Here is a 113,617-nt window from a genome sequence, read left to right as displayed (position 1 = left end):
CTCCTGAAAATCCACAGTTCTTGCCATGCGAGACGAACCCCTTTCTTCTCTCCATACAGTTCGTCATCACACTTGCGAATCCTGTTGCGGAAGAAAAAACCACCGTCTACTCCACGGTGGTTGATGTCGCCTCTTCTGCAGTTGTTTCTGCTGCCGCTTCGGTCTCGCTCGCCACAGTCGCATAATCGCTCGGGCGCTCCAGCGATACGCGGCCGAAAGCCCCGCCGCGGAACTCACGGATCATCAGCTTTTGCGCCGCTTCGATGTCGACCGAGTTGCCTTGGCGCAGGTAGCCGCGCTTGCGGCCGATCTCCTCCAACGCCTCACGCGGGTCGGACGAGAGTTTCTCGATTCCAAATCGAGACTCCATCACGCCCGGATATCGCTCGTTCATAAACTCGACGATATACAAGGCCACCGGCTCGGTGTTGAGGATCTCTTCTTTGATCGCAGCGGTGGAAGCGAGTCGCAGACCAACCTTTTGGTCTTCAAACTTGGGCCAGAGAATCCCCGGCGTGTCGAGCAGTTCGAAGTCCTTGCCCACTTTGATCCACTGTTGCTTTTGCGTGACGCCCGGACGGTCGCCCGTCTTCGCGATGGTCTTTTTCGCCATCCGGTTGATCAGCGAAGATTTGCCGACGTTCGGAATGCCGAGGATCATCGCCCGAGTCGCGCGCGGACGGATGCCTTTTTTGCGCATTTGTTCCAGTTTCGGTTCGAACAGCTTCTTTGCCTCAGCCGCCGCTTTCGGCAGACCTTCGCCTTTGATGGCGTTGAGCGGGACGACGGTGATGTCCTGAGCGGCAAAATACTTGATCCATTCGTCGGTAACACGCGGGTCCGCGAGGTCAGCTTTGTTCAGGATCACCAGTCGCGGCTTGTGTTCCACCAGTTCGTTCATCATCGGATTGCGGGAGCTGAGCGGCAGGCGTGCATCGAGCAGTTCCATCACAACGTCAATCAGCTTGAGCTTTTCTGTGACTTCCCGGCGAGCCTTCGCCATATGGCCGGGGAACCATTGAATGGTCATGGTTGTTCCCCCTTTTTCTGTTTAGTTAGGGTGTGCGGAAGTTTTGGATCGGCCACCAGACCACTTCGGCGCGGCCGATGATGTTGTCAAACGGCACATAGCCGACCGACGCGTCGCGGCTGTCCTTGGACGCGTTGCGGTTGTCGCCCATGACGAACACGGTGCCTTCCGGTACGGTGTAGCTGCCGTTGATCGTGCCCGTCGGCTCGTTGATAAACGGCTCATCCAACTCTTGTCCATTGCGGAAGACTTTGTAATCGTGGATCTCGATCTTGTCGCCCGGCAGACCGATGACGCGCTTGATAAAATCCTTCGTCGGATCGGCCGGATATTTGAAGACCAGTATGTCGTTGTACTCGGGGTTATGTAGTTCGTAAACGATCTTGTTGACGACCAGACGCTCCTTGTCATCCAAAGTCGGATACATCGAAAGGCCGTCCACCATAAAGATAGCAAAGAGGAACTGGCGGATCAAAAAGGCGAGCACCAGCGCGACGAGCAGCGACTTCACCCACTCCCAAGCCTCGCTCCCGGCACTTTTTGCTTTTTTACCCGGTGTCTTTTCCTCGGTGATTGTACCGACTGTCGACTCTGCTGCGGTCTCTTCCGTGGTGACTGTGTTCGGTTCGGTTTGGCTCTCTTGCCGTTCTTGGTCGTTCATCACTAGATCCTCCCGCTTCTCTCTCGCTATAGTTTCCCCAACAGGCTGTTCAGGATACAAAGAAGGGACTTGCATGTACAAGTCCCTGAACTTTGTTAGCGGATTTCTTTGATACGAGCTGCTTTACCGGTAAGGTTGCGCAGGTAGTAGAGTTTCGCACGGCGAACTCGACCGCGACGCATAACCTCGATCTTTTCGATCTTCGGGGTGTGCAGCGGGAAGGTACGCTCTACGCCAACGCCGTAAGAAATCTTACGAACGGTGAAGGTTGCGGAAATGTTGCCGCCTTTACGGCGAATGACAACACCTTCGTATACCTGGATACGCTCACGGTTACCCTCTTTTACCTTAACGTGAACTCGAACGGTGTCACCAGCTTTGAAAGCCGGGATGTCCGTGCGGAGTTGATCCGCGACGAGTTGTTGAAGGATCGCTTGGTTCATGGTTGGACCTCCTCCCTACAGGCGTTCTTTTCATGGGATGAAGCGCCAGAAAGCGGACCGCCTTGATTAACAAGGGTTAGTATATCATAGCGGGAGGACATTGACAACTTTTTAATTGCTAGAAATTTACCGGATCACGCGACGGCCATACAGATAGTTGCGCGTCCAATACTTGGACTTCATCATATTGGTGATCGTCACGCCGGTTTTCGGTACGGTATGCAGCATCTGACCGTTGCCGATGTACATGCCGACGTGGCCGACGCGCCCGTCGGAGTAGCGTTCCGGGTATTTAAAGAATACGAGATCGCCCGGCTTGAGATTGCTCTTGCTGACGTACGTCCCTTCCCGCGATTGTTGGCGCGAGTCGCGGGGCAAGGTGATGCCGTGCTTCTTAAAAATATACTGCAAGAACGACGAGCAGTCCATCCGGCGTGGCGCTTCGGACGGTTTCGCCCCGAATTTGTAAGGCACGCCCATGTATTTTTTCCCGGTCGTGATGATCGCCTGCGCTTTGGCCAGCGCCGCGCTGCTCTGCGCCGGGGTCGCCGTGCCCTGCGGCGCGGTCGGTGCCGGGGCGGTCGACCCACGGGCCGGCTCCGTCTCGCGCGTCAGGGCTTCTGCCGGCAGCCGCAGGTCTTGTCCGACCATCAGCATGTCCGAGCGCAGCCCGTTCGCCGAACGCACCGCCTCGACGGTCGTGTGATGCGCCTTTGCCACTTCATACAGGGTGTCCCCTGTCTGGACATGGTAGAGGCGGGCTGGCATCTGCACCTGCACCGAGCCGTTCTCCGATTTGAAATAGGCAAACACGTTGAACACGGAGCTCACCGAGTCGAGCGAGAGGTAGGTGGTGCCGTTGAGGAAGCGCGGCGGCTCGATATTGACCGCCTCATCGCCCTTCATCGCGCGGCTGCCCCCGATTGTCACCCGCACCGTGTACGAGCCGTCGGTGGCCGTGTACGTCTTGGTGGAGTAGTTATAGCGGATATCATCATAATCAAGGATCGTCGCCATCTGTTTAAACGGAACAAAGTACTTGCCGTTGATCAACAGCGGGTCGATGGCCGACACCATCTTACCGTTGATCGCAACGCCTGCACGATCGACCGGCGCCTGCATCGTCGGCACAGCGGTCACCGTCTGGCGAAGCGGCGATTTGGCTGCCAGCGCATCGGTCATCACAGGGAGCGGCATCATCGCGAACGTCACAGCCATCATCATCGCCAAGCGTTTCAGGTTTCGATTTTGCATCTTTTTTGTCCCCTCTGCTTGAAGATTAGACCCCACGCAAGTAGTGTTTGAGCGAAGGGCCTTGCAAAGTCCGAGCAATTGCTGGCAAGGGACGCAAAAAAACCCGCCTTTGACAGGCGGGCACTATGTACAGCTAGGCTTTCTGGCGCAGCATCGCAATCTCTTCCTTATATTTTCCTTCCGGCGTCTCAAGGATCAACGGTTTGCCCTCTGCCAATTCGTGATGGACGATGCGATGGATCGCTTCGAAGCCGATCGAACCCTGTCCGATGTTTTCATGGCGGTCTTTGCGCGAATTGAACGGCGTCTTGCTGTCGTTGATGTGCCAGACCTTCAAACGGTCCAATCCGACCGTCTCGTCAAACCGCTTCATCACGCCGTCAAAGTCATTGACGATATCGTAGCCCGCCGAATACAGATGGCAGGTGTCCAGACACACGCCCATCTTGTCGTTGTGCTTGACGAGCGAAAGGATCTCGGCCAACTCTTCAAAGTTCGAACCGACCTTCGAACCGTCTCCCGCCATGCCTTCGAGGCACACGAACAAGTTTTCCTCGCCGGTCAGGATCTCATTGAGACCCTCCGCGATGCGCTTGACACCGTACTCGACTCCCGCGCCCGTGTGTGAGCCCGGGTGGAAGACGATGTAGCGGATGCCGAGGTACTCGGTGCGGCGAATGTCCTCCCGTAACAATTCCACGCCGTATTCGAACGTTTCCGGTTTATTCGAAGCCAAGTTGATCAGATAGGGCGCATGCACCACCGGATCGGCGAGGTTGTGTTCTTTCATCATTTCGTACGCTTTTTCTCGATTGAAATTTTCGATGGGACGCGCGTTGCCGCCGCGATTGGAACGGGTGTAGATCATAAATGTATCCGCTTCGTAGCTGATCGACTCTTGCACGGCCAGCAGCATGCCAGTCTTGGCAATCGATACGTTAGCTCCCAGTTTTGGCATATCTCTCCATCCTTCCCTGCTTATCCTTTTGACAGAGAGTGTAGCACAGGTTCCCGGCGGAGGCAAACGCGCATACCCTGACCATGAACACCTTCGCGGAAAAGAGGTCGAGGTTCGATGGCACGCTCGATCAAAGTATCGCTCAGCAAGCGGCGGCTCACTCTGTTCGACAACGGCAAAGCGATCAAAAGCTACCCCGTCGGCGTTGGCAAGATGACCACACGCACTCCGACCGGCACGTTCAAGATCATCAACAAGGTGCCAAACCCGGGACGTCGGCCAGGCGGACCAATGACCGTCTACGGGACGTACTGGATGGGCCTGTCCAAAAAAGGCTACGGCATCCACGGCACCACCAATCCGTCCTCCATCGGCAAATTGGTCTCCAAAGGCTGCATCCGTATGCACAACAAAGACGTGGAAGATCTCGCCACCCGCGTCTCCATCGGCACCGAAGTGAAAATCGAACCGTAAAAACGAAAACAGCACCTATCGGGATAGGTGCTGTTTGTCTCTTCATTCTGTTTGGTGCGAGTGGCCGGACTCGAACCGGCACGGGGAAGCCCCGACAGATTTTAAGTCTGGTGTGTCTGCCATTCCACCACACTCGCTCGCAAGGAGGCGAGCGTCCCTCATTGCTCACTTCCGAAATAAAAATGGTGGCTCGGGACGGAATCGAACCGCCGACACGAGGATTTTCAGTCCTCTGCTCTACCAACTGAGCTACCGAGCCGGAAACGTGGTGACTCGTACGGGATTCGAACCCGTGAATGCCGCCTTGAAAGGGCGGTGAGTTAAGCCGCTTCTCCAACGAGCCACGTACAGTATACGATTTTTGAGCAAAAAAAAGAAATGGTGCCTTTTACCGGAATCGAACCGATGACCTCATCCTTACCATGGATGCGCTCTACCTACTGAGCTAAAAAGGCAAGTATGGCTCCTCGAACAGGATTCGAACCTGTGACCATCCGATTAACAGTCGGGCGCTCTACCAGCTGAGCTATCGAGGAATAATGGTGGAGATAAGCGGATTCGAACCGCTGACCCCCTGCTTGCAAGGCAGGTGCTCTACCAACTGAGCTATACCCCCATTAAAGTGGTGCCTGAGAAGGGACTCGAACCCCCACGGTCTCCCGGTCGATTTTGAGTCGACTGCGTCTGCCATTCCGCCACTCAGGCATTCATTTGTTGTAAACTGGCTGGGGAGGAAGGGATCGAACCTTCGCATGACGGAGTCAAAGTCCGTTGCCTTACCGCTTGGCGACTCCCCAACGATGATGAAAACTACTGTAGCACGCTTCGTTTTCCGTGTCAACCGCTCTCGGTGACAGGACTTATAATACCACGTTCCCGACATCCCCTCAAGCCCGGAAATCTGCCCAGATTGGCGCGAATCTCGGCATTATCGCTATAGGACAGCCCCGCTCTCGTGAGCAGGGCTGTTTTTGCGTTCTTATTCAATTCCCTCTTCGCGCTTGACCTCTGTGAGCAACTGCGCGTCGAGCTTGTCGAGATCGCGACCGTGCAGCAGATCGGGACGGCGCTTGAGCGTCCGTCGCAACGACTCTTTGCGCCGCCAACGCTCGACGTTGCCGTGATGCCCGGAGAGCAACACATCCGGCACCTTCCAGCCGCGAAACTCGGCCGGACGGGTGTAGTGCGGGTATTCGAGCAATCCCTCACGAAACGAATCGAGCACCGCCGACGTCTCGTTGCCGAGCACGCCCGGCAGGAGCCGCGTCACCGAGTCGACGATGATCATCGCCGGCAACTCACCGCCGGTCAGCACATAATCGCCGACGGAGATCTCGTCGGTGACGAGGTACTCGCGGATGCGCTCGTCATACCCTTCGTAATGCCCGGCGATGATCACCAGATGCTCCTCAGAGGCGAAATCGATCGCCTTTTGCTGGCTGTAGACTTCTCCCTGCGGACAGGTCAGAATCACGCGCGGGCGCGACTGCTGCCCGGTCAGCGCCTCCACCGCGCCAAAGATCGGCTCCGGCTTAAGCACCATGCCGCCGCCGCCTCCGTAGGGCGTGTCATCCACGGTGTTGTGCTTGTTCGTCGAGTACTCGCGAAAATCGATGAGGTTGATCTCGACCAACCCTTGTTGACGGGCGCGGCCGATGATGCTCGTCCCGATCACGCCCTCGAACATTTCCGGGAAGATGGTTACGATGTCTATACGCAAGTAGGTCCCTCCATCTTACTCCAGCAGTCCCGGCATGATGTGGACCACAATCTTCTTGTTCTGCACGTCCACGTCCAGAACGCAGTCCGGTATGACCGGGAGCAGGATGTCCTTGCCCTTGGGCGGCTTGACGACGTAGACGTCGTTGGCACCCGGTTGCAAGACCTCTTTCAATACTCCCAGTTCCTGGCCCTCGTCGGTCACGACTTGGCAGCCGATCAACTGGTAGATGTAGTATGTATTCTCCGGCAGTTTGACCAGATCGTCTTCTTCGACCATCAAGTCGCCGCCTTTGTACTTTTCCACATCGCTGATGGAGAAATGCCCCTCTAAGGTGAGCAAAATAAATTGTTTGTGTGGGCGGGACGTTTCAACGGTCAGCTGCACCGGTTTTGGGAACTTTTCGTGCACGAGCCAGAGCTTGGAACCTTTTTTGAAACGAACATCGTCAAAATCGGTTCGCGAGATGACCCGTACTTCTCCCCGCACGCCTTGCGTGTTGACCAAGTGGCCGACGAGGATCAGTTTCTTTTGATTCAAGCCTGTCCACCGCCACGGCGGATCTCAGCGACAATGCCGTCTTTGAGAACGATTTCGGTGCCGGCTACCACGTCTTCCCACACATCGCCAACGTTCACTTCGACAACCGTTTCAATCTGGCCGCCCGGAACTTCCGAACCGAGAGGAGTTTGTTGGATCTGTACGAGTTGTTGCATCATTTGCTCACGGCGTTCCATGCGCACGCCGCGCTCTTGGTTCATGCGGCCGGTGATCGCTTGCACAGCCGCTTGGTTGCCGTTTTGCTCGGCATCGTTCAAAGCTGCACGGCCTTGGAATTCGATTTGTTCCAATTCGTTTTGCACTTGTTGGATCGCACCGTTGATTTCAGAGGTGATCTGTTGTTTGGTGGTTTCCGTCAAGATCAATTTGACCGGGATCGCTACATTTACTTTTAACACCTAAATTCACTCTCCTTTGGGATTCTTGGTTATTATACCACAAAAAGGCTGAGAAGCATCAGAGCCTCTCAGCCTTCTTATTTAGACAATTTCAATCGTGACACGTTTCTGGCCTTGCAGCGCAGCTGCGGAGACCACGGCGCGAAGTGCTTTCGCGATTCGCCCTTGCTTGCCAATGATCTTGCCCATGTCGCCAGGGGCCACCGACAGCTCGTACACGACGTTCTTGTCATCCGCACTCACTTCAGTGACGCGGACCTGATCCGGTTGATCTACGAGAGCTTTCGCAATCGTCTCAATCAAAGGTATCATGACAGGGCCTCCTCAGGAATGAGGATTACTTGCCTGCTTTCGCTTCGTGAACCTTTTTGAGGATACCGGTCTTCGAGAAAAGGTTTTTCACGGTATCGGACGGTTGTGCACCGTTGTTCAGCCAAGCGATTGCCTTTTCTTCGTCGATGTTGATCTGAGCCGGTTGGGTGACCGGGTTATAGGTACCGATCTCCTCGATGAAACGACCGTCACGCGGAGAACGGGAATCAGCTACAACTACACGGTAGAACGGAGCTTTCTTTTGACCCATGCGCTTCAAACGAATTTTAACTGCCATCTTGATATTCACCTCCCAACACAGAATCATATCATAAATCTCGTTCCACGGGAACGAAAAGTTTTATACGGTAGGAAATTGCTACGGCAGGAACGGGAATTTCATGCCTCCAAGGCCTTTTTTCCCTTTCTTGCCTTTCATTTTCTTCGCCATGCCGGAGAACTGTTTCATCATCTTCTGCATCTCTTCGAACTGCTTCAACAGGCGGTTGACATCCTGAACGGTCATGCCGCTCCCCTTGGCGATGCGCTTGCGGCGCGACGAGTCGATCAGTTTCGGTTCGCGGCGCTCGGCCGGCGTCATCGATTGGATGATCGCTTCGATCCGGTTGATCTGCTTGTCGTCCACGTTCATGTTTTGCATGCCCTTGACTTTGTTCATGCCGGGCAGCATGCCGAGGATCTGATCGAGCGGACCGAGATTTTTGACCTGAGAGAGCTGGTCGAGGAAGTCCTCGAGCGTGAAGTCCGCGTTGCGCATCTTTCGCTCCAGATCCATCGCCTTGTCTTGGTCGATGCTCGCTTGTGCCTTTTCGATCAGGGTGAGGACGTCGCCCATCCCGAGGATGCGCGAAGCCATGCGGTCCGGGTGGAACGGCTCGATCGCGTCGATCTTCTCGCCCGTCCCGACGTATTTGATCGGGGTGCCGGTGACAGCACGGATCGAGAGTGCGGCACCGCCGCGCGTATCGCCGTCAAGCTTGGTCAAGATCGTGCCGGTGACGTCGAGCGTGTTGTTAAACGTCTCCGCCACTTCGACCGCCACTTGGCCGGTCATCGCGTCCACGACGAGCAGAATCTCGGACGGTTGCACCGCTTCTTTGATGTTGCGGAGTTCGTCCATCAGCGTCTCGTCGATGTGCAGACGACCTGCGGTGTCGATCAGGACATAGTCGTGACCGTATGAGATCGCATGTTCCAGACCTTTTCTCGCGATTTCCACCGGCGACACTTGATCGCCGAGCGAGAAGACCGGAACTTGCAATTGTTCGCCCAAGACTTGCAATTGCTTGATCGCAGCCGGACGATAGATGTCACAGGCGACCAGCAACGGTTTTTTCTTTTCTTTTTGCAGAAGTTTCGCCAACTTGCCAGTGTGCGTCGTCTTGCCCGCACCCTGCAGACCGACCATCATGATCACAGTCGGCGGCTTATTGGAGATGTTGAGTTTCGCCTGGCTTCCACCCATCAGCTCCGTCAGCTCATCGTTGACGATCTTGATGACATGTTGTCCCGGAGTCAGGCTTTGCAGGACTTCCTGGCCGATTGCGCGCTCACGGACCTTTTCAACAAAGTCTTTGACGACTTTGAAATTGACGTCCGCTTCGAGGAGCGCGAGCCGCACTTCCCGCATGGCTTCTTTGACGTCCGATTCACTCAGTTTCCCCTTCCCGCGCAAACGGTTGAAGGTATCCTGCAATCGGTTCGCTAAGCTTTCGAAGACCATGGCCATCCTCCTTTTGGATCTTTCGTTCAGATCATTCCTCGACCAGTTCCCGAACCATTTCGGTCACCTGCTGCGCGCGCTCAGGCGGCAGTCCGTCGAGGAGGGTCAGGAGCTGTGCGCCGACAGCGCTGCGTCTCTCAAACCGCTCGACCAGCCGCAGCTTCGACTCAAAGTCGAGCAACTGGGCGCCCGCTCGGCGGATGTTGTCGTGAACCGCCTGACGCGAGATCTCAAACTGTTCGGCGATTTCCGCCAGCGAGAGATCATCGAGATAGTACAGTTCCACGAATTGACGCTGCTTGTCAGTCAACATCACACCGTAAAAGTCATATAACAGGTTCATTTGGGTGGTCTTTTCCAACATGTCGACTCCCCCTCGCCTGTCAAGCTCATGTCCTTTACAGACGATATATTACTGAAAAGCGAAGGGGTTGTCAACTAAAACCTAAAAATCTATCTATTCTGCGAACAAAGCGTCGACAAAGTCCTTCGGATCGAACGGCTGGAGGTCGTCAATCTTCTCGCCGAGGCCGACCATTTTCACAGGGACTTCCAGCTCTTTGCGGATCGCAATGACGATGCCGCCCTTCGCTGTGCCGTCCAGTTTGGTCAGGACAAGCCCGGTGACGCCGGTCGCTTCGCCGAACAGTTTCGCCTGCGACAGCGCGTTCTGGCCTGTGGTGGCATCGAGAACGAGCAGGGTCTCATGCGGCGCTTCCGGCATCTCGCGGCGGATGACGCGGTAGATCTTGTTCAGCTCGTCCATCAGGTTCGCCTTGTTCTGGAGACGACCTGCTGTGTCGCACAACAAGACATCCGCCTTGCGCGCCTTGGCCGCCTGTATGCCGTCAAAGATCACGGCAGCCGGGTCGGAGCCCGCCCCCTGCTTGATCACGTCCACACCGGCACGCTGGCCCCATACTTCGAGCTGTTCGATCGCCCCTGCGCGGAACGTGTCGCCCGCGGCCAGGATCACTTTTTTGCCTTCCGCCTTGAATTGGTTGGCGAGCTTGCCGATGGTGGTCGTCTTGCCGACGCCGTTGACGCCGACAAAAAGGATGACCGTCAGTCCGTCGCGGTTTGTCGACAGCTCCGCCTTGTCCTCACCCATCAATTCGACAAGGATCTGCTTGAGCACCGGCTTCAGCTCTTCCGCTTCGGTAAGCTTCTGCTTTTTCGCTGCGGAGCGCAGATCGTCCATGATGCCCATGACGGTGTTGACACCGACGTCGGCCATGATCAGCGCTTCTTCCAGTTCTTCATAGAACTCCTCGTCGATCTTGCGGCCAAAGGAGATCAGCGATTCCACTTTGCCCATCAGAGCATCGCGGGTTTTGGTCAGGCCTTCTTTAAATTTGCTGAAAAATCCCATTCTGTCATGCACCTCTTCATCTCTTCTATATATATGGTCTACGAACTCATCATCTCCACCGCTTCATCGACGAGGCGGACGGAGACGATCTTGGAGACGCCAGACTCCTGCATCGTGACGCCGTACAGAACGTCTGCCCCCTCCATCGTGCCTTTGCGGTGGGTGACGACGATAAATTGCGTCATGGAGGAAAACTCGCGCAGGTACTTGGCATAACGGGCGACGTTCGCCTCGTCGAGTGCCGCTTCGACCTCGTCGAGGACGCAGAACGGCACCGGTTTGATCCGCAGGATGGCGAACAGCAGAGCCAATGCGGTCAGGGCCCGTTCCCCGCCGGAGAGCAATTGCAGATTTTGCAATTTCTTGCCGGGCGGCTGGGCGACGACGTCGATCCCGGTCGTCAGCGGACGATCCGGTTCGGCGAGGATCAGATCGGCACGACCGCCGCCAAACAGCGCGACAAACACGTCGGTGAACTGCTCGCGGATCTGATAGAACGTCTCGTTAAAGCGCTTCGACATCTCTTCATCGATATCACCGATCACTTCATAGAGCTGTTCAATCGCTTTGCTGAGATCATCCCGCTGCGTGGTCAAATACTCCAGACGCTCCCCCATCCGGGCATGCTCTTCGATCGCGCCGAGGTTGACATCGCCAAGGCTCGCGATCTTGCGGCGGAATTCGCCGACGCGCTGCTTGGTGACCGCCAACTCCTCCGGAAGTGGATAACGTTCCTTGGCATATTCGAAGGAAATGTGATATTCCTCTGAGAGTTTGTTCAAGGCGTTGTTCAACTCAACATCGAGTCGGCCCGTCTTGACCTCGTTGGTGCGCACTTTGTCCTCGATGGCCTTCAAGAGGATGCGGCCTTCGCGAAGCTTTTGTTCGAGGTCGCCCATCTGGCGGGAGACATCCCACTTTTTCTCGCGATGGCTCTCCAGTTTTTGTTCCGCCGCCTGGCGATGCTCCTCGAAGTTTTGCAGCAACGACTCGGCAACGGTCAATTCGCTCTCCGTTTCGCGCAGCCGCTCTTCGATGGTACCGTTTTCGCCTTGACGGGCGGAGAGTTCTGCGGTCAGTTCGGACAGTCGCGCATCGAGCCGCTGCACATTTTCTTTCAAACCGGCGTGCTCACTTTCCATTGTAGCCAATTTGACTTTAAAAGCGGTCACTTCTTCGTTGACATCGGCCGCGACGGTCTGTTGTTCGCGCAACGTCGCTTGCAGTTCGTCGACGTTTGTTTGCATCGTTGTCACTTCTGCGTCAAGATGCGTCAGAGCGGCGGCGACCCGCTCGCCCTTTTGGGTATGATCCTTTTCCTCGGAGCGATACTGCGCCAGTTCCAGCGTGACCAGTTCCAATCGCTCTTCCACGCCTTTGAGTTGAACTTGCAGTTCGCGGACGCTGGACTCGTGCTGATACAGAGCAGCGCGACGCTGCTCCTGCTCACGGGCCAAGTGCTCGATTTCATCGGCGGCTCGGCTGAGCATCTGCCCGGTCTGCTCGTAGACCCGCTGGGCGTCGGCGATCTTTTGGTTCATCGCCTTGAGCTTCTCTTCCATCTCTTCAATCTCGCGGGTGCGGCCGAGCAAGGACGTGCCTTTTTTCTGTACCGAACCGCCGGACATCGAACCGCCGGGGTTGACGACGTCGCCTTCGAGCGTGACGATCCGCACCCGGTACTGAAGAAGCCGGGCGAGAGCGTTCGCATCGGCGATCGTCTTGGCGACGACAACGGAGCCGAGCAGATTGTCGACGATGGGGCGGTACTGCGCCTCGCAGCCGACCAACTCGGATGCGAGGCCGACATAGCCTTTGTGCCCCTCCACCGCCATCCGCTCCGGCTTGCTCAGCGAGCGGCCGCGCATGACGTCAAGCGGCATAAAGGTCGCCCGTCCTCCGCCGGATTGTTTCAGATAGTGGATGGCATCACGGCCCGCTTTTTCCGACAGCACGACAACGTTTTGCATCGCACCGCCAAGAGCGGTCTCCATCGCCAGTTCATACTCGCGCGGCACCTGCACCAGTTCGGCCACCGCCCCGCAGACACCGTCGAGGTGACCTTTGCCCGACGCTTGCAACACGTTGCGCACGCCGACTTGGTAGCCGCCGTACTGCGCTTCCATGTCGCGCAGCAGTTCGAGGCGCGAGCGGTGCGACGCCTGTTCGGTCTGCCACGAGCGCAGAACTTGACTGCGTTTCTCCTGTTCCCCGCTCCCCGCTTGCAGTTGGGCGCGCAATGCGGTCAGCCGTTCCCCGACTTCCGACTCGCGTGCTGCTTCCTCTTGGCGCGATTGTTCCGACTCATCCAGTGCTTGCCGGATCGCTTTGGCCCGCTCCAGCAGGTCGCGCTCGTCATCCGTTTGACGCCCGACGCGACGAGCGAGCATCTCCAAGGTGGCTTCAATATTTTTGAGTTCGTTGCGCTTGGAGGCGCTGTCGTTCAACTTTTCAATCAGGTCGGACTTCAGCCGCTCGACCTCCGCCTCTCGCTCCGCCCGGTCGAGAAAACCGCGCGCGACATTCATCTTTTCCTCCAACTCGCGACGCCATCTGTGAATCTCGGTGTAGAGTGCTTCCGCCTTTTCTTGTTCGACGGTGCGCTGCTCTTGTGTCAAGGCGATCTCCTTTTCGAGCTTGGCGAGCACAGCGGCCAGGTCATCGCGCCCCGCAGTCAAGTTGCGCCGTCGTTCGCGCAGCACTTCACGGCGTCCTTCCGCCTTTTCAAATTCTTGCACGACCTCGACGAGCGCCGTCTGCGCCCCTTCAATCGCCTGTTCCACCTGCGCCAGTTCGAGGCGCCATTTTTCATAGTCGGCCTCCAGCGTGCTGACGAACGCGCTCTGGCCCACTTGCTCAGACTGCAAGGTCTGTCCTTCCTTCGTACCGGCTGTCCACCGTCCATGCAAATCCTCGATGTCGTGAACGTAGAGAGCGACCTCGTAGCGTTCCAACTCGGACTTGAGTTCTTTGTAGGCCTTGGCCACTTCGGCCTGCTCTTGCATCGGTCCGATCTGAACTTCCAGCTCGCCGACGAGATCGCCGATTCGGATCAGGTTGGCAGTCGTCTCATCCAGTTTTTTCTCCGCTTCTTTCTTGCGTGCTTTGTACTTGACGATACCAGCCGCTTCCTCGAAGATGCCGCGGCGATCCTCCGATTTGGTGGAGAGGATCTCCTCGATGCGGCCTTGTCCGATGATCGAGTACGCTTCTTTGCCAAGCCCCGTGTCCATGAACATCTCGGTGATGTCCTTCAAGCGACACGATTGCTTGTTGATCATATATTCAGAATCACCCGAGCGATAGACCCGGCGGGTGACCGTCACTTCGTTATAATCGAGATCCAGTTCCCGCTGGCTGTTGTCGAGCGTCAACGACACTTCGCAGTAGTTGACCGGCTTGCGCTTATCGGTGCCGGCAAAGATCACGTCTTCCATCTTCGCCCCGCGCAAACTCTTGGCACTCTGTTCGCCCAACACCCAGCGGATCGCATCGGAGATGTTCGATTTGCCGCTGCCGTTTGGTCCGACCACGGCGGTGACACCCGGCACGAACTCCAATTCGGTGCGGTCGGCAAACGACTTAAAACCGACTGCTTCTATTCGTTTTAAATACAACCCTTTTCCCCTCCAGCTAGCTCCCGAATGGGTGATCATTCTGTCTAATGGGTTTTCAACCTGTCTATTGTACCACACGCCCGCCAGTATGCGGCGCAGGGGTGAAAATTCAAACGATGCCAAGATTCGAATTGACAAAATTCTTACTTTTCTATAGAATGACGGCGTAGCACTCAAAAAAATCATACAAATATTGCGACAATTATTGTTGCCAAGGAGGATCTCTTTCGTCATGTTACCGAATCCATCCAACAACAAACTACAGTCCGCGCAACTGGGGGATCAGTTTAGTTCCACTGGCTTTATCCTCGCAGCAATCGGCTCTTCTGTAGGCCTTGGGAACATGTGGAAGTTCCCGTACATCACTGGCATGTACGGCGGCGCTGCCTTCTTCCTCGTGTTCATCGGCTGTCTGATCTTCGTCGGTCTCCCGGTCTTGCTCGCGGAGATGGCGATCGGTCGCGGCGGACGCGGTTCTGCCGTATCGGCGTTCAACACGCTGTCCGGCTCCAAGTATTGGGGCGCGTTTGGCTTCCTCGCCGTCCTCGGCGCGTTTGCGATCATGTCCTACTACGGCGTCATCGCCGGCTGGACGATGCACTACTCGCTGATCTCGATCACCGGATCGCTCTTTGAAAATGCGGACTACACCAGCACGTTCGGTTCCTTTGTCGGCGGCTACACGCCGCTGATCTGGACGGTGATCGCCTTCCTCGTCACCGGCGTTGTCATCGCACGAGGCATCAAAGGCGGCATCGAAAAATTCAACAAAATCCTCATCCCGGGCCTGATGATCCTTCTGGTGATCTTGATGGTTCGCGGCCTGACGCTTCCGGGCGCAGGTGCAGGCGTCGAGTTCTTCCTCAAGCCTGATTTCTCGAAACTGACCACCCAATCGGTTCTCGTCGCACTGGGACATGCCTTCTTCTCCTTGTCGCTGGGTATGGGCACCATGCTCACGTACGGCACCTACGTCCACCGTCAACAATCGCTCGGCAAAGCGGCCGTCGCAGTTGGTTTCGGCGACCTGATGTACGCGCTGATCGCAGGTCTGATCATCTTCCCGACGATCTTCTCCTACGGCATCGAGCCGGGTCAAGGCCCGGGCCTCGTGTTCATGGCGCTCCCGGCTGCCTTTGCCGCGATGCCGCTCGGCAACCTGTTTGGCTTCCTGTTCTTCATCCTGCTGGCTGTCGCAGCTCTGACCTCCGCAGTCTCCCTGCTGGAAGTTCCGGTCACCTGGGCGATGGACAAACTCAAGATGTCCCGCGCAAAAGCTGCTTTCTGGGTCACCCTGATCTGCTTCATCGTCGGCATCCCGTCGGCTCTGTCCTTCGGTGTTCTGGCTGACTTTGCACCGGGCGGCAAAACGTACTTCGACTGGTTCGACTTCATCTCGTCGAACGTCCTGCTGCCGGTCGGCGGCCTGCTCGTCACCCTGTTCACCGGCTACGCTTGGAAGAGAGCGGGCGAAGAAGCGGGTCTCACCGGTCCGATCTACAAGATCTGGATGTTCCTGCTGCGCTATGTGGCACCGGTGCTCATCATCGTGATCTTCCTCTTCTCGCTGGGCGTCATCAAGTTCGAATAGTGAGAAACAAGAAACCGTCGGTTCGCCGACGGTTTTTTTGTTTGGTATAATCAGGACAAGGAGGGGAACGAGATGACCAAAACGTTAAAATTCAAAGGCCACAAAGTGACGATCACACGCGACCGCATCGCTGAAGAGGATCGCGACCCCGATCTCGTCTATTATGAGATTCGCGCGGATGACGAGCGACCGTTCTTGCCGATCGTCATCGAAAGCACCGCTGCCACCGATTTTTGGGGCACGATGATCGCAGAGCAAGAGATCGAGTTCAACAACGGCGAATTCCAATCCCTGAACGAAGACCTCGGGATGAAACTCGCCCGCGGCTTTGGACTGGTCGAGTAGCTTGCTGCCCCCTGCGGCATCCACAAAAAACGCCCTGTCAGCCGACAGAGCGTTTTTTTGTTCGGTTGCAGTCTGAGTCGTCGCCACGCGGGCATCGTAAGTCTTGGCATCCACGCAAGCCGGTTTCCCCGTTGCTCTACGAGGAAGTTCAAGCTGACCTTGTTAGCGACGCTTGACTGCCCTGACAGCAGGAGTACGACCTTTTCATGGGTCTGGGCATAGTCGAGCACATCTCGTGCTGAGATCGCCCGTTTTGCGGCCGCCAGAGCCGCATCGCTGTCACGCTCACCGATGTGTTGACCAGTAACCGTCTGCACACGCCGCCTTTTCGACTGAATTTTTCGTCTGTTATTCAAATATCGAGTGATTACACCTTTTTCATACTGGCTTCACATTCGCGGTGTACGATCAGGATGTCAAAACAACATCACTCTCCCAAGGAGGAGTCACCGCATGAAACGTTTTGTCACGAAGGTTAAACAGTTCCTGGTCACCTTGCATGAAATCGACCGCGAATATGAGAAATATCGCTCCAACTCTCTGCAATCTGTCATCTGACTTTCAACGGGACCGCCCAACGCACGGGTGGTCCTCTGTTTTGTTACAAAAAACGGCTTGACTTTATCAATCGCACTGTGAAAAAATAAAAGGCGTTACACCCCCCCTTTTGATCCTCGAAATCCCCTCGTAAGGAGACCTCGAAATGCCCAACAAAAAATTCCTTTTGGAAAAGTATCGCCTCTGTCCCGAGCAGGACGCCAAGCACATGGGTCTGTTCCCGGAGATGATGAAATCCCTCGCCAAGCTCGCCCTCTATCTGCAGGACGCCCCCTTGCGTCGCACCGTCCCCTTGATCCTTTGGAATGAGTTCTGGCTCGACCGCGCCTTCAGCGCCGAAAACCACACCCGCTACAAACGAGGACGAGTCATCTATGCCGACCTCGGCGCGTTTAACATCGGCTCGGAAACCTCCTACCGTCACCCCTGCCTGATCCTCTACGAAGGCCGCAACTGGGCCCTCGTCGCCCCGATGACCAGCAAGAAATACGGCGACCCTGTCGTCCTCCACTACGACCTCTCCTTGCACTACCCCTTCGATACCCCCACCACCTTGCAACTCGATGCGATCAAAGTGATCGACAAGCGGCGCATCCTTGGCTACTTTGTCTCCAAATCCCAACACGAATGCATGCCATACGGTGTGGAACTCTCCGACTTTGACCCGATTGTGATCGACAAAAAAGACTTGGACATGATCGACGAGCTGTTAGCCCGTCATTTCACGCCAAGCCTTTATAAGTCCATGATACGCTCCCGCTATCGGCAGGAGCAATTGGAGATCGAAAACGAACTGCTGCGCCAAGAGATCGACGCCATCAAACACGGCCGTCCGTTCCTCTATAAGGCTTCCTCAAGCGATCAAGAGTGAGCCATTCGACCTGATCACTCCAGGAAGCCCAGCTCAGATCTTGCCGAGCATCATCATCGTCATCCGGGCGGCATGCTGCTCCGCTTCCTTTTTCGAACGCCCCGACCCTTCGCCCATCGGCTTTTGGTCGAGCATCACGCGGGCGACAAACTCGCGGTTGTGCGCCGGGCCACGTTCTTCGAGGATCTGGTAGACGAGCGCGCCGAGCCCTTCACGCTGGACATGCTCTTGCAACATGGTCTTGTAGTCGGACAGAAGCGGCGCATTGACGTCTTGGAGTTCCGAGACGACGAAGCGATGCAGGAAATCCTTGACTGCCATCAGTCCCTGATCAAGATAGAAAGCCCCGACAAACGCCTCAAACACATCGGCGAGCAACGCCGGACGCTTGCGGCCGCCGGAGATCTCCTCACCGCGCCCGAGCCGGATGTACTTGTCGAACTCCAGCTTGGTGGCAAAACGCACCAGCGACGGTTCACAGACGATCGCAGCCCGCAGACGGGTCAACTCTCCCTCCGGCATCTTCGGATACTTCAAAAACAGATACTCACTGACGAGCAGTTCCAACACAGCATCGCCGAGGAACTCCAGCCGCTCGTTGTCCTGACCGGCCTCCGTGCGATGTTCGTTGCGGTACGAGGCGTGTGTGAACGCCTGTTTCAACAGCTTGCGATTCTCAAACTTGATGTCCAAATTCGACAGCAGTTTCTCGAATTGACCCATCATCTGCTCACCTGACCCTAAAATGGAGATGCCCTGGCACCCGTTGCCGGAATGCCAGGGAAGAACGTGTTGCTCAGTCGTTATATTTTCTTATAATGATCGACGCATTATGCCCGCCAAATCCAAGAGAATTGGACATGACATATTCGACATCCGCTTTGCGCGCTACATTGGCCACATAGTCGAGGTCGCAACCTTCACCCGGTTGGTCGAGGTTGGTCGTCGGCGGCAAGATGCCTTCGCGCAACGCTTGCACGCAGGCGACCGCTTCGATTGCGCCCGCAGCACCCAGCAGATGACCGGTCATCGACTTGGTCGACGACATCGCCAGTTTGTAGGCATGCTCGCCAAACGCGCTCTTCACAGCTTGCGTCTCGAAGAAATCATTGAACTCGGTCGAGGTGCCGTGTGCGTTGATGTAGCCGATTGCGCTCGGTTCGATCCCCGCGTCATGCAGTGCCGCCTTCATCGCCCGCGCCGCCCCTTCGCCTTCCGGAGCCGGTGCGGTGATGTGGTAGGCGTCGCCGCTCATGCCGTAGCCGACCACTTCGGCGAGGATTGTCGCACCGCGCTTCTTCGCGTGTTCCAACTCTTCCAGCACGAGCACGCCCGCACCTTCGCCGAGGACAAAGCCGTCACGATCCTTATCAAACGGGCGAGACGCTTTTTCCGGCGTTTCGTTGTAGGATGTGGACATCGCTTTCGCCGCGTTGAACCCGGCCACTGTCAGCGGCAGCACCGCTGCCTCCGATCCGCCGGTCAGCATGACGTCAGCCGCGCCCCGTTCGATGATCTTGGAAGCATCGCCGATCGCGTTGGTGCCGGTCGCGCACGCCGAGATCGGCGAGGAGTTCGGACCTTTGGCGCCAAAGTAGATCGAAACTTGGCCGGACGCCATGTCACCGATCATCATCGGGATGAAGAACGGGGACACGCGGCGCGGACCGCGCTCTTTCAAGATCGAGTGTTGCTCGCACAGCGTCTCGAGACCGCCGATGCCGGAGCCGATGTAAACACCGACGCGCTCTGCGTTCTCCTGATCGAGTTTCAGACCCGATTGATTCATCGCTTGGATCGCCGCCGCCACCGAATACTGCACGAAACGGTCCATTTTGCGAGCTTCTTTTCTATCGATAAAGTCTTCCGGATTGAAGTCGACCACTTGGCCTGCAATCGTTGTGGCAAAGCCCTCTGTGTCAAAGCGGTCAATCTTCCGGATTCCTGATTTTCCGTTGATCAAGCTGTTCCAAAACGTCTCGACGTCATTCCCGACCGGAGAAATGACACCCATACCGGTGATTACTACACGTCTTTTCATGTTGAGAGTCACCTTCGCTTTACAGTGCTATTGTAGCTGTTCGTCATACGTAGAGAAAAGAGAAGTCCCGATCGTGCAGTTGTGCGTCACGGGACTCCTCCATTTCAACGGTGAAGATTACTTCTGAGAAGCAATGTACGTGACGACGTCACCTACAGTGTTGATCTTTTCAGCATCTTCATCGGAGATTTCCATATCGAACTCGTCTTCCAGTTCCATTACCAGTTCGACTACGTCCAGGGAGTCTGCGCCGAGGTCGTCTTTGAAAGAAGACTGCAGAGAGATTTCACCCTCTTCGACACCCAGACGATCTACGATGATGTTTTTTACGCGGTCAAAGATTTCTGCGGACATTATGTGTTCACCTCCCCTCAAGAGTCAACGGTTGCACGACGACGATTCGTTACATCACCATGCCGCCGTCGATGTTCAGCACTTGGCCGGTGATATAAGCGGCCTTGTCGGACGCCAAGAACGAAACGGCGTTCGCGATATCTTCAGGGCGACCGAGCCGCTGCAGCGGGATCGCCTCAAACAGCTTGCCTTTCACATCCTCGCCGAGCTTGTCGGTCATGTCCGTCTCGATGTAACCCGGTGCCACCGCATTGACGGTGATGCCGCGAGACGACAGTTCCTTCGCGTTCGACTTGGTCAGCCCGATCACGCCCGCTTTGGCCGAGACGTAGTTGGCTTGACCCGGGTTGCCGATCACGCCCACCACCGAGGTGATGTTGATGATCCGACCTGCACGTTGTTTCATCATTGTGCGAGCGACAGCCTTCGTGCAGTGAAACACGCCTTTGAGGTTGGTGTTCAACACGCTGTCCCACTCCTCCTCCTTCATGCGAATGAGGAGATTGTCGCGGGTGATGCCGGCGTTGTTGACGAGGATGTCGACCCGACCGAACGCGTCGAGCGTCGACTGCACCATCTTCTCCGCGTCTTCATAGCTTGCGACGTCGCCTTGCACAGCAATCGCTTCGCCGCCTTGCTCTTTGATCATCGCCACCACTTCTTCAGCGGCCGATTGACTGCCTGCATAGTTGACGACGACCTTCGCGCCTTGCGAGGCCAACTCAAGGCTGATCGCGCGGCCGATCCCGCGAGAGCCGCCGGTGACCAGTGCTACTTTTCCGCTTAACATGGCTGTTATTCCCCCTTGATGGCTGCGAGCGCGGCGTCGAGCGTCTCCGGCGTCTGGATCGAGAACGTCTGGAGCTTACGGTCGACCTTCTTGATCAAGCCGGAGAGCACTTTGCCCGGGCCGATCTCGACGAACGTGTCGACACCGAGTTCCAGCATCGTGCGCACCGAGTCCTCCCAGAGGACTGCCGATGCCACCTGCTCTTTGAGCGCGGTACGGATCTCGTTTGCGGTGCTGACCGGAGACGCCGTGCAGTTGGCGATCACCGGAACTTGCGCATCGCGGACATCCGCTGCCGCCAGTTGCTCAGCCAGTCGGTCTGCTGCCGGCGCCATCAACGAGGAGTGGAACGGACCGCTGACGACCAGCGGAATCACCCGCACGCCGCTGCGATCGAGCTCCTTGATCACCTCGCCCGCCTTCGACACCGCCTCCGCTTTGCCGGAGATGACGATCTGACCCGGGCAGTTGACGTTTGCCAGTTCAACCGGACCGTGAGCCGCGCTCACGTCGGCGCAGATCGCAGACAGTTCCTCGCGATCCATGCCCATCACGGCACTCATCGCCCCTTGACCGGCCGGAACCGCCTCGTCCATGTAGGTGCCGCGCATATGTACCAGACGCACTGCGTCCGAGAATGTCAGCGCACCGGCTGCCACAAGCGCGGAGTACTCGCCCAGCGAGTGCCCCGCCGTGCACACCGGCACGATGCCTTCTTTTTTAAACACTTCGTACAGAGCGATGCTGGCCGTCAAGATCGCGGGTTGGGTGTAGTAGGTCAGGCGGAGCTTGTCCTCCGGACCTTCCCAGATGATCTCTGACAAAGAGAATCCCAGCGCTTCGTCCGCTTGTTTGAAGATCGCGGCCGCCTCCGGATAGGCATCGGCCATCGCCTTGCCCATGCCGACGACTTGCGCTCCCTGTCCAGGGAATACAAATGCGTACTTCGACATTGTCGCTACCTCCTCGCGTCTTCTCTTACCAACTACCAGCGGACGACTGTCGCGCCCCAGGTCAGCCCAGCGCCGAACCCGCAGAGGACGAGCAAGTCACCCTCTTGAATCTTACCAGTTCGTACCGCTTCGTCAAGTGCCACAGGTATCGAAGCGGACGACATGTTGCCGTAGCGATCCAAATTGACGAACACTTTTTCCGGGTCGAGACCCAAACGGTTCGTGGCCGCGTCGATGATCCGAACGTTGGCCTGGTGCGGGATCAGGTAGTCGATATCGTCCTTTGTATAGCCCGCCTTTTTCAAAGCGGCCTCCGACGAGGAACCGATCACGCGCACCGCAAATTTAAACACTTCGCTCCCGGCCATGGAGATATAGTGTTGGCGTGCCAACACACTCTCTTGGGAAGCCGGAATCCGCGAACCGCCCGCCTGTTGAATCAACAGTTGACCGCCGCCGCCGTCCGCGCCCATCTCGAAGGACAAAAATCCTTTCCCCTCTTCTACCGTGCCCAGAACGGCCGCACCGGCACCGTCGCCAAAGAGCACACAGGTGGAGCGATCTTCAAAGTCCATGATCTTTGACAGCGTCTCCACGCCGATCACGAGCGCATAGCGGTACATGCCCGTCTGCAACATCGGAACGGCCGTCGAGAGCGCGTACAGGAAGGAAGAGCAGCCGGCCGACAGATCAAAAGCGGCTGCCTGTTTCGCACCGATGCGCTCCTGCACGAGGCAGGCCGTCGCCGGAAACATGTGGTCGGGCGTGACGGTGGCGCAGATCACCACACCGATCTCTTCCGGCGTGATGCCCGCCGCCTGCATCGCCTTTTCTGCGGCCAAGACCGCCAAGTCAGAACTCGCCGTGTCGCGATCAGCGATGCGCCGCTCACGAATCCCCGTGCGGGTACGAATCCATTCGTCACTGGTGTCCACTCGCAGCGCGAGATCGTCATTGGTGAGCACTTGCTCTGGAACTGCGGAACCCGTCCCCAAAATACCAACAGGAATCTTGGTCACTCTGTCGTTCTCCTCTCCCGTAAAACCATGATGCTATCGGCTCAGACTGTCTCCGTCGTTTTGGTCAGATCGGTGCGGATCTGCTCCAAGACGTTGCCGTCGAGGAAGCGAATCGCCTGCGTGATCGCCATCTGGAAGGCACGGTCGTTGGACGAACCGTGCGCCTTGATCACTGCGCCGTCAATGCCAAGCAGCGGAGCGCCGCCGTATTCGGTATAGTCGAAACGTTTTTTAAACGCGGTCAGACCCGGTTTCAAGACCGCAGCTGCCAACTTGGACAACGTGTTGGCCAAAAAGATGCGCTTCAGTTGGTCAAACAACCCCAAGCCGAAACCCTCTATCAGTTTCAACATATTGTTGCCGGTAAAACCATCGGCGACCAAAACATCGCAACGATCGTTCAGCGCTTCCCGCGCCTCGATGTTGCCGGCGAAGCGGAACGGCCCGTTTTCCAAAAGCCCGTAGGCTTCTTTGCGCAACTTGTCCCCTTTGCCCGGCTCGGAGCCGACGTTGAGCAGACCGATGCGCGGCTCTGGCATCCCGAGCACGACCTTGGCGTAAACGTTGGCCATCAAAGCGTATTGATACAGGTGGTTCGCCTCGGCGTCCATATTGGCACCGACGTCGAGCACCAGCATCGCCTTGCCGCCCATCGTCGGCCAGACCGAAGCCAGCGCCGGACGGTCGATGTCGCGAATGCGGCCGACGACCAACAGACCCGCAGCCATCAGTGCGCCGGTGTTTCCGGCGGAGACGACGCCGTCCGCCTGTCCTTCTTTGACCATGCGGGCCGCGACGACCATCGAGGCGTCTTTTTTGCGACGGACGGCGCGCACAGGCTCGTCCTCCGCTTCAATCACTTCTGTGGTATGCACGACCTCAATGTTGCGCGGGGCATCTTGTCCAAGGCAACGCTTGATCGCGTTTTCATCCCCGACCAGCACCAGCGTAACGGCCGGGTTTTCACGGGCTGCGAGCACGGTGCCGGCAACAATCGCGTCCGGCGCGTTGTCACCGCCCATCGCATCAATCGCGATTTTCAACAGGCGCCCCTCCATTCTCCATTCTATGCACTGTCATTTTAAATACTACAAATTGACCTTCGAACACATATTCGTCGCCCGATTTGGATCGAACCTCGACCAAAGCCCGGTCGTCGCGGTTTTCCACCACGACCGCCTTGGAGATCAATCGCTCGTTTTCTTTGACGGGTCGGATAAATCGCACCTCGGCGCTGCCTGTCAGCACGATCTCCGCGTCGATTACCGAGACGGCGAGCGAATTGGCCTGCGCAAACAAGTAGTGTCCCCTGGCGATCTTGGTCCGGGAGAACACGTGCTCCGGGCTGATCTCCAAGATCGAGATCGCCATCCGGTTGAGATCGAGCTCGATCAACTCACCGATCACCTCGGTGACCTCCAGCGAGCGAAGTTCTTCCTGCTTGTTCGTGGCAACCGCTCGAATCCGCTCCCGCAGCTCCGGTATCCCGAGGGCGAGGCGATCCAGTCGGATCGTCTGCACGCTGACCCTAAAGCGCTCCGCCAGATCCTCATCGGTGAGGAACGGCTCGCTCTCGATCAGGGCGGTCAATTCATGTTGCCGTTGCCGTTTGTTCCTTACAGCAGCCATATGTATCACCCTCCTCACCCAGGGCTTCTAGTCGCTCATAGTACCTAGTGCTAGAACAAGTATATAAAAAAAGAACCGTTCGTACAACCGATTTCTTTGTCGGAACGTTTCTTTTTTTGCGGTGCGATTTTCGGAGTCTTTTTGCTGAACAAAGTAAAAAAGCAAGTGGCTGATGCACACTTGCTTTTTAACGCGCAAGAATTAGTTGTTTTCAACAACGGTGCGGCCTTTGTAGGAACCGCAGTTCTTGCAGATGCGATGAGCCAGCTTCATTTCATGGCATTGCGGGCATTCAACCATACCCGGAGCCGAGATCTTGAAGTGCGTACGGCGCATGCGCTTACGCGTCTTGGACGTGCGTCGCTGTGGTACTGCCATCTTAAAAACACCTCCTTACCAGAAAAGGCAAAAAAGCTTACTAGGAATCTTTTTCAAAAAACTTGGCCAGATCTGCCAGTCGAGGATCGATTCGTTCCGTGTTGCACGAACACGTCACCTCGTTGCGGTTTACGCCGCACTCTGGACACAATCCAGCACAATCTTGTTTGCATACCGGATTATACGGCAGAGCGAGATGAACCGCTTGCTCAAGATGAGGCGAAAGATCAAGGGTGTCCCCTGTTACCGGGGTGCGATCTTGCTCATCAAGGCCCGCGAACAGATCGGCTTCGGAAAGCTCGTCATCCTCTTTCTGTACAAAGTGCTCTGCGATCGGAACGTGCAACTCTTCCGTGAAATCGCAGAGGCATCGGGAACAACGGTAGGTAGCTCTGCTCTTAAGATCACCCTTGACGATACCGATCCCGTTCGTTTCCGAACCGTGCACCTGAACATCAAAAGGCTCAATGGCGATCAATTGTCGATTCTCTTTGGTGAGATTCGGCCATTCGATCGTCTCGTGCAGAGATACGCCTTCCGAGCGCTCTCTCAAATCACGCCAACGCAGTTTCAACGATATCACCTCGTAAGCAACAGAGTTCATTATAGCTAGTGATTGGCAAATTGTCAATAAAGAGTCTGATTGCTATAATGACGCTAGAAATGGAGTCCGGGAGGGGATTTTCTCATGCATGCCTCAACTCACGTCACCGGCGTGATCGTTGAATACAACCCGATGCACAACGGCCACCTCTATCACGTCGAACAGGCCCGCTTGTCCACTGGAGCAGACGCTGTTGTCGCCGTGATGAGCGGCCACTTTCTTCAGCGCGGGGAACCGGCGATTCTGAACAAATGGGCCCGCGCCCAGATGGCGCTCGCGCAAGGTGTCGACCTCGTGCTGGAGATGCCTGTCGCGTATTCGACGCAGAGCGCGTCGTGGTTCGCCTACGGGTCGGTGGCTGTGCTCGACCGTCTCGGCGTCGTCGACTCGCTGTGCTTTGGCAGCGAGAGCGGCGACATCGCAGCATTGCAAACGCTTAGCACCATCATAGCGGACGAACCCCCGCTTCTACAAGAGTATATTCGCGAAGAATTGGCAAAAGGTCAATCTTATCCCCGGGCCGCCTCCGCCGCGCTCGTCCGCTACGCGTCGGGCGACGCCGGATTGGACGCCGCTCTGGCCGCCTCGCCGAACAACATGCTCGGCCTCGAATACCTGGCTGCCCTGCACAAGCTCGGCTCTTCGATCCGACCGACGACGATCACCCGCATCGCGGCAGGCTACAACGAGGAGCGGATCACCCACCCGAAGATCGCCAGCGCGACTGCGATCCGCAAAGCGACCCTCGAGACCGGGCTCGCGACCGCAGAACCGCTTCTCCCCGCCACCTCCTACCGCATCCTTCAAGCGGAGTTTGCCGCAGGACGCGGGCCGATGCGGTGGGAAAACTTCGCCCAGACGATCTTCTCTCTGCTCCTGCGCGCCACTCCGGCCGAGCTGTCCGGCTATGTCGGCGTCGACGAAGGGCTGGAGCACCGTCTTCTGGAAGCCGCCAGAAACGCGCAGACGGTGCAAGAACTGATCTCTTTGGTCAAGACCAAACGTTTCACTTGGACGAAGATCCAACGGGCTCTGACGGCGATTTTGCTGGGGCTGACCCGCGACCAACAAGCGGCGCTCCGCATGGCTGACGGACCGGACTATATCCGCGTTCTCGGCTTTACCGAGCGGGGCCGCCGGTTGCTCAGGCAGGCAACCGAGGTCGCTCGTGTCCCTATTCTGACCAACTTGCCAAAAGAAAAATCTCCGATGTTGGAGCTGGACATCCGTGCCAGCCGCCTCTACGCGCAAGGCTATCCCATCCCGCAGCCGGGCGCGCCTCAATGGGATTATACCCGCCGCGTCGAACGTTTTGACCAACAGGTCAAAGCAGACAAAAAAGGTCCCCAGCTCTAGGCTGGCGGACCTTTTTATTTGCCTGTCTTGGGCGGCAGTTTCTCCAAGTAGTCAATCGCCTCTTGCAGCGTCGCCACCGGCACCACTTTGATGTCTTTGTAGCCGAGCTTTTCCGCTTCATCCAAGATGTCTTTGGTGTTTGCGTCTTCCGCGTCCACGTCAGCCGGGGAGAAGAAGATCTCCGCCCCCTCTTCATGAGCTGCGACGATCTTGTGGCGGATGCCGCCGATCTGGCCAACCTCGCCCTTTTGGTTCATCGTGCCCGTGCCGGCGATGCGGTACCCTTTGGTCAGGTCGCCCTTGGTCGCCTGCGAGTAGATCTCCAGCGAGAACATCAGCCCGGCCGACGGGCCGCCGATGTCTTCCGCGTTGATCGTCACCTTGCGCGGCAGATCCAGCGAGATCTCGTTCTCAGGCAAAATGCCGAGGCCGACCTTTTTCGGGACGCCGGGGTCGGTCTGATTTTCCACGCCCAGCTCGACCACTTCGATCGTCGACTTTTTGGTTGCGCCGTCGCGGCTGTACGTCAACTCGACGCGGTCGCCCGGCTTTTTGTTGTGATTCATATAATCGATCAGGTCTTCCGCCCGCGTCATCGCCTTGCCGTCGACTTTTGTGATCACATCGCCGACCTCGAGCACGCCGGCCGCTTTGGAAGCGGGGACGATGCTTTTGACAAAGATGCCTTTGTTGTCGATCTTGACCTCTTCGCCGGCACTGTGGAGCCCTGCGATGATGGCGTTTTGCTGCGAGGTGTCCATCATGTGTTTGAGCAGACGTTCATACTCCGCGTCGCTCATCCCCTGCTTGACCTCTTCCTCACGGCGCAGCTCGCTGTGCGGTGCGACGTACCCGTAGGCGAGGTAGTAGATGTTGCTCGCTTTGATCGACATGACGGTGGTCAGCATCAGCGTGCCTTGCTCATCCTTTTCCCCGCCCTCGACGGTGACTTTCGGCGACAGTTCTTCCGCCGTGCCCGGTTGATAGATGTAGTACGGAGTAGGAATGAAGAAGGTGATGGCAAAAACGACGGTCAAAAGAGCACCGCGCAGATTTTTTTTGCCCAAAAAACGGGAGGAATCTTGTTGCTTGTTCATCAGGAGCCTCCATCTCGCCATTCATCTATGGTGTTGCGAATGTGTTCCGCCACTCGCTCGCACGCTTCACGCCCCAACGACACGCACTCGTCGATCTGCGTGAAGGCGGTCGAGGAGATGTGTCCAACATCCGGGCGGATCACGACGTCGGCGTTCAAGATCCGCGTGCGCAGGATCTCCCGCTCCATGATCTCAATCGACTGCGAGATCACGTCAAAGACGCTTTTGACCGCCGTCTGCTTTTCATACAGGCCGACGTCGACCGCAATGACGATGTCAGCCCCCATCTCCCGCGCCACCTGGATCGGAACGCGGTCGATCACCGCACCGTCGACCAACATCCGCCCTTGGTAACGATGTGGGATGAAAATGCCGGGGATCGAAATGCTCCCCCGCACCGCTTCGTGGATCGGCCCTTCGCGAAAGACGACCCGCTCGCCCCGCTCCACGTCGGTGGCGATGATCGCCAGCGGGATCGGCAGGTCTTCGATGTTTTGCCCTTTGGTTAAAAAGCGCGTCATCTCTTGAAACCGCTGCCCGTTGACAAAGCCCATCTTCGGCACCACAGAAAAATCGATCCAGTGCCGGCGTTTTAAATTGACCGCCAGCTGTTCGAGGTAACGCGTTTCCATCCCTGTGCAATAAAGAGCTCCGACCAATGATCCCATGCTGCACCCGGCGATCATGTCGACTTTCACGCCCATCTTTTCCAGCACTTGCAATACGCCGACGTGCGCAAAGCCCCTTGCGCCGCCCGCGCCCAGCGCGAGCCCGATTCGTGGTTGTCTGTCCTGCACCAGGTCTCTCCCTCCCCGTGCGTTCGGCTCTTACATGCTTATGTACCTGTCCGCGAGGTTATCTTGCAATCCCGTATTTTTCCCGCAGCTGACGTTCCACGTGCGGCGGCACCAACTCGCTGACCGGACCGCCGTGACGGGCGATCTCCTTGACGATCGACGAACTGAGATAGGAATAGTTGTAAGCCGTCGGAATAAACAGCGTCTCCGCCTCCGGGAACATCCGGCGGTTGAGCGTCGCATGCTGCAACTCCATCTCAAAATCGGAGACAGCGCGCAGGCCTTTGATGATCGCCGAAACGCCGTTTTCGCGCGCGTAGTTGACGAGCAGACCCGGGAAACTGTCCACTTCAACGTTCGGCAGATGCTGGGTCGCCTCGCGAATCAGCTCTTTGCGCTCTTCGACGGTGAACAGCGGATTTTTATGCGGATTGACCATCACGGCGATGATCAGTTTGTCAAACGTTTTTGCGCCGCGCTCGGCGATGTCCAAATGCCCGTTGGTCAATGGATCGAACGATCCCGGATAGACTGCGATTCTCATTCTATTTCGTCATCCCTTCTTCATTTGCCTCGACCGGATCTTGATCGGCCTTCCATTCATAAAAGGAGATCGCGATCTCGCCGTATGTCGCCAGCCGCCATCGCACGGCGCCTGCAAAGCGATCCGGCAGTTCGACATCCTCGCTGTGCTCGGCCACGATGACCGCACCGTCATGCAACATGCTCTGCTCTTGCAGGTGCAGGATCAATTCGTGATACAGCCCGGTCAGTTTGTACGGCGGATCGAGAAAGACCAGATTAAACGTTTCGCCTCGGGCTTTCAAGCCCTCCAGCGCCCGCTTGGCATCGTTTTTCTGCACCTCAGCGCGGTCCTTTTGCAGGCCCAGCGCCGTGAGGTTTTCCCGGATGGTCGACAGCGCCTTAAAGTCTTTGTCGACAAAGACAGCTCGGTCGATGCCCCGAGAGAGCGCTTCGATGCCAAGCCCGCCCGTGCCGGCAAACAGATCAAGGGCCGTTCCTCCATTGAAGTAAGGTCCGATGATGTTGAACATGGATTCTTTGACCTTGTCGGTGGTGGGGCGGGTGTTTGTCCCCGGCACCGCTTTCAATCTTCTGCCACCAAAATCTCCGGCAATGACACGCATCTCTCTTCAACTCCTCGACATTACTTTACCATAAATCGGCATGTCCGAGCCAACTTGTCCTCTCACGTCCTAAAATTTTTCCTCCGTGTGTATAGACTTCCTGAAAGGGGGCGATGATAGTATCAGCAACGGCGTGAGCTGTTGCAGGCAACCGCGGAGAAGACTTAGGTTTCCCCATAAGCTCTTCCTCCGGTTTCTCCTCTCCCAGTTCCTATCGTGAAAGCGGTAGGGCGAAAACCCGCGTATACCCGGACGCGGGTTTTTTGTTTTGTCCAGCAACATCCAGCATGAGCCGCCTCCCCTGCAGACACCCTAGTAGGCAGAGGAGTGAGCATCACATGTTGACTGAGCAGCAAAAACGGATGTACATCGAGCAGTCGCTCCGCCAGATCGAGCTGTCGGTTGAGGACGCGGACGGATTGATCCATCTGTTGCTCGCAGACCCGGGCACTCGCGCACACGGGCAACGTCTGCAAGCGATCTGCAACCGGATCTGCGACGCGACGCGAAACGTCGAACACACAATCGAACAAGGTCTGCTGCCCGCCTCGCCGGAACAAGCGTCTCTCGGCCGGCGCGTGCAGGAGGCGACCGTCGAGATCTCCCAGATCTGACACAGAAAGCGAGGGTTCCTGCATGGAGTTCGATTTCACCCCGACGCAAGTGGCGATCTTCGCCTCGCTGATCTTTGTCGGCATCATTCTCTTTCAATTTGCGATCATGATCATGATGCCGCCCAAAGACAAACATCGCCGATAAAAAAACTGGCGGAGTGGCCGGGGTTATCTCCCCAGCCGCTCCGCCAGTCGTTTCAAGACGACCGCCAGCTCCGCCCGGGTCAAAGGCCGGTCGGGGCGCAATGTGTTGTCTTCATATCCTTGCAACAGTCCGAGCCTCACCGCTTCGGCCAACCCGATCGCCAGCGGGTCGGCAGGGTCCGGTTGCGTCGGTTGCGCGACCACAGGATCGACCTGCGGGGGCGGCGTCGGAATTGGTTCGGAAACAGGAGTTTGCAACATTTCCTGCCAGAGTCGGACGATGCTCTCGCCGTAGCCGACACCTGGCACCGCCCATCGGCCGCTGAGGTCTTCCCAGTTCGGCGCGATGCCACGCAGTCCGGATCGCTGGAGCAGGTCAAATCTCGGATCGACCACTTTCACGCCCGCGGGCAACGGCGCGTTTGTCGCATAGCCGTACAAATGCTGAATCTGCGCTTCGATGCCGAGCGCGGGAGTGGCAAACATCGCGCCGCGCGTGTCGGACGTTACGGCGCCAAGGCCGGAAAAATTGTTTTGGTAAGGGCGCACCGTACCGGTAAACCGCCAATACCCCGTCTCATGCATCGACTGGGCAAAAGCAAGATCACCGCGAACGCCGTACTTCGCACCGATGTCGAGATACAACTGGCTGTAATCGGGCGCATCCGGGTTGCGGCTGCGCAAAAATTCACGCATCTGTGAAGCTGTTGCCTGAGATCTGCCCATAATCGGCGTTGCCACTCGCTACACCTCCCCGTGTGATCAACGATGATAGACCCTCTCTTCGGACTGCCGCTCCCGTCTGCGCGTCTCTTGAACCCGCACGATCAACAGATCGAGTTCTTGAGAGATACGAAGCACATTCGGATGCAGAAAATCCCCTCGGTGAACATCCACCATCTCGAGCAACTTCTGTCTCAACGTCTCGATCTGCAGAGAGATACCGCTCATCTTCAACACCCTTACCCTTCTACATGGCGTTTTCCACTATCTTACGAACGAAAGTCCGTCCTCTTGCAAACAATCTGATCTTTTGATGCTCTCTCTCCACTATAAATCATACGACCAAAAAATGTAAGGGGTTGTTCGGAAAGTAAGTAAGAATAGATAAAAAAAACGGCCTCATGAAAGAGACCGTTTACATCCGAGTTGTTCTTGGGCCAAATCGACCATCCGCTTCGCCACATCGCCCCGGATCGCACCGACGTGCAACGAGTGCATCGGAGGCGATTCATATTCGTTTGCCGCCAGCGTAATGTCCAGACCGATCTCGCGGGCCACCTCGTAGCGAAACTGCCGGATCGTCGCTTGCAAGCTCAACACGGGCAGACTTTTTTTGTTGGTTGCCATCCTCTATCGCTCCTTCCGCGAACACAGCCATAGGGTGTGTTCCAAGGAACGATACTATGCTTCCCTCAGTCGCCCGCCCGCTGAAGCAGGACTTTCTCCCGTTTGAGATAATGGACCAGCGGCTGATAGCTGGGTAACGTCCAAAAATCGGCAGCGCGCAGACACTCTTGCACTTCGCCGCGCGCGACCTCCATGATCTTGGCGTCTTGGAGCAGATCTCCGAGTTTAAACTCCGGGATGCCGCTCTGACGGACACCGAAAAACTCACCCGGACCGCGCAGATGCAGGTCTTTTTCCGCCAATACAAATCCGTCCTGCGTGGCGACCATCGCCTTCATCCGCTCCAGCCCCGCGTCGGTGTCCGGTTTGGACATCAAGATGCAGGAAGACGCATGCTCCCCCCGCCCGACCCGGCCGCGCAACTGGTGCAACTGGGCAAGACCGAACCGCTCGGCATTGTAGACCATCATCGCCGTCGAGTTCGGCACGTTGACCCCGACCTCGATGACGGTGGTGGAGACGAGCACCTGAATCTCATTTTTCGTGAAGCGGCGCATCACGTCTTCCTTTTCGGCCGCTTTTAATTTACCGTGCATCAGGCCGACCTCGTAACCGGCAAACCAGTCTTTGAGCATCTCGTACAGTGCGGTGGCGTTGACGACGCCCTCGACTTTTTCCGACTCTTCGACCAGCGGGCAGACGATGTACGCCTGTCTGCCTTTGACCAGTTCCCCGCGGATAAAGCGCAACGCACGCTCTTCCTTGTCAGGCGTGATCCAGTAGGTCTGAATCGGCTGCCGACCGGCCGGCAGCTCGTCCACGACCGAGACGTCGAGATCACCGAACACCGACATCGCCAGCGTGCGCGGGATCGGGGTCGCCGACATGAACAGCACATCGGGAGCGTGCCCTTTTTGGCGGAAGATCGAGCGTTGTTCGACGCCAAAGCGGTGCTGCTCGTCGGTGATGACGACAGAAAGCGAGCGAAATCTCACGCCTTCTTCGAGCAGCGCGTGCGTGCCGATCACGACGTCCACATCACCGCTCTCCATCTCGGCGAGCACCTGTCGCCGCTCCTTTTCCTTTTGCGAGCCGACGAGCATTCCGACGCGGCAACCGAGCGGCTCCAGCAACTCTTGTGCCGCTCGGTAGTGCTGCTCGGCGAGGATCTCCGTCGGCACCATCAACGCCCCTTGGTGACCGCAGACCTTCGCGGCATAAAGAGCGAGGAATGCAAGCACCGTCTTGCCCGAGCCGACATCGCCTTGCACGAGTCGGTTCATCGGCACCGGACTTTGCATGTCGCGCACGATCTCGCCCGCGACCCGTCGCTGCGCGCCTGTCATCGCAAACGGCAACCGCTCTGCAAATGTGGCCAGCGCCTCCTCCGGGATCGGATGCGACACGCCGGGCTGCTCATGGCGATGCAACCAGCGGAACGCCTGAAGCTTTAATTGGAAGAGAAAGAATTCTTCAAACACCAACCGGCGGCGAGCTTGATGCAGATGCTCGCCGTCCTTTGGGAAATGAATCTGCTGGAGCGCCGGACAACGGTCCAGAAGCTTGTATTTCTGACGCAAAATCATCGGCAACAGCTCATCCACCTGCTCGCCGTACGTTTTGACCGCATGAGCGAGCAGATTGCGCAGGATCTTCGGCGTGATGTCCGCCTTGACCTCATAGACCGGCACAATCCGGTCACTGTGCACCGTCTCCCCGGCGACGACAAAGTCGTGGTGGGCGACAGAGATCGAGCGTCGTTTGGCGTCGTATTTGCCGGTGATCGTCATTTTCCGGCCCGGTTTGAGCTGGTCTTTGACGTACGGCTGGTTGAACCAGACCGCATGCAGACGGCGCACGTCCTCCGTCACGACCGGCACCATCGTCGTCGAGGCGCGCTTGCCCCGATATTTGACCCCGGGCATGCCATCGACGGTGACCCGGACGGTCACGCGCGCGCCGTCTGCCAGCTCGCGGCCTGCCTTGGCATTGCGGTCTTCGTAGCGAAAGGGGTAGTAGGTCAGCAGGTCGGCGATCGTCTCAATGCCGAGTAACCCCAGCGTCCTCTGACGCTGGGGTCCGACTCCCGGCAAGATGCTGACCGAGAGAGTGTCGGCACTCACGCCTCGTTCAACTCGTCCCCGTAGATCTGTTTTTCAATTTTTTTGCCGGTCGGGGTCGTGGCGAGACCGCCCATCGCCGTCTCCCGCAATTCGACCGGCATTTGCTTGCCGATGTTGTACATCGCAAGGATGACCTCATCCGGCGGAATCACGCTGCGCACACCTGCCAGCGCCATATCCGCGCCGGCCAGCGCCAAGACGGAGCCAAAGCCGTTGCGGATGATGCACGGCACCTCGACGAGGCCCGCCACCGGATCGCAGACGAGGCCGAGGACGTTTTTCAACGCCAGACCCGCCGCTTGGATCGCCTGCTCCGGCGAACCACCGGCCAGTTCCACAGCGGCAGCCGCCGCCATCGCCGTCGCGGAGCCGACTTCCGCTTGGCAACCGCCGCCCGCACCTGAGATCGAGGCGTTGTTGGCGACGACATAGCCGACAGCAGCCGCTGTGAACATGCCGAGCACCAGTTGTTCCTTCTCAAGGCCGAGCGACTCGCGCAACGAGGAGAGGACACCCGGCAAAATGCCGCAGGAGCCCGCCGTCGGTGTGGCGACCACCAAACCCATCGCCGCGTTGACCTCCGAGGTGGACAGCGCCATCGCCACCGCCTCTGTCGCCTGTTTGCCGAGCAGAGTCTTGCCTTTTTGCGCATACTCATAAACGCGCTTCGCATCGCCGCCGGTCAGTCCGGAAAACGATTTGATATCTTCAGTCAGGCCACGTTGCACAGAAGCCACCATCACATCAAAAGAATCGGTCATCGTCTGGATGACCTGCTCACGAGTCTGTCCCGTCTCGTTGACATGCTCTTCGATCATGATCTCATACATCGGCTTCTTCTCTTGCTCCGCGACCGCTACTAATTCTGCAAGGTTGCGAAATCTCATGGTGTACCTCCTTAGGAAGGGTTGATCCTGGCCACCTGCCGCACAGCGTCCAACGACTGGATCGCCGCGACCGCGTCATCAGGCGGCATCTCGTCGGTGCCGATCACCATCAGCGCGTCGGAGCCCCGCCCTCGGCGAGCGACCTCCATCGTCGAGATGTTCAGTTGGTGAGCGGAGAGGATCGCCGTCACCGCTGCCACGACACCGTAACGGTCCGCGTGCGGAATGACCAGCGTCGGGTAGGACCCGGTGATCTTTACCTGAAATCCGTAGATCTCCAGCACTTCCACCGCTCCGCCGCCGATCGAGCAGCCGAGCAGCTCAAACGCGTCCTCGCCGGCTTTCAGCGAGATCCGTGCGGTGTTGGGGTGAAAGTCCGGGTTGGGTCTGCCCGGGCGGAACGTTACGTGGAAGTCGAGGCTTTCCGCGATTTTCAGCGAGTCCGGGATCCGGGGGTCGTGCGTTTCAAAATCGAGCAGGCCCGCGACCAGCGCCACATCGGTGCCGTGCCCCTTATAAGTCTTGGCAAACGAACCGTACAGCGTGATCTCCGCGACCTCCGGTTGACGGCCGAACAAACTGCGCGCCATCCGACCGAGGCGGGCCGCACCGGCCGTGTGCGAGCTGGACGGCCCGATCATCACCGGACCGATTATATCAAAAGAATGGCGAAACGAAGACATGATGGGTCTCTTCCTCCTCCGCCTGAGAGAAAAAAGGTCCTGCCGAAAAGTACGACAGGACTGGTTTCTTCGGTCAGACACTATTCAACAGAGAAAATATAAGAATACAGCGGTTGACCGCCATAATGAAGTTCAAATTCGCAATGATCGAATTGGTTTTGCGCCGCTTCCAGCAGAGTATTCGCCTGCTCTTCGCCGACGTCATCTCCGTAGAAGATCGTCACCACTTCACTGTCCGGCTCCACCATTTTCTCAAGCAGCGTGATCGCGGTCAAATCCAATTCTTTCCCGAGCGTCACGACTTTTCCTTCTTCCATGCCCATGAAGTCGCCTTCTTTAATGTCGAAGTCTTGGAAGTTGGAGTCGCGGACGGCGCGGGTGATCTGGCCGGACTTGACGCGAGAGATGCTCGCCAGCATGCCCTCCAGGTTTTCGGCGCTGTCTGCCCCCCCGTCAAACGAGATCGCAGCGGCGATACCTTGCGGGATCGACTTGGTCGGGATCACCGAGACATTGTCGCCTAGAACGGTCTGTGCTTGTTGAGCGGCGAGGATGATGTTGGAGTTGTTCGGCAGGATGTAGACATGTTCGGCATGAAGCGCTTTCACCGCATTGACGATATCTTCGGTGCTCGGGTTCATCGTTTGGCCGCCTTCGATGACGCCTTCGACACCCAGCGAACGGAAGATCTCAGTCAGACCTTGACCTGCGGTGACAGTGACGATGCCAAACGGTTTTTTCGGCTCGTCTGCAAGAGCTGCGGCTGCCTGCGGAGCTTCCTCCGCCGCCTCTTCGTCACCCATGACCTGCAGGTTGTGATGTTGCTCGGTCATGTTGTCGATCTTGATGCGGGTCAGTTCCCCGTACTCCATCGCCTTGTCGAGCACGGTGCCCGGCTTCAGAGCGTGGATGTGAACCTTGATGATGTTGTCAGCCGCGACGACCAGCAGGGACTCACCCAGCGGGATCAGTGCTTCTCGCACCGTCGACTCAACCGCCTGCTCATCTTCCGCGACCTTTTCCATGCGAATGATGAACTCCGTGCAATATCCATATTCAGTTTCCAGGTCGCCGTGTGCAGCGGCAGCCGTCAACGATTTGTTTTTGGGTGCCGGCATCACGGTCAGACCTTTGGCCGGTTTCTCATCGACCGCGACACTCTCGCCGCGCATGGCGGCCATCCAGCCGTGGTAGATGTAGACGAGGCCTTGGCCGCCGGAGTCGACGACGCCCGCCTGACGGAGCACCGGGAGCAAGTCCGGGGTGCGGTCGAGCGATTTTTGCGCTTCGACGATCGTCGCTTCCATCACGTCGGTGACGGTCGCGCCCGCTTTGCCCGCTGCTGTCAGCGCCGCTTTTGCAGCGTCTTTGGCCACGGTGAGGATCGTGCCCTCAACCGGCTTGACGACGGCGGAGTACGCGGTGGTCACGCCGTTTTGCAGCGCCTCGGCAAATCCTTTGGCATCGATCTGGGATTGTTTCGCGATCCCTTTCGAGAAGCCGCGGAACAGCTGCGACAAGATGACGCCGGAGTTGCCGCGCGCGCCCATCAACAGGCCGGTCGACACCGCTTCCGCCACGCGATGCAGCGGTTCGTTTATGTATCGCTTCAGTTCGTTGACGCCAGATGTCATCGACAGGCTCATGTTGGTTCCCGTGTCACCGTCCGGCACCGGAAAGACGTTGAGAGCGTTCACTCTTTCCATGTTGCGTTCCAAACTGTGAGCCCCGGCGAGCACCATCTGTACAAACAGAGCGCCATCCAAGTGCTGGTTCTTCAAGAAAAATGACCTCCTTTTACCTCTCGCCAATCACGCGCACACCCTGGACAACTACATTGACGCGATCAACCGCGAGGCCGAGAGTGTTTTCCAATGTATATTTGACCTTGTCCATCACGTTGTGGGCGACTTCGGAGATTCGCGTGCCGTACGAGACGATGATGTACATGTCCACGATGACCTGTTCGTTGACCGTGCGCACCTGAACTCCTTTGCTCAGGTTTTCGCGGCCGAGCAGTTCCGTAATGCTATCCTTCACCTGTTTGCGGGACGCCATGCCCACCAATCCGTAGCAGTCCAAGGCGGCATACCCGGCTACAGTAGCGATGACATCTTCCGAGATCGTGATCTTCCCGAGTTGAGTTTGAATTTCTTTTGGCATATTCGCACCCCCTGAAAACTGGACCTTACTAAAGAAGAACAGACAGTATCTGGATCATTCGGTTGGACAATTCTAGCACCAACAGTGTACTACAAGTTCAGACAAAGGAAAAGTATCTATCCGTTCTTCGCTCTCTACAGGAAAAATAATCTGCTTAGCAAAGAGATAGCTTGCACAGCTAGAATGCCTATGGTAAGATAAGTGAGTGTTTGCGGCCTATCGCTCTTGTATTATTGTCGATATGCCTCGGGACTATGAGGTAAGGAGGTGCAATCTATAATGGCTAAACGTTGCGAGATGTGTGGGAAAGAGCCGAAAGCGGGCAACCAAGTTTCCCACTCCAATATTCATACCAAACGCCGCTGGCTGCCGAACGTTCAAAAAGTTCGCGCAAACATCAACGGCTCCGTAAAGCGTGTCACTGTCTGCACCCGTTGCCTGAAAGCAGGCAAAGTCAAGCGTGCGATCTAATTTTGTTCGGACTCTTGTCCAACCGAATACACGCAAATAAAAAAGCACCTTTCGGGGTGCTTTTTTATTTTTCCTTCTGCACGGCGTTCAACATCGCCTTGACAATCCCGCCTAGGAAGCGAGGCAACTTTATCGTGTAAAAGCGCAAAGTGACCCCTCCTTGCTGTGATGTATGTTTTTTGTTGCTGCGGGTGCGGGCTGTTTTCGGTCCCTAATTCCGAAACAGCATCCAGCCGGCCCAGATCAGAGTCAATCCGATCAGTGATACCCACATCTCCGGCGGCAGATAGCGGACGGTCAGAACCAGGCCGGTCGTCGCCACGCCGATTCCCAAGCCCCGCCTCGCCCCGATCTGCATCTTCATCCGTCGTGCCCGGTAAAAGGCCACCAGTGCCACCTCTCCTCGCCGCACGGACCCTCGCCCATTCCGTATTATTTATATTCGTATGAGATCGTTTTGTGCAACGAAAAAACGGTCGTTCCTGCCGTTGCACGTTCCGGCGGGAGCGACCGTTTCTTTGTGTGGTCCCCCTGCCCGTGTAGTACATCCTATTAGGGTTCGGATGACTTTAGACGTGAGGACATGTCGTATTTTTCAGGATCAGCCGCGGATCGAAGAGATCGCCGCACGGTAGTCGGATGTGTTGTAGACGGCACTGCCGGCGACGAGCACGTTGGCGCCCGCTTCACGCACCAGCTTGGACGTCGCTGCGTTCACGCCGCCGTCCACTTCGATCTCGACGTGATGCAGGTCTTGCGCGTCGAGCATCTGCCGCAGTGCCCCGATCTTGCCGAGCACGTTCGGGATAAAGGACTGGCCGCCAAATCCCGGGTTGACCGTCATCAGCAGCACCATGTCGAGGTCCTGCAACACGTTTTCGATCATCACCAGCGGCGTATGCGGGTTGAGCGCGACCGACGCCTTGGCCCCGAGCGAGCGGATCAGCTGCAAGGTGCGATGCAGATGGGCCGTCGCTTCGACGTGGACCGAGATGATGTCCGCCCCCGCTTTGACAAACTGTGGGATGTAGCGGTCCGGGTTTTCGATCATCAGGTGGCAGTCCAGCGGCAGGGAGGTGACCGGTTTGATCGCTTCCACCACCAGCGGGCCGATGGTGATGTTCGGCACAAAATGACCGTCCATCACATCGACGTGAATCAGATCAGCCCCGGCCGCCTCCACCGCATGCACCTCTTCCCCCAACCGGGAAAAGTCGGCCGACAGGATCGAAGGCGCGATTTTGATCGTCCGTTCCATTCCGTTCGTCATCTCTAATACCTCCACTCCTTGGCTTCCTTCACTTCTGCGAGAAATTCGAGGTAATGCTCATAGCGAGCCCGGTTGATCGTGCCAACTTCGGCAGCCGTGCGCACTGCGCAACCGTCCTCGCCTTCATGCAGACAGCCGCGATACTTGCAGTCGTGAGAGATCTCCCACACGTCGCGGAAGCACTCAGACAGTCGGGCGGGCTCCAGATCGGTAAACTCCAGCGTCGCAAAGCCCGGCGTGTCGATCACGTAGGTGTCTTCGAAGATGCGGAAGATCTCCGAGTGCCGGGTCGTGTGTTTGCCGCGCCCGAGCTTTTGCGAGATCTCGCCGATGGCGAGGTTCAGCCCTGGCACCAGCGAGTTGAGCAGCGTCGATTTGCCGACGCCGGAGTTGCCTGCCAGACCCGAAAGTTTGCCGCGCAGCAAGTCCCGTACCTCATCCAAGCCCGTTTGCGAGGCGGTGGAGACCGCTGCCGTCGCATAGCCCATCTCGCGGTACGGAGCGATCCACGCCTCCGCCTGCGCAGGATCGTCGAGGAGGTCGAGCTTGGTCAGCACGATCACCGCCGGCAGCCCGACGCGTTCAAGCTGCACCAGCATCCGATCGAGCAGTTTGGCATTAAATTCCGGTTCGCGCACCGAGAAGGTCAACACCGCTTGGTCGATGTTGGCGACGGGGGGACGGACAAGCTCCCATCTGCGGGGAAAGACTTTCTCCACGACGCCCTCCTTCCCGCCGATCGGGGTGTACTCGACGCGGTCACCGACCAGCGGCGAGATCCCCTCCTTCTTGAACACGCCCCGCGCCCGGCATTGGCGGACGTCCTCTCCGTCCTGCACGTAGTAAAATCCTGAGATGGCTTTGACGATGATTCCTTGCGGCATGTGCTTCCTCCAGCTGATTATTCGCCGTCATACGGCACGGTGATCGTGCGCTCCGGCTGGCCGTCAATGTACACCTCAATGGAGGCGATCTGATCTTTGGCTACATAGCATTCCACGTTGTACTTGGTCTCTTTGGTGATCGTCTCTTCTTTGACCGTCTGCTCGCCGCGCATGTCGCGTCGAACCAGCTTGACCTTCGCTTTTTCGCCTTCGTTCGGCACCGGCACGACCACTTCGACGGTGCGCTTCACCGCTTCCGGTCCCTTGGAGACGATCAGCTCGACCGACTCACCTTTTTTCATCTCTGTGCCCGGCGGGTACGACGTGCGGATGACGTGACCCGCTTTGATCGTCGCGTGCGTGGAGGTGACGACCTGGCTGACTTTCAGTCCGAGATCGCTCAGTTTTTTCTTGGCATCTTCTTCCGCGGTATCGGTCAGATCCGGCAGGCGGACGGTCGGGATCGCTTTGGCGACGGTCAGCTTGATGTCGCTGTTCGGCGAGATCGACACTTCCGGGTCCGGATTTTGCCCGATGACGGTGCCGGCCGGCTTTTCTTTTTCTTCCTTCTCTTCAAACGTGATCTTGCCAGCCGGGATCTTGAGCTGTTTGAGCAGATCGGCCGCCTGATCTTTCGTCTTGCCGATCAGATCGGGCATCTCCAGCTTTTCCGCCCCTTTGGAGACGGTCAGCGTCACTTCCCGGTTGGCTTTGATCGTCTTGCCTGCGTATTGGTCTTGGTTGATCACCGTCCCCGGCGGGGCTGTGTCATCGAAGACCTCTTCCTTGTGGATATTCTGGACGTCGAGGCCGGCTTTATCGAGCTCCTTGACCGCCTCGTCGAACGTCTTGCCTTTGACGTCCGGCATCTCCACGTCTTGAACGCTCATGTAGTTGGTGACGATCGCATAGGCGGCGACGGCGCCGACACCGAGCAACAGGAAGACCGCAAACAGCCAAACGACCGGCTTCCAGAAGCTCTTTTTCTTTTTATCCGCCCACTCGCCCGACGTCTGCTCGCGATTCACCCGCGTCTCCTGCACGTGGTTCGACGACTGCTCTTCCGCCTCGACAGCTCCCGGAGCGTTGGTGCCGTGTTGACGCAGACCGACAGCCGGGACTTGGATCGTCGATTGATCATCAAAACTCGGCGGGATGAACTTCGGCACGTTCGGATACAGCAGCGCCTTTTCCAGATCGCGTTGCATCTCACGGGCGCTCTGGTAGCGCACCGTCGGATCTTTCGCCAGCGATTTGAGAACGATGTTCTCCACCGACTGCGGAAGCGACGGGTTGATCTGGCGCGGTTCCATGAAATGATCTTGGAGGTGCTTGAGCGCCACCGAGATCGGTGTTTCGCCGGAGAACGGCAGCTCGCCGGTCACCATTTCATAGAGCACGACGCCCAGCGAATAGATGTCCGATTTGACATCGGTGATGCCGCCGCGCGCTTGCTCCGGGGAAAAGTAATGCACAGACCCGAGCACGGAGCCGTCCTGCGTGATCGTGTTCGACGTGATGGCACGGGCGATGCCAAAGTCGGTCACCTTGACCCGGCCGTCTTTGCCGATCAGGATGTTGTGCGGTTTTATATCGCGATGCACGATGTTGTTTTCATGCGCGTGGCCGAGCGCCGAGCAGATCTGCTTGGTGACGTCGATCGCTTCCGAGACGGGCATCGGGGCGCGGTCTTGGATCACTTCTTTGAGCGTCAGGCCGTCCACAAACTCCATGACGATGTAGTAGTCTTCGCCTTCCATGCCGACATCGTAAATGTTGACGACATTCGGGTGCGACAGCGAGGCGGCCGCCTGCGCTTCCCTGCGGAAGCGGCGGACGAACTCTTCGTCGGTGGCGAACTGCGCACGCAGCACTTTGATCGAGACATGACGGTTCAACAGGGTGTCCAGGGCCCGAAATACAACAGCCATCCCCCCGCCGCCGATGCGCTCGATCACTTCATAGCGATTGCCGAGCTTGCGTCCGATCACCGTGCACCACCTCGCTCCGACTCATTTTGTACGGCCACCACGGTGATGTTGTCATACCCGCCGGCAGCCAAGGCCTTGTCGATCAACGTGTCCACCTTGGTTGCGAGCGGCAGGTCCGCCGCGAGGATCTCCGCCAGTTGGTCCTGCTTCACCATGTTGGTCAACCCGTCCGAGCAGAGCAGCAGGATGTCGCCTTTCGACCACTGCAGGCGCATCAGATCGGCCTGCACCTTCTCATCGGTGCCGACCGCCCGCGTGACGATGTTGCGCTGCGGGTGGTGGCTGGCCTCTTCCGCCGTGATCTGCCCGTTTTTAAACAGCTCGTTGACGAGCGTATGATCATCGGTCAACTGGCGCAGCATGCCTGCTTGATACAGGTAGCCGCGACTGTCGCCGATGTGTCCGAGAAACACTTGGCTCTCATCGAACAGCGTCGCCACTAGCGTCGTCCCCATGCCGCTCAACCCATCCGAAGAAGAAGAGCGTTCATAGACCACGCGGTTGGCGCGCTGCATCCCTTCCATCAGTTCGTCGGAAGGGTCCGCGTCCGTTGCGCCGGCCGCCTTGATATGACCGACGAACGTTTCCACCGCCAGAGAACTGGCCACCTCACCCGCAAGGTGCCCCCCCATGCCGTCCGCCACAACCGCAACGCCGAACGGCCGCAGATCCGCTTCGATCGCATAGCCGTCCTCGTTCAGTTGCCGCACCAGACCAATGTGGGTCTTCGCCGCATATTGCATCTCTCTCACCTCTAGATTCTCCCCTGCTCCGCCCGCAGTTGTCCGCAAGCCGCCGCAATGTCATGCCCTTTTTCCCGGCGCACCGTCGCGTTGACTCCCAATCGATTCAGTTCATTGACAAAGGCACGGATTTGATCTTTCGGAGTTCTCGTATAGTTTCGCTCCGGCACATAGTTGACCGGAATCAAATTGACATGACAGTCCAGATTGCCGAGCAGCCCGGCCAGTTCCCGCGCGTGCTGGAGATCGTCGTTTTGACCGCCGACCAAAGCGTACTCAAACGAGATCCGGCGTCCGGTCTGTTTGAAATAGTAATGGCACGAATCGAGCAGTTCGTCGATCCCCCAACGGCGGTTGATCGGCATTAAGGCCGAGCGGATCTCGTCGCGCGTCGCGTGCAGCGAGATCGCCAGCGTGATCTGGCGCTTTTCATCGGCGAGACGGCGAATCGCCGGCACGAGGCCCGATGTGGAAATGGTGATGTGACGCGCGCCGATCTGCAAACCGTCCGGGTTGTTGATGATGTCGACAAACTTCATCGCCGCGTCGTAGTTTTCCATCGGCTCGCCCGAGCCCATCAAGACGCACGAGGAGACGCGCTCGTCCGATTCGTCAAGGAAACGCTGGACGTGCCAGAGTTGCTCCACCACTTCACCTGCCGACAGGTTGCGCACAAGGCCGCCGAGCGTCGAGGCGCAGAACGTGCAACCCATCCGGCAGCCGACCTGCGTCGAGACACAAACCGAGTTGCCATAGTCGTGGCGCATCAACACCGTCTCGATGGTCGAGCCGTCATACAGTTCCCACAGCCATTTGACGGTGCCGTCGGTCGATACTTGGCGCGTCACTTCCTTCATCGTGGTGACGGTGGCGATCGCTTTGAGCTGCTCGCGAAACTTCTGCGGCAGATTGGTCATCGCGTCGATCGTGTCGACCCGATCTTTGTGCAGCCAGGTAAAGATCTGTTTGGCTCGGAAGCGGGGCTGGCCAAGGCTTTGCACCCACTCGTCGAGTTCATCCGGCAACATGTCGAGCAGTTGGATCATTTTTTTCTCTTCAAACAGTTGAATCGTCTCGATGTTGTCCACCTACTCTCGTGATCTGTCTATGTAAGCCGTCGCAAACGCGCGATGAAAAATCCGTCGCTGTCAAACTGCTGCGGCATCAATGTCACAAACGCATCGTCAACCACCGCTTCTTGCACGAGTTCCGGCAGATGCGGTCGGATCGGATCGGGAGCAAACTCGGGGTGCCGCGCCAAAAAGTCGCGGACGACGCCGAGGTTCTCCTCGTGAGTTACGGTGCACGTCGAATAGACGAGCACCCCGCCCGGGCGAAGCGCCTTGGAAACGATCTCCAGCAGGTCCCGCTGGATCTCTACGATCTCCGTCACATCCTCCGGGACTTTCTTCCACTTCAAGTCCGGCTTGCGGCGAATGACGCCAAGGCCACTGCACGGCGCATCGAGCAGGATGCGGTCAAACGTTCCAGCCTCGCCGACCACGTCGCGGATGTCGCCCGCCTCAGTGCGGATCACCGAAAGGCCGAGACGGCCCGCCACATTTTCGATCAACTCGATCTTGTGCGGGTGGATGTCCACCGCCAGCAGTTCACCTTCGTCCCTCATCAACTCGGCGAGGTGAGTAGTTTTGCCGCCCGGGGCGGCGCAGCAGTCCAGTACGCGCATGCCTGGCTCCGGCGCAAGAGCCGGCGCGACGAGCATCGAGCTCTCATCCTGCACGGTGCACAGACCGTCGCGGAACGCCGGCAGTTTGGTCACATCTAGCCCTGCTTCGAGGACGATACCCTGCGGTGACACGAGCGAGGCTCTTGCCGCGATGCCCTGCTCCTCCAGTTCGGCGAGCAGCGCGTCGCGCGTCGTGCGGTGCGCGTTGACGCGCAGAACGAGCGGCGGGCGGCGGTTGTTCGCTTCGCACATCGCCTCCGTCTGTTCGCGACCGAAAGCCTGCTCCCACTCCGACACCAGCCACTCAGGGTGCGAGTGCAGCAAAGAAACGTGCCGGAGCCAGTTTTTCTGCTTCGAAGGCAGCCGCAGTTCCGCTTTTTTGCGCAGGGTGGCGCGCAAGACACCGTTGACAAAGCCGCTGGCTTTGGCCCCGCGCCGCTTGGCGATCTCGACCGCCTCGTTGATCGCGGCAAAAGCCGGGATCCGCTCCAAATAGAACAGTTGATAGACAGTCAAGCGCAGCAAGTTGCGCACCCACGGCTCCAATCGGTCCAGCGGCGTTTTCAGCGACGGCTTGAGATAATAATCCAGCGTGTTCAAGCGACCGACCGTGCCGTAGACCAACTCGGTCGCCAGTCCCGTGTCCCGTGCGTCCAACCGGGCCCCGCGCAACGCGCCCGTCAGCGCGAGGTTGCTGTAGGCCCCTCTCGTTTCAATCGCGATCAGTACGTCCAAGGCGATGTCTCTCGCGGTACTAGCCAATATGCTGATCCTCCTCCGCCCCGAAACGAGTGCCGGGCTCCATCTTTACGCCGCGCAGGTAGTCGGTGACCATCATGCGCTTTTTGCCGGACGGTTGAATCTCGACCAGTGCCAGCGTACCGCGCCCACACTGCACGAGGATCTCGCCGTCGGCCGCCTTGAGGACGGTGCCCGGCTCTGCGTTCGGAGCGCTTTCTTCCTCGTTAACCCTAGCTTGCCATATCTTCATCACTTTATGATTCAACGTGGTGAAGGCGACCGGCCAAGCGTTAAGGCCCCGCACTTGGTTGTAGAGGGAACGGGAGTCACGGCTCCAGTCGATCCGCTCGTCCTCGCGCTTGATGTTCGGCGAGTACGTGACGAGCGATTCATCCTGCGGCGTCTCGGTCTGCGTGCCGCTCTCGATCAGCGGCAGGGTCTCGATCAGCAGTTTCGCCCCGGCCGGAGAGAGTTTGTCGTGCAGGGAGGAGACGGTATCGGTCTCCTCGATCGGCACGACGACCTTGGAGATCATATCGCCTGCGTCGAGAGCCTGTACCATCCGCATGATCGTGACGCCCGACTCTTTGTCGCCTTCGATGATGCAACGATGGATCGGAGCACCGCCCCGCCAGCGCGGGAGCAGCGACGCATGCACGTTGATCGAGCCAAGGCGCGGCATCTCCAACAGACGCTTGGGCAGGAGTTGTCCGTACGCGGCGGTGACGAGCAGATCGGCCTGCAGCGTCTCGAGTTCGTCGAGCACAGCCGCTTCCCGCACCTTTTCCGGCTGAAACACGCGCAGGCCCTGTCGCTCGGCCGCCACTTTGACAGGGGGCGGCGCCAGTTCTCCTTTGCGGCCTTTCGGGCGGTCCGGCTGGGTGACGACACCCACGACCTCATAGCCATTTTCCACCAAAGCGTCCAAGCACGGCACCGCAAAATCGGGCGTGCCCATAAACAGTATCTTCATCTCAGATCCGCTCCTACTTTTTCCGTTTGCCAGGCCGCTGTTCCGCTCCTGTCGCCATGCGGCGGACATGGTCGGTGAACAGAATGCCGTTCAGATGATCGATCTCATGCAGCAGGCAGCGGGCGAGCATGCCCTCACCCGTGATCTCAAACTCCTCGCCGTGACGGTTCAACGCTTTGACCGTAACGCGGTTGGCGCGCAACACGTCGCCCGAGACGCCGGGGATCGACAGACAGCCTTCCGGGCCGATCTGCTCGCCTTCCGACGCGACCACTTCCGGGTTGACCAGTTCGATCAAACCTTCGCCGACATCGACGACGATCGCCCGTTTCAAAATGCCGATCTGCGGCGCGGCAAGGCCGATACCGTTGCCGGTGTCATACATCGTGTCCGCGAGATCGGTCAGCAGTTTTTGTATATTCGAAGTCACTTCCGGGATCGGTTTGGCCACTTGCCGGAGAACCGGATCGCCTTCCATTCTGATGATCTTGACAGCCATACAGTGACAGCCCTCCTCTTTTACTCCAACTTTCAGTTTACCAAACTTCCCAAGGAAATTACAGGATCATCTGCGCGTTGACGTCGATCGACAGATAGCCGCCGAGCTTTTTGGCTTCCTGCGCCATCTCCTGATAGACGGTGCGCACCTCCGCCCCCACCGTCTTGAAGCGCCCGTATTTGATCACGACGTTAAATCGGTACTTGCCCTGCAGCCGGGAGAGCGGGGCCGGTGACGTGCCGAGGATGATCACCTCTTCGCGTCCGCTCAACTCACGGCGCATCCGCTCTTCGACCCGACGTGCCACCGCCAGCGCTTTGTCCTCATCTTCATTGACCGACGTGAAGGCGGCCAACTCGCGAAACGGCGGATTGTGCATCGCGTGGCGAACGCGGATCTCGTGTTGGAAAAACGCTTCGTACTCCTGTTTTTTCGCAAACTGGATCGCGTAGTGTTCCGGGTTGTACGACTGCACGACCACCTCGCCCGGCAGCTCGTGCCGTCCGGCGCGGCCCGCGACCTGAGTCAGCAGTTGGAACGTTCGCTCCGCCGCCCGAAAATCAGGCAGATACAGCGAAGACTCCGCTGAGATGACGCCGACCAGCGTCACATCTGGGAAATCCAGCCCCTTTGCGATCATCTGCGTGCCGAGCAGGATCTGCGCTTCCTTTTGCCGGAAACGCTGGAGCAACTCGGCATGCGCCCCTTTTCCGGTCGTCGTGTCGACGTCCATCCGGATCACCTTCGCATCCGGGAACACGCGGCCGAGTTCCTCTTCGACGCGCTGCGTGCCTGTGCCGAAATGGCGCACATGATCGCCGCGGCAGTCGGGACACTGCTCCGGATTGCGCTCCGCATAGCCGCAATAGTGGCAGCGCAACTGCTCATAGCCCCGCGCTTTGTGGTAGGTCAGCGGGATCTCGCACTCCGGGCAGCGGGCGACAAACCCGCAGGAGCGGCAGAGCACAAACGTGGCAAACCCGCGGCGGTTGAGGAACAAAATGATCTGCTCCCCTCGCTCCAGCCGCTCCTCGATGCCTTTTTTCAACGCTTTGGAGAACATCGAGTGGTTGCGTTCACGCAGTTCGAGCCGCATGTCGATCACGCGCACTTTCGGCAGTTTCTGCCCTCTGACGCGCTCCGGCATCTCCACCCGACCGATCTGTCCTTGGTGCGCCCACCATCGCGTCTCCAACGCCGGGGTCGCCGACCCGAGCACGACCGTCGCGCCGTGTTGACGGCCCCGGTACATCGCTACTTCGCGGGCGAGGTATTTCGGATGATCGTCCTGTTTGTAGGACGTCTCGTGCTCCTCGTCAATGATCATCAACCCGATCCGGCGGAACGGGGCAAAGATCGCCGAGCGGGCTCCGACCACGATCTCCACCTCGCCGCCTCGGATGCGCCGCCATTCATCAAATTTTTCCCCGGCCGACAGCCGGGAGTGCATGACGGCGACCATATCGCCAAACCGCTTTTTAAATTGTTCCACCATCTGCGGCGTCAAGGCGATCTCCGGGACGAGCATCACCGCTTGTTTCCCCGACTCGACGCAGGCGGCGATCGCCTGCAGGTACACTTCCGTTTTGCCGGAGCCGGTCACGCCCTGCAACAGGATCGTGCGCGGCGCATCGCTGTCCACCGCTGAACGGATCTCGTTATAGGCGTTTTGCTGGCTCTCGGTCAGCGGCAGTTTCGTCTGCCGCTCGCCGTGCTGCACGCCGTATGGATCACGCAGCACTTCCCGCTCCTCTTTGACTACCCAGCCTTTTTCCAGCAAAGGCTTGAGCGTCGCCGAACTCGCGCCCGTCTCAGCAAAAATGTCCTTCATCGGCGCGGCCTCGCCGAGATCATACACATGGGCGAGCAATTCTTTTTGCTTTTTCGCCCGTGGCGAGATCTCCTCGAGGGCCGCCTGCAACTGCTCCTGACTGAGCGGGCAGATCAGATAGGTGATCATCTTGGCCTGAATCGCCTGCTTAACCCCGTACAACTCCTCCAGCACGCCCTGTTCCACAAAACTGCGGATCATCGGCCGCCACTCCGGACGCGAAGAGAGCATCTGCTCTTTGGTCGTCTTTGGCGAATTTTGCAAGAGATCGAGCAACTCGATCTCAGGCGTTCCAGGCAAAAAAGCGCTCAGCGCCTCGATGTCTTTTATCTTTAGATACGTGGTCGCCTTGGCTCGCATGCCACTAGGGAGCAAAGCTTGTACAGCGGCCGCCTTCGTGCACAGGTAGCGTTCCGACAGCCACGAGGCCAGTTCCACCAAGTCCTCGGTCAGCGGCGGCTCGTCGTCGAGCACTTCCAGCAGCGGTTTGGTCTTCTCCGGCTTGTCCGTCTCAGAGGTAAAACCGACCACGTATCCCTCCAATTTGCGCGGTCCGAACGGGACGAGAACGCGAGTGCCGACATGCACGCACTGTGCCCAACTCGGCGGCACTTCGTAGTGAAACGGACGGTCGACCTCAGCGGCGCGCACTTCGACGATCACTTCGGCATAGCGCTTGTTCCGAACGGTCTCCCAAAGCGCCGCCATCTGCCGGTCTGTCCCGTTCATCGTACGTCTTGCCTTTCCAGCCGCAGTTCCAAGACCCGGTCGAGCACCCGGTCGGCGACGTCCCGCTTGCTCATCAGCGGCAGGTCCACCTCACGCTCCCGGTCGATCAGCGTGACGATGTTCGTATCCGTACCAAAGCCCGCCCCCTCCCGCGAGACGTCGTTGGCAACAAACAGATCGGCCTTTTTGCGCTGCAGTTTGCCGCGCGCATTTTCCAGCACATCGTTTGTCTCGGCGGCAAAACCGACCAGCACTTGATCGGCGCGTTTGCGCTGACCGACCTCCAGCAAAATGTCCGGGTTGCGCACCATCTCGATCACCAGCGGGCCGTCCTTTTTCTTGATCTTCGCCGTGCTGCGCTCCTTCGGCCTGTAGTCGGCGACGGCTGCAGCGCCGATGATCACATCATGCGCGTCCAGATGCTCCATCACGCCCGCATACATCTCAAGCCCCGTCTCCACCGGCACCGTGCGCACGCCGGACGGCGGCGTGAGACCGGACGGACCGGAGACGAGCGTCACATCCGCCCCTCTCGCCAGAGCCGCTTCGGCCAGCGCATAGCCCATGCGTCCGGTCGAACGGTTGGTGATAAAACGCACCGGGTCGAGGGGCTCGTTGTTGCGACCCGCCGTGATCAGCACGCGCACCCCTTCGAGGTCGCGCACTTTCGGCTGGCTTTTTTTTCGGAAATAGTCCTCGATATACGCTGCGATGTCCGGCGGTTCCATCAGGCGGCCCTTGCCCGTCCAACCGCATGCCAAGTACCCTTCGGCCGGTTCGGCGAAGAGGTATCCCTTTTCCTGCAAATAGGCGATGTTGTCCTGCACGATGGCGTTGTTGAACATGTTCACATTCATCGCCAACGCAAACAGCACCGGCGCTTGCGTCGCCATGATCGTCGTCGTCAGCATGTCGTCGGCGATGCCGTGCGCGACCTTGCCCAGCACGTTGGCGGTGGTGGGGGCGACGACGATCAGGTCCGCTTTGTCGGCCAAGGCGATATGCGCCAGTTCGGCCGGGTCCGGCTCGGTAAAGATGTCGGTCAACACCGGGTGCTTGGTCAAGCTCTGAAAGGTCAGCGGCGTGATGAACTTCTGTGCGGATTCGGTCATGATCACATGCACATCCGCTCCCGCTTTGCTCAGCGCGCTGGCGAGAGAAGCCGCTTTAAAAGCGGCGATGCCGCCGGCGACGCCGAGCACGATCGTTTTCCCCTGCAACATGGCTACCGTCTCCTCTCCTTCTCTTGTCTCTGGTCCTGCTCTGTCTTGGTACAAAAAGAAACAACCCCGGGAGGTTGTTTCTTTGCAACATCATGCTCAGCCTACTTGATGCCTTCTTTCGTGCGCACAAAGGTAACTTTGTCTTCGTGGATCTCGTTGAGCGCAACGGTGACGTTTTTGTTGGTCGGGACATTTACGTGTTTCTCTGCACCATCCTGAATGCGGCGAGCGCGTTTGGACGCCGCGACGACCAGCGTGTATTTGCTGTCCGCCTTGTTCATCAGTTTATCGATGGAAGGATAGATCATTTACTTCCCCTCCTGTATCAAGCTGTTATAGTATTCAAGGTTACGCGCGACCGAGCAGAGTTCTGCCTGCATGATCGCACGAACTTTTTCGACGGCCGTTTCCACTTGGTCGTTGACGACCACGTAGTCATACTGGCTTATGTACTTCATCTCGTCTGCTGCTGCGCCAAAGCGGAGGTTGAACGTCTCCTCCGTCTCCGATCCGCGTCCGAGGATGCGGCTCTTCAACTCGTCGAGCGACGGCGGCACGAGGAAGATCAGCACGCAATCAGGAAATTTCTTGCGAACCTGCAATGCGCCTTGCATCTCGATCTCCAAAAAGACGTTGTGCCCTTTCACGAGCGTCTCTTCGACATAGCGACGGGGCGTGCCGTAATAGTTGCCGTACACTTCCGCCCATTCGAGCATCTGATCTTCTTCGATCAGTTGACGAAATTCGTCTTTGCTCTTAAAGAAATAATTGACCCCTTCGATCTCGCCTTCGCGCGGGTTGCGCGTCGTGCAGGAGACGGAGAGTTTCGTGTTGTCAGTCACGTGCGGCATCAGCGCCTTGCAGACCGTCCCTTTTCCAGCCCCGGACGGGCCCGACAAGACGATGAGCAACCCTTTTTGAACCATCCTTCTACCCCTTCCGGTCCTAACGGTTTGCGTTACTTGGTCGCTAGTGGTTTATTCTTCATCGTCCTGGCTGTTGTCTTTCGCGACGAGGCGATGCGCCACCGTCTCCGGTTGAACAGCCGACAGGATGATGTGGTCGCTGTCGGTGATGATCACGGCGCGGGTGCGGCGGCCGTACGTCGCATCGATCAGCATGCCGCGGTCGCGCGCTTCCTGAATGATCCGTTTGATCGGCGCCGACTCCGGGGAGACGATCGACACGATGCGGTTGGCCGACACGATGTTGCCAAACCCGATGTTGATCAATTTGATACTCACAACCCATTCCTCCTAAACGTCACAACTCTCTGCCTTGCATTGTTGCCAATCCAACAGGCTCTGATACGGAATCCCAGCCGTTTCCAGCTCTATTCGACGTTTTGGACCTGTTCGCGAATTTGTTCCAGAACGCTCTTGGCCTCCACGACGTGCTGCGCGATCTTGAGGTCGTTCGCTTTGGAACCGATGGTGTTGACTTCGCGGTTCATCTCTTGGACGAGAAAATCGAGTTTGCGGCCGATCGGCTCCTCGGCGAGGAGGATCGACGAGAACTGCTCCAGGTGGCTTTGCAAGCGCACCAGTTCCTCGGCGATGCTCGCACGGTCGGCGAACACCGCCACCTCGGTCAAAAGCCGGGCTTCCTCGACGAACGCACGACCCTCCAAGGCTTCGCGCATCCGGGACTCCAGACGCTCCTTGTATTCCTCGACGACGATCGGGCTGCGGGCTGCCAGCACCGCACAGAGCTCTCCCAGTTTGGAGAGGCGCAAGGTGAGATCCTTGGCCAGACGCTCGCCTTCATAAAAGCGCATCGTCAGCAGGCTCTGCACCGCCTCGCGCACAGCTCCGAGGAACAGGCTCTCCAGCTCCTCCGGGTCATCTGCCGTCTCGCTGACGGTGACAACTCCTGGCTGGCGGAGCAGGTCGGCGAGCGGGATCGTATCTGTCAGGCCGAGCCGTGACGCCAGCGAATCGGCCGCGCTCTTCAACTGCGCAGCCAGTTCCTCGTCGAGCGTGACAGTCCGTGCGGCCTGCTCCGTTTTCTCCACCGTCACAAAGACGTCGACACGGCCGCGGGAGACAGACTCCAGCACCGTTTTTTTGATGACGTCTTCGAACAGCATGTACTCGCGCGGCATCCGGACGACCACCTCGCCAAAGCGGTGGTTGACCGCCTTGATCTCGGCGAGGACGCGGTAGCCCTGCGCCACCCGATCCCCCCGGCCGTAGCCCGTCATGCTCTTGATCATCGGGATTCCCTTCTTTCGCCCTCTATCATACTACGTAAATTCGGTTCAGGAAACAAGTTTTTCGCCGTTTTTCGTTGTTTTCCTGCTCATATTACGCAATTTTGGACCGAGATGCAAGCCAAAAGGGCCGCCTGTGTGCCAGGCGACCCTTTTTTGCTGTCTCTCAACCGTTCCAAACCGCGTCGTACACGGAGACGGCCGGCCCTGTCATATAGACGCGGCCGTCGTTTTCATCCCAGCGGATCAACAGATCGCCGCCTTTGAGATGGACGGTCACCTCGCGGGACGTGCGCCCTTCCAACACCCCGGCGACACCGACCGCGCACGCGCCCGATCCGCAAGCCAGCGTCTCGCCGACACCGCGCTCCCAGACGTGCATCGTCACTTCGTTTTGCGCGTGCACCTGCACAAATTCCACGTTGGCTTTGCGCGGAAATCGCTCATGCGTCTCGATCTTCGGCCCGATGCCGTGCAGATCGACGTCTGCCAACGAATCGACGAACAGCACCACATGCGGATTGCCCATCGAGACGGCGGTGTAGCGGTACTCCTCGCCGTCGACACGCAGCGGGGCGGCGACGACCTGTTCCGCGTCGACATCGGTCGGGATGAGCAGCCCTTGCAGGATCGGCAGCCCCATGTCGACGGTGACGCGGGTCACTTTGCCGTCCCGTGTCTCCAGTTGCAGCCTTTGCACGCCCGCCCCCGTCTCGACGGTGATCTCCGTACGGTCGGTCAGGCCGTGGTCATAGACGTATTTCCCCACGCAGCGGACCGCGTTGCCGCATTGCTCCGGCTCGGTGCCGTCCGCGTTGAAGATGCGCATTTGAAAATCTGCTTTGTTGCTCGGTAGGATCAACACCAGTCCATCCGCGCCTGCCCCGAAGTGTCGGTCGCAAACGGCGACGGCCAGCTCTGCTATCCGTTCCGGAACGGAAGAAAACTCGGCAACGACTGCGAAGTCATTGCCGAGACCATGCATTTTTGTAAATTTCATCTGTCTCTGTATCCCCTGTCTGTCCAGTCGTCCTATCGACGGCTCGACGCGATGCGGGTGGTTGTCTTGCGGGTGGCGCGGCGTGCCGCGAGCGCAAAGGTCGGGATGCCGGCCGCGATCAGGACGATCACCCAGTCCATCAAGCCGAGCGGCACGGTGCGGAACACCGGCTGGAACGCCTCGATGTACATGACGCCAAGCAGCAGAACGACCGAAGACAACACCGACGCGATGAGCCATTTGTTTTCAAAGATGTTGCGGGAGAAGATGCCGCCGTCGACGCTGCGGCAGTCGAACACGTGGATCAACTGTGCCATGACGAGCGTGACGAACGCCATCGACTGCGCCTTGACCAGATTGTCCGGCTCCATCTGCAAGGAGAACCAGAACACGCCGAGCGTGACCAGACCGATCAAGATGCCGCGCGAGAGGATCTTGAACCCAAGCCCTCGTGCGAAGATCGACTCGCGCACGTCGCGAGGCGGGCGTTTCATGATGTCTTTCTCCGCCGGGTCGACACCGAGGGCGATGGCCGGCAGACCGTCGGTGACGAGGTTGACCCAGAGGATCTGGATCGGCACCAGCGGCAGCGGCAGCCCCATCAGCATCGCCAAGAACATCGTGACGATCTCCCCGACGTTGGAAGCCAGCAGATAGCGGACAAACTTGCGGATGTTGTCGTAGATGCTCCGCCCTTCTTCAATCGCCGCGACGATGGTCGCGAAGTTGTCGTCGGACAGGATCAGCGCCGATGCGTCCTTGGCGACGTCGGTGCCGCCAAGCCCCATCGAGATGCCGATGTCGGCCGCTTTGATCGCAGGCGCGTCATTGACACCGTCGCCGGTCATCGCGACGACGTGGCCGCGGGATTGCAGCGCTTTGACGATGCGGAGTTTGTGTTCCGGCGAGACGCGGGCATAGACAAAGATATTGTCCACGCGCTCTGCCAGCTCTTTATCAGACATATTATAGAGATCCTGTCCGTTGACTGTCAAACCGCCCTGCGGCAGAATGCCGAGTTGGCGGGCGATCGCTTCGGCGGTGACTTGGTGGTCGCCGGTAATCATGATCGTCTTGATGCCCGCTTTTTTCGTGCGTTGGATCGCGTCAAACACTTCCGGACGCGGCGGGTCGATCATCCCGACGAGACCGACGAAGATCAGGTCGCGCTCCGGGTCGCCTTTTTGGAAATGGGACGGGTCCTTCAGCGGACGGTACGCCAGCGCCAGGCAGCGCAGCGCATCCATGCCCATCGCTTGGTTCGCCTGCAGGATGCTGCGGCGAAGCGAAGAGGTCAGCGGCGTCACCTTGCCGTCGATCAGCAGGTACCCGCAGCGGTCGAGCAGGATGTCGGGCGCGCCTTTGGTCAGCATGAACAGCTCATTTTTCTGATCGCGGGTCAACACCGACATCATCTTGCGAGTCGAGTCAAACGGGATCTCGTCAAGGCGCGGCTGCATCTCCTCCATCGCTTCCGGATAGAGCCCTGCCTTCGCGCCGAGCACGACCAGCGCGCCTTCGGTCGGATCGCCTTGAACCGCCCAGTCGGTGTGCTTTTTGTTTTTGTCTTCATAAAGAACCGCGTTGTTGCACAGCACGGAGACTTCCAGCAGCCGCTTGAGGTCTTGACGGCGGTGCGGGTCGATCGCCTTGCCGGAGTAGAGGAACTCGCCTTGCGGTGCGTAGCCGTTGCCGGTGACGTCGTAGAACTGACCGCCGACCCATACTTTTTGCACCGTCATCTTGTTTTGGGTCAGCGTGCCCGTCTTGTCGGAGCAGATGACCGTCGCCGCGCCGAGCGTCTCGACAGACGGCAGTTTGCGGACGATCGCTTTTCGCTTAATCATACGCTGCACGCCGAGCGCAAGTGCCACCGTGACGATGGCCGGCAGTCCTTCCGGGATCGCCGCGACCGCCAGCGACACGCCGGCGAGGAACATCGTGTAGAGATCATTGCCATGCAGGATCCCGGTCACAACGACGACAGCGGTGATGCCGAGCGCGACGTAGACGAGGATTTTACCCAGTTGATCGAGGCGGCGTTGGAGCGGAGTCTCCATCTCTTCGGCCGTCTGGATCAGGTCGGCGATCAGGCCCATCTCGGTCTGCATGCCGGTGGCGGTGACGACCGCGCGCCCTTTGCCGCGCGTGATCATCGTGCCCATGTAGCACATGTTTTTGCGGTCCCCGAGCGTCGCGTTGGCATCCGGGATCGCCGCATTGGCCTTTTGCACCGGCAACGATTCGCCGGTCAGAGCGGCTTCTTCCGCTTCGAGGCCGGAGCTTTGCAATACGCGCACGTCGGCCGGCACGCGGTCGCCCGCTTCGAGGAAGATGATGTCCCCCGGCACCAGTTCAGACGCGGGGATCGTCAGCTTTTGCCCGTTGCGGATGACGTGCGACGTCGGCGCGGTGAGCTGTTTGAGCGACGCGAGCGATTTTTCCGCCCGCAGTTCTTGCCAGAAACCGAGAATGCCGTTGACGATAATAATGGCAATGATCGTAACGGCATCCGCATGTTCGCCGAGCAGTCCGGAGACCAGCGTGGCCGCGAGCAGCACCAGCACCATGAAGTCCCGGAATTGGTTCAGGAACATCGTCAGGAGCGACTTTTGCTCCGCTTCGTTCAGTTTGTTCTCCCCGACCTGTTCTCGCCGGTGATCCGCCTCTGCGTCCGTCAGACCGTCCGGCGACACGGAGAGCATCTGGAGTACGTCTTGTACATCCATCGTGTGCCAAAGATTTTTCTGCACCAGGTGCCACCCCTTTTTCCACATCGTTTACCTGAGAACATGTCTATGCTTGGCCCTTGGGGTGTAGACCAAGCCTGACAAGTCCGAGGCAGCAAAGGGAAAAGGCCCTCCCGGCTCAGGAGGACCTTCATTTAAGGTGTCACAATACTCCTTCTTCTCATTGATGCTGTACATGCAACGACATCATGAGTTCCACGTTTGCCACGAGTGCAGGCGATCTTTCACGACCACCTCGCGTTTCAACTCTGTGACCACATCGTCGACAAACTCATCCCGTCGCATCCCGACCAGCACCGTCGTCACCCCGGCTGTCGAGCGCAACGCCCGCAACGCCGTCTGGCTGAGCGTCGGGGCCTCCCACTCCGGTTCGGCTGCCGTCACCCGTCGTTTGATCTCTGCCGCTTTTTCCGCATCTCGCAGTTGGTACAGCGACGTGAAGGCCTGGATCGCTGCGTTGACGTGCTTGACGTAGCTCTCGACCGTCACCCCGCGTTGCATCAGCATCTGTACGCCCTGTTGCACCGTAGGCACGAGAAACTGGGAGAGCACCTCCCGCCAATGATCCAGCGACTGGAATTGCTGGCCGTATTCTTGCAAGAGACGTCCGGCTGCGACTTTCTCGTACTCGGCTTCACTTAATTGAAACTCGCCTTCGAGCCGCACCAACTCGGATATCAAAGCCGAAATCTGTTTAACCCGTCCACGATCCTCCGCTCCGACAGCAACATCCGCCAGCCTATAGAGCGCATTTCCCTTAAACGCATTTAACGGCCGATTGATCAAAACAACCAATCCCTTCTCCCGCGCATACTCGATCACGCTCTGCCCGCCGTTGTTGCGCTCCGTCACGCCGCCGGTCTCATACAGATTCATCGGCAACTGGATCGCTTGAAAATGCGGCTCCGGCACGATGTTCTGCGCGATCTCCCACACTCGTTTCAACGACGTAAACTGTGCATCAGATGCCGATGCCGGGAACGTGTTTGACGAGATCCCATACCCACGTATCCGCCCCCGCTCCACCTCCGATTCCAAATGACGAAACGCGAGCTCGATCCGCCGCTCGTATTCGGCTCTCGCTTCATCTAATGAGATGCCTGCATTCTTCGCCCACCCCAGAAAATACTCCGGGTTGTGCAGCAGATAGCAGTCCAGCGTCGCCATCCCCAGCCGCTCCAAACTCCGCGTGAGCTGATCCTCCAAAAATTCCGGATGAATGCAATGCTCCAGCCCTTCCCCATACTCCACCAAATCTGGAAACGGCCGACCTTCCCTCTTCCGCTCCTGACTCAACCGATAATTCTGCCCCTGCAAATACCCAACTTTCGAAACCACCACGATCTCCTCGCGCCGCAACTCCCCCGCCGCGACCATCTCGCTCACCACCGCGCCGACCAGTTCCTCTGACCCCCCGTCGCTGTAGTTGGCGCTTGTGTCGATCAGATTGATCCCGTGGAGCAACGCCTTCCGCAAAACCCCGCGATGCTCGTCCACCGCCACATCGACACGGTAGCAGCCAAAGCCCGCTTCGCTCACCAGCAAGCCGTCCCCGAATGCGCGATATGCCAAATCCTCGTGCCGCCCTGCATACCTCTTGGTTCCCGCAGCCGTTGCATACCCGTTTACCGTCTCCACACCATCAACTCCCGTCCATTTTCTGCCAAGCTCCTTCCATCATAATAAACTTCCCTACAATAAAAAAGGGCGACGTACTCATCCAAGCATAGATCCGAGTCGTTTGATCGCCTTATGAACAACAAAAGATATTAGGAAAACGAATTGCGAAATCGGAGGCGAGCATCCATCGACTACGACTACTACCGCCTGCTGGAGATCTTCGAAAGCGAACCGCGCGTTCTCGACGAAGAAGTGGAGATTTACCAATATGCCAAAACGGACCGTTTCGGCTTCACACTCTCTCTTCACCTCTCCCGACTGGAAGATACTGCGATCGTCACGCTGGAACACCGCGACCTCCCCGGTGCCCTGTTTGATCACATCGAGCACGGCGTGGTCAAACTGGTCTGCGCGGACGACGACAGTCTGCACTTCTTCCGCGAGCGCGACCTTCACGTCGCCAATCCTGGACTTGCGCCTGAGCCGGTCCTGACCGTGCTTACAAAGCATCAGTTTCGCATCGAGATCAAGACAGACTGAGCAAAAAACACCCCTTCACAGATCCTCGTGAAGGGGTGTTTTCTTATTCCCGGCAGATTCCTGCTTTTCCCTGTTCGCGTAAGAATTTCAATAGTGGACAGCGATTATCCTTCCCTGTATAATACCTACCAAAGACGGCACTCCCCCACACATCGGGGCGATGTGCCTTTTTCATAGGATCGGGGTGACAGAATATGGCATTTGACGGCATCGTCCTGCGCGCCGTCACCGAGGAGCTCGCCGAGTTGCTCATGAACGGGCGCGTGGATAAAATTTATCAGCCGACCTCCCGCGACTTGCTGTTGCATCTGCGCGGATCGGGCGCCAATCACAAACTGCTGCTGACGGCCAATCCGTCGTACCCGCGGGTGCAGCTGATCGACAACTACCAGGGACAAAATCCGGCCGAGCCGCCGATGTTTTGCATGCTGTTGCGCAAACATTGCGAAGGCGGGCGGATCACCCGCATCGAGCAGGTCGACAACGAACGCGTCCTGCACATCGGCATCGAAAACCGCGACGAGCTCGGAGATCTCAAAGAGCGCGTGCTCGTCATTGAGATCATGGGCCGCCACTCCAACGTGATCTTGCTCGATCCGGTGGAGAACCGCATCCTCGACTCGCTGGTGCACGTCAATTACGGCACCTCGCGCCATCGCGAAGTCCTGCCGGGCCGCACTTACGTGGCCCCGCCGGAGCAGCACAAAGACCATCCGTTCCACGTCTCGCTCGGCCGCTTCCAGGAGCTGCGGCAGACGATGGGCGCCGACCTCGCGTTTGAAAAATTTCTCGTCAACGCGTTCACCGGCATCTCGCCGCTGCTGGGCCGGGAGATCGCCTTCCGCCTGAAAACGGCGCTGGCCGACGCAGACCAAGCTCCGTCCCCGGACGACGAATGGCAAGCGTTCGCGACGGTGATCGACGACGTGCGCCACCGCCGGTACGTCCCGACGGTCGTCTACCAAGACGAGCGTCCGAAGGCGTTCTCCTGCCTCGCCCTCACTCATCTCGACGGAGAAGCCAAAACGTACCCGACCACCAACGCCGCCATCGACCAATTTTACGCGGAAAAATCATGGCGGGACACGCTGCGCCAACGCTATCAAGACCTCGAACGCCTGCTGTCCAACGAGCTGTCGAAAAACCAGACCAAGCTCGTCAAATTTGAAACGGCCATCGCCGAAGCGGATCTCGCCGAGGAGAACCGCATCTGCGGCGAGCTGATCACCGCATCCCTGCATCTGATCGAGCGCGGGATGGAGCAGGTGACGGTGCAAAACTTCTACGACGAAAACCTCGCCGAACTGACGATCCCGCTGGACCCGGCCCTGTCAGGCAACGAAAACGCGCAGGCGTATTTCAAGAAATACAACAAGGTCAAAAAGTCGATCCCGATCCTCACCCAGCAGATCGAGGAAACGCGGATCGAGATCGACTATCTGGAAAATCTGATCCAGCACCTCTCCACCGCTTCGTGGACCGACATCGCGGAGATCCGCGAAGAGCTGGAGCAGGAAGGCTATCTGCGCGTCAAACGCAAGCCGCTCCCGAAAGGCAAAAAGCCGCCGAAGCAAAAGGAAACGCAAGTCAAGCCGGAGCGCTACGTCTCCTCCGACGGCCTCGACATCTATGTGGGCAAAAACAACAAGCAAAACGAGTACCTCACCATGAAGTTCGCCCACAACACCGACACTTGGCTGCACACCAAGGACATCCCCGGCTCGCACGTCGTGATCCGCGCAAAAGACGTGCCGGAACAGACCCTGCTGGAAGCGGCACAACTGGCCGCCTACTACTCCAAAGGCCGCGAGTCGAGCCAAGTCCCGGTCGACTACACGCTGATCAAACACGTCTGGAAGCCAAACGGTGCCAAGCCGGGCTTTGTCCTGTTCGACAATCAAAAGACGCTCTACGTCACGCCGGACGCCGCGCTCGCCGACAAATTGCGGACCAAGTAACGGGTACTCAGGAAAAAAGATCAAAAGACAATTTCTTCAAGCTCCCGACGAAAAACGGGAGCGTCTCTCGTATCACTATAGCAACCACCCATCATGAAGCCGCCCTTCCCCCAAAAGGCATTTCCACCTCGCCCTGCCGATCGGCCCCGCCTCTGTCTGCCCAGATGCGGAGCGCTCACATCGGCCGGAGATGCCGGAAGGACACGGCGAACGCGACTCCCGTTACTGTCGGGAGTCTTTTTTTATGATATAGTCTTGACTTGGAGGCGAAATGACAACATGGCATTGATAGAGGTTCACAACCTGCGTAAAGAATTTAAAAAATTGGTCCCGAAAACGGGGTTCCTCTCCGGCATCCGAAACCTCTGGAACACGGACTATACCTCGCACGTCGCCGTCGACGACATTTCCTTCAAGATCGAGGAAGGCGAGTTGCTCGGCTATATCGGCCCAAACGGTGCCGGCAAATCGACGTCGATTAAAATGATGACCGGCATCCTCGTCCCGACGGCGGGCGAGATCTCGATTGCCGGCATGACTCCTTGGAAGCAACGCCGCGAACACGCGCAAAACATCGGCGTCGTGTTCGGGCAAAAGACGCAGCTCTGGTGGGACATCCCGCCGATTGAGAGCTATCGCGTGCTCAAGACGATCTACAAGATCCCGGACAGCGTCTATGAGAAAAATCTCAACACCTTCCGCGATCTGCTCGAACTGCACGAGTTTGAAAACACACCGGTGCGCCAACTGTCGCTCGGTCAGCGCATGCGCGCCGATCTGGCGGCTGCGATGCTGCACGACCCGCGCATCCTCTTCCTCGACGAGCCGACTATCGGCGTCGACGTGTTGGCCAAAGAGCGTCTGCGCGAGTTTATCAAAGAGATCAACCGCACCCGCGGCGTGACGATCCTGCTCACCACCCACGACATGGCCGACATCGAAAAGCTCTGCCACCGCATGTCGATCATCGACGACGGCAAGCTGCTCTATGACGGCTCGATCCACGATCTCAAGTCCCGCTACGGCACGGAGCGCACGCTGGTCATCGAGCTCGACGACGCGCCTTATGCGCTCCACATCCCGAACACCCGCGTGCTTCGCGAGGAAGGCTCCCGCGTGTGGATCGCCTTCGACAAGGAAAAGCTCTCCGCTTCCGACGTGATGATGAAAGTGGCGGAAAAACATACGATCCGCGATCTGACGGTCGAAGAGCCGGAGATCGAATCGATTGTGCGCGAGATCTACCAGTCAGGTCTCGACCGGAAGAAGGAGGATGGACATGTCGCTGTTCTGGACGTTTAGCCGCCAGCATTTTTACAAGCAGTCGGCCTACCGCCTGAACTTCTGGCTTGAGATGGGCGGCATGTTCCTGCAGCTGTATGTGGTCGCGACGCTCTGGAACGTGCTGTTCACCCAGACCCCGACCGGATTTGGCAGCGCGACGCTCACGCAGATGATCACCTATGCTGTGCTCGGCATTCTGCTGGGCGCCGTGCTCTCCGTCGACGAAGGCGTTCACTCCTACCTGCAAGGGCAGGTGCGGATGGGGCTGATCACCACCGACCTGATGAAGCCGGTCGACTTCCTGCTCCACATGCTCGCCCGCGATTTTGGCGCGACGGTGGTGCGGCTGTCGTTTTATCTGCTGCCGCCGCTCGTGTTCGCCTATCTCTTGTTCGATTTGGTCCTGCCGGTCGACGCGGTGCAGGTGGTCTATTTCCTGATCGCCGTGTTTCAGGCGTGGGTGATCCTGTTCTTCTGCAACTTCCTGTTCGGACTGATCTCGTTTAAAACGCTGGATCTGCTCGGCTTTATCTTCACGTACTACGCGCTCATCCGCTTTGCGTCCGGGCAGATCATCCCGCTTTGGATGTACCCGGACTGGATGCAGCCGTTCCTGTACGCGCTGCCGTTCCAATCGATCTTCTACACGCCGATTGGCCTGTTCACCGGAGTCATCTCCGGCGGGCAAGCGACGACCGCGCTGTGGACGCAGACCGCCTGGATGATCGGATTGTTTGTGGCTGCCCGCTTCATCTGGGCCCGCATTCACCGCCATCTGGTCGTGCAAGGGGGTTGAGCCGATGCGCGAACATTTGACTGTGTATTTGACAATGATCCGGGCGGCCGTGATCACGCGGTTGCAGTACCGGGCTGACTTTTTGATGGGCATCCTCGGCGTGTTTATCCTCAACGCCGGGACGCTTGGAACGACGTGGGTGTTGCTCAACCGCTTCCACGAACTGAACGGCTGGGGCTTCTGGGAGATCGTCTTCCTGTACAACCTCTGGCTGCTCGGACACGGCATCCGGGCTGTGTTTTTCCGGCATGTGACCAATTTGGAACAGTTCATTCTCGACGGCACGTTCGACCAACTGCTCACCCGGCCGGCCAGTCCGCTCGTGCAATTTATGGGTCGCGAGATCCACTACCTCGGCGTGGGCGACGTGTTGCTCTCGGCGTTGATGATCGGGCTGGCCTACCAAAACCTCGCCCTCGACTGGACGTGGTGGATGTTCCTGTGGTTCCTGCTCGTCGCGCTCTCCAGCGCGGCTGTGGAGCTGTCGTTGCTGCTGATGCTGTCATGCACCGCCTTTTTCACCACTCGCTCCCGTGCGCTGGTCGACGCGGCCACGCAGTTTTCCTGGGGCGTGGTGCAGCAGTATCCGATCGATATGTTCAACAACGTTCTGCGCTTTGTCGTCACCGTCGCGCTGCCGTTTGCGTTTATGAACTACTACCCGTCGCTGCTCCTGCTCGGCAAAGAGGGCAGCGATCCGTTCGGGTATCTGACGTGGTTCACACCGCTCGTCGCGCTGTTCCTGCTCTGGCTGACCGCGAGAGTGTGGAACTTTAGCATCAAACGCTACCAGAGCACCGGCTCATAACAGGCACAAAAAAGAGGAGGCGTCCGTAGACGTCCTCCTCTTTTTTTGTGCCTGTTTGGCGTTCAATAGTTCCCGTTGGCCAGTTGCTTTGCCTTTTCGTTGATGCTGCGATGGAGCAACCACAGCTTGCGGGCGCGGGAGTAGATGCGCTTTTGCTTCAAGCGCTTCAACAGGCTCACATGCGGCACCGTGTTCAGCTCGATCAACCACGGATGCCCGTCTCGGTCGAGTCCGACGTCCAGCCCGTAGGTGGCGTTGACATGCCGACCGCCGCAGTAGCGCGCCACGCCGACTGCCAGACGGTCCAAACGGCGGAGGATCTGCTCTTGCTCTCCCCTGCCGTAGCCGAGCCCTGAGAGATACGCCCCGACCGGATGCCCGGAACCGCCCCGCGACACGTTGGTCACGGCGAGGTCTCGGGACGCGCGGCGGGCGAGACGGCCGGTGACTTCCCACTTTCCTTTTTGATTGCGCTGCACAAAGACGCGGATGTCGACCGGTCGCCCTCGCCAAGTTGCAAGATCGATGCCTTGCTGGATCAGGCATCTCGCTTTGTTGCGATGCCCTTCGATCCAGCGGTGCAACTCGTCGAGCGAGTTCGTCGAGCGCACACGGTGGCCCGCTCGCAGTCGGTAGGCGCCTTCGGACGTTTTTCGCACTTGCAGGATGTGCTTGCCGCCGGTGCCGTACACCGGCTTGATAAAGATCTGACCGTGTCGCCCGATGAAGGAGCGCAGACGCTGTTTGCTGTACAGCCCTGTCTCCGGCAAGCAGGCTCGCACGTCAGAGTTTGCGCCGAGTAAGAGGCGGTGTTTTCTCCACTTGCTCCCCGGCGCGTAGGAATCGGCCATCGCTGTCACCTTCCCCCGCTTGGATGCATGGTACATCCTATGGAGAGGAAGATCAGACGTAACGGCGCTTGTCTACGCCGCCATGAAGTACGACAAGGCGAGGGTGACCATCCACGTGTTCAGGCCAAAGAAATAGTTAAACTCCGCCAAGGCGTGCCGTTCGTAGCGGATGCGGCCGAACAGATACGCAAAGCCCCACGAGAGCACGCCCATGCCGATGATCAAGAGCGAGAACCAGACCGGCGAGAGCATCCATTCCGGGCCGTACAGCGCGATCTGGTCAAATTTGCCGTAGTTGAGGAACACGGCGACCTGCACGAGCAGGTACAGAACGAACGCGATGACGAAATGGCGGTTCGGCTGGTCGTAGAGCGCGTCCTCGTTTTTGATCAGATACCAGATCAGGTAGACGTATGCCAGCACCGGCCACGCCATCACGAGCACGAACAGCACCGCCATCATCCCGAGATACTGCGGCACTTGCATCGCCGAAAACGCGTAGTCGTCGCCGGTCAGCACATTGGTCGCCGCCGCGTAGGACGGCGAGTCGGAGTTGTAGTGGAGGGTGTATTCGTCAAAGCTGGTGAACACGGTAAACACGACGGTCGTCACATCGCCTTGACGGACAAAGACCGGGTTGGCCGTCGGCTTTTGCGTGTTCGAGATGCGAACGGCATCCCCTTGCCACTCTCCGCCTTTAAAGTGGCCCATAAAGATCTCGCGGTTGCCCACGCGCGGATTTTTTTGATAGTCGGCTGCAAAGACGACCCCCAGCGTCTCCTGTTGCCCCGGCTCTCCGTAGATCGTGAAACCGCCGCTCATCCCGACTTCACCTGCGAGCGAGAACATCTTGCCCGCCGTCGGTTCTTGCAGCGGGAAGTTCCACACGCGGACGTCGCGGTTGTTGGAGCGGCCCGTCTTGATCGTCATCAACAGATAACCGTGCGTACGGTCGATGCCGTAGTTCATGTCGTCGATCATCGAGGACGAGTCGAGATTTAACGCCTTGATCATCGTCGCGTCGGACGGAGTGCCTGTCGCGGTGTCCAGCGTCAGGTTGTAAAATTCATAGCTGTCGGACGAGAGCTGATTGACCGCCCCGATGTGGAACACGCCCTGTCCATCGACAGAAGCGTCGAGATACACCGGCTTTTTCATCGGGTAGTTGCGGACCGGGATGACGCGGCCCGGCTCGATCTTCCAGATCTTCAGCTCCCCTTCAAAACCTGCGAGCAGATAGCGTTGTTCACCCGATTCGGCGAGGCCGAGGCCCGACGCGGACGGGCCCAGCTCTTCGGCTGTCGACCAAGCGCCGTTTTGCCAAGTCGCCCGCTTCAGCACGCGCTTGTTGCCGATCCAGTAGATCTCGTCACCGGAGAGGCGGAACTGCGTGGAGGCGAACAGGTCGTCCGCCGGAGCGGGGCGACGCTCTGTGCTGACCTGTTGCCCAGCCGGATCGATCCCCGCGATCACGATGTCGGGCTTGGCCAGATACGCGATGCGATTGTCCGGCAGCACCTGCGGCGGTCGGTTGGCCGTCGACGGCCCGATCATCGTCTCGCGGCCGAACGGCTCCAGATACGGCAGATGGCGCGCCCCGACATCGAGCCGCACCTGCAGCGCAAAGACAAGGACAAACACCAGCAAAAAGGGAAATACTTTAAGGAAATTTTTCATCTACATCCCCCATCGAATATGAAACGGTAGATTTTAGGATACTACAAGAGCTCCCGTTTGAAAATATCGAGTTGTTGGAAATCCCGTGCACTTCATCAACCCTCGCAAATTTTGGTATAATGGGAACGACCTGAACGGAGGAGGAATGATCATGCCAGCCACAGAATTGACGGGCAGCGTGGAGCGCGTTCACATCGACAGCCGCTTTTTGGGCGAAACGCGTGAAGTACACGTCTATCTCCCGCACAACTATTCGCCGCTGTACAAATATCCGGTGCTCTATATCAACGACGGTTCCGACTACATGATGATGGGGCGGATGATCTCGCTGCTCAACGAGCGGTTTGCCGACATCCGGGCCACCCGTTTTCTCGTGGTGTTCGTGCCCGTGGACAAATCGAAGCGCCGCGACGAATACCACCCGCACGGTGCGAAACATGAGGCGTTTCTGCGCTTTTTTGCCGAGGAGTTGGTGGCAGCGGTGGAAGGGCGATTTGCCACGTTCCCGATGGGACCGGCTCGCGGCATCATGGGCTCCTCGCTCGGGGCGACGGTCGCGTTGCATACGGTGTTGGAGTATCCGCGCAAATTCCACTACCTCGCCTTGCAGTCGGGCGCGTTCAAAGGTACGACCTACGAGCAGGTCGAGGGCCGCCGCGATCTCGCGACGGTGCCGGTCTACATGGTGGTCGGGTTGCAAGAGGAGCGGTTTGAAACGAACGGCAACGTATACGACTTGCTCGATGCCAACCGCAGGATGCGCGACCTGCTGCAAGCGCAAGGCGTCGACGTCGACTATGCCGAATACGATGCAGACCACACATGGGGCTTTTGGCAGGAAGATCTGCCGCGCGCGCTGGACCATTTTGTGCGCCAGCTTGCATTTTAATAGAAGAAAAGACCGGGCTCTCTCTTGCCGAGCCCGGTCTTTTCTTTGTTATCGTTTACGTTTTTTCTCCAGCAAACGTGAGGCGATGCTCGGTCCCTCGTCCGTCGGTTCACTGACGGGTGCTTGTTTGGCCGTCGGCAGCAGGTCTGGTGACGATGAGGCAGGTGCTGTCGGGACTGGCTGCACCGTCGCGAGTGGCACTGTCGCCGCCGGTACGGTTGCCCGTTTGGCGCGTGCAAACGAGATCCGCACGCGTCTCACACCGATGTCGAGCGGCCAGATCATCAGCACCGCCGTCACGAGCCCCCAAAGGAGCCCGCCGATCAGCCCGTTCAACAGCTCCCGCGGGATCATGCCCGCTACTCTCCCTTGCGCTTGCGGGTGAAGATCGGCCGCTTCACCGGCATCAATCGCTTCACGCTCAGGTACCACAACAAAATAGAAACAGGCAGATACACGATCAGAAAATACACCCACGGCGTGATCGGCGGCTCCACATTGCTGCCGAGCGTCACGAACTCCGGCTCAAACATCGCGATCAGATTCAACACCGGATTCAAAGCCGCCACATAAAACAACTTCGGATGCGTGCCATGCCCGTTCAGCAGATCGAGCATCTCATTCAGAAACACGGCGGCCAACCCTGTCCCGCCCAGCAGCGCAAACGTCAGCATGTATGCCGTCACCGTGGAGACACCCGTGCGCTTAAACCACGCCGAACAGAACAGCCCGACCGACCCGAACAAGATCATCGCCATCAAATAAAACCCGAACACGCCCAGCACCTGTCCAGGCGAGACGCCCCCAAACAGGAAGATCACCGCATACACCGGCAAAGTGGCAAACACCAGCAACGCCATAAACGACAGCGACGACACCAGTTTGGACAGCACGATCTTCAGCGGCGACAGATGGGTCGTCAGCAGAATGTTCAGCGTCTGCCGCTCCCGCTCGCCGGAGATCGTCCCCGCCACGAGCCCCGGTGTCACAAACGCGATCAGCACCAGTTGCAACGCGGCCAGCATCACGAACAGCATCCGGCTGTCCCCCGGATTGTAGTACACGTTTCTCGCGTATTGCAGATACGTAAAACCAAAGATCACGCCGCCCATCACCAGCAGATACAAAAACAGCGTGACCGGCGTCTTCAGCGTGCGCATCCGCGAACGATACTCTTTAACCAAGATCGGATTGGTCACGCGCCTCAAAAGCTTTTGCATTACGAACCGACCCCTTTCGTCACCGTGAGGAACACCTCTTCCAGATTGCCCGCCTCTTCCGAAAACGCCAGCACCGGCAGACCGTTCGAGACCAGCCGCGACAACAGCGCGACCTGGCCTTCTTCATCGCCCGTATAGGCGATCAACAGGTCTGTCTTCCCTTCCAGCGTCACCGACTGCACGCCTTTCGCATCCTGCACGAGCGCCTGCGCGTCCTCCGCCCGGCTGCGCAGTTTTACGCGCAGCACGCGATGCCCCGCCACCTGCGCAGCGATCTGGTCGACCGGCGCCATCGCGATCAGTTGACCCTGCTCGATGATGCCGATGTGATCGCACATCTCCGCCAGTTCCGGCAAGATGTGCGACGAGATCAGGATCGTCTTGCCCATCCCCTTCAGCTCTTTGAGGATCTCCTTCATCTCGATGCGCGCCCTCGGATCGAGCCCGGACGCCGGTTCATCGAGGATCAGCACTTTCGGATCGTGGATCAAGCACCGGGCCAGACCCAGCCGTTGCTTCATCCCCCGGGAGAGCGTGTCGACGTATGCATCCGCCTTCATCGACAGGTTGACGAGCTCCAGCAAATCGCGGATCAGCGTCTCCCGTTTCTCCACCGGGATGTTGTACGCCCCGGCATAAAAATCCAGATACTCCACCGCCGTCAGATTGTCATACACCCCGAAAAAGTCCGGCATGTACCCGATCAGCCGTCTGACCTCCTCCGGGTTCTGGATCACATCATACCCGTCGACATACGCTTGCCCCGACGTGGGAGCGAGCAACGTGGCGAGGATCGACATCGTCGTCGATTTGCCCGCGCCGTTCGGTCCGACAAAGCCAAACACCGATCCGGCCTCGATCTGCAGATTCAGATCGTGAACGGCGCGAAATTTACCGTATTTCATGCTGAGATTGACCGTGCGGATCACGGCGACACCGTCCCTTCCACACCGACGCTCGGAAACACCACGTAGAGATCGGTCAGCAGATTGCTCCGCAGACGCACCTGCAGCGTCCCGTCTGCCGATACATATTTTTTCAATTCACCCTCCGCCATCGACGGCGTATTCACCTTGGCGACCGGTTCCCAACTTCCGGTCAACCAGTTGTAATATTCTTTCTCCAGCATCGCGTATGTGCTCTGATCGAGATCGGTCATCACGTTTTCCGGGTCCAAAAAGCCGCCCGCCCTCACGTTGTAGCGCAATTCCACAACCCCGTTCTGAAGCATCACGCCACTCTGATCCACATGCGCATTGCCGGTCGTCGAACTGATCTGCGGCTGGATCGACCCGAGCGGCAACACCGTGTTGCCCTCTGTCGGCGCCAGCGACAACGTCTGATACACCAGCGAATACTGCCGGTCCCGTTCAACGTTTTGCCCATCGATGGTATAGGTGCCCATCGGCGTATGCGAAAAGCCGTAGAGATGGATCAGATCCTCCCCGAGAATTTGCGGATGGGCCGCCACCGCCAGCATTTCGCGCTCCTGATCCCTGTCGCTTCGACCATACTGTCCGTTGCTTGACATCGTCAACTTTTCGGTCAACAGGTTCGACGCCCTGCCCGGTTGCGCACTTTGGTTTTGCAATTGATACGCCACCTGTGCCGTCGCACCCGGATCGAGATCACCGACCCGAATCACGTCCTTGCCAAACAGGATGTGCGTCTCTTCGAGATCAAACTGGCTGTTGTTGGTCACCGTCCCGGTCACTTTGCCGGACGCGTCGACCTTCAACTGATGCCCGATGTTGCCTTTTCCTTTGAGATACGTCTCCAGATACACCGAACGCGTCGACCAATATGGCACCTTTTCAAAGACGATCTGCGACCTGTCGCCGTTTTGAATCACCCGTCCGCCGCCGTCATTCTGATCGCTGGCAAACGCCCGCATTCCGGCCGGCAGATCGACCGTGTAAGAGCCGCCGCTCGTGACGACAAACGATCCGGCTCCTCCCACCTTGGCCGTATCTGGACTGAGCAGTTCCACCGTCGAGACGACTTGCAGGGCGACGTTTCCGTGCATGTTCATGCCGATCAGCCAGATGCCAAGGGAAAAGACTAACGCAGTGCCGGGGATCGCGCCCCAGGCCCATTCGCGCTTGTTGATCCGGCGCAGCAGCAGGTACAGACCCGGTCCGACCAAAACCGCATACACGCCGAACGCACCGATGGCGAGGCCGAGATCGGGCGTCAGGTCGCGAAACCTCGTCGACGCATTGAGCAATTGAAACTTCGCATCGGACAGGATCTGTCCGACCGGATTGATCACCGGCTGGCCCACTGGACTGTTCGTCTCCGTCATCAGCAGTTTTTGCCATAGCTCCTTGTTGCCTGCCCACGAAGCCAGCGGCTCCTCGCTGAGATCCCAGGCCGCATACAGCACCGAGCCCGCGCCCGCCTTCTGCACCGCCACCAAAGGCACCGCGCCGGACGCGACCACCGAGCGCGCCCCGGGCTTCAGCTCACCGGTCGAAGCGAGCATCTGCGCCACCGACGGTGCAGCACCCGCATACGCAGTCAGCGCGGACAGATCGGTGACCTGCGCTGTGCCCCGCACGAGCACCGGCGACAGATCGGCAAACAGCGAAGCCCCACCGTTAAAATCGGCACCGCCCGCCAGCACCAGCGTACCGCCGCGATCCACCCACGTCTTCACCGCCGCCACTTGTTCCGGAGACAACGGCTCTTTGGGCGCATGGTTGATGACTAGCACGTCGAGCGAATTCAGCAAATCCGGACTTTCCGGCAAATTGTTCGCTCCGACCGACTGGATCGCGATCCGTCCGCCGAGCCCGCCGGACGGGAGCGTCTGAAACAGATTGAGATCGTCCGGCTTTTCGGTCATCCCGCCGATCAAGAACGAGTTTCCTTCCTCCAGCGCACCGCCCGCCGGCACGATCTGCGACGCGACCTCCTCACCTTTCGCATCATAGATTGTCGCCTGCGTCCGGCGATTGAAATAGCCGCCCGGCACTTCCAGCGTAAACGTCTTCGTCGTCCCGGCCGGCACGACGACCTCCTTGGCAAACGAGCCGCCAACCCGGTCGTGTTCCCGTGGGTTTTCCGGCTCGAGCACCAACTGACCCGCGAGATCTGAACCTTTGTTTTCAATCGTAATGCGGACAGCCGTCCACGCCTCCCGCTTAAACGCCCCGCCAAACCCGGTGCTCACCGTCACCGTGACCGGATCGGCCGCCGACACCTGCGCGGGCGCAAACGGCATCAACAACGCGAATGCCAGCAGCCATCCGGCCACTTGCTTCCTTTTCATATGCTGAAACCTCCCCATAAAAACAATCCAAAAAAAACAAACAAAAAACCGTCTCACAGATAGAGACGGCCAAATTTGTGAAAAGTTACCTTTTCGACAGTATTTTTGATCTTTTTGGGGGAAGCGTGATTACTCCGCCTCGTAGACTTCCGGCTTCCAATAAATCACGCACTGTCCGAGCGGCAGATTGATCTCACGAGCCGCACCCGGCACGCCGTTCAAATAGATGATCTCCGTGACGACGACGCGCTCGCCCGCCAGTTCCACTTCTCCTTCATACTCGCGAACCGAACCGTCCGCCAGCAAAAACTCCACCTTACCCGTTCCGATGTCGCGCATGCGGGAACTCTCCTCTGTCAGAAAAAATGATAAGATCCAGACTCTCTTTTATTGAATCATATTTGAACTGGAAAAGAAAGCATCCCCGCTTGCTTCGAGACGAGATCAATGCAGAAACTCTTCGTTCAAAAACTCATTGGGATCGAGCCCGTCAAACAGGTCACGCCATTCCTCCCGCTCCACCGTCCTTGACAGCCGGATCTTGCGTTGCGGTCCACGCGGGTAGCGAAGCGTGTACGCGTGATACGCCCGCCACAGCACATACACGCGGATCAGATAGCGCTCCGGCTCATGATAATCAAAGAAATGGCGGATCTCCAGCCGGCTCTGGCACAGTTCGACCAGCAACCGGTGATCGGGCGCAAAATATTTCCCCACCGCCCGCACCAGCAGCATCACGATATCAGAGCGGCGCATATACAACGCCGACGAAGCCAGCAACAAAAACAGATACAGGTACGGATACACCCGGCGCGGCTCCTCGCGATGCGGGATCGTCGCCGTGCGCAGCCAGGTCGTGATCTGCACGACGTCGATCGCTTCCGATTTTAAGATCAGTCGTTTGGCGAGCTTCATATATTCGAACAGCAACACTTTGACCAAGGGCATCCGCTCTTTGCCCTCCGTTCCGATCAGCGTGCTGAGCAACTGGCCGAACGTGTGCGAGACGATGCATTTGGCCACAAAATTGTGACCGTACGTCTCCGTCTTGATCACCAGCTTGCCGATGTCGCCGAGGCTTTGAAACGATTGGAGCACAAAGGAATTGATGTCTTTGTTCAACTCCCGGTTTTTCACCACCTGACAGGTGATCGCAAAGATCTGCTCCACCGCCAGTTTCACCATGTTCATCATCTGCTGGCCGATCAGATTGTTTCGCGTGATCAGCGCATACGCCGCGATCACGCGGTTGGCCGCTCGCAGCGACCCGCTCTCCGCATAGCGCATGCCCATTTCATGCAGTTCATTTAAAATGCGTCCCGAAACAGCCAATTCCCGCTCTTTAAACGAGATCGATGCGATGCCGACCAATTGGTCGATGATCCGCTCATGATACCACAGCGCATCGTCCGCCTGCTCCGACGGGAGCTTGGCCTGATGCATCATCTCCGCGATATTTTCCACGCAAAAGACGGCTGTCACCGCATCCATCTCGCTGACCGCCTTTTTGGCGATGTCACAGATCTGCCCGACCTTGTCCAGCGCGCCCGGATAATCCCCGGCCCGATAGGCGGTCAGATATTCGCGCTCGATCGCCTGCACGATCGTCTCCGGCTTGAGCAGTTGGATCACAAAGTAGAGATAGACCAGCAACGCCATAAAACAGACGAGCAGCAGCACGAGATCGGCGCTCATCCCCTGATCCAGCCACAGCGGCGGCTGATCACCCGGATGGTCGGAGATGCGGGAGAGCAGATAGATCGCGTGCAGGATCGTGCCAAAGTAAAACGACAGCAAGCTCGCATTAAAAGGAAAGCGGACGTAAAAATCCAGCACTCGGTGCGTGTACTTGCTCGCCGTCAGTTGGATCGCGACCATGATCACCGAGATCGACAACGCGAGGATCGTCGCGAGCGTCGACGCGATGGTGCCCAGATACCCCCTGGCCGTCTCCAGATCACCGCTGAAAAACGGCGGCGTAAAGCGAAAGATCAAGATCATCAATCCCCACGCCAAAAGCAACTGTCCAATCGAGTGCGAGATGGGGGCATGCCGCAGATGCTGCAGATGACCACGATGCACAGCCTCTCCTCCTTTCCCGCCGCGTGTCTTTTAGTATCCACCTTTTCCCCGTGCTCATTCTTCATAGACGAGCGGGAGGGGGCGAATACTAGTCGATGACGGATGACGGCTCATTCCACCTACAGGCAGGAGGCGATTGCTGATGAAACGGCGTGCCAGATGGGGCATGATCACCGCCCTGACCGCTTTGTTGATGACTCCGTTCTTCGTACAGGATCAAGCGCCCTTTGCGGCTCGCCAGTCGACGCCGACACCGGCCAAAACTCCGGCAAAAGCAGACGCCCGCACCGCCCAGATCCGAGCACTGGCAGCGAAAAAAGCGCAAGGCAACGAAAGCGTCGTCGCCAAAGACATCGCCCGCACCGCGTCATTGTGCGTGCGCGACTGCCGGACGATGCTCACTGAGATCTCCAATGAACTCGGACATGCAGGGACCACCGCCGAGCGCCTGCACGTGCTGAAACAACACCTCAGCCAGCATTCGCAATTTGTGGCCCTGACCTTGACGGAAGATCTGAACAATCCGCTGCAGGTCGGTCATCCGTTGCGTTCCGACCTGCTCAAACAAGCGCATCCGTTTATCGTCAAGGACAATTTTTACGTATCCGACCTCTACCGCAAGCCGCAGGCCAACGACCCGAAAGAAAAAATCGGCATGACGCTCGGCGTCCCCGTCCTGCGCGGCTCGCAGGTCGTCGGCTCGCTGACAGCCGATGTGGAGATGGGCCACCTGATGCAGGTGATCCGCACCCAAGACGACGAGATGGGCACGAAGACCAGCCTCGTCGGGCTGGACTGCTACAACGAAAAGATCGGAGCCGGCACCCGCGGCCTGCAGGACCAAGGCGGCAACTCCGAAGCCAAAGGCGGCGTAAAGACCCGGCAGGTCTCCCGCAAACGGGCCGTCTCCAAAGTGGACGGCACCGCCTGGCGAGTCAGCGTCACCTCAAAAGGCGACAAAGCCCGCATCCACGGGCAAGTCGTTCACGGGCAGGTGCTCGTCCGATTTGATCAAGCTCTGACGCAGGAGCAGATCACGAAAATGACGGGCGACATCAAAGGCAAGCTCGTCCGCAACCACTCACGCAACAACCGCCATGTGTATATTTTCCAATCGGATACCACCTCAACCGCCGACATGATCGCTTATTTCCGCTCCCAAGGCGCTCGCATCGCCGAGGCGCACACCAAACTGCGGCAAAACACCGCCACCGTCAAAGAGGGCGAGACAACTGCCAAAGAGCGGGTGATCGAATCGCCGAACGACACGTTTTACGGCAGCAACCAGTGGAACCTGCCGCTGATCGGTGCGGATAAAGCGTGGCAGATCTCCACCGGTGACCCGAAAGTGATCATCGCCGTCGTCGACACCGGCGTCGACCTCGACCACCCGGACCTGAAAGGGCAGCTGACCGAAGGCTGGAACGCCATCGACGGCAGCAACGTGCCGCAGGACGACAACGGTCACGGCACGCACGTTGCCGGAGTCATCGCCGCCCGCACCAACAATCTCGAAGGCATCGCCGGCATCGACTGGGCCGGCAAGATCATGCCGATCAAAACGATGGGAGCTGACGGCTCCGGCTCGGTCGTCGACATCGCCGACGGCGTGATCTGGGCGGTCGACCACGGCGCGACGGTGGTCAACCTGTCGCTTGGCGAATACAGCGACTCCGACTACCTGCACGAAGCGATCCGTTACGCCTATGACAAAGGTGCGGTCGTGCTGGCCGCAATGGGCAACGACGGCATCCCGGAGCCGAGCTACCCGGCCGCCTATCCGGAAGCGATCGCCGTCGCCGCCAACGACGAGACGACCGAGTCGGCCACCTTCTCCAACTTTGGCCCGCACTGCTCCGTCTCCGCCCCTGGCGTCGCGATCCCGAGCACCTATCCGGATCGCCGCTACGTCGCCCTGTCCGGCACATCGATGGCGACACCGCACGTCGCCGGCCTCGCCGCTCTGATCCGCTCCGTCAACCCTGATCTGACTCCGGATCAAGTGCGCGAGATCCTCGAACAGACGTCGGACGACCTCGGTCCTTCCGGATTTGACGACTACTACGGACATGGCCAGATCAACATCGGCCGCGCCTTGAACGCAGCCCGCGAGACGGTGAAATCATAAAAGGAAAGGGGCTTCCTTACCGTGAGGAGGCCCCTTTCCCACCCATGATCGCAGCCATCTGTTGCTCTTTCTCCTCGGCCATCACGACGCCAAGCAACGCGATACATACGCCGAACACGACGCCGAGCTTTGTTCCTTCCCCCCGCATCGAGGCCGGCAGCGACTCCACCAGCACGATCCCCAGTATAAAGATCACCAGAAACACGACCGCAAATTTGGCCGTCTCCTGCATTTGGATTCTCGTTCTCGTATCCAACCGAAAAGCTCCCCCTTTTTCTCTCATCCCTATACTCTATGTGGCACCCCCACATCGAGCGACCGATTCGCGAAGGGTATTCTAACCAATTTTCGATATTTTGTTAAAATTACCCAACCCATTTTCCTGTATGCTAGAGTTTGAGAAAGGAGGAGACACGTTTGCGACTCAAGCTGAAAGAATACACCCCGATGTTTACCGGCCTGCTGCTGATCGCGCTCGGTCTGGTCCTGCCGCTCGGATTTGACGACTCGCCGCGGCTCATCGACCTCTTCTCCTATTGGGCTAGCCATATGATCGATACTTATCTATAGACATTCGGTTCCGCTTCCTCGCATATACATCTGGCGAGGAGAAACCGGAGCGTCGCGGATTGCCACCATCCTTTCCGGAGGTGGACACTTATGAAACGACGTTTCCGGCTTGACGAGATCGTGATCTGGGTGATACCCGGTCTCGTGAGCATCAAGTTCAAGGTTCAGATGTAAAGAAAAAGCGGCGTGCATCGGCACGCCGCTTTTTCTTGCTTTTTTACAACGCCCGCTCGATCAGATCCATGATGTGCACTGCTTCCATCTGCCCCGTCATCCCGGCGCGCTGGATGCCTTTTTTCATCTGGAGCAGACAGCCCGGATTGGACGTGACGATCAGCGTGGCCTTCGTGTTTTCCACGTCGACCATCTTGTCGTCGAGGATCTGCATCGACATGTCAAAATTGGTGATGTTGTAGATCCCCGCCGAACCGCAGCACGTGTCGGCCCCGCGCATCTCCACAAACTCCACGCCGGGGATGCTTTTGAGCAACTGGCGGGGCTGGTTGCGCACGCCTTGCCCGTGGGCGAGGTGGCAGGAGTCTTGGTAGGTGACGCGCACGTTCAGTTCTTTGCTGAACGAAAGCGGCGGCAGTTCCGCGAGCAATTCGTTTGCGTCGCGCACCCGGCCGACAAATCGCATCGCCCGCTCTTTCCACACCGGGTCGTCGTGGAACCAGTGATGATACTCCTTCAACGCCGCGCCGCAGCCCCCTGCGTTGTTGACCACAAAATCGACGCCCGCTCTTTCAAACGCCTCGATGTTCCGTTTTGCCAGTTCAACCGCGCCGCTCTGCTCTCCGGCGTGGGCATGCAGCGCGCCGCAGCAGGCTTGCTCCTTTGCAAACACCACTTGGCAACCGGCTTTGGTCAGTGCGCGGGCGGTCGCTTGGTTGGTCTCATAAAACATCATGTCCATGACGCAACCTGTGAACAGTCCGATTTTCAAACCAGCCGCTTCCCGCTCCGGCTCCATGACCGGCTCCCGCTTCATCCGCTGCCACGGTGACGCGATCGTCTGCACCGCCGTCGCCATCTCCGCTGCCTGACGCGGCATGATCTTGATCAGCCCGGTCTTTTGAGCCAGAGCTTGCAGACCTGCCGCCTGCGCCATCCACAGCAGCGATCCCATCAGTTCCAGCCGCTCCGGATGCGGAAAGACCTCGTGGAAGATCAGATCGCGAAGCAGCGAAGTATCCCCCTTCTGCTTCTTACGGGTCTCCACCACATCGCGGGCCGTCTCGACCAATGAGCCGTATGGCACCCCCGCCGGGCACGCCGTCTCGCAGGCCCGGCAGCCGAGGCAGAGATACATATTGTGTTCAAACTCCTCGTCGATCTGGAGCCGTTCGGTCGCCGCGCCTTTCATCAGCGCGATCCGACCGCGCGGCGAGGCCGACTCTTTCCCCGTCTGTCGGTACGTCGGACAGGCAGGCAGACAAAACCCGCACTGCATGCAGTTGAGGATCTCATCCATGTCAAACTGGTCCAACAGCCGGGGCAGCGAGCTGTCCGGACAGTGCTCAGGCCCGGCTGTGACCGTGCCCGCCGCCAACATGTTCGTGAGCGCACCCATGCGTTTTCACCACCACTCTGCGTCGTTGGTCTTTCGCAAACATCTTACCAGGGTTCATGATCCCGTGCGGGTCGAACGCCTCCTTGACCCGCTTCATCAGGTCGATGCCTCCCGCGCCCACTTTCCATTCTAGATAAGGCGCTTTGGCGATGCCGACCCCGTGCTCGCCGGTGATCGTGCCGCCGAGTTTGATCGCCGCTTCAAAGATCTCGCCAAACGCCATCTCGACGCGGTGGATCTCCTCCGTGTCGCGCTCATCCGTCATGCAGGTCGGGTGCAGATTGCCGTCGCCTGCGTGGCCGAACGTGCAGATCGGCACGCTGTATTTGTTCGCGATCACCCCGATCTGATCAACCATCTCCGCCAGACGGGCGCGCGGCACCGTCGCATCTTCGAGGATCGTCGTCGGCTTGACGCGGGACAGAGCAGACAGTGCGGCCCGGCGGGCGGCCATCAATTTCGCGCCTTCCTCCGCATGTTGCGCCGTGCGCACTTCCACCGCCCGTTCCGCGTGTGCGATCTCGGCGATGCGGATCATATCCTGCTCGACTTGGAGCGGATCGCCGTCCTGCTCGATCAACAGCATCGCCTTCATATCGAGCGGCAGCCCGATCCGGGCAAACTCCTCGACCACCCTCATCGTCGCCTGATCGAGAAACTCCATCGTCGCCGGGATGATCCTCTCGGCGATGACGCGCTGCACGGTGCGGGCCGCGTCGGTCAGGTCGCTGAAATATGCGACCATCGTCTGCTTGGCCTTGGGCAACGGCAACAGTTTGGCCGTGATCTCCGTCACCACCGCCAGCGTCCCTTCCGAGCCGACCAGCAGTTTGGTGATGTCATAGCCCGCTACGTCCTTGGCGTTTTTGCCGCCAAAGCGCAGCACCTCGCCGTTTGGCAGCACCGCTTGCAGGCCCATGATGTAGTCCTTGGTCACGCCGTATTTTAAACCGCGCATGCCGCCCGCGCACTCCGCGACATTGCCGCCCATCGTCGAGATCCGCATGCTGCCAGGATCGGGCGGGTAAAACAGCCCCCGCGCTTCCACCGCTTGATGCAACTCCGACGTGATCAGACCCGGCCCGAACGTCGCGGTCAAATTTTCCTCATCGATCTCTTGCAAGCCGTTCAATCGGTTCGTCACCAGCACGATCCCGCCCTCTGTCGGCACCGTGCCGCCGCACAGATTGGTGCCCGAGCCGCGCGAGACGATCGGAATGCGATGCTGATTGGCGATCTTCAACACCGCCGCGATCTCCTCCACGGAGCTCGGCATCACCACGGCGTCCGGCATCGCTTGGTACAGCGGCGTCGCGTCATAGGAATAGACGTACAGCTCATCCGGCGTATCGAGAAACCATCTCTCGCCTACGATCTGACGCAGTTGGCTCTTCAGTTCCTTTTCCATCGCGCAACCCTCTTCCCAGTCATCAGATGAATGTAAATACAGATTAGCACAGGTTACGCCTTGTTTCAATGAGCCTCGTTGTGTAGAGTGGGGATATGGTCCTGACAAAGAAAAACTATCAGATCGTCGCCGACGAGATCGGCCGGATGATCGCAGAAGGCATGCTCAAACCGGGCGACAAGATCGCCACCATCGACCGGCTCGCCGAACAGTATGGCGTCGGCAAATCCACCGTCCGCGAAGCCCTGAGCCAGCTCAAAGCGCGCGATCTCATCGAAGCGCGCCAAGGCGAAGGCACCTACGTCAAAAAAAACGCGGCCGCTGCCTTGGCCAGCCTGCCGCCGCTGCTCTCCTCACCGCCTGATGAACTGCTGCACCTGTTGCAAGTGCGCAAGGTGATCGAGAGCGGCTGCGCAGAGCTGGCGGCCCTGCACCACGACGAGCACGATCTCGCCCTCCTGGAGCAGATCCTCGAAAAAATGTCGCTCGCCGTCAACAGCGAGGAGTCGAGCCGACTCGCCGACATTCAGTTTCACACCGCCCTCGCCGCGGCCACAAAAAACCCTTATCTCACCGCGATGATGAACTCGCTCTCCGAAGCGATGAACGCGTCGATCCGGGATTCGCGCAACCTGTGGCTGTATGCGCGCGGGGCATCGTCCGTCCGGCTGTGGCAGGAGCATCAGGAGATCTATGAAGCGATCCGCGACCGCGATCCGGACGCGGCCCGCGACCGTCTGCTCCGCCATCTGGAGCAGGTCGAACAGGCTCTGCACAAAAAAAGGTAGGTGCGCACAGCGGCACCTGCCTTTTTTCGTCGCTTATCTGTTGTTGTTGTACAGCAACACCCCGGCGGAGAGGCCGAACGCCAGCAAGGCCAACACATAGGCTGTGCCCGCACCGAATCCTTCCCCGCGCTTGTTCATCCAACGGCCAAAATTGATCGTGTACACCGCGACCGCAGCCGGGAGGAACAACTGCAACCCCAGAATGATCCACTTCATCTGTGCCCTCGCCTCCTTGCCTACTTGGCGATGATCGGAGCGGTCTGCACACCGGTCCGCCTGATGTTGATCGTCACTTTCACATCCACCTTCGCCGTCTTCAACGATTTTCGAAACGGAAACCGCTGCAGGTCGGCCGCCGTCGCAAACTGGGACCGCGTCTGTTTGAAGATGTGGAACGGGTCTGCTTGATACTCATGAAACATCCGTTCAATCAGCTCTTTTTGATTACGACTCAGCCGAGCTCCGATCTTTTGTTCCAACTGATGCAGATGTTTCAACTCCGTATAGTTGACATGGCTTTGCACGCCGATCAAATCCCCTTCGAGGGACTCATTCACATGCACGCGCACCGGCTTTTGCGAAAGATCCACCTCGATATGCGGCGAACGGGCATGTTTGAGCTCCACCGAAACGTACGCACCCTTTTGGAGCGGATCGGGAAAGTCCATCTGCGTGCGCAACAGTTCCCCGCGCAAAGTCAGCAGCATCCGCGTTTCGATACCGTCGAGCATCGTGACCAGTTTGGCGTCGCGAAACACGCCCGTGCCGACAAACTCCAGCGGATTGCCCCCTTGCCGAACCACCTCTCCGGGCACGGAGGAGAGTTCCGTCTCCTCCGCCCACGACTCTCCCTCCGAATCGTCGCTGTTGTTTTTTTTCTTCACCTTGTCATTAATCCCCACTGTCGGCAAGATCGCGTCTTGATTGGGCGCTTCCATCGACGTAATAAATTCGTGAAAGATCACGTACGGCGTCAATCCGGTGTGCTTGCCGACATTGGTGACCGACTCGTTAAATCGACTGACCGATTTTTCCAGCACCGGCTTGTTTTGGTCAAACGTCTCCCGCGCGGTCCCGCGCGTGACAAACACATGGACGGTGCGGCGAAACTCCCGATACCGGGTCAGCGGACGCAGAAACTCGATGAACTGCTCGTCCTTTGCCATCTCCTCCCCGACCACGAGGTTAGCCAGATGGAGCAGCGAGATCCGCCGTTCGACCGTCGTGTTTAAAAAGTTGAGCGCACCGGGGATCGTGTGCGCCCGTACGGTGATCGCCTCCGCGCCGGATACCTGACTCCCCGACTCACCGCCCTCCTCGCGCCCGGCTTCCTGTGCGCTCGGCACGGCGATGCGGGCTGTCACGTCGATCATATTCTCCGGAGCTTTGTCGATGCCGAGCGACACGACAAACGCCATCCCTTCCAGTTCGATCCTGTCATAGCAGCCGGTGCAGGCGGCCATCGTCAGCGAGACGATCAGCAACAGGCTGAGCAACGGCCGCCAGACGCGTTTAGGAGGCGTTTCGGTGTGCATCCCGATCCTCCCCCTTTCCATCCTTCCAACGCGCCATCCAAAGGATCGCCATCGGGATGAACCAAGCCACCGTCCAACCGACTTTCATCAGGATGTTTGTGTTCCACATGTTGACCTCCGGCCAACTCTCCGGCACAAACGCCAGCGCATAGAGGATCGTGCCGACAGAAAACACAACCGGCCGATAGACCGGCATCCGGCAGAACCACGCGATCAGGTAGGAGATCACGAACACCAGAGTTCCGACTTTGATCAACGCCAACGCCACCCAGATAAACACAAACGCCGCTTCCAACCGCTGAATAAACTGGCCGATGTAGATCAAGCGGCCCAGCTGATAGAGCGGAAACGGCGCACGCATCGACGCTTCCGGCGGGAAGATCAGCGTAAACGACAGCACCATCACCGCATACACCACCGCCGTCGCGCCCGTGCTCCAATAGCCGATCCGCACCGCGTCTGCCGGATTTCGCAGCAGCGATCCGAACACCGCCAGAAGCAGCACGTTGAGAAACGCGCCGGAAAACTGCCAGCCGCCGCTGATCACCCGTAACGGCCCGGTACCCCAAAAAGGAAACAGATACTCGACATTCATCCAGTTGCTGTTAAGCGCCAGCAACGAGACCAGTCCAAACAGAAAAAGCAGCAAAAACAGACTGGACACGCGGGTCAATCCTTCGATCCCCGTATACGCGTAATACAGCACCGACAGCAAAAACGGTATCGCGATAAACGAGATGGGAGAGCGGGGCAACACCGTCGTGATCACCATCTCCGTGAAGAGGCGAAACGTCGAGGCCGCCTCCGCCATCAGAAACAGGCAGATCATCAGCACCGCGATCCCGGCCCCGATCCGGCCGAGACAGCGCTCCGCCAAAGAGAGCATATTTTCGCCGGGATGCATGACCAGAGCGGGCGCGCACACCGCCCAGACGATCATGCAGATCATGGCGGAGACGAACGGGATCATCCAAGCTGCCGCGCCTCCGTGCATCACCATCTGTTGCGGCAACGTGAGAAAGACGTTGGCGAGCAGCACGGCGAACACCAGCGCAAACAGTTCCCTGCGTCCGAGATATCCGGTCTTCAGCACATGCACTCCTCCTTATCGGCGGCTTCGTGGTTCGCGGTCAGGATTTTCTTTGGCTTTTTTACGCCGCGCTTCCTCCGAGTCGTGCGTCGTCGGCGCCCAGGACCGCGTGAAAGGAGTTTGCCGCCGCAGCGACTGCGGGTAGAGCGGGCGGGGCCGCATCTCCTGCTCATAGATCGGGCCGCGGATGATCACATCTGGGCTGGAGCGTTTAAACGGAGCGATCGGCGTCAACATCGGCACGCCAAACGACTTGGTCTGCGCCCAGTGCATTGACATGAACATCACCCCGAGCGTGATCCCGTAAAATCCCCAGCAAGCGGCGAGAAAGATGAACAGAAAGCGCAGCGTCCGGACAGCGAACGAAATGTTGTAGTTTGGCATCGTAAACGCGGACAGCGCCGTCACCGCGACCACGATCACCAACAGCGGCGAGATCACAGCCGCTTGAACGGCCGCTTGTCCGAGAATCAACGCGCCGACGATACCGATGGTCGGACCGATCACATTCGGGATGCGGATGCCCGCCTCGCGGATCAGTTCCAAGGCCAGTTCCATCAGTAGCACCTCCAGCACCAGCGGAAACGGCACTTTCTCACGGGCGGCTGCGATGGTCAGCATCAGGTCGGTCGGGATCATCTCCGGATGATAGTTGGTGATCGCGATATAGATCGCCGGCAAGAGCATCGCCGCCACGAAGGCGATAAAGCGGATCAAGCGGATAAACGAACCGAACGGAAAGCGCAGATAGGCATCTTCCGGCGTATGAATCAGCGACCAGAGCATCGTCGGCATGATCAGCACATATGGGCTTTGACCGACAAAGACCGAGACAAATCCTTCTGACAGCGACTGAGCGACTCGGTCCGGCCGCTCCGTGGCCATCATCCGGGGGATCAGGCCGCGGGGCGGTTCCTCGATAAACTGTTCGAGTTGGCCGCTGTCCTGCAGAAAATCGACCTTGACCGCTTCGATGCGCCGTTTCACCTCTTCGACGAGGGCGGGGTTGACAATGCCGTCCACGTACATGATCGCGAGATCGGTGGGGGCGAGCTCGCCGATCTGCATCATCTCCGTGATCAGACGTTCCGTTCGCAGACGAGCGCGGACGAGACCGGTGTTGGCGCGCAAGTTCTCGGTAAACGCATCGTGCGGGCCGCGCACGACCGTCTCCGTCTTGGTCTCGCCGACGCCGCGATGGGCCCAGCCGTTCGTCGCCACGACCAGCGTCTTGTCGATTCCTTCGAAAAAGAGTGCGGTCGAACCGGTGAGGATCTGCTTCGTCGCTTCGGTCCAGGCGTCATACACCGCAACCTGATTGCCGGGCACCAGCATCTCCCGCGCCCGTTCGAGAAGATCATCCTTTCCGCCGTTCGTCGGTTCCTTCGCACGAAGCATCAGCGGTTCGAGCACATACTCATTGATGATCTTCGTATCGGACAACCCCTCCAGAAACACGGCAAACGCCCGCACCGGCACATGATCGACCACCCAAAAGTCCCGGATCACCACATCCGCGTTCGTGGGCATCCGAAAAATGAACTCCACCCTTTCCCGATTCTCCGCCAGACTCGCTCCGATCTTTTCCGGAACGGCCTCCTCTTCCAAATCATCGGGCGTTTCTTTCCCCTCACCATCCGCCGACGAATCGTCATCGTCGCTTTGCTGCACATCCGCCTCGGTCTCTCTCGCGCGTCCATGACCGCCGGACTTACGTGCCGCCTCGGCTGCCTTCTCGCGACCTGTGCTGTCAGACTTTTGTGCCGCCTCGGCTTCCTTCTCACGACCTTTGCTGTCAGACTTTTGTGCCCCCTCGGCGTCCTTCTCGCGACCTGTGCCGTCAGACTTTTGTTCCGCCTTCTCGCGGTCATCGCCTCGTGACGCTTGTGTCGCCTTTGGCTCCCTCTCACCGCCAGCACCTTCAGACTCACGCACCGCCTCGGAGCCATCCTTCTCCACCTGTGCTGCACGGCCGATCTTGCGCGGACGAATCGTTTTGCGATATTTGATTCTGTTCGTACTGCCGCCGTCCTCCGGTTCTCGCTCCGGTTCTGCCACCTGTTCTTCCTCCGGCGGTTCTTTTTCGGGCGGGTCGTCTTGTCGCGGCATTTGAGCCGATTCCGGTTCGCTTCCCGACCGCCCTTTCGTCTTCCCGAGCAGCGAGAAATCCTCGTCCAGAATCGTATCGTCCACCGCAAACAACCGACCGATCTTCGACCATACGGACATCGGGTTCCTCCCCATTTTGATTTGCCCCTATGTTTCCCTCCTTTTTCCTGCTCATGCATCTTTTAGTCATGCAAAGCCCGCAACTCCCCCGACACCCGATCCATCTCCCGCACATATACCGCCCGCTTCTCCTCCGACAACTGCCCGTCTGCCGCCTGCTCCGCCAGCCTCGACAACTCCATCTGAAGCAACAGCCTCGCCTCTGCATGCCGCACCTCCACATGCGTCTGCGCCCTTCGAGCCTGTCGCTCCTGCCATTCCTGCCACGTTCCCGGATAGTGCGTCACCGCCCCGTCCGCAAACACCAGCACCTGCGTCGCCAACCGCTCCACCAGCCGTCGGTCGTGCGACACCACAAGCAAAGTTCCGGAATATTCCCTCAACGCTTCTTCCATCCGTTCCCGCGACAGAATATCCAGATAATTGGTCGGCTCATCCAACACCAAAACATTTACATCGGCCAGCATCAGCTTCACAAACGCCACCCGGCATTTCTCTCCCTGACTCAACTCGCCGACCTTCTTGCCCACCTCCTCTTTCCGAAACAAAAAACTCCCGAGGATCGTCCGCGCATCCGTCTCCGTCAGTCCCTCGATCTCCAAAACTTCCGCCAGCACCGTCCGTGTCGGATCGAGCCGCTCCACCTCCTGCCCGAAATAGCCGATCCGCACCGACGGACTGCGCCTGACCTCCCCGTCACTTGGCTCCATCTCCCCGCACAGCACCTTGAGCAGCGTCGATTTTCCGCACCCGTTCGGCCCGACCAACGCCACCCGCTGCCCCTTCTCCACGGCAAACGTCACCCCTTCATACAACGTCCGCTCCGCAAACCGGACAGCTACGCCTTCCACGAGAAACGCCCGGTTTCCAAACGCCTCCCCACCCACAAATCCGATCTTCATTCCGACCTGATCACGCGGCGCGGCCACACGCTCCGCCTGCAACTTCTCCAACTGCCGCCCCTTGTGCCGCATCTTCGCATGCATCTTCTTCGCCCCGCTCTTGTCGCCGCCGCCATGCGCCCGCTGCGCCCACAGTCGAAACCGATCCACCGACTCCTGCAGATGGCGCGCCTCCGCCTGTTGCTTCTCATACAACGACCGGTGCCGCTGCCGCTCCGCCTCCTTCGCCAGCGCATACGCCGTATAATCGCCCGGATACGACCCCATCCCGTCTTTTCTCAGCTCCAAGATCCGCGTCACCGCCCGATCCAAAAACACCCGGTCATGCGACACCGCCAGCACCGTCCCGGCATACCCTCGCACAAACCGCTCCAGCCACTCGATCGTCTCTCCGTCCAGATGGTTCGTGGGCTCATCGAGCAGCAACACCTCCGGCTCCTGCAGCAACAAACGCGCGAGTTGCGCCCGCGTCTTCTGCCCGCCGCTCAACGATGCCACCTCCTGCTCCCACACCGCGTCCGGCAGACCGACCTCGCGCAGCACCCGCTCGACCTCCGCTTCCACCGAATAGCCGCCGAGCGACTCATACCGCTCCTGCAACTCCCCGTACCGCACCAACAACTCCTCTATTTCTCGGGAAATAATACCCACCGATAATAGGCCTTCGATCTCATTTAGATCCTTTTCCAAGGACAATAGTCCTACTTTACCGGCGCGCACATATCCTTTAACCGATTCACCGGAGCCCCACTCCGTCTGCTGCGTCAAAAGACCGACCCGCTCTGAAGTCACCGTCCGATCCCACAGCACCGTGCCGTCCTCCGTCGGAACCTTCCCGCACAACACGTGCAGAAACGTTGACTTGCCGACTCCGTTCGGTCCCACCAGCCCGACCTTCTCGCCTGGCAACAGCCCGCCGCTCACACCGGCAAACACCGTTCTCGTCCCAAACATCTTTTTCAAATCCATCCATTGCATCGCGTACATATCCATTCCCCCTGGGATCTTAAACTCGTTCCGACCGACCCCAAGACGCAAAAAAGCCGCGGGTGCAAACGCGCCCACGGCAGAACGAACAGACGAAAGAGGACAGCAACAGGCCCGCAGACCTGTCCCGTAACCGTTTCGAATCACGTTCTTCTCACGAAAGCGGACACAGTTCTCCCGCCTTCGCCGCTTGTCTAAAACAAGCCGCGTTTGCATTCTTCCACACCTATTTTCGTCTCAGGGTGTATTAGAATTCAAACGAAAAGATCATGTCGAAACAGATACCACCTTTCCTCTTCAAGTTATCACCAGTATATGACAAGGATTCCCTCTTGGCAACCACAGAACTTCCGGCAGATCACCCGTCCCTACAGTTGAGTCAGCCACTCCGTCATCTCCTGCAGCACCTCGCCCTGCTCCGGCTCATTGAACAGTTCATGATAGCACTCCGGATATTCCACATATTTCCCGCCCAGAGGCAGCCGCCGGAAAAACGGTTCCGCCGCCTCTGCATCGACGAGCAGATCCTGCCCGGCCTGCATCAGCAGCACCGGCACGCGCACCCGTTCCGCTTGGGCCCGCGCCTGCTCCATCGCCCGCGTCAACTCCCGATACCAGCGCACGCTGACCGGGATGCCGCAGTGCGGATCATCCGCGTACGCCTGCACCACTTCCGGCGACCGGGAGACCAGCGACGCGCTGAGACCGCTGCTCATCCGAAGCCGCGGTGTCGCCGCATCGAGGACGGCCGCCAGCCCCTTCTTCCAGCCCGGCACCTCCACCGCCAGCCTCAGGCACGGCGACGACAACACCGCCGCAATCACTTGCGGAGTGCGCGACAGACGCTCCTGCAGATACCGCACCGCGATCAGCCCGCCCATGCTGTGACCGAGCAACACCACCCGGCCGTGTGTCGCCAGTTCAGTCGCTTGTTTCACCCATTGCTCCACCGCATCGAGATACTCGTCGAACGAATCGACGTGACCGGGCAATCCTGACGTAAGGCCCGCCCCCGGCAGATCCCCGGTCACCACCGGGATGCCCCGCGACGTCAACGCCCGCACCACATGCCCGTAACGCCCGCTGTGATCGCCCGCACCGTGCACCAACACCACCGCCATCGACGGCTCCTTGTGATCGGCGCGGTGCGTCACCCCCGCCTCTGTCGGAAAGACCAACGTATGCAGCTTTCTCTCTCTGTTCACCGTTTTGTCATCCCCCATCGCTTCTAATTTGTACCGAGCAGTTCTTTCACCTGTCCACAGCACATAAAATCGACACCAAAACAGTCCGGAAAGGGGGGAGCTCGATGGAAGATAAATGGTTCCTGCTCATCCGCGACACCATCGGCATCGCCGGCAACCTCGCCGAATGCATCGGCATCATCTTCCTGTTCACCCAGTTCCGTCGTCGCGATCGCCCCGTCACCGTCAAGCGCCGCTCCTTCGATCAATCGTAAGGGAAGCCGCCTGCGCTCCACCCGGCGCGCAGACGGCTTCTTCCTTCTTTGTCCATCTTTCAATTGCTTTGATCGTAAAGACCCGAAACGCAGATGTCAAGGATGCCCACACTGTCTCACCCCTCCTCAGAAAAGGAATACACAGTCAGACGGCGAATCTTATCACCATCCATTAAAATTCATTTTTCTGATTATTTACGATATTTGGAAGGAGTCCATTCTATGACATCCGTATCCTTCATCACCGGCTTTCCCGGCTTTATCGCCACCCGGCTGTTGAAAAAAATCGCCCGTTTCCACCCCTTCGCCCGCTTCGAACTGCTCGTCCATCCGAGCCAACTTTCGCGCGCAAAACAGGAACTCGATCGCCTCGTCGCGGACGGAGCCTCTCCACGCGAGCGCTACCGCCTGATCCAGGGCGACATCACCGCCAAGGGCCTCGGCCTTGGCTCGGACGACCTCACCCGCCTGCGCCGCGACGTCACGCACGTCTTTCACCTCGCCGCCCTCTACGACCTCGCCGTGCCGCAGGACATCGCCTACCGCGTCAACGTCATCGGCACCGATCATGTAAACGATTTTGTGCGCAGTCTGACGCACTTGCAACGCTATACCTATTTCTCCACCGCCTACGTCTCCGGCGACCGCACCGGCCGCATTTACGAAAGCGAACTCGACTGCGGCCAGTCGTTCAAAAACCACTACGAAGCCACCAAATTTGCCGCGGAGGTCAACGTGCAAGCTCTGCGCGAAGACGTGCCGCTCACCATCATCCGCCCTGGCATTGTCATGGGCGACTCCCGCACCGGCGAGACCGCCAAATTTGACGGTCCCTACTTCATCATGCGCTTCCTCGACCGGCTGCGCGCGTTGCCCGTGCCCTACGTCGGCGCCGGAGCCGCCCACATCAACCTTGTGCCCGTCGACTACATCATCGACGCCACCGCCCACCTCGCCTTCGCGCAGGAGGCCCTCGACCGCGTCTACCACCTGACCAATCCGAACCCCTGCTCTGCCCGCGAAACATACGAGATGATCTGCACCGCTCTGCTCGGCAAAAAACCGACCTGGACCCTGCCTTCTTCCCTCATCGAAGCGTCGCTGTCGCTGAGCCCCCTGCGCCGCTTCGTACGCGTCGAAAAAGAGACCATCGCCTATTTCTCCCACCTCGCCGACTACGACGCCTCAGGAGCCCAGCAAGACCTGCTGGCAGCCGGCATCCACTGCCCCTCGCTCCGTGAGTTCCTGCAACCTGCCGTCGACTACTACATCGCGCATCGAACCGACCCTGACAAACTGATCCCGGTCCGTTAAACGGCCAAACAGACAAAAGACCTCCTCCTCCCGCCGAGAAAAAGGGGTCTTTCTCCTAGACGGATCTCTCCCGTCTTCACTTCATCAAACAAAAAGACCTCTTCCTCCCGCCGGGAAAAAGGGGTCTTTTCCAAAGGCGGATCGCAGCCGCCTTTACTTCATCTCAGCCAATACCTTCTGATCCAACAAAATGATATGCCGTTTTTGCACATCGATCCAGCCGTTTGCCTTGAACTCGTTCAAGATCTTGCTCGTCGTCTCACGGGTCGAGCCGATCAGCGAGGCGATGTCTTCGTGCGTCAGTTTGATCCCGATCTTGACGCCTTTGTCCGCCCGTTCGCCGTGGATGTCGGCCAATTTGAGCAACAGGCGGGCGAGACGGGTCTGCACATCGTAGAACACGAGATGTTCGATCTGCTCTTGCGCCTCGGTCAGACGGTGCTCGACGATCTGCGCGATCTTGAGCGACACGCTGGCGTTTTTCATGACGACGTTCTCAAACTCCCGCTTGTCGATGGCGCAGATCTCCGCCTCGTCGAGCGCTTCGGCAAAATTGCGGCGCGGCTCATCGGAAAAAATCGCGCTCTCGCCAAAGATATCGCCCGGCTCCAAGATGACAAGCGTAAAATGTTTGCCCGTCTCCGACAGGCGCGAGATGCGCACCCGGCCGGACTTGAGCATATAAACCTGCGAGCTCGGCTCGTCAGGCGTAAAAATGTATTCGCGCTTCGGCACGGTCGCCGGCTGAGAGCCGCGACCCAGTTGATCGAGTTCTTCTTCATCCAGATCTTTGAACAGGTCATATTGTCTGAGGTAGCAGATTTCGCAAATTCCACTCATGTCGACTGCCTCCTCCACTCTACAGTATATCGGTATGTCGCTTCACTTTATAAAGTAACACAATCACGCCCGCCCCGCAAGACAATTTCTCAATCAATTCTCATTTGGGCGGATGACGATTTTTCAGGTGTGTGACGGTTTGTTCGACACAATCGCCGCCGCTTTCGAGATCTCGCGCAAGACATCGGCGAGGGTCTGCTCATCCATCAATTTGGCCCGCTGAATCGTCTGTCCGCGCGTGGACGACACATAGCGCGTCGGCAACGCATTCAATGCGATCGCCAACACGTCATTTTTGCATTGCTCACACGTGCAGTTCATCTGTAGATGGTTCATCTGGACGTCCAACACCTCGGACACCACCGATTCCATCAGATTGAGTACCTTCATCACAGACTCCCTCGCTCCCTTTTCAGTCCTTTCTACTTCCACATCCTGCCCCTCAATTCCTTTTAATAAAAAAACCTTCCTGCTTGCTTAGCAGGAAGGTTTTACAGAGATTTGACTTAATACTGCTCGGGAGCCTCGCGGAACTTTTGCAACAGCTCGACATCATCTGCGGAGATATAGTTCTCAGCCGCAGCGATCGGCAGCAGAGCCGAATAGGAAGACAGCGTCGCAAACGGCACGCCCGCTTCTGCAAATGCCGCCGATGCTTTCGGGAACTCGTACGTAAAGATCGCCGCGACGCCGATCACTTCGCCGCCCGCCTCGCGCACGCCTTGCACCGCTTGGATCGAAGAGCCGCCCGTCGAGATCAGGTCTTCGATGACCACGACTTTTTGCCCGTCGCGCAGCACGCCTTCGATCAGATTGCCTTTGCCGTGCTTTTTCGCAGAGGAACGCACGTAGATCATCGGCTTGCCGAGCTTGTGCGCCACCCACGCCGCATGCGGGATGCCCGCCGTCGCCGTGCCGGCGATCACATCGACGTCACCGTACTTCTCCTTGATCAGTTCTGCAAATCCGTCTGCGATCATCTCCCGGATCTCCGGGTAGCCCATCGTCAGGCGGTTGTCGCAGTAGATCGGCGAGCGAATGCCCGACGACCAGGTAAACGGCTCGTGCGGGCGCAAGGCCACCGCTTGGATCTCCAGCAGCGATTTGGCAATGCGGGCGGAAAGTTCAGTTGTCATGTCTAGTTGGCCTCCTGTCGTACTTCTTCCAAGATCCGCAACGCAGCAGCGCGCGGATCGTTCGCATGCGTGATCGCGCGTCCGATCACCAGATAGTGCGCGCCCAGCCGCAGCGCTTCGCCCGGCGTCATCACCCGCTTTTGGTCGTTTGCACCCGCCCACGTCGGACGGATGCCGGGGATCACCGTCAGGAAGTCCTCGCCGCACGCCTCGCGGATATACGAGATCTCATGCCCGGACGCCACCACGCCGTCCAGACCCGCTTCCTTCGCCAGCCGTGCATAGTGGACGACGATATCGCGCACATCGCCCGGGATGCCGATCTCGCGGTTCAGCGTCTCTTGTGCCGTCGAGGTCAGTTGCGTCACGCCGATCACCTTCGGGATCGTCAGGCCTTGCGCCTTCGCCCGGTGGATCGCCGCTTCCTTCGCCCGCTGCATCATCGCAAGGCCCCCGCCGCAGTGCACGTTAAACATGTACACCCCGTGTTGCGTCACCGAGTCGGCCGCGCCTGCGACCGTGTTCGGGATGTCGTGAAACTTGCAGTCCATGAACACCTGAAAGCCCATCTCGTTCAGCCGGTGCAGGATCTGCGGTCCAGCGTGAAAGAACAATTGCAGGCCGACCTTCATCGTGCGGATCGTATCGCCGAGCTTGTCGGCCGTGCGCAGCGCATCGTCCATGTTGTCATAGTCGAGCGCCACGAAGATCTTCTCTTCCGGTTTCACGCGCTGTTCCGTCATCTCTACGCCAGCTCCTTCCATGCCGCGCCCTGCAGGTCGCGGATGCTTGCGATGCCATGATCGAGGCAGTATTGACGGATGCCTTCGATGATCTCCGGGCAGGCCAGCGGATTGACAAAGTTTGCCGTGCCGACCGCCACCGCCGTCGCCCCCGCCATGATAAATTCAATCGCGTCTTCCGCCGTCATGATGCCGCCCATCCCGATGATCGGGATCGAGACCGCCTGCGCCACCTGATAGGTCATGCGGACGGCGACCGGCTTCACTGCCGGGCCGGACAGCCCGCCGACGCCGTTGGCGATCAACGGACGGCGCTTGTTCAGGTCGATCGACATCCCGACCAGCGTGTTGATCATCGAGATCGCATCCGCCCCGGCCGCTTCCACCGCCTTCGCCATCGCGACGATGTCGGTGACGTTCGGCGACAGTTTGACGATCACCGGCACGCGGGATACCCGTTTGATCGCCTCGGTCACCTGCGCCGCCTGCAGCGGATCGGTGCCGAACTGGATGCCGCCGCATTTCACGTTCGGGCAGGAGATGTTGACTTCCACCGCGTCGACATCTTCGCTGTCCATCAGCCGCTTGGTGACGTCCACATAGTCCTCGACCGTCGTCCCTGCCACATTGACAAACACCGGAATCTCATAGCGGCGCAGATGCGGCAGTTCCTGCGCGATCACCAGCTCGACGCCGGGGTTTTGCAGCCCGATGGCGTTCAGCATCCCGCCCGGCGTCTCCGCCACGCGCGGCGTCGGATTGCCAAGGCGCGGCTCGATGGTCGTCGCCTTGACCGTGATCGAGCCGAGCACGCTCAGATCATAAAAATCAGCAAACTCCTTGCCAAATCCGAAACAGCCGCTCGCTGTCGTCACCGGATTTTTCATCGTGATCGGACCGATTCGGACCGACATATCGACATCTCTCACCGTCATGCGAACACCACCTTCGGAGCCGAAAATACCGGGCCGTCCTTGCACACTTTTTTATAGCCGACCGAGCCGTCATCCATCCGGCACGACGTCACGCAGGCCATGCAAGCCCCGATGCCGCAGCCCATCCGCTCTTCCAGCGACAGGTAGCCTTCGACCTTGCCGTCCATCTTCGCCTGCACCGCCCGGAGCATCGGCGTCGGGCCGCACGCGTAGAAGCGGTCGGCCGTTGCCAGCAGTTCCTCCGTCATATAGTCGGTGACAAACCCTTGCAGACCGAGTGACCCGTCGTTCGTCGCCACCAGCACCTCGCCATAGCGGCTCAGCTCCTCTTGCAAGATCGCCACGTTCGCCGACTGGAAGCCGATGATCGAGGTCACCTTCGTGCCCTGTTGGGTCAGCTGTTCCGCCAGTTCCACCATCGGCGGCACCCCGATCCCGCCGCCTACGAGCAGCGCGTGACGGTCGCCTTCATGCAGGGTAAATCCGTTGCCGAGCGGGCCGAGCACGTCCAGCTCCTCCCCGACCTTTTTCTTGCGCAAAAGTTCCGTGCCTTTGCCGCCGACGCGATAGGCCACCGCAATCGCTTGGCTCTTCGCGCCTCCCTCGCCCTGCACATAGCAGAGCGAGATCGGGCGTCGGAGCAGATGGTCCACCCCGTCCGTAACGCGGATGTGCAAAAACTGTCCAGGCGTATAGCGGAGATCCTGCGGGGCCGAAAACGCCAGCCACATCATGTTTTCCGCGATCTCCCGGTGTTCGAGGATCGTCAGCCGTGCCATCCAAACCGCCTCCTTATCGAGTTACCGTCATCGGGGCCTCCAGCGGCGCCGTCACAAACTTGATCGACGAAAGCACATCGAGCATCGCTTTTGCCGTGTCCAGCGAGGTCAGGCACGGGATGCCGTGCTCCACCGCTTCCCGGCGGATGCGGAACCCGTCGCGGGTCGGCTCTTTGCCGCGGGTCAGCGTGGAGATGACCATGTTCGTCTTGCCGCTGCGGATGTGGTCGAGCAGATCGTTCGAGCCTTCGGAGATCTTTTGCACTTCCTTGACTTGAATGCCGTTTTCACGCAGCAGGCTCGCCGTGCCCGATGTTGCGACAAATTTGAAGCCAAGGCGCGCATACCCGCGCAGAATCGGCAACGCCTCTTCCTTGTCCTTGTCGGCAATCGACGCGATCATCGTGCCGTGATCCGGGATCTGGATGCCGCCTGCCAGCAGACCTTTGTACAGCGCTTTGGCAAACGACGACTCCTGGCCCATGACTTCCCCGGTCGACTTCATCTCCGGGCCCAGCGTGACATCGACGCGGCGCAGTTTGGCAAAGGAGAACACCGGCACTTTTACCGCCACTTGATCGGTCGGCTCCGGCCACAAGCCGCCTTTGTAGCCTTGGTCAGCCAGCGACTTGCCGAAAATGATGCTCGTCGCCACATCGACCATCGGCACGCCCGTCACCTTGGAGAGGAACGGCACCGTGCGCGAGGAACGCGGGTTGACCTCGATCACGAAGACTTGGTCTTTCGAGATGACGTACTGGATGTTGAGCAGCCCTTTGACGTTCAGCGCCCGCGCGATGCGGGTCGTGTAGTCGAGGATCGTCTCTTTCAGATGCGGGTAGAGCTTTTGCGTCGGATACACCGCGATGGAGTCACCCGAGTGTACCCCGGCGCGTTCGACGTGCTCCATGATGCCCGGGATCAGCACCTCTTCGCCGTCGGAGATACCGTCCACCTCGATCTCAAGGCCGGTCAGATAGCGGTCGACGAGCACCGGATGCTCTTTGTTCACTTTGACCGCGTGGGTCATGTAGTGGAGCAGATCTTTCTCGGTGTAGACGATCTCCATCGCCCGTCCGCCGAGCACGTAGGACGGACGCACCACCACCGGGTAGCCGATCGTGTTCGCCGCATCCACCGCCGCTTCCACCGTGAACACCGTGCGGCCTTCCGGGCGCGGGATGTCCAGTTCGGTGAGCAGTTGGTCAAATTTCTCCCGGTCTTCCGCCCGGTCGATATCGGCAAGCTGCGTGCCGAGGATCTTCACGCCGCGCTTTTGCAGCGGTTCCGCGAGGTTGATCGCCGTCTGGCCGCCGAATTGGACGATGACGCCTTCCGGTTTCTCCCGCTCGATCACATGCATGACATCCTCGATGTGCAGCGGCTCAAAGTACAGGCGGTCGGACGTCGAGAAGTCGGTCGACACCGTCTCCGGGTTGTTGTTGATGATGATCGATTCATACCCGGCCGCTTTCAGCCCCCACACCGCGTGCACCGAGCAGTAGTCAAACTCGATGCCTTGACCGATGCGGATCGGACCGGAGCCCAGCACGACCACTTTCTTGCGGTCGGAGTCGATCACTTCGTCTTCCTGCTCGTAGGACGAGTAGTAGTACGGGGTCTCCGCATCAAACTCCGCCGCGCAGGTGTCGACCATTTTATACACCGGGCGCAGGCCGAGCGCCGTGCGGGTGCCGTGCACCTCTTCCTCCGTCTTGTTCGCATAGCGGGCGATGGTCGCATCCGGGATGCTCCATTTCTTCGCCTTGATGAGCAGTTCCTCGGTCAGACCTTCCGTCCCGATGCGCTCCAGCAGGCGCACGATCCCTCCCACTTTGACAAGGAACCATTCGTCCACTTTCGTCAGGTCATGCAATTGATCGACCGTGTAGCCGCGCTTGAACGCTTCGGCGATCAGGAAGAGGCGTTCGTCGTCGGCGACCACCAGACGTTTTTCCAACTGCTCGGTCGACAGTTCGTTCGCACCCGGCAGATCGAGGTCTTCCAGGTCGATCTCCAGCGACCGCACCGCTTTCATCAGCGACGCTTCAAAGCTCCGTTCGATCGCCATGACTTCGCCGGTCGCCTTCATCTGCGTGCCCAGCACCCGCTTCGCCGAGATAAATTTATCGAACGGCCAGCGCGGGATCTTGGTCACGATGTAGTCCAGAGCCGGTTCGAAGCACGCGTACGTCTGCTTCGTCACCGGGTTGACGATCTCATCCAGCGTGTAGCCGACGGCGATTTTGGCTGCGATCTTGGCGATCGGATAGCCGGTCGCTTTCGACGCGAGCGCCGACGAGCGGGAGACGCGCGGGTTGACTTCGATCAGATAGTATTGGAAGGAGTCCGGGTCGAGCGCGAACTGCACGTTGCAGCCGCCTTCGATGCCGAGCGCGCGGATGATCTTCAACGCCGACGTGCGCAACATCTGGTACTCGTGGTCGGACAGCGTTTGCGACGGCGCGACGACGATGGAGTCGCCGGTATGGATGCCGACCGGGTCGAAGTTTTCCATGTTGCAGACCACGATGCAGTTGTCGTTTTTGTCGCGCATGACTTCATACTCGACTTCCTTCATGCCGGCAATCGACTTCTCGACCAGCACCTGCGTGATCGGCGAGAGGGACAGACCCAGTTCGCAGATCTCTTGGTACTCCGCCCAGTCCTTGGCGATCCCGCCGCCGGTGCCGCCGAGCGTAAACGCCGGACGGATGATGATCGGAAATCCGACGCGGTTGGCGAACGCTTTTGCGCCTTCATAAGTGTTGACGATCTCCGAGTCGGGGGTCGGTTCGTTCAGTTCACGCATCAGCTCGCGGAACAGGTCGCGGTCTTCCGCCTGCTGGATCGACGGGAGCGCCGTGCCGAGCAGTTCCACGCCTTCTTCCTCTAAAACGCCCATCTCGTGCAGTTTCACAGCCAGGTTGAGACCGGTCTGCCCGCCCAGCGTCGCCAGCACCCCGTCCGGCCGTTCTTGGCGGATGATCTGCGCCACAAACTCCGGAGTCAAGGGTTCGATGTACACTTTGTCGGCGATGTCGAGGTCGGTCATGATCGTCGCCGGGTTGGAGTTGACGAGCACCACTTCGATGCCTTCCTCACGCAGCGCTTGGCAAGCCTGCGTACCGGCGTAGTCAAACTCCGCCGCTTGGCCGATGATGATCGGACCCGAGCCGATGACGAGAATTTTCTTAAGGTCTGTGCGCAGCGGCATGTTAGTTCCCCTCCCAGTGAGCGTTCATGACATCGATGAATCGGTCAAACAGATAGTCGGAGTCGTCCGGACCCGGACGCGCTTCCGGATGGTATTGCACCGAGAAGACCGGATATTTCGTATGACGCACGCCTTCTACGGAGCGGTCATTTTGGTTGATATGTGTCAGTTCCAGGCCCGTGCCCGCCAGCGACTCGTCGACGACCACATAGCCGTGGTTTTGCGAGGTGATGTAGCAGCGGCCGGTCAGCAGATCTTTGACCGGGTGGTTCGCGCCGCGATGGCCAAACTTCAGCCCTTCCGTCTTCGCCCCGCAAGCCAGCGAGATCAGTTGATGGCCGAGGCAGATGCCAAAGATCGGCACCGCCGGGATCAGTTCCTTGATCGTCTCGATCACATCGTTCAGATCGGCCGGGTCACCAGGGCCGTTCGACAGAAACACCCCGTGCGGCTTCCAGGCCATGATCTCTTCAAACCCGGTGCTCGCCGGCACCACTGTCACATCGCAGCCGCGTGCCAGAAGCGAGCGCAGGATGCCCGCCTTCATGCCGAAGTCCATCGCCACCACGCGGTGTTTTTCGCCAGGGCAGCGGTAGGTCGATTTGGTGCTGACCTGCGCTACCTGATCGCGAGGGAGCAGATGGTCTTTGTTCAGCTCCGCGACATATTCCTCGACCGGCTTGTCCAGCGTGGTGATCACGCCCGTCATCGTGCCGCGCACGCGGATCTTTTTGGTCAGCATCCGCGTGTCGATGCCTTGGATGCCGAGGATGTTGTGACGCTTCAGGTATTCGTCCAGCGTCCCTTGCATCCGCCAGTTGCTCGGATGATCCGACCATTCGCGCACCACAAAGCCGCGTACATGCGGATGGCTGGACTCGATGTCATCGACGTTCACGCCGTAGTTACCGATCAGGGGGTAGGTCATCGTGACGATCTGCCCGTAGTACGACGGATCGGTCAGCACCTCCTGATACCCGGTCATGCCGGTGTTAAACACCACTTCTCCAAAACTCTCGCCAGACGCTCCGAAGCCCTCGCCTTCAAACACCGTGCCGTCTTCCAAAATCAATCGCGCTCGCATTCTGTCTCCACCCTTCTCTTCAAATCTCAGTCGTGCCCACTCCGTACTGCCATTCCGTACTGCCACTCTGTCCTGTTGCTCTCGTTCTTTTTCTCTCTGTTCTTTCTCTCTGTTACTCGGTCTTATAAGTCACGCGCCCCCGGTTGATCGTCAGGGTGCTCCAGCCTTTCACGCGCTTGCCGACAAACGGCGTATTTTTCCCCTTCGAGAAAAAGGCGTTCGGATCAATCGCCTGCTCCGTCTCCAGGTCGACCACCGTCAGATCGGCGATGCCGCCCTGTTCCACCTTGCCGCCCGGCAGTCGGAACACCTGCGCCGGATTGGTCGCAAACTTTTTCACCAGTTCAGCCAGCCCAATCGTCCCTTTTTCCACCAACTCCGTGTACAGCAGCGGGAACGCAAACTCGATCCCGGTAAATCCGAACGGAGCCGTCGCAAACGAACGCTTCTTCTCCTCTTCCGTATGCGGCGCATGGTCGGTCGCGATCATGTCGATGGTCCCGTCCAGCAGCCCTTGCAGACAAGCTTGACGATCCGCCTCCGTGCGCAGCGGCGGGTTGACTTTCATATTCGCATCACCGCCGTCCGTCTCGTCGATGATCGATTCGGTCAGCAGTAGATGATGCGGGGTCACCTCGGTCGTCACCTTCAGACCGCGCTGCTTCGCCCAGCGCACCAGCTCCACCGAGCCTGCGTCCGAGATGTGGCAGACGTGCAGATGCGCCCCCGTCTCCTCGGCCAGCATGATGTCGCGGGCGATCATCACGCTCTCCGCAAGACCCGGAATGCCCGGCAGACCGAGCCGCTTCGAGACGACTCCTTCATTCATGCAGCCGTCCTTCGCCAGATCCTCGTCCTCCGAGTGGATCACCACCGGGATGTCCTGGCAGGCCGCCACCTCCATCGCCCGTCGCATCATCGCTGAAGACTGCACACCGACGCCGTCGTCGGTGATCCCCACCGCGCCCGCTTCCCGCAGCGCGATGATGTCGGTCAGTTCTTCGCCGAGCTCCCCGACCGTGATCGCACCGTACGGCAGCACCGTGCAGGAGCCTTCCTTTTCCGTCACGTCGTACACATAGCGGATGCGCTCCGGCGTGTCGATCACCGGACGCGTGTTCGGCATGCAGGCCACCGTCGTATACCCGCCGCGGGCCGCCGCCTTCGTCCCGGTCTCAATCGTCTCCTTCGCCTCGAACCCCGGCTGCCGCAGATGCACATGCATGTCGATGTAGCCCGGCAGGATCACCCCGCCGTTCAGATCGTGCACCTCATGCCCGCTTTCTTCCACGAGTTCCGCTATCTCCGCTATATGGTCTCCCTCGATCAAGATCTCACGCGCTTCCAGCTCGCCGGTCTCCAGATTGAGCAGTCGTCCGTTTTTCAGCAACAGTCCCATTTGTCCGAGCCCTCCTCTATTTCAACACTTCAGCCAGCGCCTCGAGATCGCGTTCCAACTGCTGTTCTTTCAGGCAGTACGCCAGCAGCGCCATGCGGATGTACACCCCGTTCGTCGCTTGGCGGAAATACGCGGCCCGCGCATCGCCATCCACTTCCGGCAAGATCTCGCCGGCTCTCGGCAGCGGGTGCAAGATGATTGCGTTCGGCTTCATTCCGTCGACGATCTCTTGGTTGATCACATATTTGCCCGCCGCTTTCAGATACTCTTCCCCGCTTGGGAATCGCTCCTTCTGAATCCGCGTCATATAGAGCACATCGACTTCGCCCGACACCTTTTCCAGATCGGTCTCCTCAAAGTACGTCACGCCGCGCTCATCGAGATACGCTTTGACCTTCTCCGGGATCGGGCAGTTTTCCGGCGAGACGAAGTACACCGTCACCTTTTCGTATTTTGCCAACATGTAGGAGAGGGAATGTACCGTTCGCCCGTAGGTCAGGTCGCCGACCATCGCCACCTTCAGTCCGTCGATGGCACCCAGTTCCTTCTGAATCGTGTACAGATCGAGCAGCGACTGGGTCGGATGCTCGCCGGAGCCGTCCCCGGCGTTGATCACCGGCACCCCCGCCACCTGTGCCGCCCGCTTGGCCGCGCCCTCTTCGTTGTGGCGCAACACGATCACGTCGGCGTAGGAGGAGATCACGCGGATCGAGTCTTCCAGCGTCTCCCCTTTGATCGCCGAGGAAAATTGAGTGGCGTTCTCCGTCGAGATCACGCTGCCGGACAGTCGCATCATCGCCGACTCGAACGAAAACCGGGTCCGCGTGCTCGGTTCAAAGAACAGGGCCGCCATGATCTTCCCTTGGAGCAGATTCGTGCCGCCGTTTTTCGCGTTGTATTCCATGATGTCTGCCATACGGAACAGTTGATCCAGTTGAATGCGGTCAAATTGGTGCGCGCTGAGCACGTGGTACATCGTAACCCCTCCGATATCTGTCAGTTCTGGTTCTCCTTTTTATAAAAAAGGACTCCACTATGCAAATTTTTTGGGCATAGGGAGTCCTCTGCAGACAGGTTCAATCCGCGTCCGTCGACTCACCTTGCCAATCTCTCTGTATTGGATTAAAGGCGTTCGCGTCCTAAGACGAGTACACTCACACCGTAGTGTGCGCGTTATTCAGTTTTTGCTTCCGCCGCGTTTTCTTTGGCAGCGTCTTGGTTGAGATCTTTCGGCAGGATCAAGTTGAGCAGGATGCCGACAAACGTCGCCAGCGCCATGCTTTCCAACGCCACCGAGCCGACCTCGATCTTCGCACCGCCCACCCCGAACACGAGGATGACGGAGGAGATGATCAGGTTGCGCTTGTGGCCGTAGTTGATGCCGCTCTCCACCAGCATCCGAAGACCGGCCGACGCGATGATCCCGAACAGCAGGATCGAGATGCCGCCCATGACCGGCACCGGGATCGAGGAGATCAGCGCCGAGATCTTGCCGACGAAGGAGAAGAGGATCGCCAGCACCGCCGCTCCCCCGATCACCCAGACCGAGTAGACGCGGGTGATCGCCATGACGCCGATGTTCTCGCCGTACGTCGTGCTCGGCGGGCCGCCGATCAGACCGGCAATCGCCGTCGCCACACCGTCACCGAGCATCGAGCGGTGCAGACCCGGCTTTTTCATCAGATCGCGACCGACGATGTTTTCGGTGACGAGCAGGTGACCAACGTGTTCCGCGATGGTGACCAGCGCGACCGGCGCGATCAGCAGGGCGGCCGTCCAGGAGACGGTCGGAGCTTGGAAGTGCGGCAGAGCAAACCAGCTCGCCTCCGCCACTTTCGAGAAATCGACTTGACCTTGCACGGCGGCAAACACATAGCCGCCGATGATGCCGAGCAAGATCGGGATGACCCCGAGGAACCCGCGGAAGAACGCCGATGCGATCACCGCGACGATCAGTGCCACAAACGCCGTGCCCCAGTTCGCCTCCGCCATATCGACCGCGACACCGGCGAGGCCGAGCCCGATCACGATGACGATGGAGCCGACGACGACCGGCGGCAGCAGGCGATTCAGCCAGCCGAGTCCGCTTTTTTTAATGATCATCGCCACGATGATGTAGACGACCCCGGACAGGAAGCAACCGAACAGCGCCGCTCCCGGGCCTTCCGCTTGCGACACCGCGATGATCGGTGCGATGAAGGCGAACGACGAGCCGAGGTAGCCGGGGATCATGCCTTTGGTCAGGAAAATGTAGATCAGCGTGCCGATCCCCGAGGTGAGCAGCGCCACACCCGGATTGAGACCGGTCAGAAAAGGCACCAGCACCGTTGCGCCAAACATCGCGAACAGATGTTGCAAGGATAAAGGCAGCGATTGCCCGAGCGGCAGGCGCTCATGAACATCGACGATTTGCTTCATGATGAGTTCCTCCTGAGGTCGATAAAGATTCAGTTCATTTTCATAAAAAAGCCCTCTCCGCCGGGCAGAGAGGGCACTAAACTCGCATGGCAAAACACACCGCGAATCGCACCGCTCTTCTGCGCCTCACGGGACGCTCCTTAAAGAGGGGTTACTGCGTTTGTTCCAAGATGATCACTTGATCGTCCGTGTCGACCTCAGCCAGTTGCACCGAGACCGCCTCGCTGCGCGAAGTCGGGACGTTTTTTCCTACATAGTCCGGCCGGATCGGCAGTTCGCGATGTCCGCGATCCACCAGCACCGCCAGTTGAATCTGTTTCGGCCGCCCGATGTCGATCAGCGCATCCAGTGCCGCCCGAACCGTGCGCCCCGTGTAGAGCACATCGTCGATCAGGATCACCGTCTTGTCGGTGACATCCACTCCGATCTCCGACCCCAGCACCTGCGGCTGTTCGCTGCGCTGCTTGAGATCGTCGCGGTAGAGGGTGATATCCAGCGAACCGACCGGCACCTGCACATCTTCAAACGCAGCGATGCGCGCCTGCACCCGCTCGGCCAACGGCATCCCGCGCGTCTTGATCCCGACCAAGACCAGATCATCCGTGCCTTTGTTTTTTTCCACGATCTCGTGGGCGATGCGCGTCAGGGCGCGGCGGATCGCCTGCCCGTCCATCAGTTGCGTCTTTTCTGTCCATGATGCCATCGCGGGTTCCCCTCCTGTCCGCCTTGCTCTTGTCACATAGTGTACCCGAAGTCCATGAAAAAAGGCTTCTTCCCGATATCAGGAAGAAGCCTCCAGCGGTTGCGTGACAGCCACGCAGACCTCTGCATTTGTGTGAACGCCCGCAGGCGTTCGTCCGACTCCTTACCGACCTCTCTGGATCAGTTTAAAGGTACTGTGAAGTTCTTCTGCTAGAATAGCAGTTCCTGCCTGACCCGTCAAGCCTCTTCTTGCTTCAATCTTTCAATCAGCCGTACCATTTCATCCGGCATCTCCGCCGAGAACTCCAGATACTCCTCCGTGCGCGGATGTACAAACCCCAGCACCTGCGCATGCAGCGCTTGCCCTTGGAGGATATCGCCAAAGCGGTTGCGCTTTTGATTGCCGTACTTCGGGTCGCCGACCAGCGGATGGCCGATAAACTCCATATGTACGCGGATCTGATGCGTCCGTCCTGTTTCGAGTTTCAGCTCGACGACCGTGTGCTTGGGCAGACGCTCGATCACCTGAAAATGCGTCACCGCCTCGCGTCCGCCCTCGCGCACCACCGCCATCTGCTGGCGATGCACCGGGTCGCGGCCGATCGGCGCTTCCACCGTGCCGAGGTCATGCGGGATCACGCCGTGCACGACCGCCACGTATTTGCGGGTCACGCTGTGCTCCTTGAGCTGTGCGGCCAGCCCGCGATGGGCCAGATCGTTTTTCGCCGCCATCAACAGACCGGTCGTGTCCTTGTCGATGCGGTGTACGATGCCGGGGCGCACTTCGCCGTTGATCCCGGAGAGATCCTTGCAATGGTAGAGCAGCGCGTTGACCAGCGTGCCCGAGTAATGCCCCATCGCCGGATGCACCACCATGCCGCGCTTTTTGTTCACCACGATCACATCGCTGTCCTCATAGACCACGTCCAGCGGGATGTTTTCCGGTTCGACAGACACCTCTTGCGGCTCCGGCACGTTGACCGTGACCGTGTCGCCTGCTTTGAGCTTGTAGTTCGACTTGACCTTCTTGCCGTTGACCACGATCAGTTCCTGATCGATGAGGTCTTGGACCTGCGTCCTGGACAGCGCCCCGCCGCTCTGTTCGGCGATCAGCTTGTCCACGCGCTCGCCGCCTTGCTCCGCCGTAAACTCCGACAGCCCGCTGCCGAGCACCGAGACCGTGCGCTCGCCCGCCTCTTCTTCCTCTTCAAACGGCTCGTCTTCGAGCAGCTCATCCAGATCTTGATATTCTGCCATTATGACTCCTCCTGCTGGCCTTCTTTCACGTTCCGCCCTTCAAAAAGCGCGGACAGCACCATCAATCCGACCGCGACGTTGATCGCGATATCGGCTACATTAAAGATCGCAAAGTTGACAAATTGCAAATCAAAGAAATCGGTGACCTCCCGGAACACCATCCGGTCGATCCCGTTGCCGATCGCACCCGCAACCAGTAACGCGAGCCCTGTCGCCATCACCGGACGGCCGATCAACTCCCCCTTGCGACGGTAGTAGAACACCACGACGATCACCGCCAGCATGCTGAGCAGGAAAAACCACTGCTGCCCGGCGAGGATGCCAAAAGCCGCACCAGGATTGCGGTGCGACGTCATGTTGATCACGCCTTCGATCAGCGGATACGATTCGTAGAGATCCATATTGGTTCGCACGTAGTATTTCACCCATTGGTCGATCCCAACCACCAGGGCAATCAAAACATAGAACAACATCGGATTCACACCTCTTCCGCCCTGTCCACCGGGCGTTTTTGCCAAGCCCATCTTAGCATATCGAGTGGAAGGGTGTAAAAAGACGTATTTTTCAGAAAATATATTGCATTTTGTAAAAGTTAATGTTAACATCTATGTGTAAGAACTATCAAATAAAAGAAATTAAAACTGGGAGGCTGAACATTGTGAAGAAACAGGCTTGGGCAGTACTGACACTTTCCGCACTTCTGACCGTGAGCACCTTCAGTGTGGCAGGCGCCGTCAAACCGGCACCGGACGCATCCGGCAAAGACGAGAAGATCGTGGTGACCACCGACAAAGACAGCAACAAAGTGTACGACGATCTGGAAGCGATCCTCGCAGAAAAAGCGGACGGCGACACCGTTCCGGTGATCATCCGCCTCACCGAAAAGTTCAGCGACGACAAGCTGGCCAAATTGAAAAAAGATCATGGCGACTTCAAGACGAAGTTTACCTTCCAATACGCCTACCAAGGCTTCGCAGGCGAACTGACCAAAAAGCAGATCGAGCGCCTGCAAAAACTCCCGATGATCGAGTCGATCCAGTTCGACGCGCCGGTCAAAGCCGACATGGCGACCGCCGTCGACTCCTTCGGTTCGAAAAAAGCGGTCACCGACTTCGGCGTGGACGGCGACCGCGACGGCAATCCGACGTCGTACTCCAAAAATGACGTCGTCGTCGCGATCATCGACACCGGCATCCACGGCGGTCACGTCGACCTCGACGGCGGCAAGATCCTCGCCTTCAAAGACTTTGTGAGCAACCAGACCGCCCCGTATGACGACAACGGCCACGGCACCCACGTCGGCGGCATCGTCGCAGGCACCGGCGAAGGCGACGGCCTGAACAAAGGCGTCGCTCCGGGTGCCGCGCTCGTCGGCATCAAAGTGCTCGACGGCCAAGGCAGTGGCACGATGTCCAACGTCGACGCCGGCATCAACTGGGCGATCCAAAACAAAGACGTCTACGGCATCAAAGTCATGAACCTCTCGCTCGGTACCTCCGGCTCCTCGGACGGCACCGACTCCACCTCGACGGCGATCAACAACGCGTACGCCGCGGGCATCGTCCCGGCGGTTGCAGCGGGCAACTCCGGCCCGAAACGCTCGACCATCGGCTCGCCGGGCGCGGCTCGCGACGCCCTCACCGTCGGCGCATTTGCGGATGTCGGCGAGATGGGCTTCAACGTCACCTCGTTCTCCTCGCGCGGACCGACGGCTGACGGACGCATCAAGCCGGACATCATGGCACCGGGCTTCAACATCACCGCGCCGAAGACCGGCACCACCAACGGCTACGTCACCTACAGCGGCACCTCGATGGCGACGCCGTACACCGCAGGCGTTGCAGCGCTGATGCTCGACGCAAACTACGCGCTCTCGCCGGCGCAGATCCGCAGCATCATGTTCAACACCGCCGAAGACTGGGGTCCGGCCGGTCAGGACATCGACTACGGGTACGGTCGTCTGCGGGCGTATGACGCAGTCAAATCGGCAGGCGGTTACGCAGGCACCGGCCCGTCCGTCCCGACGCACACCGGCGTCGTCGACTCCCTGACGACCAGCGGTCAAAAGAAATCGTTCACCTTCAACGTCACGGCGACCGGCACCCCGGCAGCCGTCACGCTGATCATGCGCGACCACACCTCGTCGTGGTTCTCGTCCTCGCCTGACTTCGACCTGTTCGTCTACAACCCGTCCGGCACGCTGGTCAACAAATCGGAAGGCACCACGCGCCAAGAGCTGGTCACCTTCAACCCGACCGTCACCGGCACCTACCGCGTCGACGTGCTCTCCTACAGCGGCACCGGCACCTTCCTGCTCGACATGAGCGCGAAGTAAACACAAAAAAGGACTCTGCGGCTCGCAGCCGGAGAGTCCTTTTTTTTATTCACCAGGCTGTTCCAAACCGGACGGGTCCGGCTCCTCATCGGGCGAATGGGTCAGTTCGTCCGCATACGCCTCTTCCCAGGAACGCTTGTACGCATCATTGCGAACAAACGGCGTCGCCGATTCGGACACCGGATTGCCGTACAGATCGGCCAGCAGGTAGCCTTCGATATCCTGCACATAGCCGATCGGCTCCTCGGAATTGGTCCAGTAATCATCCGGCTTGTACGCGACCGGGTTTTCATCGTTGGTCGCCGCGGTGCCAAACCTCGCCACCGCCTGCCACGAATCCTCGCCGTCAAACCCGTTTTGGTCCTCTGCATCCGTATCCATAAACGTACGGCCAAAGGACGGATAGAGAAAATTCTCCTCCACCGGGCGGTTTGCCGAGATCTCGCGCGCCTCCGCGTCCTCCTTGCATCCTACACAAAATCTCGCTGCCGGCTGCGCTTCCAGCCGTGCATACGGGATCTCCGCCCCGCAATGCAAGCAAGAGCCGTACGTTCCGTCTTCCATGCGCTCCAGCGCTTCATCGATCTCATCGAGGTGCAGAGAGTCGCCCTCCCGCAATGCGAGGTCTTTCCCGCGCTCAAACACCTCGCTGCCGATGTCGGCCGGATGATTGTCATAATGAGACAGCTCTCCGATCGAATCCATCAACGATTCGTCCAACTGGTACGAGTCGTTGTGATCCAAACGGTCGCGAACATCGCTCAACTCGTCTTCCAACAGTCCACGCAACCGGTTCAGTTGCTCGTTCGTCAGGCTCATCGAAGACTCCCCCTCCCGTTGGCTGTGGCTGACCGTCATTGAAAAGTCGGCGTATTCATCTGCGCTTCCACAATCTTGACGATCCTGGCGATAAAGTCACCGATCAGCGGCAGATTGAGCAACGCGAGTTCATGCAGCAGGATGAGCAGAACCGAAAGGATGACCGTCACCCCGAGACCCACGCCGACCCCGCGCGCGATGCCGCCAACCAAATTCAGCATAATCATGCGTTTGGGCCGCTGCATCAGCTTCACATACTCAGCAAATTGAGCTCGTTCCATATGGACGGCAAGACGCTCGATTTGCTCAGACAGCCGACTCAGTTGCTCTTCATGACGTATCGCATGTTCCTTCTCTTGATCGACCCGCTCCGTGGCCCATGCACGGCGACGCGTCTCTTCCTGACGTTCTTCCTTTCTTCTCATAAACGATCCCTCCTGCTTACTGACTACTATTCCCGAGAACGATGCCCTCCATGATGAGAGATATGTGGAAGGAGGCGGGCACAGAATTGTCAATTTTACAATCCGACTGTCCATTGAGAACGAAACGTCGGGGGGTGTATGATAAATAGGAACGAAAGAGAGGAGCATGTCCTTTGCGTCGCCATACTGTACGAACGCTCGCCTCTTCCATGATCTGGATTGGCGGCGTGGAGCTGTTTGCCAGTTTCCTGACCAAAATGATTTTTGACTTCGTCATTCCCTATTCCGCTTTTTTCATCGGGTTGTTGCTCGTCGGCTTTGCCGCTTGGATCATCTCGACCGTGTTTTATTGGAAATAAAGAGACCGTGTGCCGTTTGAGCACCCGGTCTCTTTTTCTGTTTACACGCCGCAGAAGACGGCTACCAGCGTTTCGCCGCGATAGTCGAGACCGATGTACCCCTCGTGTTTCACGACTTCCATCAGCGGATGAAGACGCGCGACCTTCTGCATCGCCTCTTCATCGATCATCAATTCAAATCCGGCACTTTGCAGACGTGCAGCCCATGTTTGCGCCCGTTCATGGCGTTCGTAACGGTTTTCTTCACGATTGCCGAGGATGTCTTCGATCTCTCGGACAAAAAACATTTTCAACGCGATCTTTTCCTCGCCCGTCGTCTCGATCCGGTCGATAAAATCAAACACGTGTGAAAAATGATGCCAGCACGCTGCAAACCGCACAGGCAGATCGGAATGGAAATGATCTGAATTGGGCTCGCACAACACCACCGCCGCCGGTTGCAACGCGCCCAGTTTGCCGAACACCCGCTCACGGGTACCCGCTTCTTCGCCCACGCCGCGAATGTGATGCAGGGCAAAAGCACTGTTGATCAGCAACGGGGATCCGTCCGTCGGGCGGAACGACTCCCAGTCGGCGTCCGTCAGTTCTTCAGACACCGTGTGCAGGGTGCGCACGTCCACTTCCACGCCCAGACGACCGCATGCCTCACGAATCGCCCGTTCCGCCTCTGTCAGCGCATCGAGGAACGGCTCGACGGCGATCACCGTCATCTGCCGGGGCAGTTGATCCTGTTCTTTCAACAGCTCCAGCAGAGCCACCTCTTGACGGCCGGTACCGATCCCGATGTTGAGGTAGGTGACGCGCTCCTGACCGGCCATATGCGGGGCGAGATGCAGATTCGCCAGTTGCCCTGCACCGCCGACAAACGGCATGTGGCGGGCGACCAGATTGAACAGATCGATCTGCGTGTTTTCATATTTTTTCAAATAGAGGTTGATCTCGTCTGTCGCTTTCGACTGCAGCCGTTTGGACAGCGCAGAGGTGAACACATAGTAGATCAAATCTTCGGGATTTTGATCCGGATCGAGATGATCGCGCACCAACCGTTCCAAGACCCCTTGCGCCTCCTCATCCCGTTTTGCATACAGCGCTTCGACGAGACTTGTCAGTAACGACTTTTTCGGGCAAGAGGGTTTGTTCGTATCTAAAACATCAACCATTTTATCTCCTCACTATCTTTTAACTCCATCATTTCAATGATTATATCTTATTAACCGCACCCTGACAAAGGTTCCGACTCTCCCATACAGTCCGACTCTTGCAAAAAAGGCTCGATCCACGTCTTGGATCGAGCCTTTCCTTATTGTGCTGTCTGCTGGACCACTTCCAATTCATACGGAAGCGCGCCTGCATTGATCAGACTCACCATTTGCGCCGGTTCAGGCACTGCGAGTGCCACCTGCCCGTTCAAGAGCTCCTCTTGAATCGTCGGCGACGCCAGCAGCACACCGTCCAACCAGATCGACACTTGTTGTCCTCGGTAGGCACTGGTGATGTCCCGCAGCAGTGCCGCATCTTTAAATTCGATCAGCACCGGTCGCTGTCCCGCCTGATCGAACATCATCCGTGCATTCGACTTGAGATCTCGGCCGTTTGCCAGCACCTCACCCTCCGGCGATTTAAACTCAATTTTTGCCTCCTGCAGGAACATCTGCACTACTAGGTCACGATCAAAAGTACCGCCAGACCAGATCTTCACCCGATCCGGCGAGATCGTCTGCATCTCCCACGGGATTAACCCTGCCACCTCGGCCCGTTTTTTCAACGCGGCAACGGTCGCATGTAGGCCCTCTTCGGAGACCGTCTCCCCCGGCGCGGACTTGATCTGAAACTCCGCCACAAATGTCATCTCCTGCGAATGCGACGGCTGACCGAGGCCGCCCGTGACCGAGCCGCCGCCGATCCCCGGCAACGACCCGCTCTGCCAAAGTCCGACGGTCAGCACGACCGCCAAGGCAACGGAGGCCGCCCCGCCCGCGATCAGCGTGAAGCGGCGACGGCTGGCTTGCTGCATCCGGTGTTGCACGGCTCCGCGCATCGTCATGCGCTTCTCAGGCGAGAGACGAAACGTCGGCATCTCGCCCAGTTCTTCTACCACTTTGCGTTCCTCGCTAGACCATTCCATACGCTTCCGCCTCCTTCATGAGTTTGCCGCCAAGCGACTTGATCGCCCGATGAAAGGTCACGCGCACTTTGCCCTCTGACCAGCCAAGGATATCGGCCACCTCTTGGTTGGTCAGCTCTTGGATGCCTTTGAGGATGACCACGGCCCGGTAATCAGGCTTGAGGTTCTGGATCTCCAGATACAACTCCCGCTTGGTCTCGCTCTGGAACAGCATTTCCTCCGGCAGTGCGATCTGCTCCGGCTGCTCGCGTCGGAACAGGTTGTGCAACAGTTTGCCGCGCTGTTTGCGCCGCACGCGGTCGATCGCCTGGTGCCGCGCGATGATGATCAGCCAAGTGCGGATCGAGGCTTGCTGTTTGTAGGAGTCTTGTTTGTGAAACGCTTTTAAAAACGTCTCTTGCGTCACATCTTCCGCATCTTCGCGGTTGCCGAGAAAATACATCAAAAAGCGAAACACATTGTCGGCATGCTCTTCATACACGTCGGTCCATTCCATCCGCTTTGTTCGCCCCCTCTCTTTCACTTTTGACCCAATAGACGAACGATCCGGTCATCTGTTACAGAGAGTCGTCCTCTCTTTTAAACAGTTCGCGAAGCACTTCTTGCCGGTTATTGAGGAAGTACCGGGTGACGGTGTAATGTTCGGTCTCTTCGTACTCGGCCCGCTGCAAAGGGGAGCGGTCGAATGTAAAGATCTCCGCACCCGGATAGCCAAGCAAGATCGGGGAGTGCGTGCAGATGATAAATTGCGCTTTGCCGGTGTCAGCCATCTGTTTCATCAACCGCAGAAAGCTCAACTGTCTGACTGGGGAAAGGGCGGCCTCCGGTTCGTCGAGCAGGTACAGGCCTTTCTCTGAAAAGCGTGTTTCGAACATTTTCAAAAAGGATTCTCCGTGCGACTGCTTATGCAGGGATTTACCTCCATATCGCGCATAAGGATCCGCTGCAAAGTCCGGATCTCTCATTCGCTCATCCAACAACGATGCAAAGTTGTAATAGGTCTCCGCCCGCATAAAAAATCCGGTCCGCACTTTCGGCATCCACGAGAGTCGCAGCATGTCCTGCAAGGGAAACGGCTCGCTCACCGAATGCTCATCGGCCAACACTTCCCCACCTCCCGTGGGAAACTCGCACAGGGCCGCGATCGCTTCCAACAATGTCGATTTCCCCGTGCCATTCTCCCCGACAAAGAAGGTCACCGCCCCGTTGATCTCCATCGACTCAACCCCCTGATACGCCGGCAGATGCACCGGATACTGGGCCCGCTGCTCGTCCGTCACTCGCTCCCACAAAAACTGGATCTCTCGCAAAAACATCGGTCGCTCGCTCCTTTTTCTCCTACCAGGATAATAAAAAACACCGATGCAGCATCTGCATCGGTGTTTGTGTGTGGTGCTATCAACAGGACTCGAACCTGTGACCCCCACCATGTCAAGGTGGTGCTCTACCAACTGAGCTATGACAGCGTAAAGCCCCGCGACGACATACTCTCCCAGGACCCTGCGGTCCAAGTACCATTGGCGCTGGAGAGCTTAACTTCCGTGTTCGGGATGGGAACGGGTGTGGCCTCTCCGCCATTGTCACGAGACGGTTTTCAAAACATGGTGCGGTCAAGAGGACTTGAACCTCCACAGGGTTGCCCCTACAAGAACCTGAATCTTGCGCGTCTGCCAATTCCGCCATGACCGCTTATGAAGATGGAGCGGAAGACGGGATTCGAACCCGCGACCCTCGCCTTGGCAAGGCGATGCTCTACCCCTGAGCCACTTCCGCATGTGCCGTTGTTGTCCGGCGACAGAATTTATAATAGCATGCTTGTCCGATTTGGGCAATAGTTTTTTTGAAAAAAGTTTTTCCTGTTTTTTTGATAGAAAAAGACCCGAACCGGGATCGGCTCGGGTCTTTGTTTTGGCGGAGCTGACGGGATTCGAACCCGCGGTCTCCCGCGTGACAGGCGGGCATGTTAGGCCACTACACCACAGCTCCATGTGGTTGCGGGGACAGGACTTGAACCTGCGACCTTCGGGTTATGAGCCCGACGAGCTGCCAACTGCTCCACCCCGCGACGATGTGTCTCTGTTAGACATCGTGAGTATGCTTATGAAAATGGTGGAGGTTGACGGGATCGAACCGCCGACCCTCTGCTTGTAAGGCAGATGCTCTCCCAGCTGAGCTAAACCTCCAATATGGTGCCTTTTACCGGAATCGAACCGATGACCTCATCCTTACCATGGATGCGCTCTACCTACTGAGCTAAAAAGGCAAGTTTGGTGCGGTCGAGAAGACTCGAACTTCCACGGGGAAACCCCACACGCCCCTCAAGCGTGCGCGTCTGCCATTCCGCCACGACCGCATGTTTTGTTGTGTTGTGCTGGCGACGTATATAAATATAACATCTTGAGCGGATCTAGGCAACAGGTAAAGATTGGGTTTTTCGTCGTTGGTTTTTGGGGCCTCCAACGCTCTTGTTGTCTTGTGACTCTTGTTGGAAAGACAACACGCACCGCGATGACCTGCTCTCCCAAGACCCTGCGGTCCAAGTACCATACTTTGCTACGCTGCGTTCGCTTCGCGTCTGGCGCAACCGTTGGGAACGGGTGTGACCTCTCCGCCATTGTCACGAGACGCTTTTTTGATTGCTGGGTGGTCCGAGCGGTTGGGGTATCCCTTGCCCCGCTCAAACACGTTTTGGCAAAACCGGCCAAAACAACTCGCTCCTCCAAGGGACACCCCAACCGCTCGGGCGGGCGTCAGGTGCAGGACGGGTTGGTTTGGGAGTTGGTGTTCCTTGAAAACTGGATGCGAATGTTTATATGAGGTGGGCTTGCGCCCGGATCGGCTTAGGATAAGCCCTCGACCTATTAGTACTGGTCAGCTGAACGCCTCGCGGCGCGTACACCTCCAGCCTATCAACCTTGTCGTCTACAAGGGGTCTTACCACGTTGACCGTGTGGGAAGTCTTATCTTGAGGTGGGCTTCGCGCTTAGATGCTTTCAGCGCTTATCCCTTCCCGACATAG

At 58.5% G+C, this 113,617-nt stretch carries 114 protein-coding genes, 16 tRNA genes and 2 rRNA genes (1 of these 132 cut by a window edge); 21 read left to right on the top strand and 111 right to left on the bottom strand.

What is annotated here, in order from left to right; translation table 11 throughout:
• The 6 genes from OS242_RS00660 to OS242_RS00635 form a co-directional block, all read right to left on the bottom strand.
• Positions 1–27, bottom strand: the 5' portion of a protein-coding gene (locus tag OS242_RS00660) for a ribonuclease HII (RefSeq protein ID WP_267149721.1). Its footprint begins 801 nt before the window's first position; 27 of the gene's 828 nt are visible here — the first part of the coding sequence; its start codon is at positions 25–27; its stop codon lies beyond the left edge, outside the window.
• Positions 28–106: 79 nt separating this feature from the next.
• The gene (gene ylqF, locus OS242_RS00655; protein WP_267149720.1) at positions 107–1,030 is read right to left on the bottom strand and encodes a ribosome biogenesis GTPase YlqF; all 924 of its coding nucleotides are present in this window, start codon (positions 1,028–1,030) and stop codon (positions 107–109) included.
• A gap of 25 nt (positions 1,031–1,055) precedes the next feature.
• Complete coding sequence (lepB, locus tag OS242_RS00650) at positions 1,056–1,691, bottom strand: signal peptidase I (RefSeq protein WP_267149719.1); 636 nt, start codon at positions 1,689–1,691, stop codon at positions 1,056–1,058.
• A gap of 95 nt (positions 1,692–1,786) precedes the next feature.
• The gene (gene rplS / locus OS242_RS00645) at positions 1,787–2,134 is read right to left on the bottom strand and encodes a 50S ribosomal protein L19 (RefSeq protein WP_267149718.1); all 348 of its coding nucleotides are present in this window, start codon (positions 2,132–2,134) and stop codon (positions 1,787–1,789) included.
• 126 nt (positions 2,135–2,260) lie between these two features.
• Positions 2,261–3,388 (bottom strand): C40 family peptidase, encoded by a 1,128-nt coding sequence (locus OS242_RS00640; protein WP_267149717.1) that lies wholly within the window; start codon positions 3,386–3,388, stop codon positions 2,261–2,263.
• A gap of 133 nt (positions 3,389–3,521) precedes the next feature.
• Positions 3,522–4,346: a deoxyribonuclease IV gene (locus tag OS242_RS00635; RefSeq protein ID WP_267149716.1), complete on the bottom strand. Its 825-nt coding sequence runs from the start codon at positions 4,344–4,346 to the stop codon at positions 3,522–3,524.
• A gap of 117 nt (positions 4,347–4,463) precedes the next feature.
• Here OS242_RS00635 and OS242_RS00630 point away from each other — a divergent pair, with 117 nt between their 5' ends.
• Positions 4,464–4,820 carry a L,D-transpeptidase gene (locus OS242_RS00630; protein WP_267149715.1) on the top strand — a complete coding sequence of 119 codons (357 nt, stop codon included), beginning with the start codon at positions 4,464–4,466 and terminating at the stop codon, positions 4,818–4,820.
• Between the two features lie 52 nt (positions 4,821–4,872).
• Here OS242_RS00630 and OS242_RS00625 read toward each other — a convergent pair.
• The 17 genes from OS242_RS00625 to smc form a co-directional block, all read right to left on the bottom strand.
• Positions 4,873–4,957: transfer RNA gene (locus OS242_RS00625), tRNA-Leu, on the bottom strand.
• Positions 4,958–5,003: 46 nt separating this feature from the next.
• A tRNA-Phe gene (locus tag OS242_RS00620) sits at positions 5,004–5,079 on the bottom strand.
• A 7-nt stretch (positions 5,080–5,086) separates the two neighbouring features.
• Positions 5,087–5,163, bottom strand: a tRNA-Glu gene (locus OS242_RS00615).
• 36 nt (positions 5,164–5,199) lie between these two features.
• Positions 5,200–5,275, bottom strand: a tRNA-Thr gene (locus tag OS242_RS00610).
• A gap of 5 nt (positions 5,276–5,280) precedes the next feature.
• A tRNA-Asn gene (locus OS242_RS00605) sits at positions 5,281–5,356 on the bottom strand.
• A 4-nt stretch (positions 5,357–5,360) separates the two neighbouring features.
• Positions 5,361–5,436: transfer RNA gene (locus OS242_RS00600), tRNA-Ala, on the bottom strand.
• Positions 5,437–5,443: 7 nt separating this feature from the next.
• A tRNA-Leu gene (locus OS242_RS00595) sits at positions 5,444–5,525 on the bottom strand.
• Between the two features lie 17 nt (positions 5,526–5,542).
• Positions 5,543–5,617: transfer RNA gene (locus tag OS242_RS00590), tRNA-Gln, on the bottom strand.
• A 182-nt stretch (positions 5,618–5,799) separates the two neighbouring features.
• Entirely contained in the window at positions 5,800–6,540 is a 741-nt protein-coding gene (gene trmD, locus OS242_RS00585) for a tRNA (guanosine(37)-N1)-methyltransferase TrmD (RefSeq protein WP_267149714.1), read from the bottom strand.
• 15 nt (positions 6,541–6,555) lie between these two features.
• Positions 6,556–7,080 (bottom strand): ribosome maturation factor RimM, encoded by a 525-nt coding sequence (rimM, locus tag OS242_RS00580; RefSeq protein ID WP_267149713.1) that lies wholly within the window; start codon positions 7,078–7,080, stop codon positions 6,556–6,558.
• A complete protein-coding gene (locus OS242_RS00575) occupies positions 7,077–7,499 on the bottom strand; it encodes a YlqD family protein (RefSeq protein WP_267149712.1) in 423 nt (140 codons plus the stop codon). Before OS242_RS00575 ends, rimM begins: the two co-directional genes overlap by 4 nt.
• An 81-nt stretch (positions 7,500–7,580) precedes the next feature.
• Positions 7,581–7,811 carry a KH domain-containing protein gene (locus OS242_RS00570; protein WP_267149711.1) on the bottom strand — a complete coding sequence of 77 codons (231 nt, stop codon included), beginning with the start codon at positions 7,809–7,811 and terminating at the stop codon, positions 7,581–7,583.
• Between the two features lie 25 nt (positions 7,812–7,836).
• Positions 7,837–8,109, bottom strand: coding sequence for a 30S ribosomal protein S16 (gene rpsP / locus OS242_RS00565; protein WP_267149710.1), 273 nt, complete (start codon positions 8,107–8,109; stop codon positions 7,837–7,839).
• An 81-nt stretch (positions 8,110–8,190) separates the two neighbouring features.
• The gene (gene ffh / locus OS242_RS00560) at positions 8,191–9,555 is read right to left on the bottom strand and encodes a signal recognition particle protein (RefSeq protein ID WP_267149709.1); all 1,365 of its coding nucleotides are present in this window, start codon (positions 9,553–9,555) and stop codon (positions 8,191–8,193) included.
• A gap of 31 nt (positions 9,556–9,586) precedes the next feature.
• Positions 9,587–9,919, bottom strand: a complete 333-nt coding sequence (locus OS242_RS00555) for a putative DNA-binding protein (protein ID WP_267149708.1) — start codon at positions 9,917–9,919, stop codon at positions 9,587–9,589.
• A 93-nt stretch (positions 9,920–10,012) separates the two neighbouring features.
• Positions 10,013–10,927, bottom strand: coding sequence for a signal recognition particle-docking protein FtsY (ftsY, locus tag OS242_RS00550; protein WP_267150406.1), 915 nt, complete (start codon positions 10,925–10,927; stop codon positions 10,013–10,015).
• 38 nt (positions 10,928–10,965) lie between these two features.
• Entirely contained in the window at positions 10,966–14,544 is a 3,579-nt protein-coding gene (gene smc, locus OS242_RS00545) for a chromosome segregation protein SMC (protein ID WP_267149707.1), read from the bottom strand.
• Between the two features lie 232 nt (positions 14,545–14,776).
• Between smc and OS242_RS00540 the strand changes: the two genes are divergently transcribed.
• The 3 genes from OS242_RS00540 to OS242_RS00530 all read left to right on the top strand — a co-directional run bounded on the left by OS242_RS00540 (position 14,777) and on the right by OS242_RS00530 (position 17,909).
• Entirely contained in the window at positions 14,777–16,135 is a 1,359-nt protein-coding gene (locus OS242_RS00540; RefSeq protein ID WP_267149706.1) for a sodium-dependent transporter, read from the top strand.
• A gap of 72 nt (positions 16,136–16,207) precedes the next feature.
• The gene (locus tag OS242_RS00535; protein ID WP_267149705.1) at positions 16,208–16,480 is read left to right on the top strand and encodes an LPD28 domain-containing protein; all 273 of its coding nucleotides are present in this window, start codon (positions 16,208–16,210) and stop codon (positions 16,478–16,480) included.
• Between the two features lie 703 nt (positions 16,481–17,183).
• Positions 17,184–17,909 carry a type II toxin-antitoxin system PemK/MazF family toxin gene (locus OS242_RS00530; RefSeq protein ID WP_267149704.1) on the top strand — a complete coding sequence of 242 codons (726 nt, stop codon included), beginning with the start codon at positions 17,184–17,186 and terminating at the stop codon, positions 17,907–17,909.
• 33 nt (positions 17,910–17,942) lie between these two features.
• On the opposite strand, the gene rnc is transcribed toward OS242_RS00530, so the two are convergent.
• The 10 genes from rnc to OS242_RS00480 all read right to left on the bottom strand — a co-directional run bounded on the left by rnc (position 17,943) and on the right by OS242_RS00480 (position 25,647).
• A complete protein-coding gene (gene rnc / locus OS242_RS00525; RefSeq protein WP_267149703.1) occupies positions 17,943–18,635 on the bottom strand; it encodes a ribonuclease III in 693 nt (230 codons plus the stop codon).
• Between the two features lie 70 nt (positions 18,636–18,705).
• Positions 18,706–19,950: a beta-ketoacyl-ACP synthase II gene (gene fabF / locus OS242_RS00520; RefSeq protein ID WP_267149702.1), complete on the bottom strand. Its 1,245-nt coding sequence runs from the start codon at positions 19,948–19,950 to the stop codon at positions 18,706–18,708.
• Between the two features lie 117 nt (positions 19,951–20,067).
• Positions 20,068–20,304 carry an acyl carrier protein gene (gene acpP, locus OS242_RS00515; RefSeq protein ID WP_267149701.1) on the bottom strand — a complete coding sequence of 79 codons (237 nt, stop codon included), beginning with the start codon at positions 20,302–20,304 and terminating at the stop codon, positions 20,068–20,070.
• Positions 20,305–20,353: 49 nt separating this feature from the next.
• Positions 20,354–21,094, bottom strand: a complete 741-nt coding sequence (fabG, locus tag OS242_RS00510) for a 3-oxoacyl-[acyl-carrier-protein] reductase (protein WP_267149700.1) — start codon at positions 21,092–21,094, stop codon at positions 20,354–20,356.
• A 5-nt stretch (positions 21,095–21,099) separates the two neighbouring features.
• A complete protein-coding gene (fabD, locus tag OS242_RS00505) occupies positions 21,100–22,047 on the bottom strand; it encodes an ACP S-malonyltransferase (RefSeq protein ID WP_267149699.1) in 948 nt (315 codons plus the stop codon).
• Between the two features lie 32 nt (positions 22,048–22,079).
• The gene (locus tag OS242_RS00500) at positions 22,080–23,066 is read right to left on the bottom strand and encodes a beta-ketoacyl-ACP synthase III (protein ID WP_323372862.1); all 987 of its coding nucleotides are present in this window, start codon (positions 23,064–23,066) and stop codon (positions 22,080–22,082) included.
• A gap of 41 nt (positions 23,067–23,107) precedes the next feature.
• Complete coding sequence (gene plsX / locus OS242_RS00495) at positions 23,108–24,109, bottom strand: phosphate acyltransferase PlsX (RefSeq protein ID WP_267149698.1); 1,002 nt, start codon at positions 24,107–24,109, stop codon at positions 23,108–23,110.
• Positions 24,093–24,695 carry a transcription factor FapR gene (gene fapR / locus OS242_RS00490; RefSeq protein ID WP_267149697.1) on the bottom strand — a complete coding sequence of 201 codons (603 nt, stop codon included), beginning with the start codon at positions 24,693–24,695 and terminating at the stop codon, positions 24,093–24,095. The genes plsX and fapR overlap by 17 nt, the downstream gene beginning before the upstream one ends.
• A gap of 201 nt (positions 24,696–24,896) precedes the next feature.
• Entirely contained in the window at positions 24,897–25,073 is a 177-nt protein-coding gene (gene rpmF / locus OS242_RS00485) for a 50S ribosomal protein L32 (protein ID WP_267149696.1), read from the bottom strand.
• Positions 25,074–25,113: 40 nt separating this feature from the next.
• Positions 25,114–25,647, bottom strand: coding sequence for a YceD family protein (locus OS242_RS00480; protein ID WP_267149695.1), 534 nt, complete (start codon positions 25,645–25,647; stop codon positions 25,114–25,116).
• A gap of 114 nt (positions 25,648–25,761) precedes the next feature.
• Here OS242_RS00480 and OS242_RS00475 point away from each other — a divergent pair, with 114 nt between their 5' ends.
• On the top strand, positions 25,762–27,033 hold the full coding sequence (locus tag OS242_RS00475) for a nucleotidyltransferase (RefSeq protein ID WP_267149694.1): 1,272 nt from the start codon (positions 25,762–25,764) through the stop codon (positions 27,031–27,033).
• Between the two features lie 14 nt (positions 27,034–27,047).
• Here the strand turns inward: OS242_RS00475 and OS242_RS00470 are convergent, their stop codons facing one another.
• The 4 genes from OS242_RS00470 to rsmD are packed head-to-tail and all read right to left on the bottom strand — an operon-like array spanning position 27,048 to position 30,075.
• On the bottom strand, positions 27,048–28,130 hold the full coding sequence (locus tag OS242_RS00470) for a SepM family pheromone-processing serine protease (protein ID WP_267149693.1): 1,083 nt from the start codon (positions 28,128–28,130) through the stop codon (positions 27,048–27,050).
• Positions 28,130–28,930 (bottom strand): patatin-like phospholipase family protein, encoded by an 801-nt coding sequence (locus OS242_RS00465; RefSeq protein ID WP_267150404.1) that lies wholly within the window; start codon positions 28,928–28,930, stop codon positions 28,130–28,132. Before OS242_RS00465 ends, OS242_RS00470 begins: the two co-directional genes overlap by 1 nt.
• Before the next feature lie 55 nt (positions 28,931–28,985).
• Positions 28,986–29,471 (bottom strand): pantetheine-phosphate adenylyltransferase, encoded by a 486-nt coding sequence (coaD, locus tag OS242_RS00460; RefSeq protein WP_267149692.1) that lies wholly within the window; start codon positions 29,469–29,471, stop codon positions 28,986–28,988.
• A 1-nt stretch (position 29,472) separates the two neighbouring features.
• Positions 29,473–30,075: a 16S rRNA (guanine(966)-N(2))-methyltransferase RsmD gene (gene rsmD / locus OS242_RS00455; RefSeq protein WP_267149691.1), complete on the bottom strand. Its 603-nt coding sequence runs from the start codon at positions 30,073–30,075 to the stop codon at positions 29,473–29,475.
• 338 nt (positions 30,076–30,413) lie between these two features.
• Between rsmD and OS242_RS00450 the strand changes: the two genes are divergently transcribed.
• Together OS242_RS00450 and OS242_RS00445 are read left to right on the top strand one after the other, a co-directional pair.
• A complete protein-coding gene (locus OS242_RS00450) occupies positions 30,414–30,689 on the top strand; it encodes a hypothetical protein (RefSeq protein ID WP_267149690.1) in 276 nt (91 codons plus the stop codon).
• Positions 30,690–30,711: 22 nt separating this feature from the next.
• Positions 30,712–30,834: a hypothetical protein gene (locus OS242_RS00445; RefSeq protein WP_267149689.1), complete on the top strand. Its 123-nt coding sequence runs from the start codon at positions 30,712–30,714 to the stop codon at positions 30,832–30,834.
• 23 nt (positions 30,835–30,857) lie between these two features.
• Here OS242_RS00445 and OS242_RS00440 read toward each other — a convergent pair whose 3' ends face one another.
• The 8 genes from OS242_RS00440 to OS242_RS00405 form a co-directional block, all read right to left on the bottom strand.
• Complete coding sequence (locus OS242_RS00440; RefSeq protein ID WP_267149688.1) at positions 30,858–31,574, bottom strand: S-layer homology domain-containing protein; 717 nt, start codon at positions 31,572–31,574, stop codon at positions 30,858–30,860.
• Between the two features lie 21 nt (positions 31,575–31,595).
• Positions 31,596–31,784, bottom strand: coding sequence for an aspartyl-phosphate phosphatase Spo0E family protein (locus OS242_RS00435; protein WP_267149687.1), 189 nt, complete (start codon positions 31,782–31,784; stop codon positions 31,596–31,598).
• A 171-nt stretch (positions 31,785–31,955) separates the two neighbouring features.
• The gene (locus OS242_RS00430) at positions 31,956–32,183 is read right to left on the bottom strand and encodes a small, acid-soluble spore protein, alpha/beta type (RefSeq protein WP_267149686.1); all 228 of its coding nucleotides are present in this window, start codon (positions 32,181–32,183) and stop codon (positions 31,956–31,958) included.
• Positions 32,184–32,248: 65 nt separating this feature from the next.
• Complete coding sequence (recG, locus tag OS242_RS00425) at positions 32,249–34,306, bottom strand: ATP-dependent DNA helicase RecG (RefSeq protein WP_267149685.1); 2,058 nt, start codon at positions 34,304–34,306, stop codon at positions 32,249–32,251.
• Complete coding sequence (sdaAA, locus tag OS242_RS00420; protein WP_267149684.1) at positions 34,303–35,193, bottom strand: L-serine ammonia-lyase, iron-sulfur-dependent, subunit alpha; 891 nt, start codon at positions 35,191–35,193, stop codon at positions 34,303–34,305. Before sdaAA ends, recG begins: the two co-directional genes overlap by 4 nt.
• Before the next feature lie 11 nt (positions 35,194–35,204).
• Entirely contained in the window at positions 35,205–35,876 is a 672-nt protein-coding gene (sdaAB, locus tag OS242_RS00415; protein WP_267149683.1) for an L-serine ammonia-lyase, iron-sulfur-dependent subunit beta, read from the bottom strand.
• Positions 35,877–35,956: 80 nt separating this feature from the next.
• Positions 35,957–37,657: a DAK2 domain-containing protein gene (locus OS242_RS00410; RefSeq protein ID WP_323372859.1), complete on the bottom strand. Its 1,701-nt coding sequence runs from the start codon at positions 37,655–37,657 to the stop codon at positions 35,957–35,959.
• 16 nt (positions 37,658–37,673) lie between these two features.
• Complete coding sequence (locus OS242_RS00405; protein WP_267149682.1) at positions 37,674–38,039, bottom strand: Asp23/Gls24 family envelope stress response protein; 366 nt, start codon at positions 38,037–38,039, stop codon at positions 37,674–37,676.
• Positions 38,040–38,318: 279 nt separating this feature from the next.
• Here OS242_RS00405 and rpmB point away from each other — a divergent pair, with 279 nt between their 5' ends.
• The gene (gene rpmB, locus OS242_RS00400) at positions 38,319–38,510 is read left to right on the top strand and encodes a 50S ribosomal protein L28 (protein WP_267149681.1); all 192 of its coding nucleotides are present in this window, start codon (positions 38,319–38,321) and stop codon (positions 38,508–38,510) included.
• Positions 38,511–38,574: 64 nt separating this feature from the next.
• Here rpmB and spoVM read toward each other — a convergent pair whose 3' ends face one another.
• The 19 genes from spoVM to OS242_RS00305 form a co-directional block, all read right to left on the bottom strand.
• Positions 38,575–38,658 carry a stage V sporulation protein SpoVM gene (spoVM, locus tag OS242_RS00395; protein WP_407702073.1) on the bottom strand — a complete coding sequence of 28 codons (84 nt, stop codon included), beginning with the start codon at positions 38,656–38,658 and terminating at the stop codon, positions 38,575–38,577.
• A gap of 63 nt (positions 38,659–38,721) precedes the next feature.
• A complete protein-coding gene (locus OS242_RS00390; protein WP_267149680.1) occupies positions 38,722–38,898 on the bottom strand; it encodes a hypothetical protein in 177 nt (58 codons plus the stop codon).
• A gap of 213 nt (positions 38,899–39,111) precedes the next feature.
• Entirely contained in the window at positions 39,112–39,768 is a 657-nt protein-coding gene (rpe, locus tag OS242_RS00385; protein WP_267150401.1) for a ribulose-phosphate 3-epimerase, read from the bottom strand.
• Between the two features lie 14 nt (positions 39,769–39,782).
• Positions 39,783–40,664, bottom strand: coding sequence for a ribosome small subunit-dependent GTPase A (rsgA, locus tag OS242_RS00380; protein WP_267149679.1), 882 nt, complete (start codon positions 40,662–40,664; stop codon positions 39,783–39,785).
• Between the two features lie 17 nt (positions 40,665–40,681).
• Positions 40,682–42,655 carry a Stk1 family PASTA domain-containing Ser/Thr kinase gene (gene pknB, locus OS242_RS00375; protein ID WP_267149678.1) on the bottom strand — a complete coding sequence of 658 codons (1,974 nt, stop codon included), beginning with the start codon at positions 42,653–42,655 and terminating at the stop codon, positions 40,682–40,684.
• A complete protein-coding gene (locus OS242_RS00370) occupies positions 42,652–43,398 on the bottom strand; it encodes a Stp1/IreP family PP2C-type Ser/Thr phosphatase (protein ID WP_267150400.1) in 747 nt (248 codons plus the stop codon). Before OS242_RS00370 ends, pknB begins: the two co-directional genes overlap by 4 nt.
• A gap of 11 nt (positions 43,399–43,409) precedes the next feature.
• Positions 43,410–44,444: a 23S rRNA (adenine(2503)-C(2))-methyltransferase RlmN gene (gene rlmN, locus OS242_RS00365; RefSeq protein ID WP_267150399.1), complete on the bottom strand. Its 1,035-nt coding sequence runs from the start codon at positions 44,442–44,444 to the stop codon at positions 43,410–43,412.
• A gap of 59 nt (positions 44,445–44,503) precedes the next feature.
• Positions 44,504–45,847, bottom strand: a complete 1,344-nt coding sequence (rsmB, locus tag OS242_RS00360; protein WP_267149677.1) for a 16S rRNA (cytosine(967)-C(5))-methyltransferase RsmB — start codon at positions 45,845–45,847, stop codon at positions 44,504–44,506.
• Entirely contained in the window at positions 45,840–46,799 is a 960-nt protein-coding gene (gene fmt, locus OS242_RS00355; RefSeq protein WP_267149676.1) for a methionyl-tRNA formyltransferase, read from the bottom strand. Before fmt ends, rsmB begins: the two co-directional genes overlap by 8 nt.
• Positions 46,800–46,812: 13 nt before the next feature.
• A complete protein-coding gene (gene def / locus OS242_RS00350; RefSeq protein ID WP_267149675.1) occupies positions 46,813–47,298 on the bottom strand; it encodes a peptide deformylase in 486 nt (161 codons plus the stop codon).
• A 58-nt stretch (positions 47,299–47,356) separates the two neighbouring features.
• Positions 47,357–49,858, bottom strand: coding sequence for a primosomal protein N' (gene priA, locus OS242_RS00345; protein WP_267149674.1), 2,502 nt, complete (start codon positions 49,856–49,858; stop codon positions 47,357–47,359).
• Positions 49,855–51,081 carry a bifunctional phosphopantothenoylcysteine decarboxylase/phosphopantothenate--cysteine ligase CoaBC gene (gene coaBC, locus OS242_RS00340; RefSeq protein ID WP_267149673.1) on the bottom strand — a complete coding sequence of 409 codons (1,227 nt, stop codon included), beginning with the start codon at positions 51,079–51,081 and terminating at the stop codon, positions 49,855–49,857. Before coaBC ends, priA begins: the two co-directional genes overlap by 4 nt.
• A 101-nt stretch (positions 51,082–51,182) precedes the next feature.
• Positions 51,183–51,389 (bottom strand): DNA-directed RNA polymerase subunit omega, encoded by a 207-nt coding sequence (rpoZ, locus tag OS242_RS00335; protein WP_267149672.1) that lies wholly within the window; start codon positions 51,387–51,389, stop codon positions 51,183–51,185.
• Complete coding sequence (gene gmk, locus OS242_RS00330) at positions 51,390–52,007, bottom strand: guanylate kinase (RefSeq protein WP_267149671.1); 618 nt, start codon at positions 52,005–52,007, stop codon at positions 51,390–51,392.
• Positions 52,008–52,058: 51 nt separating this feature from the next.
• A complete protein-coding gene (remA, locus tag OS242_RS00325; RefSeq protein WP_087457736.1) occupies positions 52,059–52,325 on the bottom strand; it encodes an extracellular matrix/biofilm regulator RemA in 267 nt (88 codons plus the stop codon).
• 89 nt (positions 52,326–52,414) lie between these two features.
• Positions 52,415–53,296, bottom strand: coding sequence for a YicC/YloC family endoribonuclease (locus OS242_RS00320; protein ID WP_267149670.1), 882 nt, complete (start codon positions 53,294–53,296; stop codon positions 52,415–52,417).
• 163 nt (positions 53,297–53,459) lie between these two features.
• Positions 53,460–54,293, bottom strand: coding sequence for a diaminopimelate epimerase (gene dapF / locus OS242_RS00315; RefSeq protein ID WP_267149669.1), 834 nt, complete (start codon positions 54,291–54,293; stop codon positions 53,460–53,462).
• Positions 54,294–54,325: 32 nt separating this feature from the next.
• Positions 54,326–57,046 carry a calcium-transporting P-type ATPase, PMR1-type gene (locus OS242_RS00310; RefSeq protein WP_267149668.1) on the bottom strand — a complete coding sequence of 907 codons (2,721 nt, stop codon included), beginning with the start codon at positions 57,044–57,046 and terminating at the stop codon, positions 54,326–54,328.
• A gap of 183 nt (positions 57,047–57,229) precedes the next feature.
• Positions 57,230–58,615 (bottom strand): aldo/keto reductase, encoded by a 1,386-nt coding sequence (locus OS242_RS00305; protein WP_267149667.1) that lies wholly within the window; start codon positions 58,613–58,615, stop codon positions 57,230–57,232.
• 210 nt (positions 58,616–58,825) lie between these two features.
• Here OS242_RS00305 and OS242_RS00300 point away from each other — a divergent pair, with 210 nt between their 5' ends.
• The 5 genes from OS242_RS00300 to OS242_RS00280 all read left to right on the top strand — a co-directional run bounded on the left by OS242_RS00300 (position 58,826) and on the right by OS242_RS00280 (position 64,049).
• On the top strand, positions 58,826–59,203 hold the full coding sequence (locus tag OS242_RS00300) for a hypothetical protein (protein ID WP_267149666.1): 378 nt from the start codon (positions 58,826–58,828) through the stop codon (positions 59,201–59,203).
• 194 nt (positions 59,204–59,397) lie between these two features.
• The gene (locus tag OS242_RS00295) at positions 59,398–61,161 is read left to right on the top strand and encodes an Rqc2 family fibronectin-binding protein (protein ID WP_267149665.1); all 1,764 of its coding nucleotides are present in this window, start codon (positions 59,398–59,400) and stop codon (positions 61,159–61,161) included.
• A 279-nt stretch (positions 61,162–61,440) separates the two neighbouring features.
• On the top strand, positions 61,441–62,463 hold the full coding sequence (locus OS242_RS00290) for an ABC transporter ATP-binding protein (protein ID WP_267149664.1): 1,023 nt from the start codon (positions 61,441–61,443) through the stop codon (positions 62,461–62,463).
• Positions 62,441–63,241 carry an ABC transporter permease gene (locus OS242_RS00285; protein ID WP_267149663.1) on the top strand — a complete coding sequence of 267 codons (801 nt, stop codon included), beginning with the start codon at positions 62,441–62,443 and terminating at the stop codon, positions 63,239–63,241. Before OS242_RS00290 ends, OS242_RS00285 begins: the two co-directional genes overlap by 23 nt.
• Before the next feature lie 4 nt (positions 63,242–63,245).
• Positions 63,246–64,049 (top strand): ABC transporter permease, encoded by an 804-nt coding sequence (locus OS242_RS00280; RefSeq protein ID WP_267149662.1) that lies wholly within the window; start codon positions 63,246–63,248, stop codon positions 64,047–64,049.
• Positions 64,050–64,111: 62 nt separating this feature from the next.
• On the opposite strand, the gene OS242_RS00275 is transcribed toward OS242_RS00280, so the two are convergent.
• Positions 64,112–64,900 (bottom strand): YheC/YheD family protein, encoded by a 789-nt coding sequence (locus OS242_RS00275; protein ID WP_267149661.1) that lies wholly within the window; start codon positions 64,898–64,900, stop codon positions 64,112–64,114.
• A 72-nt stretch (positions 64,901–64,972) separates the two neighbouring features.
• Positions 64,973–66,577 carry a hypothetical protein gene (locus OS242_RS00270; RefSeq protein ID WP_267149660.1) on the bottom strand — a complete coding sequence of 535 codons (1,605 nt, stop codon included), beginning with the start codon at positions 66,575–66,577 and terminating at the stop codon, positions 64,973–64,975.
• A 151-nt stretch (positions 66,578–66,728) separates the two neighbouring features.
• On the opposite strand from OS242_RS00270, the gene OS242_RS00265 reads away from it, so the two are divergent.
• Complete coding sequence (locus OS242_RS00265; RefSeq protein WP_267149659.1) at positions 66,729–67,466, top strand: alpha/beta hydrolase; 738 nt, start codon at positions 66,729–66,731, stop codon at positions 67,464–67,466.
• A gap of 48 nt (positions 67,467–67,514) precedes the next feature.
• On the opposite strand, the gene OS242_RS00260 is transcribed toward OS242_RS00265, so the two are convergent.
• The 6 genes from OS242_RS00260 to OS242_RS00235 form a co-directional block, all read right to left on the bottom strand.
• The gene (locus OS242_RS00260; RefSeq protein WP_267149658.1) at positions 67,515–67,820 is read right to left on the bottom strand and encodes a hypothetical protein; all 306 of its coding nucleotides are present in this window, start codon (positions 67,818–67,820) and stop codon (positions 67,515–67,517) included.
• 5 nt (positions 67,821–67,825) lie between these two features.
• On the bottom strand, positions 67,826–68,686 hold the full coding sequence (locus OS242_RS00255; RefSeq protein WP_267149657.1) for an ABC transporter permease: 861 nt from the start codon (positions 68,684–68,686) through the stop codon (positions 67,826–67,828).
• A complete protein-coding gene (locus tag OS242_RS00250; RefSeq protein WP_267149656.1) occupies positions 68,686–69,615 on the bottom strand; it encodes an ABC transporter ATP-binding protein in 930 nt (309 codons plus the stop codon). The genes OS242_RS00255 and OS242_RS00250 overlap by 1 nt, the downstream gene beginning before the upstream one ends.
• Positions 69,612–71,960 (bottom strand): DUF7408 domain-containing protein, encoded by a 2,349-nt coding sequence (locus OS242_RS00245; protein WP_267149655.1) that lies wholly within the window; start codon positions 71,958–71,960, stop codon positions 69,612–69,614. The genes OS242_RS00250 and OS242_RS00245 overlap by 4 nt, the downstream gene beginning before the upstream one ends.
• Positions 71,961–72,089: 129 nt before the next feature.
• Positions 72,090–72,299, bottom strand: a complete 210-nt coding sequence (locus OS242_RS00240) for a hypothetical protein (protein ID WP_267149654.1) — start codon at positions 72,297–72,299, stop codon at positions 72,090–72,092.
• Between the two features lie 105 nt (positions 72,300–72,404).
• The gene (locus OS242_RS00235) at positions 72,405–74,042 is read right to left on the bottom strand and encodes a DUF2254 family protein (RefSeq protein WP_267149653.1); all 1,638 of its coding nucleotides are present in this window, start codon (positions 74,040–74,042) and stop codon (positions 72,405–72,407) included.
• 142 nt (positions 74,043–74,184) lie between these two features.
• Here OS242_RS00235 and OS242_RS00230 point away from each other — a divergent pair, with 142 nt between their 5' ends.
• On the top strand, positions 74,185–76,170 hold the full coding sequence (locus OS242_RS00230) for a S8 family peptidase (protein ID WP_267149652.1): 1,986 nt from the start codon (positions 74,185–74,187) through the stop codon (positions 76,168–76,170).
• 16 nt (positions 76,171–76,186) lie between these two features.
• On the opposite strand, the gene OS242_RS00225 is transcribed toward OS242_RS00230, so the two are convergent.
• Positions 76,187–76,426: a hypothetical protein gene (locus tag OS242_RS00225; protein ID WP_267149651.1), complete on the bottom strand. Its 240-nt coding sequence runs from the start codon at positions 76,424–76,426 to the stop codon at positions 76,187–76,189.
• 161 nt (positions 76,427–76,587) lie between these two features.
• Here OS242_RS00225 and OS242_RS00220 point away from each other — a divergent pair, with 161 nt between their 5' ends.
• Positions 76,588–76,740, top strand: coding sequence for a hypothetical protein (locus OS242_RS00220; RefSeq protein ID WP_267149650.1), 153 nt, complete (start codon positions 76,588–76,590; stop codon positions 76,738–76,740).
• 217 nt (positions 76,741–76,957) lie between these two features.
• Here the strand turns inward: OS242_RS00220 and OS242_RS00215 are convergent, their stop codons facing one another.
• On the bottom strand, positions 76,958–78,214 hold the full coding sequence (locus tag OS242_RS00215; RefSeq protein ID WP_267150398.1) for a (Fe-S)-binding protein: 1,257 nt from the start codon (positions 78,212–78,214) through the stop codon (positions 76,958–76,960).
• A gap of 46 nt (positions 78,215–78,260) precedes the next feature.
• The gene (locus OS242_RS00210; protein WP_267149649.1) at positions 78,261–79,721 is read right to left on the bottom strand and encodes an FAD-binding oxidoreductase; all 1,461 of its coding nucleotides are present in this window, start codon (positions 79,719–79,721) and stop codon (positions 78,261–78,263) included.
• 95 nt (positions 79,722–79,816) lie between these two features.
• Between OS242_RS00210 and OS242_RS00205 the strand changes: the two genes are divergently transcribed.
• Positions 79,817–80,509 carry a FadR/GntR family transcriptional regulator gene (locus tag OS242_RS00205; RefSeq protein ID WP_267149648.1) on the top strand — a complete coding sequence of 231 codons (693 nt, stop codon included), beginning with the start codon at positions 79,817–79,819 and terminating at the stop codon, positions 80,507–80,509.
• 33 nt (positions 80,510–80,542) lie between these two features.
• On the opposite strand, the gene OS242_RS00200 is transcribed toward OS242_RS00205, so the two are convergent.
• The 6 genes from OS242_RS00200 to OS242_RS00175 all read right to left on the bottom strand — a co-directional run bounded on the left by OS242_RS00200 (position 80,543) and on the right by OS242_RS00175 (position 88,457).
• Positions 80,543–80,725 carry a hypothetical protein gene (locus OS242_RS00200; protein ID WP_267149647.1) on the bottom strand — a complete coding sequence of 61 codons (183 nt, stop codon included), beginning with the start codon at positions 80,723–80,725 and terminating at the stop codon, positions 80,543–80,545.
• 20 nt (positions 80,726–80,745) lie between these two features.
• Positions 80,746–82,044 carry a Ger(x)C family spore germination protein gene (locus OS242_RS00195; protein WP_267149646.1) on the bottom strand — a complete coding sequence of 433 codons (1,299 nt, stop codon included), beginning with the start codon at positions 82,042–82,044 and terminating at the stop codon, positions 80,746–80,748.
• On the bottom strand, positions 82,022–83,137 hold the full coding sequence (locus tag OS242_RS00190) for a GerAB/ArcD/ProY family transporter (RefSeq protein WP_267149645.1): 1,116 nt from the start codon (positions 83,135–83,137) through the stop codon (positions 82,022–82,024). The genes OS242_RS00195 and OS242_RS00190 overlap by 23 nt, the downstream gene beginning before the upstream one ends.
• 12 nt (positions 83,138–83,149) lie before the next feature.
• Complete coding sequence (locus OS242_RS00185; protein WP_267149644.1) at positions 83,150–85,363, bottom strand: spore germination protein; 2,214 nt, start codon at positions 85,361–85,363, stop codon at positions 83,150–83,152.
• Between the two features lie 62 nt (positions 85,364–85,425).
• Positions 85,426–87,252, bottom strand: a complete 1,827-nt coding sequence (abc-f, locus tag OS242_RS00180) for a ribosomal protection-like ABC-F family protein (protein ID WP_267149643.1) — start codon at positions 87,250–87,252, stop codon at positions 85,426–85,428.
• 368 nt (positions 87,253–87,620) lie between these two features.
• Positions 87,621–88,457 carry an alpha/beta hydrolase gene (locus OS242_RS00175; RefSeq protein ID WP_267149642.1) on the bottom strand — a complete coding sequence of 279 codons (837 nt, stop codon included), beginning with the start codon at positions 88,455–88,457 and terminating at the stop codon, positions 87,621–87,623.
• A gap of 104 nt (positions 88,458–88,561) precedes the next feature.
• Here OS242_RS00175 and OS242_RS00170 point away from each other — a divergent pair, with 104 nt between their 5' ends.
• Positions 88,562–88,711 carry a hypothetical protein gene (locus tag OS242_RS00170; RefSeq protein ID WP_267149641.1) on the top strand — a complete coding sequence of 50 codons (150 nt, stop codon included), beginning with the start codon at positions 88,562–88,564 and terminating at the stop codon, positions 88,709–88,711.
• 222 nt (positions 88,712–88,933) lie between these two features.
• On the top strand, positions 88,934–90,025 hold the full coding sequence (locus tag OS242_RS00165; protein WP_267149640.1) for an SDR family oxidoreductase: 1,092 nt from the start codon (positions 88,934–88,936) through the stop codon (positions 90,023–90,025).
• A gap of 153 nt (positions 90,026–90,178) precedes the next feature.
• Here OS242_RS00165 and OS242_RS00160 read toward each other — a convergent pair whose 3' ends face one another.
• The 14 genes from OS242_RS00160 to lspA all read right to left on the bottom strand — a co-directional run bounded on the left by OS242_RS00160 (position 90,179) and on the right by lspA (position 105,008).
• Positions 90,179–90,865, bottom strand: a complete 687-nt coding sequence (locus tag OS242_RS00160; protein WP_267149639.1) for a Crp/Fnr family transcriptional regulator — start codon at positions 90,863–90,865, stop codon at positions 90,179–90,181.
• Between the two features lie 123 nt (positions 90,866–90,988).
• The gene (locus tag OS242_RS00155) at positions 90,989–91,255 is read right to left on the bottom strand and encodes a late competence development ComFB family protein (protein ID WP_267149638.1); all 267 of its coding nucleotides are present in this window, start codon (positions 91,253–91,255) and stop codon (positions 90,989–90,991) included.
• Between the two features lie 116 nt (positions 91,256–91,371).
• Positions 91,372–92,001: an orotate phosphoribosyltransferase gene (gene pyrE / locus OS242_RS00150; RefSeq protein ID WP_267149637.1), complete on the bottom strand. Its 630-nt coding sequence runs from the start codon at positions 91,999–92,001 to the stop codon at positions 91,372–91,374.
• 2 nt (positions 92,002–92,003) lie between these two features.
• On the bottom strand, positions 92,004–92,744 hold the full coding sequence (gene pyrF, locus OS242_RS00145; protein WP_267149636.1) for an orotidine-5'-phosphate decarboxylase: 741 nt from the start codon (positions 92,742–92,744) through the stop codon (positions 92,004–92,006).
• Between the two features lie 2 nt (positions 92,745–92,746).
• A complete protein-coding gene (locus tag OS242_RS00140) occupies positions 92,747–93,679 on the bottom strand; it encodes a dihydroorotate dehydrogenase (protein ID WP_323372855.1) in 933 nt (310 codons plus the stop codon).
• On the bottom strand, positions 93,676–94,458 hold the full coding sequence (locus OS242_RS00135) for a dihydroorotate dehydrogenase electron transfer subunit (protein WP_267149635.1): 783 nt from the start codon (positions 94,456–94,458) through the stop codon (positions 93,676–93,678). The genes OS242_RS00140 and OS242_RS00135 overlap by 4 nt, the downstream gene beginning before the upstream one ends.
• A 13-nt stretch (positions 94,459–94,471) precedes the next feature.
• Positions 94,472–97,675 (bottom strand): carbamoyl-phosphate synthase large subunit, encoded by a 3,204-nt coding sequence (gene carB / locus OS242_RS00130; RefSeq protein ID WP_267149634.1) that lies wholly within the window; start codon positions 97,673–97,675, stop codon positions 94,472–94,474.
• Between the two features lies 1 nt (position 97,676).
• Positions 97,677–98,759, bottom strand: a complete 1,083-nt coding sequence (gene carA / locus OS242_RS00125) for a glutamine-hydrolyzing carbamoyl-phosphate synthase small subunit (RefSeq protein ID WP_267149633.1) — start codon at positions 98,757–98,759, stop codon at positions 97,677–97,679.
• 112 nt (positions 98,760–98,871) lie between these two features.
• Entirely contained in the window at positions 98,872–100,158 is a 1,287-nt protein-coding gene (locus OS242_RS00120; protein ID WP_267149632.1) for a dihydroorotase, read from the bottom strand.
• Positions 100,159–100,174: 16 nt separating this feature from the next.
• On the bottom strand, positions 100,175–101,134 hold the full coding sequence (gene pyrB / locus OS242_RS00115) for an aspartate carbamoyltransferase (RefSeq protein WP_267149631.1): 960 nt from the start codon (positions 101,132–101,134) through the stop codon (positions 100,175–100,177).
• 197 nt (positions 101,135–101,331) lie between these two features.
• Positions 101,332–102,576, bottom strand: coding sequence for a uracil permease (uraA, locus tag OS242_RS00110; protein WP_267149630.1), 1,245 nt, complete (start codon positions 102,574–102,576; stop codon positions 101,332–101,334).
• A gap of 151 nt (positions 102,577–102,727) precedes the next feature.
• The gene (gene pyrR, locus OS242_RS00105) at positions 102,728–103,279 is read right to left on the bottom strand and encodes a bifunctional pyr operon transcriptional regulator/uracil phosphoribosyltransferase PyrR (RefSeq protein WP_267149629.1); all 552 of its coding nucleotides are present in this window, start codon (positions 103,277–103,279) and stop codon (positions 102,728–102,730) included.
• A gap of 236 nt (positions 103,280–103,515) precedes the next feature.
• Complete coding sequence (locus tag OS242_RS00100; protein WP_267149628.1) at positions 103,516–104,535, bottom strand: RluA family pseudouridine synthase; 1,020 nt, start codon at positions 104,533–104,535, stop codon at positions 103,516–103,518.
• Positions 104,535–105,008 (bottom strand): signal peptidase II, encoded by a 474-nt coding sequence (gene lspA / locus OS242_RS00095; RefSeq protein ID WP_267149627.1) that lies wholly within the window; start codon positions 105,006–105,008, stop codon positions 104,535–104,537. Before lspA ends, OS242_RS00100 begins: the two co-directional genes overlap by 1 nt.
• 185 nt (positions 105,009–105,193) lie before the next feature.
• On the opposite strand from lspA, the gene OS242_RS00090 reads away from it, so the two are divergent.
• Positions 105,194–106,870, top strand: coding sequence for a S8 family serine peptidase (locus OS242_RS00090; protein WP_267149626.1), 1,677 nt, complete (start codon positions 105,194–105,196; stop codon positions 106,868–106,870).
• Between the two features lie 45 nt (positions 106,871–106,915).
• Here OS242_RS00090 and OS242_RS00085 read toward each other — a convergent pair whose 3' ends face one another.
• On the bottom strand, positions 106,916–107,689 hold the full coding sequence (locus tag OS242_RS00085) for a TraR/DksA C4-type zinc finger protein (RefSeq protein ID WP_267149625.1): 774 nt from the start codon (positions 107,687–107,689) through the stop codon (positions 106,916–106,918).
• A 35-nt stretch (positions 107,690–107,724) separates the two neighbouring features.
• Complete coding sequence (locus tag OS242_RS00080; RefSeq protein WP_267149624.1) at positions 107,725–108,114, bottom strand: DUF5665 domain-containing protein; 390 nt, start codon at positions 108,112–108,114, stop codon at positions 107,725–107,727.
• A gap of 173 nt (positions 108,115–108,287) precedes the next feature.
• On the opposite strand from OS242_RS00080, the gene OS242_RS00075 reads away from it, so the two are divergent.
• Positions 108,288–108,473 (top strand): hypothetical protein, encoded by a 186-nt coding sequence (locus tag OS242_RS00075; protein WP_267149623.1) that lies wholly within the window; start codon positions 108,288–108,290, stop codon positions 108,471–108,473.
• Positions 108,474–108,514: 41 nt separating this feature from the next.
• Here OS242_RS00075 and OS242_RS00070 read toward each other — a convergent pair whose 3' ends face one another.
• The 14 genes from OS242_RS00070 to OS242_RS00005 form a co-directional block, all read right to left on the bottom strand.
• Positions 108,515–109,633 carry a GRAS family protein gene (locus OS242_RS00070; protein ID WP_267149622.1) on the bottom strand — a complete coding sequence of 373 codons (1,119 nt, stop codon included), beginning with the start codon at positions 109,631–109,633 and terminating at the stop codon, positions 108,515–108,517.
• Positions 109,634–109,773: 140 nt separating this feature from the next.
• Positions 109,774–110,598, bottom strand: a complete 825-nt coding sequence (locus tag OS242_RS00065) for a SecDF P1 head subdomain-containing protein (protein WP_267149621.1) — start codon at positions 110,596–110,598, stop codon at positions 109,774–109,776.
• Complete coding sequence (locus tag OS242_RS00060) at positions 110,585–111,094, bottom strand: RNA polymerase sigma factor (RefSeq protein ID WP_267149620.1); 510 nt, start codon at positions 111,092–111,094, stop codon at positions 110,585–110,587. Before OS242_RS00060 ends, OS242_RS00065 begins: the two co-directional genes overlap by 14 nt.
• A 61-nt stretch (positions 111,095–111,155) precedes the next feature.
• Positions 111,156–111,914 (bottom strand): AAA family ATPase, encoded by a 759-nt coding sequence (locus tag OS242_RS00055; RefSeq protein ID WP_267149619.1) that lies wholly within the window; start codon positions 111,912–111,914, stop codon positions 111,156–111,158.
• A gap of 74 nt (positions 111,915–111,988) precedes the next feature.
• Positions 111,989–112,064: transfer RNA gene (locus OS242_RS00050), tRNA-Val, on the bottom strand.
• Positions 112,065–112,069: 5 nt separating this feature from the next.
• Positions 112,070–112,186: ribosomal RNA gene (gene rrf / locus OS242_RS00045) — 5S ribosomal RNA — on the bottom strand.
• A gap of 14 nt (positions 112,187–112,200) precedes the next feature.
• Positions 112,201–112,287 (bottom strand) — tRNA-Leu (locus OS242_RS00040).
• Positions 112,288–112,296: 9 nt separating this feature from the next.
• Positions 112,297–112,371, bottom strand: a tRNA-Gly gene (locus OS242_RS00035).
• Positions 112,372–112,507: 136 nt separating this feature from the next.
• Positions 112,508–112,584: transfer RNA gene (locus OS242_RS00030), tRNA-Asp, on the bottom strand.
• 3 nt (positions 112,585–112,587) lie between these two features.
• Positions 112,588–112,663: transfer RNA gene (locus tag OS242_RS00025), tRNA-Met, on the bottom strand.
• Positions 112,664–112,705: 42 nt separating this feature from the next.
• Positions 112,706–112,781: transfer RNA gene (locus OS242_RS00020), tRNA-Val, on the bottom strand.
• 4 nt (positions 112,782–112,785) lie between these two features.
• Positions 112,786–112,861, bottom strand: a tRNA-Thr gene (locus tag OS242_RS00015).
• A gap of 5 nt (positions 112,862–112,866) precedes the next feature.
• Positions 112,867–112,951 (bottom strand) — tRNA-Leu (locus OS242_RS00010).
• A 488-nt stretch (positions 112,952–113,439) separates the two neighbouring features.
• Positions 113,440–113,617, bottom strand: a 23S ribosomal RNA gene (locus OS242_RS00005); the annotation flags it as partial.

Source organism: Tumebacillus lacus (assembly GCF_026410385.1).
In the GTDB taxonomy this organism is placed as follows: Bacteria; Bacillota; Bacilli; order Tumebacillales; family Tumebacillaceae; genus Tumebacillus; species Tumebacillus lacus.
This window is presented reverse-complemented; position numbering and strand designations above follow the sequence as displayed.

Bases quoted from the DNA above. Each gene is read 5' to 3' on its own strand.
- OS242_RS00295 (WP_267149665.1), top strand. From the start codon at position 59,398: ATGGCATTTGACGGCATCGTCCTGCGCGCCGTCACCGAGGAGCTCGCC.
- ftsY (WP_267150406.1), bottom strand. From the start codon at position 10,927: ATGGGATTTTTCAGCAAATTTAAAGAAGGCCTGACCAAAACCCGCGAT.
- OS242_RS00230 (WP_267149652.1), top strand. From the start codon at position 74,185: ATGAAACGGCGTGCCAGATGGGGCATGATCACCGCCCTGACCGCTTTG.
- OS242_RS00445 (WP_267149689.1), top strand. From the start codon at position 30,712: ATGGAGTTCGATTTCACCCCGACGCAAGTGGCGATCTTCGCCTCGCTG.
- pyrF (WP_267149636.1), bottom strand. From the start codon at position 92,744: ATGACGGAACAGCGCGTGAAACCGGAAGAGAAGATCTTCGTGGCGCTC.
- def (WP_267149675.1), bottom strand. From the start codon at position 47,298: ATGGCTGTCAAGATCATCAGAATGGAAGGCGATCCGGTTCTCCGGCAA.
- OS242_RS00540 (WP_267149706.1), top strand. From the start codon at position 14,777: ATGTTACCGAATCCATCCAACAACAAACTACAGTCCGCGCAACTGGGG.
- OS242_RS00405 (WP_267149682.1), bottom strand. From the start codon at position 38,039: ATGCCAAAAGAAATTCAAACTCAACTCGGGAAGATCACGATCTCGGAA.
- OS242_RS00265 (WP_267149659.1), top strand. From the start codon at position 66,729: ATGCCAGCCACAGAATTGACGGGCAGCGTGGAGCGCGTTCACATCGAC.
- OS242_RS00280 (WP_267149662.1), top strand. From the start codon at position 63,246: ATGCGCGAACATTTGACTGTGTATTTGACAATGATCCGGGCGGCCGTG.
- OS242_RS00255 (WP_267149657.1), bottom strand. From the start codon at position 68,686: ATGCAAAAGCTTTTGAGGCGCGTGACCAATCCGATCTTGGTTAAAGAG.
- carA (WP_267149633.1), bottom strand. From the start codon at position 98,759: ATGCGAGCGCGATTGATTTTGGAAGACGGCACGGTGTTTGAAGGCGAG.
- rsmD (WP_267149691.1), bottom strand. From the start codon at position 30,075: ATGCGTGTCATTGCCGGAGATTTTGGTGGCAGAAGATTGAAAGCGGTG.
- dapF (WP_267149669.1), bottom strand. From the start codon at position 54,293: ATGAAATTTACAAAAATGCATGGTCTCGGCAATGACTTCGCAGTCGTT.
- coaD (WP_267149692.1), bottom strand. From the start codon at position 29,471: ATGAGAATCGCAGTCTATCCGGGATCGTTCGATCCATTGACCAACGGG.
- gmk (WP_267149671.1), bottom strand. From the start codon at position 52,007: ATGGTTCAAAAAGGGTTGCTCATCGTCTTGTCGGGCCCGTCCGGGGCT.
- OS242_RS00435 (WP_267149687.1), bottom strand. From the start codon at position 31,784: ATGAGCGGTATCTCTCTGCAGATCGAGACGTTGAGACAGAAGTTGCTC.
- OS242_RS00450 (WP_267149690.1), top strand. From the start codon at position 30,414: ATGTTGACTGAGCAGCAAAAACGGATGTACATCGAGCAGTCGCTCCGC.
- OS242_RS00155 (WP_267149638.1), bottom strand. From the start codon at position 91,255: ATGAAGGTACTCAATCTGATGGAATCGGTGGTGTCCGAGGTGTTGGAC.
- pyrR (WP_267149629.1), bottom strand. From the start codon at position 103,279: ATGGCATCATGGACAGAAAAGACGCAACTGATGGACGGGCAGGCGATC.
- fabF (WP_267149702.1), bottom strand. From the start codon at position 19,950: ATGAAAAGACGTGTAGTAATCACCGGTATGGGTGTCATTTCTCCGGTC.
- OS242_RS00210 (WP_267149649.1), bottom strand. From the start codon at position 79,721: ATGGAAAAGGAACTGAAGAGCCAACTGCGTCAGATCGTAGGCGAGAGA.
- OS242_RS00065 (WP_267149621.1), bottom strand. From the start codon at position 110,598: ATGGAATGGTCTAGCGAGGAACGCAAAGTGGTAGAAGAACTGGGCGAG.
- OS242_RS00060 (WP_267149620.1), bottom strand. From the start codon at position 111,094: ATGGAATGGACCGACGTGTATGAAGAGCATGCCGACAATGTGTTTCGC.
- OS242_RS00535 (WP_267149705.1), top strand. From the start codon at position 16,208: ATGACCAAAACGTTAAAATTCAAAGGCCACAAAGTGACGATCACACGC.
- OS242_RS00320 (WP_267149670.1), bottom strand. From the start codon at position 53,296: ATGATCAAGAGCATGACGGGCTACGGCCGGGGGGATCGGGTGGCGCAG.
- coaBC (WP_267149673.1), bottom strand. From the start codon at position 51,081: ATGTTGCAGGGGAAAACGATCGTGCTCGGCGTCGCCGGCGGCATCGCC.
- rsgA (WP_267149679.1), bottom strand. From the start codon at position 40,664: ATGCCGCAAGGAATCATCGTCAAAGCCATCTCAGGATTTTACTACGTG.
- OS242_RS00370 (WP_267150400.1), bottom strand. From the start codon at position 43,398: ATGCAATATGCGGCGAAGACCCACATTGGTCTGGTGCGGCAACTGAAC.
- uraA (WP_267149630.1), bottom strand. From the start codon at position 102,576: ATGAAGCAAATCGTCGATGTTCATGAGCGCCTGCCGCTCGGGCAATCG.
- OS242_RS00185 (WP_267149644.1), bottom strand. From the start codon at position 85,363: ATGTCCGTATGGTCGAAGATCGGTCGGTTGTTTGCGGTGGACGATACG.
- OS242_RS00430 (WP_267149686.1), bottom strand. From the start codon at position 32,183: ATGGCAACCAACAAAAAAAGTCTGCCCGTGTTGAGCTTGCAAGCGACG.
- OS242_RS00170 (WP_267149641.1), top strand. From the start codon at position 88,562: ATGGAAGATAAATGGTTCCTGCTCATCCGCGACACCATCGGCATCGCC.
- OS242_RS00260 (WP_267149658.1), bottom strand. From the start codon at position 67,820: ATGATCCCGCGGGAGCTGTTGAACGGGCTGATCGGCGGGCTCCTTTGG.
- carB (WP_267149634.1), bottom strand. From the start codon at position 97,675: ATGCCGCTGCGCACAGACCTTAAGAAAATTCTCGTCATCGGCTCGGGT.
- OS242_RS00160 (WP_267149639.1), bottom strand. From the start codon at position 90,865: ATGAGTGGAATTTGCGAAATCTGCTACCTCAGACAATATGACCTGTTC.
- sdaAB (WP_267149683.1), bottom strand. From the start codon at position 35,876: ATGTCTTCGTTTCGCCATTCTTTTGATATAATCGGTCCGGTGATGATC.
- OS242_RS00070 (WP_267149622.1), bottom strand. From the start codon at position 109,633: ATGGTTGATGTTTTAGATACGAACAAACCCTCTTGCCCGAAAAAGTCG.
- rpsP (WP_267149710.1), bottom strand. From the start codon at position 8,109: ATGGCAGTTAAAATTCGTTTGAAGCGCATGGGTCAAAAGAAAGCTCCG.
- OS242_RS00215 (WP_267150398.1), bottom strand. From the start codon at position 78,214: ATGGATGAGATCCTCAACTGCATGCAGTGCGGGTTTTGTCTGCCTGCC.
- OS242_RS00630 (WP_267149715.1), top strand. From the start codon at position 4,464: ATGGCACGCTCGATCAAAGTATCGCTCAGCAAGCGGCGGCTCACTCTG.
- pyrB (WP_267149631.1), bottom strand. From the start codon at position 101,134: ATGTACCACGTGCTCAGCGCGCACCAATTTGACCGCATTCAACTGGAT.
- pyrE (WP_267149637.1), bottom strand. From the start codon at position 92,001: ATGACAACTGAACTTTCCGCCCGCATTGCCAAATCGCTGCTGGAGATC.
- rpe (WP_267150401.1), bottom strand. From the start codon at position 39,768: ATGGAACGGACGATCAAAATCGCGCCTTCGATCCTGTCGGCCGACTTT.
- OS242_RS00290 (WP_267149664.1), top strand. From the start codon at position 61,441: ATGGCATTGATAGAGGTTCACAACCTGCGTAAAGAATTTAAAAAATTG.
- OS242_RS00275 (WP_267149661.1), bottom strand. From the start codon at position 64,900: ATGGCCGATTCCTACGCGCCGGGGAGCAAGTGGAGAAAACACCGCCTC.
- OS242_RS00120 (WP_267149632.1), bottom strand. From the start codon at position 100,158: ATGGGACTGTTGCTGAAAAACGGACGACTGCTCAATCTGGAGACCGGC.
- OS242_RS00470 (WP_267149693.1), bottom strand. From the start codon at position 28,130: ATGAACAAGCAACAAGATTCCTCCCGTTTTTTGGGCAAAAAAAATCTG.
- OS242_RS00100 (WP_267149628.1), bottom strand. From the start codon at position 104,535: ATGGCAGAATATCAAGATCTGGATGAGCTGCTCGAAGACGAGCCGTTT.
- OS242_RS00140 (WP_323372855.1), bottom strand. From the start codon at position 93,679: ATGACGGTGAGAGATGTCGATATGTCGGTCCGAATCGGTCCGATCACG.
- OS242_RS00055 (WP_267149619.1), bottom strand. From the start codon at position 111,914: ATGTTTTTGCGAGAGATCCAGTTTTTGTGGGAGCGAGTGACGGACGAG.
- OS242_RS00285 (WP_267149663.1), top strand. From the start codon at position 62,441: ATGTCGCTGTTCTGGACGTTTAGCCGCCAGCATTTTTACAAGCAGTCG.
- rpmF (WP_267149696.1), bottom strand. From the start codon at position 25,073: ATGGCAGTACCACAGCGACGCACGTCCAAGACGCGTAAGCGCATGCGC.
- OS242_RS00240 (WP_267149654.1), bottom strand. From the start codon at position 72,299: ATGCGCGACATCGGAACGGGTAAGGTGGAGTTTTTGCTGGCGGACGGT.
- fmt (WP_267149676.1), bottom strand. From the start codon at position 46,799: ATGAAGATACTGTTTATGGGCACGCCCGATTTTGCGGTGCCGTGCTTG.
- rlmN (WP_267150399.1), bottom strand. From the start codon at position 44,444: ATGATCCAACTGCTCGACATGTTGCCGGATGAACTCGACGAGTGGGTG.
- OS242_RS00555 (WP_267149708.1), bottom strand. From the start codon at position 9,919: ATGTTGGAAAAGACCACCCAAATGAACCTGTTATATGACTTTTACGGT.
- OS242_RS00635 (WP_267149716.1), bottom strand. From the start codon at position 4,346: ATGCCAAAACTGGGAGCTAACGTATCGATTGCCAAGACTGGCATGCTG.
- fabD (WP_267149699.1), bottom strand. From the start codon at position 22,047: ATGTCGAAGTACGCATTTGTATTCCCTGGACAGGGAGCGCAAGTCGTC.
- OS242_RS00085 (WP_267149625.1), bottom strand. From the start codon at position 107,689: ATGAGCCTGACGAACGAGCAACTGAACCGGTTGCGTGGACTGTTGGAA.
- abc-f (WP_267149643.1), bottom strand. From the start codon at position 87,252: ATGTACGCGATGCAATGGATGGATTTGAAAAAGATGTTTGGGACGAGA.
- fapR (WP_267149697.1), bottom strand. From the start codon at position 24,695: ATGGCTGCTGTAAGGAACAAACGGCAACGGCAACATGAATTGACCGCC.
- rpmB (WP_267149681.1), top strand. From the start codon at position 38,319: ATGGCTAAACGTTGCGAGATGTGTGGGAAAGAGCCGAAAGCGGGCAAC.
- OS242_RS00135 (WP_267149635.1), bottom strand. From the start codon at position 94,458: ATGGCACGGCTGACGATCCTCGAACACCGGGAGATCGCGGAAAACATG.
- OS242_RS00165 (WP_267149640.1), top strand. From the start codon at position 88,934: ATGACATCCGTATCCTTCATCACCGGCTTTCCCGGCTTTATCGCCACC.
- rplS (WP_267149718.1), bottom strand. From the start codon at position 2,134: ATGAACCAAGCGATCCTTCAACAACTCGTCGCGGATCAACTCCGCACG.
- rnc (WP_267149703.1), bottom strand. From the start codon at position 18,635: ATGATGGGTCAATTCGAGAAACTGCTGTCGAATTTGGACATCAAGTTT.
- OS242_RS00475 (WP_267149694.1), top strand. From the start codon at position 25,762: ATGCATGCCTCAACTCACGTCACCGGCGTGATCGTTGAATACAACCCG.
- OS242_RS00530 (WP_267149704.1), top strand. From the start codon at position 17,184: ATGCCCAACAAAAAATTCCTTTTGGAAAAGTATCGCCTCTGTCCCGAG.
- OS242_RS00270 (WP_267149660.1), bottom strand. From the start codon at position 66,577: ATGAAAAATTTCCTTAAAGTATTTCCCTTTTTGCTGGTGTTTGTCCTT.
- lepB (WP_267149719.1), bottom strand. From the start codon at position 1,691: ATGAACGACCAAGAACGGCAAGAGAGCCAAACCGAACCGAACACAGTC.
- OS242_RS00195 (WP_267149646.1), bottom strand. From the start codon at position 82,044: ATGCACACCGAAACGCCTCCTAAACGCGTCTGGCGGCCGTTGCTCAGC.
- ffh (WP_267149709.1), bottom strand. From the start codon at position 9,555: ATGGTCTTCGAAAGCTTAGCGAACCGATTGCAGGATACCTTCAACCGT.
- OS242_RS00200 (WP_267149647.1), bottom strand. From the start codon at position 80,725: ATGAAGTGGATCATTCTGGGGTTGCAGTTGTTCCTCCCGGCTGCGGTC.
- OS242_RS00245 (WP_267149655.1), bottom strand. From the start codon at position 71,960: ATGAAAAGGAAGCAAGTGGCCGGATGGCTGCTGGCATTCGCGTTGTTG.
- acpP (WP_267149701.1), bottom strand. From the start codon at position 20,304: ATGTCCGCAGAAATCTTTGACCGCGTAAAAAACATCATCGTAGATCGT.
- rpoZ (WP_267149672.1), bottom strand. From the start codon at position 51,389: ATGATCTATCCTTCCATCGATAAACTGATGAACAAGGCGGACAGCAAA.
- ylqF (WP_267149720.1), bottom strand. From the start codon at position 1,030: ATGACCATTCAATGGTTCCCCGGCCATATGGCGAAGGCTCGCCGGGAA.
- fabG (WP_267149700.1), bottom strand. From the start codon at position 21,094: ATGTTAAGCGGAAAAGTAGCACTGGTCACCGGCGGCTCTCGCGGGATC.
- priA (WP_267149674.1), bottom strand. From the start codon at position 49,858: ATGAACGGGACAGACCGGCAGATGGCGGCGCTTTGGGAGACCGTTCGG.
- OS242_RS00640 (WP_267149717.1), bottom strand. From the start codon at position 3,388: ATGCAAAATCGAAACCTGAAACGCTTGGCGATGATGATGGCTGTGACG.
- OS242_RS00080 (WP_267149624.1), bottom strand. From the start codon at position 108,114: ATGAGAAGAAAGGAAGAACGTCAGGAAGAGACGCGTCGCCGTGCATGG.
- OS242_RS00570 (WP_267149711.1), bottom strand. From the start codon at position 7,811: ATGATACCTTTGATTGAGACGATTGCGAAAGCTCTCGTAGATCAACCG.
- sdaAA (WP_267149684.1), bottom strand. From the start codon at position 35,193: ATGAGATTTCGCAACCTTGCAGAATTAGTAGCGGTCGCGGAGCAAGAG.
- OS242_RS00205 (WP_267149648.1), top strand. From the start codon at position 79,817: ATGGTCCTGACAAAGAAAAACTATCAGATCGTCGCCGACGAGATCGGC.
- lspA (WP_267149627.1), bottom strand. From the start codon at position 105,008: ATGTTGTTCTATGTTTTGATTGCCCTGGTGGTTGGGATCGACCAATGG.